Genomic DNA, 115,343 nt, shown 5'->3' on the forward strand with positions numbered 1-115,343 from the left:
GCACATTATCAAAGTATTCTTGAACTGCCTGACAATGCCAGAGTATTAGCGACCGGTGATCATGAAGCGTATCACGGAGTGAAATTTGGCAAATATATCTGGGGTGTACAATTTCATCCGGAGTTTAATCCGGAGATTGCTTACTTTCATTTGAAAAATCAGGAGGATGAATTGATACGAAGAGAGTATCCGATAGAGGAACTCTACCGAGGAATCAATGATGAGGAATATGGTCAACTAATTCTTAAGCGATTCTACAAGTTTGGTGAGCAGAGATTGTGATCTATTGAGGTGGGAGGGGCTGTTGTCTCTTCCGCCTTTTTCAGTAAGTTGACAGAAGATAGACAGCATTGAAATTATGTATCAAGTTTGGTAAAAAGATGACGGATAGTTGACATATAAATTTAGTATGTAATTATTGACAGTGCATTGACATAAGGATATAATCACACTAACCATACAATACATATATGAATAATATAATATTATGTCTATGCAATTCAGTGATTAGATTGATATTAGTTATCGAGTTGAAATAGGTGAGCCGTATAACGGAATGATTCGGTAGGATATGATTAGATCAATATAAGGAGGGAACAGAGATGGCTACTTATAAACAGAGTTTGGTGGAGTTGATTGGTAACACACCGCTTCTTCAACTAAATCGATTTACCCAAAACAAGAATGTGAAGGCAACCCTGGTTGCAAAACTTGAGTATTTCAATCCGGCAGGAAGTGTGAAGGATCGAATCGGTTTTGCGATGATTCAGGCTGCTCAAGAGGAAGGATTAATTAATAAAGACACCGTGATTATTGAACCTACCAGTGGTAACACCGGTGTAGGTCTTGCCTTTGTCGCTGCAGCATTAGGATATCGAATTATTATCACCATGCCGGAGACGATGAGTGTGGAGAGGCGTAATCTCTTAAAGGCATACGGGGCAGAATTGGTACTAACCCCAGGAGCGGATGGGATGCGCGGAGCAATACGAAAAGCAGAGGAGATATCCGCTCAGATACCGAACAGCTTTATACCTCAACAGTTTCGTAACCCGTCAAATCCTAAGATACATAGGTTGACTACGGCAGAAGAGATATGGAAAGATACGGAAGGTGAGGTTGATATATTCATTGGAGGTGTAGGTACGGGAGGTACGGTTACCGGAGTTGGGGAAGCCTTGAAGGAGAAGAAGCTATCAATCCAGGTTATTGCAGTTGAGCCGAATGATTCTCCGGTATTATCAGGAGGTGCAGCCGGAGCTCATAAAATTCAGGGAATCGGAGCTGGATTTGTGCCTGAGATCTTTCAATTGGGTGTTGTTGATGAGATTTTTCGTGTTAAGAATGAAGAAGCCTTTGATACAGCCCGAGAACTTGCACAAAAAGAAGGTCTATTGGTTGGAATCTCCTCCGGAGCTGCGGCGTTTGCTGCGGTACAGATAGCAAAAAGGGAAGAAAATCGTGGAAAAACCATTGTTGTATTGTTACCGGATACAGGAGAACGTTATCTCTCAACCGGATTATTTGACGATCCGAATTTGAAAATAATGTGAATTATTGAAAAGCATAATTCACACTTAGAAGTTTGTGCCTGCGAAATCCTCGGTGCCAACTAATCCAAAGATAAGGCACGTAACGTAGTGTGTCAGGAGGCGGATGGCTTTGGAACAAATTAGCAAGCAAGTAAGTATGAGGGAGGTATCTACATGTCAGTATCAAAAGAATTAGTGGAAAAGGCATTTCATCTGGAAAAGCCGGAGAGAATACCGGCCGGCTTTTGCCTCGGTGGCAGTTGGCCAATCTTTGCTGAGAATAGAACATTACAGGATTTGTTATCCAATCCCGATGAGGCGGCAGATATATTCTTCCGCGTCAATGATCGTTTGGATGCAGATTTTGTAACAGTAGGAACCGGTGCGACCGCATTTGTAATAGAGGCTCTGGGAGCAACCATCCGGTTTAGCGCTAATGGAGCACCGGAGATCATCTCACTTCTCGTAGAGAAGGAAGAGGATATTGATAAGCTGGATATCGCAAAGGCGCTTCAATCACCCAAGGTTCAATGGTTGAAAGAGGTAGCAAAGGGAGTAGTGGAAAGAAATAACGGTAAGCGGAGCATATTCGTAAGTGGTAGGGCACCCTTTACCTTAGCAGGCCAGATATATGGTCTTGAGAATCTATCCAAAGCACTTTATAAGAATAAGCCATTGGTAGAAAAGTTGTTGAATTTTACGACTGATTTGTCCGTGGCATATTATGAGGAAATGCTTAAGGTTGACGGAATTGACGGTATCTTCATTGCTGATCCCAGTGCTTCAGGTGATGTGGTGTCCTCAAGACACTTTGAAGCAGTGGTGCTTCCCTATCTCACAAGAGTGTTGGAGCGTTTGAAGGGGTATCAGAAGCTCTCAATTCTTCACATATGCGGTAATATTACTGATCGACTACATCTGTTACCTCAAACCGGAATACAGGTGATTTCACTGGATTCGAAAGTGGATCTTGGAAAAGCAAAAGAGATATTAGATGGAAAGATAGGGATAGCAGGCAATGTGAATCCGGTATCGGTATTAGAAGATCAACATCCGGACGGTGTATACGAGGTGACGATCGGTTGTTTGAACAATGCAGCGCGGGATGGAGGTTTTTTGCTCCTTCCGGGTTGTGATATCTCAGCCAAGGTACCGGAACAGAATGTGAAGGCTATGGTAGAAGCAGCACATCAATGGAAGCATAGTCATTAAGATAGAACGGAGGGATTACCTTGAGTTATTTGGAATTAAATGCAGCACCGTGCCGTGAAAACAGACTCGGTACAACAATAGAATTTGGTGGGAAAATTGGTGAAGTACATAAGCAGTTCTGCGGAGGTTGCCTTAAAAATAGAAGAAGAGCGTTCAGTCAGGGAACAATCTGCCAGTTACTTCCTGCAACAGCAATTCTTACTTCACTGCAGGATACGGTAGTAATTGTCCATGGATCAATTGGCTGCGGTGGTGCAGTCCATTCACAGGGAGCAGCAATCAGATTAGGACAGTTTAACAGCGGTGATAAGAATCCAAAGGGAGTGCTTTGGCTCAATACCAATCTAAATGAAAAAGATGTTGTGACCGGTGGAGAAGAAAAGCTCAGAAAAGCAGTGCTAGAGGCGGATAAGCGTTATCGCCCTGAAGCAATTATTATTCTATCCACCTGTGTTCCCGCTATTATTGGTGATGATATTGATGCGGTAGCAGATTCGTTAAAGGAACAGGTTTCGGCAGCGATTTTACCAATTCACTGTGAGGGATTTAAAACGAAGGTTATGGCGACTGCGTATGACGCCATCTTCCATTCCTTCTTGCGTAATTTTGTGGATGGAGAGGATGAAGTTCAGTTTGGTGTATATAATAATGATCTTGCTGTAGAAGTGGAGAAGCAACGTCGTAGCAGACTGGTTAATCTGCTGAATGTATCTTCCATGACAGGGCCGGATCAGAAGGAATTAATTCGATTATTGAATAAGTTGGGATTGGAGGTCAATATGCTTCCCTGTGATGCTCACCCGGACGCATTCAGAATCGCTCCGTTTGCCGCATTATCCATCGGAGTTTGCCCAACCCATGATGATTATTTTATGACTTATCTGAAAGAACGTTTTGGGGTACCGTTCATTGGCGGACAGATGCCAATTGGTATGCGCAATACTGGTATCTGGTTAAAGCAGATTGCGAAGTTCTTTGGTCTGGAGGAGGCAGCAGATAAGATTATTGAAGAAGAAAAAAGAGAACTAAACAGGGCATTAACACCTCTTCTTGATACCTTAAAGGGTAAATCGGCGATGCTCAGTGCCGGAGAAATCAGGACTCTTTCCACAGCCGTTCTTCTACAGGAACTTGGAATGGAGATCCTTGCGGTCAGACCATATCACTATGATGAATTTGGAGAAAATGAAGTTGCTAAATTAGAAAAAGCGGATCCCAATATTATTATTAATGTAGCTACCGCACAACCGTTTGAAGCAGTAAATCTGATATATCGTAATAAACCGGATGTTTATATCGGTCATAATTCAGATAATGTATGGGCAGCAAAATGTGGCTGTTCCATTCTGCCAATCTATGGCGCTGGTAATATTTACAGTGGTTATGCAGGAGCCTTTGACGTGGCAAGAAGATTATTCCGACATTTTAAAAATACTGCTTTTAATGATAATTTATCAAAACACGTGCGTCAGCCATACCGCGAAAGTTGGTATCAGCAAAACCCGTTCCAATATATCAAAGGGGGAAAAGTAAATCATGAGTAATAGTTTTATTGAAAGACCTAGAGCCTTTTGTGCCTTGGGTGGAGCCTTGCTCACAGTATCAGCCCTTCCGAATACCGTGCCAATTCTTCATGCATCCATGGGCTGCGGTGGAAGTATCTATTGGAACCAATATGGAACAACGGGATACTTAGGAGCGGGATATTGCGGTGGTTTGGCTGTTCCCAGCTCTAACGTACTGGAGCGTGAAGTAGTGTTCGGAGGATTGGAACGATTGGAGGAACAGATTAAATCCACTTTGGAGATTGTTGAGGGTGAATTATATATAGTTCTAACCGGTTGTACGACGGATATGATCGGTGATGATATACAGGCAGTTGTTCGTGATTTTCAGGATCAGGGAGCGAATATCATCGGGGCGGAAGCGGGAGGCTTTCGAGGAGATGGATATAAAGGATATGACATTGTACTATCTGCACTCGCACAGGATTTTATTGAAAAGAAAGAGACAGCGAAAAAGGGTAAGGTAAATCTATGGGGAGTTGTTCCCGGACAGGATGCTTTCTGGAGAGGAAATCTATTAAAGCTGCGTAGCTTATTAGAGAAGCTAGGTCTGGAGGTAAATACCTTTTTCACGGAGCATGATACTCTGGAAGGAATCAAGAATTCCGGCGACGCACAGCTAAATATCGTTGTATCCGAATTCTTTGGTGTAGCGGCAGCGAAAGCTTTTAACCAAAAGCATGGTACACCGTATATTACCGGACAGTTGCCAATCGGACCAACACTGACAAGCGAATTCTTGCGTCGCATCGCGGAAGAACTAGAGCTCTCTCCGGAAGTGGTTGAGGGAGTTATTGATTGGGAAACTACGAATTATTATCGTTATATTGAACGCGTAGCGGATGCTTATAATGATTTAGATTGGCAACGATATGCAGTTATTGTCGGGGATGCGAACTATGCACCCTCCATTACAAAGTTTATAGCGGATGATTTGGGATGGTTGCCTGTTCTCATGGTAGTAACAACCGAAGTGTCTGAAACGAATAAAGCGATATTTAACCGGGTTGTGGAAGGACTGACCTCAGAATATCCTGTTGGGATAGCATATGAGACAGATCCTACTGAAATCAGGAATCATCTGTGGAAATTGGTTCCAAGACGTTCCGATAGCCCGTATTACCATGATATTTCGCCTGCCTTTGTTATTGGAAGCCATTTAGAACGAGAATTTGCTACTGATTTGGGTGCTGCTCATCTGACCGTATCCTATCCGGTAGGTAATCGCGTGGTGCTAAACCGCGGATATGCCGGCTTTGAAGGAAGCTTATCCCTGATTGAGGATCTGTTGGCAGTCATTGTAGCACAGCGTTAATAGGAAGCAAAGTTTGTGCCTGCGTAATCCTTGGTTCAAACTTTATATGCAAATAAATCGAGCACAGGAATGGAGATAAATATGAGCATAGAAAAAGAAAAATTATATACCGGCTTAGCCGAGGCAGTGGTTAATATGGATGAAGATTTGGTTACTGATTTATCCTATCAGGTGATCGAAGCAGAATATGATGCTTATGAAGCAATTGATCAAGGTTTGGCAAAGGGGATGGAGCGTGCCGGGCAGTTATTTGAAGAAGAGGAGTACTTTGTTCCTGAACTTTTAATGTGTTCCGATGCCATGAATGTGGGAATTGACATTCTCAAGCCCCATATACTTCGAGAGGATTCTGCACAAAAGCATAAAATTGTAATCGGTGTAATTGAAGGAGACACACATGACATTGGTAAAAATCTGGTTAAACTGATGCTGTCCTCTGCAAATTTTGAGGTGGTTGATCTTGGCCGTGATGTGCCGGTGAATAACTTTGTTGACAGGGCGGTGGAAGAAGCTGCTCAGATCATCATGATATCTTCTCTGATGACTACTACGATGGATCGAATGGGAGACGTAATAGAGCTATTGAAGGAAAGAGGAATTAGAGAACAGTATAAGGTTGCAATCGGCGGCGGGCCAGTGTCGCAGTCCTTTGCCAATAAAATTGGTGCGGACGGTTACTCTGCAAATGCAACAGAGGCAGTTCGCCTGGCAAAGCACCTTGTCGTAAAGGAGAGCTAATATGGATGTGTTTTCTCCTAAGGAACGCTTGATACGCGCTCTCAATAAGGAAGCAGTGGAGCGCCCTCCGGTGATTTGCCCTGGAGGAATGATGAATGCGGCGATTGTTGATGTTATGAATTCGACAGGACACACTCTTCCGGCGGCACATCATTCCTATGACTTGATGAGTGAATTAGCTTATGATGTGCATCAGAATACCGGATTTGAGAACTTCGGTATCCCGTTCTGTATGACGATTGAAGCAGAGGTTCTTGGAAGTGAGATTAATTTCGGAACCTTAGAGTGTGAGCCAAAAATTGAGAAGGAACGGTATCATTCGGTTCTGGAGGTTGATTTTCTTCCGACTTCTGTAATGGTACAGCATCCCAGGGTTGGTGCGGTTGTTGAATCGATTTATCAATTATCTAAAAAATATCCGGATATTCCGGCAATCGGTAGTCTAACCGGTCCACTTAGTACCGCAGCCTCGCTGGTGGATCCGATGAATTTTCTAAAGCAGCTTCGAAGAGAACGAGACGGTGCTCATAGGGTACTCGATTATGTTACTAAGCACTTGATTTCATATGGAACGCTAATGGTCGAGCAGGGAGCAAGCGCAATCTCCATTGCCGACCCGACTGCGACCGGAGAGATTCTGGGGCCAAGATTATTTGAAGAATATGCGGTACCGTATTTAAATCAGTTGATTGACGCAATCCACTGTTTAGGAGTGCCGGTTATCGTGCATATCTGCGGGGAAGTGGGTATGGTAAAGCCTCAACTGAATATGCTGAAAGGGAATGCGATTAGCGTAGATGCATTTGTGAATCTGAAAAAGATGAAGGAAGAGAATGAGTCATTAACAACGATGGGCAATCTTAGCACCTATCTCTTAGAGTTTGGAGAATCTCAGAAAGTGTATCAAACCGCGAAGCATCTGCTAAGAGACAGAATTGATATTATAGCGCCGGCTTGCGGACTCAGTACATCAACTCCACTAGAGAATATCAAAGCATTTACCCGGGCAATTACGGAGGGAAATGATGGCTGAGATATATTTTAAGAAGGAAAGAATTAAAGTAAAGGTAGAATCCGGAACCACGATTCTACAAGCCGCAAGAATAGCGGGTGTTATGATTGAATCACCTTGTGATGCATTTGGTACCTGTGGGAAATGCAAGGTTCAGGTGGAGGATATCAATCATGCAAGAGAAAGTATAAAGATAGCACAGGTATATCATCGTGTATCACGGGAAGAAGAGGATAGAGGTTTCGTGCTTTCCTGTCAGACCAAAGTATATGCAGACATTACTGTTATTACTAATAATACCGAAGCCAGAAACAAATCCCTTAAGATTTTATCGGAGGGTAAAAGCTTTGAATACCTTATTCGTCCTAATATTACGAAGAAATGGGTTGGTGATAAAACTGAGATATATGGGGGAGAAAGCTTACTTGGTGTAGAAGAGGGAGATACCTTAGGAGAAACATATGGGCTGGTAGTGGATATCGGAACAACTACACTGGTTGCTGCATTAGTGGATCTAAAGAGCGGAGCTGAATTGGGCTCCATCTCCTCGCTAAATCCCCAGAGCCTGAAGGCACAGGATGTGCTAACAAGAATTAACCTCGCCTCGAAGGAAGACGGACTAAGGCTCATGTACGATGCAATTACACTAGAACTAAACAGAATGATTGAAGAGTTATGTAACAAATATGCCATTAAGAGGAAGAGGATTTATGAGGTGGTTTATAGCGGGAATACCGCGATGATTCATCTTGCAACTAATGTAAATCCAAAACCGCTCGGTCAGTATCCGTACACAGCGGTAATTCACGGGGGTGATACAATATCTGCATCTGACCACCTTAATATATCACCGTTCGGATTGATTTATCTACCACCAATCATATCAGCTTATGTGGGCCCCGATATCACCTCCGGTGTAATTGCTTCACAGTTACAGCATACGAAGGGAACAACCTTATTCATCGATATTGGAACGAATGGTGAGATGATATTGGCGAAGGATGGTCAGTTGTTCGCTACCTCAACGGCTGCCGGCCCTGCCTTTGAAGGGATGAATATTGAATATGGCATGAGAGCTGGAAATGGAGCAGTTGAATCATTCTCCATCACGGAAGAAAACGTAATCGAAATCGGGATTATTGGAGATGCAGAAGGAATTGGAATTTGTGGAAGTGGGCTCCTTGATATTGTTGGTGAATTGGTCAGAGTGGGAATAATCGGAGCAAAAGGTAAGCTAAATAAGCCGGATGAAGAAAGTCGCTATTATTCCTTGGGAGATAAATTAATTTTAAAAAATAACAAGCCAGCTTTTTCTATTACCGGTGAAATCGTATTAACCCAAAAGGATATTCGTCAGGTGCAATTAGCAAAAGGAGCAATTCGGGCTGGAATTGAGGCTCTTCTTAAGCAGATGGATCTTCGTGCAGAAGATGTAGACCGAATAGAGATTGCAGGTTCTTTTGGATTTCATCTAAAAGAAAGTAGTCTGATTAATATAGGAATGCTCCCTGCAGAGTTTGTTGGACGTATTCGCTTTGTCGGAAATACCTCTAAGTCAGGCGGAAAAGCTTTTTTATTAAATGAAGAGATTAGGGAAGTAGCATCAAAGCTGGTTCGGGATATAACGGTAGTGGAACTTGCTAATAGTGAAGGATTTGACAAAATGTTTATCCGTGCAATGAGCTTTTAAAGGAATGGTGAGCGTAATGAGTAAGATTAGCGGTGATTTTCGCTGCGCACCACAGATGTGTAACAAGGGGCTTGAGAAGGAGGAATGGAGTAACTGCTATGAAAGTAGTGATCATATTCTGGAATTAGCAAAAAAGGTGATGAAGAGGAATGACAGTTCGTATGTAAAGATTCCCTTTGATGATTATATGGAGGCGGAGGCCTTCGGTGTGTGGGTTGATCGAAGTGGAGAACTGCCACAGATCAGGTATCCATTGAATAATTCAGAATTAATTCAGGAGTATCAAGGTATTAATTTAATAAATCAGGATAATCAAAGAACAGATTCAGTTGCAAGAGATAATCAAAAAGTTACTTCGATTGAAGGGGCTGTTCAAAGGTTTTCGCTTGTGAAGACTGAACTCATTAAAAGGATTCTTGGGGCAATTCATTCAGAACAGCAAGTTCCGGTACTTCTACAGGTTCAGGCTCCGTTTTCGCTATTAGCATATCTCTTGGAACCGATGAATCTGTATAGGAGAATGCGAAAAGAACCAGATGAAATCAAGAGAATGATTGCTTTAGTTAGTACAGAACAGGTACAGTATGTTAAGGCAGCACTTGAATTGGGAGCAAGAATAATCTCTATCGCCGATCCCTGTGCTTCACTTGAGGTACTTGGAGAGAAGAACTATCGATCCTTTGCTGCTTCTGCACTGGTGGATATGCTTTTGCAGTTGAAACCACATTTAAATCATGGAGTTGTTCATTTGTGCCCTAGAAGTTCGTATCTGCTGGAGCAATTCGGATATATAAGATCTGATAGAATTTTGATGGAGGAAAGAAAGCAAGATTTAATCTTGTTAGATATTGCTGGCAATAAAGAGATTGCTTTTACCGGACACCAGTGCATTCATAAACAATACTCAAATCATATTCACGCATTGCGTTTGCAATCATTAAGAGGAAAATGCAATCGATAGTAAGGAATGAAACGAATGGAATTTAAGAAGTTAGCTCCTCAGGATCTAAAATATAGCGAGTTGGCCCAGGCAGTTGTTGATATGGAGGAAGATAGGGCAGCAGAGATTGCGAAGGAAATTGTTCTGGAGCGAATGAATATTCTACATGCAATTGAATTTGGATTAGTGCGTGGAATGGCACGCGTGGGCGAACTTTATGAAACAGGAGAATATTTTATACCGGATCTGTTGGTATGCTCCGATGTGATGAATCGAGCGTTGGATATTCTGGAATACAATCTCCCGGAGGAAGGGCGTATCTTAAAGGGCAGATTAGTGATTGGAACGATTCAGGGAGACACACATGATATTGGAAAAAATATCGTCGCAATGATAATACGATCTGCAGGTTATGGAGTGCTTGATCTGGGAAGGGATGTTTCACCGAAGCACTTTGTTGAACAGGCGTTAGAGTATCAAGCGGATATTATAGCAATCTCTACACTTCTGACAACGACGATGAATCATATGGGAGAGGTGATTCGCTTATTGGAGGAGAATAATCTAAAAAGCAGGTTTAAAGTGATAATTGGTGGAAAGCCCGTCTCACAGGCTTTTGCAGATGCAATCGGTGCGGATTATTATGCTGAGAGCGCACCGGAAGCACTTAGAATTACAGAATCAATTATGGAATCAAAGATATATAAATAGGAGGCAATTATGTCAGAGAAGAAAATTAGACAGGTAGCGATATATGGAAAAGGAGGGATTGGAAAATCAACAACCACGCAGAATCTTACTGCGGGCTTAGTGGAGCAGGGTAAAAAAGTTATGGTTGTTGGTTGTGATCCGAAGGCGGATTCCACCAGATTATTATTAGGAGGATTAGCGCAGAGAACGGTATTAGATACCTTAAGAGTAGAAGGCGATGATGTAAATCTTGACGATATTATGAGAGAAGGCTTTGGTGGAACCAAATGTGTGGAATCTGGAGGACCGGAACCTGGTGTCGGATGTGCAGGACGAGGAATTATAACTTCAATCGGGCTATTGGAAAGCCTCGGCGCATATACGGAGGATTTAGATTATGTATTCTATGATGTATTAGGGGATGTTGTATGCGGAGGCTTTGCAATGCCAATTCGTGAGGGTAAAGCAAAGGAAATCTATATCGTAGCCAGTGGTGAGATGATGGCTCTATATGCGGCGAATAATATAGCGAAGGGAATACAGAAGTATGCACTAAAGGGTGGAGTTCGATTGGGTGGTATCATATGTAATAGCCGTAATGTGGATCGTGAGATAGAATTACTTCGTGCATTTGCAAAGGAGCTTGGTACAAAACTAATTCATTTTATTCCAAGGGATAATGTAGTACAAAGAGCTGAAATTAATAGAAAGACAGTCATCGATTATGATCCATCTGCAATACAGGCTGACGAATATCGCCAGTTAGCGAAAAACATTGAAGAGAATCAAGACTTTGTTATTCCAACACCGATGAATCAAGATCGTCTTGAGGAAATACTGGTGAAATTCGGATTATTTGATGGTGTTGTTGCGGATTATAAAATTTAATCGTATGCTTATCTGACAGCTCACCTACAGGGTCTCTTCTTTATTAATAAATTCATCTTTTCTTTTTAAAAAGTATTGACATAGTAGTTTAATGGATATAAAATATATAAAACATATAAGTAAACTATGATATTGAATGGATGAAAGTTAAATAACGAAAGAGAAAGAGGGAGTGGCATATGGTAAGTATATTTTATAAAAAATCGAATTCTTATGCAAATACTCTGATAGAGAGCGTTTCGCAAGGAAATCTTACAAAAACGGCTGAACCGCGTCAGGCAAAGAAGTCAGTAATACTATCGAATATCAATCAACTGGTATATATCTTACGTGGATTTATCGCTCAGGTAATGACTTTGACGGATAAAACGATTAATTACACAACTGCGCTAAAGAACGATGCGGAGGATATCAAACAGTCCAGTAAGGAGAATTCCATTCAAATTGCCATCATCTCAAATGACATGGATATGATGACGGAGACGGCGAAAGAAACAAAGGATTACTCAGAAGAAATTATTGATTTAGCGCAAAAGATTGCAGTAAAATCCGAAACAATCAAGAATATGCAATATCGGAATCTGAATACCGTAACATCGGAGTACGAAAAATTGGATCATCTGATCAATAGCATTCAAAAAACCGCTAATTCCAATATTCAGACAAATAAAAAAATTAAAAATCTAGAAGATAAAATGCAATTGATCCAAAACATTGCAGAGCAGGTGAATTCCATCAGTGCAAGTACAAATCTGCTATCCCTGAATGCATCAATTGAAGCTGCAAGGGCGGGAGAATACGGCCGAGGTTTTTCGGTTGTTGCAGAAGAAATTCGAAAGCTTGCGGAATATTCTGCACAACAATCCAGCCAGATTAAAGGAATTATTGATGGAATTAATGAAGAAATATTCAGCATCACCTCGAATATTGAGAATGAAATAGATGAAATTAATGATTACATCACCACATCGAAAAATACAAAGGAGCAACTGAATGAACTGAAATCAGAAACAAAACATTCCTTCGATGAATTTTTAGAAATTGACCGACATATTGAAAATCAAGTTGATAAAGTGAATAAAATCGGAGATTCCATAACAGAGATTCATCAAACCCTGAGAGATATCAGTGATGCTACAACTCAGATTGCTGTATCCTCCGATCATCAATATAAAATAACAGAAAACTCCTTTGAGAAAATATCTAATCTGACTCAAATGAATGAGGATATCCAATTGTATCTTGATTCTTTTATCAAGAATTACAAAATAGATGTAGAGACTCAAAAATATATCGATAATAGTATCAATACATTGAAGGAAATTGCTCAACTACAAGATCTGAAAAAAATGGAATATGAAATTGCTACGCCGGTTTTAAAGAAAATGATTGAGAAATTCTCTTACTTTGAACTACTTGCCTTGATGCAAAAAGATGGACTTAGAAAATCGATAACGCTTGATTACACAGAGGAACAGGTGTATGTAAACTTTTCGCATCGTCCATATTTCAAAGAAGCAATTAATGGTAAGGAGTTTATATCAAAACCCTATATATCTGTAGATACCAATAATTACTGTATTGCTATGGCAGTTCCGATTCATTCAAATCGGGGTGAAATCATAGGAATACTAATGGCAGATCTAAAATTATAAAACGAATCATTAATTGAGATTATAATAAAACGGGGAGGCTTGTTTAGCAGGCTTCTCCGTTTTAAATTTATCTTCTTTTTCTGCTAATTGTAGCGGCTAAATAAACATCTAATAGATAATATATAATTCTGCTTTTAAAATGTAATTTCATCTTGTTATTTTTTTAACCTTATGCTAGTATGAACTCAATTGGAACAAATTGATAGAAATGTAATGAATTGTTATGAATTGTACCGGTTTTATATAAGTATCAGACAAATCGAGGAATAGCAAGATAATTATAATGATTTGAATGGTTCGTTGATGCGATAGGAGGAAGCAGTATGGAGAATGATCTACTTAATGCAAAGGATGTCGCTGAAATACTAAAAATCTCAAGAAATACGGTTTATGAATTGATTAAGCGTGGAGAGTTGAACTCTTCCAAGGTAGGTAAGCAGGTTAGGGTGTCTAGAAGTGAAGTGAATGCTTATCTTAATGGCGTACCAGGAGGTGCCACAGTATCACCCAGAGAAATGTCAACGATATCTTCTTACGGTAAGATGCCCAAGAAACAGAATACGTATCAGGTAACGGATGAGAATGTAAGAGGAAATGAATTCATCATCTGCGGACAGGATGTATCCCTGGATTTGCTTGCAAATCATCTGGGGGGATATTCGGAATCACTCCATATCTATCGTTCTTACCTAGCGAGTTATAATGGAATTTATGCGCTATATCAGGGACGTGTTAATATCGCAACAGCACATCTGTGGGATGGTGAATTAGATGAATATAACGTATCCTATGTAAAGAAGATGATGCCGGGTATACCTGCTCTAATAATTCGTATTGGCAAGCGTAGACACGGCTTCTATGTACAAAAGAATAATCCTAAGGGAATTACCGGTTGGGCTGATTTGAAGAGAATGGATATATCAATTGTAAATAGAGAAAGAGGCAGCGGCACAAGAGTTTTATTGGATGAGAAATTAAGATTAATGGGAGTAATTGGTGATTATATAGAGGGATATCATCACGAATGCAAGTCTCATCTGGCGGTGGCAAGTTTGGTATCCCATGGAGAAGCCGATATTGGGATTGGTAGCGAAACCGGTTTGATGAACGTGAATGGGATAGATTTTATTCCCCTGCAGACAGAAAGCTATGATGTGATTATGCGCTTAGCGGATGCGGATAAGCCGCCTTATAAAAAGATCATGGAGATTTTGGCATCGGAGGAATTTAAGATGGATCTACAAATACTTGGCTGCTATGATACAAGCGAAACAGGGAAAATTATATGGAGCTGAGCTGCTCCATGTTAAGAAATGTGATATGATTGAGAGCGAAAGGCTTTTCTATCAAATATATTCAGCAGTTAATTTGTGTGTTTTATGATTGTTGATTATGTATAAGATAGAGAGGTCTTTTTGTTTATATGGATTTTCAATTTACTATTATTGTCCTTGTGACAAACATAACAAATCGTAACAGAATGGAATAGGGGTATCGACATATTACATAAATGCCCGAATATAACCGAGGAAATTTAGGATATATTCACATTGACATATTATGGGTACGATATTATAGTATGCATATACTTAATGATGAATGTGACAAATGAGAAAAAATAAGGTTTAATTCAGATTTATGAGGAATAAATGTGACAAACATTAATTAACAAACTAGTTCGATAATTTAATAAAGTTTTCTGACATAGATGCTGGAATATCAGTAATTTTATGTAAAGAATAACAAGGAGGTTATTATATCCGTTCCTGCGGGTATAATGCCTCTTTTTATTATACTAATAATTCATTATAAGGAGGTAACAACAATGAGAAAGATAGCATTTTACGGTAAGGGTGGTATCGGTAAGTCCACTACACAACAGAACACAGCTGCTGCTATGGCACATTTTTATGATCAAAAGATCTTTATCCATGGATGTGACCCTAAGGCAGATTCAACCAGACTTATCTTAGGTGGAAAACCGCAAGAAACTCTGATGGATGTTCTTCGTGAGGAAGGTGCAGAGAAGGTAACCAATGAGAAGGTTATCAAGAATGGTTACCACGATATCCGTTGCGTTGAGTCCGGCGGCCCTGAACCGGGTGTTGGATGTGCAGGTAGAGGTGTTATCACAGCGATAGACCTAATGGAATCAAACGGTGCATATACGAATGATTTGGATTTTGTTTTCTATGATGTACTTGGCGATGTTGTTTGTGGTGGCTTTGCAATGCCAATCAGAGATGGCAAGGCTCAGGAAGTTTATATCGTTGCCTCCGGTGAGATGATGGCGATCTATGCAGCAAATAATATCTGTAAGGGACTTCTTAAGTATGCAAAACAAAGTGGTGTTCGCCTAGGTGGTATTATCTGTAATAGCCGTAAAGTTGACAGGGAGAGAGAATTCCTAGAAGAATTCACCGCTTCGATCGGTACACAGATGATTCATTTTGTGCCCAGAGATAACATCGTACAGAAGGCAGAATTTAATAAGAAAACGGTTGTTGAGTATGACGAAAGTCAAAATCAAGCAAAGGAATACGGTGAACTTGCAAATAAGATTATAAATAACACGAACTTTGTAATCCCTCAGCCACTTACGATGGATGAATTAGAGAAGATGGTTGTGAAGTACGGCATTGCAGATTAATTCGAAAGGAGCATATCATATGAAAATGATAAAAGCGATTGTACGGCCGGAAATTGCGGATACCATAGCGGATGCACTTGGTGAAGCCGGTTATAACTCAATGACAAAGCTCAATGCGTTCGGTAGAGGAAAGCAAAATGGTATTGTTGTCGGTTCCGTTCACTATGATGAGTTGCCAAAGACCATACTTATGTTGGTAGTGGAAGATGATTCTGTAAATGAAATTTTAAAGATTATCAAATACAAGGCATATACCGGAAATTTTGGTGATGGTAAAGTTTTCATCAGCCCGGTTGAGAGAGTTATGACAGTCAGAACCGGCGAAACAGGCCTGTAGTGTGAATTGAATAGCATAATTCGCACTTCCGAGTTTGTGCCTGCGAAATTCTCAGCACAAACTTATGCATTATCTTTAGTTATCGGAAAAGATCTCATTTGTAAATTTGAGCCTGTGGTATGAAGTTACAGAATTTGAAAGGTGTGGTTATTAAATGAAGGAGATAATTACAATTATTCGACCGAAGAAAGTGAATGCCACCAAGGAGGCACTGGTTAAGCTGGGTGTTCCGAGTATGACTGCAATCCCGGTACTGGGAAAAGGGAAACAAAAAGGCATTGACAGTGAAGTGAATATTGAATATCGCAAGGGAATATTGGAGCAGAACAAAAGTGGTGGAATGAAATACGTACCCAAGCGCTATTTATCCATTGTTGTGAGTGATGAACAGGAAGAGGCAGTTCTGGAAGCGATTATAAAGATCAATCAGACCGGTCAGATTGGTGATGGTAAGATATTTGTATGTCCAGTCGATGAGGCCCTTCGTATCAGAACCGACGAACAGGGTAATGAAGCAATCAGTTAATCCATTGCGATAGATTCGGTTGTGATTGAAGTATATTAAAGTTCAAATTTTATCGCTTCAGTTGTTTATTGATCAAAAATAAGCGATAAATTGTACATTAATATATTTCATAATAATTGTATATCGCAATTTTAGTATTATTTTTAAAGGAGGTAGAATATGCCATATCATTTATTTAAATGCAGTGAGTGTATACCGGAACGAGAAAAGCATGCTGTTGTAAAAGGCCCCGGTGAGACCTTGGCAGATGCATTACCCCTCGGGTATTTGAATACAATTCCCGGAACGATTTCTGAAAGAGGCTGTGCCTATTGTGGTGCAAAGCACGTTATCGGAACACCGATGAAAGATGTTATTCATATGAGCCATGGTCCGGTGGGATGTACCTATGACACCTGGCAGACCAAAAGATATATCAGTGATAATGATAATTTTCAGTTGAAGTACACTTTCGCAACAGATATGAAGGAATCACATATTGTATTTGGTGCAGAAAAAATCTTAAAGAAAAACATTATTGAAGCATTTAAAGCATTCCCTAATATAAATCGTATGACTATATATCAGACCTGTGCGTCCGCTTTAATCGGTGATGATATCAATGCGATAGCTGCTGAAGTGATGGAGGAGATGCCAGAGGTAGATATCTTTGTATGTAACTCTCCGGGCTTTGGAGGACCCAGTCAGTCAGGTGGTCATCATAAGATCAATATCGCTTGGATTAATCAAAAGGTAGGTACAGTAGAGCCCGAGATCACCAGTGATTACGTAATTAATTATGTAGGTGAATACAATATCCAAGGTGATCAGGAGGTTATGCAAGATTTCTTCAAGAGAATGGGAATCCAGGTGCTTTCCACCTTTACCGGTAACGGTACCTATGACGGACTTCGTTCCATGCATAAAGCACATCTGAATGTACTGGAGTGTGCAAGATCTGCTGAGTATATCTGCAATGAGTTGAGAGTAAGATATGGTATTCCCCGTCTGGATATTGACGGCTTTGGATTTGAACCGCTTTCCTCTTCGCTTCGCAAAATAGCGATGTTCTTTGGAATCGAAGACAGAGCAGAAGCAATCATTAAAGAGGAAGTGGAACGCTGGAAGCCTGAGCTTGACTGGTATAAGGAGCGATTAAAGGGCAAGAAGGTATGTCTGTGGCCGGGTGGTTCCAAGCTATGGCACTGGGCAAACTGTATTCATGAAGAAATGGGATTAGAAGTTGTATCGGTATACACAAAGTTCGGTCATCAGGGGGATATGGAAAAAGGTATCTCAAGATGTGAAGAAGGTGCGTTAGCAATTGATGATCCAAATGAATTAGAAGGACTGGAAGCGATGGAAGAACTGCAGCCGGATATCATCTTCACCGGTAAGAGACCTGGTGAGGTGGCGAAAAAGATTCGTGTTCCATACCTTAATGCTCATGCATATCATAATGGACCCTGGAAGGGTTTTGAAGGTTGGGTAAGATTTGCAAAGGATGTTTATAACGGAATCTTCTCTCCAATTCATGAATTATCACTACTTGATATCAGTAAAGATGAGATACCAACCGATGTCGGCTTTAAGACCCAGAGATTAATCTCCGATGTTAACCTGAGTGATGAAGTAAAGAACTCAACGGTGCTTCGAGAATATACCGGAGATTATGATGTATTGAAGAAGTTTAAAGATAGAGTATATCCGGAGTTTCCCAGAATGAATGATTCTGTTAAGGAAGTTTCAGCAATCTAGCGGAGGTGAATTGTTTTGGAAGATGCATTATTAAAAGAGCGAGTGGAGAAATTGCTTGATTATATTATGAAGAAATGCCTGTGGCAGTTTCATTCCCGTGCATGGGACAGAGAGAGACAGAATGCCAATATCATTGAAAAGACAACCCAGCTCCTATGCGATGAACCGGTGATAAATGACACTCCGGAAGAGCGTTGCTACTATGTTGATGCGGTTTATCTTGCAGAGAGCTATAAGAAAAAATTTCCGTGGGTATCTGAGATAGAAAAGGCTGATTTAAAAAAGGTGATGCAAGGATTAAAAGAGCGACTGGATTTCCTTCTCATTACCGGATCTTTGAACCTGGAACTAACTGACCCGCTTTATTAAAGGAGGTATCTATGAATTGTGATGTGAAAAATAAAGAACGTGCCGGTGTTATCAATCCCATATTCACATGCCAGCCTGCCGGTGTTCAGTTTGCGAGTATAGGAATTAAGGATTGTATTGGAATTGTACACGGTGGTCAAGGCTGTGTAATGTTTGTTCGGTTATTATTTTCCCAGCATTTTAAGGAAAGCTTTGAGCTTGCTTCCTCCTCTCTTCATGAGGATGGAGCGGTATTCGGGGCATTGAACAGAGTGGAAGAAGCGGTGGATGTTTTATTAATGAGATATCCGGATGTAAAGGTTGTACCGATTATCTCCACCTGCTCCACAGAGGTTATTGGTGATGATATTGACGGTGTGGTACGTAAGTTGAACAGTACGTTGCTAAAGGATAAATTCGCCGGACGTGAGGTTCATCTGATTCCGATACATTCTCCAAGCTTTGTGGGAAGCATGATAACCGGATATGATATCGCTGTAAAAGAATTTGTATCCTATTTTGCAAAGAAGAGTACTCCTTCCGAAAAGATTAATCTAATAACGGGATGGGTCAATCCTGGAGATGTTACGGAATTAAAGCATCTTCTATCGGTAATGGGAGTGGAGGCAAATGTTTTGTTTGAGATAGAACCTTTTGACTCACCGCTTATGCCGAGTGGTAATCATGTATCCCATGGTGATACAACGATCGAGGAACTTATCGATACAGCAAATGCAAAAGCAACATTTGCACTGAATGTGTATGAGGGTGGAAAGGCAGCCTCCTATCTTGAAGAGGAATTTGAGGTACCGGCAATTATTGGCCCAACCCCAATCGGTATCCGTAACACTGATGCTTTTCTTCAGAAAGTCAGTGAAGTAACCGGTAAGCCGATTCCGGAATCCTTAGTGGTAGAGAGAGGAATTGCACTGGATGCAATCACTGATGTGACACATATGTTCCTCGCAGATAAAAAGGTGGCAATCTACGGCGCACCAGATTTGGTAATCAGTCTGGCTCAATTTTGCTTGGATATGGAGATGAAGCCGGTTCTTTTGCTTCTTGGTGATGATAATTCAAAGTACAAGAATGATCCTCGACTGAAAGAATTTGAAGAAAAACTTGATTATGACATGGAAGTGATTGTGAATGCGGATCTATGGGAGTTAGAGAATCGTATCAAGAATGAAAGACTTGAGATTGACATGATTATGGGTCACTCAAAAGGAAGATTCATCTCTATCGATTATAATATTCCAATGGTCCGTGTCGGTTTCCCTGTATATGACAGAGCAGGTAAATACCGTCATCCTCTTGTAGGATATCGTGGAGCAATGCTTTTAGCTGAGGAGATAGCGAATACTTGGTTTGCAGATATGGAAGCAAAACATAACAGAGAGCCAATCTTGAATATGTGGTAATAAGGTTGAAAGAAATTCACTTTCAACCTCAAGAATTTGTGCCTGTGTCATCCTCGGCACAAATTCAGATGGGTAAAACAGACATTTCATAACTGATAGATGATTACGGTGAGGTGATGAAGCTTTGAATAATTATAAATCATTGAATAATCATAAAGTGAACAAACATGTATGCCAACATCCGTGTTTTAATAATTATGACTATCATAGTGCAATCATTCATTTACCCGTAGCTTCCCGGAATAATATTGAATATAAGGATTCATCCTTGAAAGGACATTGCCTAGGTACGAATCATGAGATTTCTGATCCGGTAGTACTATCTTCTTATGAGGCGTATGAACAGTTCGTAGAGGCAAAGAAAAGTATACCCATACTCTCGGTAGCAGCAATCGCAGGACCCGGTGAAACGTTAGCAGATTTTGACGTGGTTAAGGAAACTTTTAAGTTCATTCGTCAGACGAATCAGGATATCAACCTGTGCTTGTCTACGAATGGACTGATGCTTCCGGTTTATGCAAACCATCTGATATCGTTGGGCGTTAATTTTGTCACCGTTGTCGTCAATACAAACAGACCGGAAACTGGTGCAAAATTATATCATCATATCACATATATGGGGCGTAAATATTATGGTGAAGAAGGGGCTAATATCTTATTGCAGAACCAAATAAATGGAATGAGTTATCTTTCCTCCATGGGTATAGAAGTTCGAATGAATATCGGTGTTATAGAGGGAATAAATCATCATGAAATCAAGGATATGGTCAAACTGGCAAAGGAGTGTGGCTGTAAATTAACCAATATTATTCCACTGTCTTCCGGTAAAAATACGGACTTTAACGGAATGGAATCCTATAGTAACGACGAATTAAGTAGCCTGCGAAGGGAATGTGAGAATATAATGCCTCAATCCTATTACTGTAAACCTTGCAGTTCCGCTTCCGTTGAAACACTAAATACAAGACTTTCGATCAATTTTAATGATTTTACAAGGAATATAAATAAGGATCGAAAGTCTGTTTCTATTCATTATCGATTTGCAGTATGTTCAAAAAATGGAACCTTGACCGATCAGCATTTTGGCCATGCTACACGATTTTATATTTATGATTACAATGGGGAAAATGTTACCTTCATTGAAACCAGGACAATTGAGCAGTATTCTCATGTGACAAAGGAAGAGAAGGCAGCAGGGAGAATATATAAATTAATCAAGTATATTGAGGATTGCAATTGCGTTATATGTATGAGAATCGGAGTGTGTCCCTCCGATGCATTGAAAGAGAAAAATATTGAAGTCTATACAACCTATAATCTCATTGAAGACGGTATTAAGGAGGCAGTAAAACGTCTGTATTCCGGATTACCGATTGATCGATGATAGCATTAGAGCAATACCCTATGGGAAAAGTAGATTCATAAGGAGGATGTGACATTTCTATGAGAATACATTATCTGCAGCATGTACCATTTGAAAATCCGGGTACGATACTGGAATGGGCCACAGAGCGGGTCTATTCGGTCACCTGCACGAGGCTTTATGAGAACCAGGTACTTCCGAACCAGGAGGAGTTTGACTGGTTGGTCATTATGGGAGGTCCCATGAATATCTATGAGGAATCAAAATATCCCTGGTTGGTTCGGGAGAAGGAGTTCATAAAGGCTGCCATTGATAACGAAAAGGTAGTAATCGGGTTGTGCTTGGGAGGGCAGTTGATAGGGGACGTAATCGGGGGAAGAGTTATTCAAAATCCGGATAAGGAAATTGGTTGGTTTCCGGTAACCTTGACGGAAGCAGCTTTAGCCTTACCACAGTTTTCCGCATTTCCAATCAGTCCGGTTGTATTCGAGTGGCATGGAGATACCTTTGTGGATCTGCCTGAGGAGGCAGTATTGCTCGCAACGAATCAGGCCTGTAATAATCAAGCATTTGTATACCGGGATAGAGTGTTCGCATTTCAGTTTCATCTGGAGAATACACCACAGATTATTAATGATTTACTAGAAAATTGTTCTGATGAGATGATACCATCCCGGTATGTGTTAACACCGGAGGAGATACGATTGGGAAGCATTTATATCGAACAGGATAATGCTTTGATGAACAGCTTCCTGTGTGAACTGGAGCATTTGTTTGGCAAGATGGAGGGTTGATATGGAGCAAATTAGATATAAGCAAAGAATATGTACGGATGAAGCCAGGATAGAAGAGTTTTTATTAAAGTCAAGAACCGGTGTCATTGGGATCTCCGGTTCAAATTATCCGTATTGTGTACCGGTAAATTATATATGGAGAAATGGATCGATCTATTTTCATGGATTATCCTCAGGAAAAAAGATTGATTTATTAGCGAAATACCCTAAGGTGAGCTTTACCGTGTATGAAGAAGTCGGAACCGTGAAGGATCCGGTGGCCTGTCATGCCGATACCTCCTATATGAGTGTAATGGTGTACGGAAGTGCAGAAAAGGTGGAGGATTTTGAGGAAGGTGCATTGGTTTTGCAGGATATTGTGGAAAAATTCATGCCAGGCTTTTATAAGAGCAAAATATCTTCCGCGCTGGTTGAAAAATACCGATCCTCCCATGATAACAAGGGAGTAGCGGTGTATAAAATCATCCCGGAGGAGAGAACGGCAAAAGAAAATGTTGCAACGAAAGATGAGATGTTTCATGGTTAAAGAAATGAAAGGGGAGTGATTTTATGATTGCAATGGATCGATATCAATTAAAAGGAATAACAAGCTTTACTACTTATCCCTCAGGAGAGATGAAGGATTGCAAAATAGATGAATGTAATGAGATCACTGTGGGTTCTAAGATTTATATTCCCAGATATAAGGCGCCTGACGAACGAAGGAAAGATAATAAGACATTATCTTTTTATGAAAATGGGAATGTAAAAAGTATCGCACTAGAGGAAAGAACGAAGGTAGCAACATCCCTTGGAACCATGATGGTTGAAATGGTAACCTTTTATGAGGATGGTAGCATCGACAGTTTATTTCCTCTCAACGGTCAGCTTAGCTATGGTTGGAGTGTAGAGGATGAAGAAGCACTCCTTGAAGATATGAAGTTCGACCTTCCCATCGGGTATTTTATCAATAAAATAATTGGACTTCGTTTTTATCAAAGCGGTGTGCTAAAGAGCTTAATTCTATGGCCGCGAAAAACAGTTGAAATCGCTACTCCGATTGGGATTCAGACTGCCAGAATCGGATTTCGATTATATGAGGATGGAAGTCTAGAGTCTTTCGAACCAGCTTATCCAACTACAATCGAGACGAGAATTGGTATGGTCATCGCATTTGATCAAAATGCAGTAGGAATCGATGCGGATTTTAATTCTGTAAGATTTTATCCGGATGGAAGTCTGCAGTATGTCAGTACAAACAGTGATATTGTGGTTAATCGAATTTCTGAGCGAAACAGAACCATGATTTTTCAACAGCTTAGGTTGGATATGGTTTCGGATGAAATGGTGAAGTTACCGATTGTTATTCGCTTTCATGGCGATGAGGTTACGATTGATAATGGTGCTGAAGTATATAATTTTACGATTGAAGACTATAATTTTTTGTTTCTTTACGATGGTAGCTATCAGCAGAAAAAATGCAGCCCGGGAAGCGATTGCTCTGACTGTGGAGCATCCTGTATGTAACGATTATTACAAATAACCATCGAATTAGGAGGGAGATATGGAAATAGCTGTATTGGTTAATTCGGATGGGAATACCTCCGGATTTGATAAGGATGGATCCATTCGGATTTACGCTAAAGTAAACTGTGAATGGGTTATCATTCGGGATATGGATTATAAACTAGAGCAGATTGCAGATTCTGTAGCGCTTCATAAAAAGATTCGGGAAATCTGTGATTGGCTGGATCATTGTAAACTGATCGTGGTTAACCGTATTAGGGGGATTCATTATATCGCATTTGAAGAAAAACAGGTATCAATGCTAGAGATTACAGGGAAACCAGAAGGATTTTTAGATGATATTAAGGAGTGTGTTCAGCATCAACGAACCGGTAAAGAGGTTCCAATGGAACCGAAAGCAATCTTTGAACTGCAGACCGGAATCTACCATACCGATCTTCGCGAGGTGATGAGTGGAAACACCTCCTATAATTCCAAGCAGATATTGATGCCTTTTCTAAAAAAACATGACTATACCCAGCTGGAGATTATCTGCGATCACGTACCAAAGTGGCTTGAAAAGGAGCAAAGTGACTTACAAATTCGGTTTTCTGTGGAAAATTATAAGGAATGTATGAAGGTGAAAATTTATCCGAACAAGGGTAAAATTTAATTATCACGCTGTCATCAGCTTTTTGTCTCTATATTGACATCCATAATAAAAGGAGTACAATAACCTTGAAAAAGAATCTTGGATTAAATGTTCCTTGATTCTAATGATATGTACGTTGTTCCGATTAGACAATGACCTCCTGTAATGGATAAAAGTATTACGTTTAATCGTAAAATAGAGGAAGATAATACTTAGAAATGTAAAAGTAGATAATGGTGAATTCTTATGTGGAAGATAAATGGAAGATCAAAATTATTAAAGATAATCCTTATTAGTGCTGTCTTAACAATCGTTGCAGTGAGCTCAGTGATTTTTGCAGATAATAACGAACAATTTTATCATAGAACTATCGGTAAGGTGGTTAAGATTACGGAAGATCCGAACAATTCGAAGTCTGATAATAAGAAGTTGTATCAACAGACTCTGAGTGTTCGGATTCTTAACGGTGTGAAAAAAGGTAGTATTCTCAGCATTGACAACTCCTACTCTATGGAGGGAGCATATGATTATCATTACCACATCGGAGATAAGATTTTTCTATCTCTTACTGACTCCACACAGAACACATCGGTGAAGATAACAGGTGTAAAAAGGGATTACTATCTCGTAATAACAGGTTGGATATTCCTTATATTTATCTTGCTGATTGGTAGGAAACGAGGACTTTTCGCTGCAATTAGCCTGTTTGCCAATATACTCATTTTTTATTATGCTTTGGATTTATACCGACAGGGAATGAACCTGGTATTTCTTTGTTCCATACTGGCAATCATTTTCACTGCATTTTCAATGATGATGGTTTTGGGGAGGAACAGAAAATCCTATGTGGCAATTCTATCGACTCTGCTGGCAACCCTTGTTACGATGCTAATTACTTATATCGTTTTATTCGCTACGAAGAAAAATGGATTACGCTTTGAAGAAATGCAATACATCACCAGACCGATTGAACCGATCTTTTTATCTGAGATTTTACTGGGATCGCTTGGTGCCATCATGGATATAGCGATTACAATAACTTCCTCATTGTATGAAATGAATCATGAACAGATGTCAGGAGCGGCGTTGGTCAGTTCCGGTAAGGAAATCGGACGAGATATCATGGGGAGTATGTGTAATGTATTGTTACTGGCCTATGTCAGTGGCTCCATCCCGATGATCCTATTATATAGCAAGAATGGCATGTCAATGTTTCATGCCTTCTATGCAAACTTATCACTGGAGATGGCGCGGGCGCTGACCGGGAGCATCGGAATCGTACTATCGATCCCAATCTCAATTTATACGACTCTTTTTTTCTTGAACAAGAGGATTAAACCTAATGGTGAGAGAAATAGGGATGAAATACATAATCTGAATAAATAGAAAATAAGTGTGAGTTATTGAAAGCATAATTCACATCACCAAGTTTGTGCTTACGAAATCTTTGGTATAAACGAATGCAAAGAACAGTCACTAGGGGGAAATATGAATATAATTGTTGTGTTGGCATTCCTGTTGTTTTTTTTAATGGAGGAAATTGGAGGGAGACAAGGGGTAAAATCCTTCTTCTCCATGATCTTCAATGTTGCAATCCTATATCTTGCAATTGTATTAATGGCGCATCACTATAGTCCGTTTCTTGTTACGATCGTATCAGGAATTGTGATTAGCTGTGTGCTGTTATTTTTTAATAATAATGTTAATAAGAAAACAATCGCTGCCTTTCTCTCCGTTCTAATTACATTGATTTTCTTAATTGTGCTTGTAGAAAAAGTCGGAGAGCTTGCAAAGATTCAGGGCTTTGGCGAGGAAGAATTTGATGAGATCAGTACCTACTCACTTTATATCGGCATCAACTTTACCAAACTGTTAGGATGTACGATGATCATGGGGTTATTAGGTGCTGTAATTGACGTGGCAGTTTCCGTATCCTCCGCTATGAATGAATTCTACCGAAATAACAACGCATTGACCAAGAAAGAATTATTCGCAATGGGGATGAATGTAGGAAGAGACATCCTCGGAACCATGACAAATACCATCTATTTTGCTTTCCTTGGTGGATATCTTGCCCTGATTATCTGGTTTAAGGATTTATCCTATTCCTTTGGTGTTATTATGAACTCTAAGGTATTCTGTGCTGAAATTATTCAGGTATTTTGCAGCAGCCTCGGTGCCACTATAATCATACCAATCACGGCAGTAGTCAGCACTTATTTCATAATGCATGATAAGGATGATGTGAAATCATTATCATAGTGTTTTTTCAAACTCTGTTAAATAAATATTTTTATCGATTTCTATATCATTTATTTTTAAATACGCATTTTTTAAATATAAATTAACAGCAGGCAGATTTTCCTTTCCGGTACAAACAATTACTTTATCGATATCACAATTAATTTTTTCAACAAAGTGAATCAATGCATCTGAGATCCCTCTTCTGAAAAAACGGGGATGTATTGCAACCCTATGTATATCTAAAACACGATCTATAATTTTGAATGTGATGATACCTGCTAACGAATTGTCTATATAGTATCCATAAAAATTTTCATCACATACCTTTAAACTTTCTACAGTATCCTTTAATGGAGGTATATCATAAAAACCAATTAACTCAGCTTCGATTTTATATGAGGCTAATTGAACCTCTAAAACACATTTCACTATATTGATATCCTTCAAGTCAAGCTTTTTAATCATTTATAAATCTCCTTTTGGTAATAATCAGATTATATTTAATATCATTTCATACAGTGATTTTAACATGTCTTAATTCTACATTCAAAATATTACACTGTCTATATTTATATATTATTCAATAAAGTAAGCGATATTATGATTCTAAAGAAGAACAGTATATCCAGTCAATAAAATATGTAGAACAATATGCTATCCTTTTATAAACCGGTTTTTTCTATGCACATTTAAATTGATTTTATATTGAATTTAAATCAGACGCAGATGTATAATATTACCATGATTGCGGTTGAAAGCAAAATTTTAATCAAAACCGTTCACAATAGTGAGTTGTCAGACTTTAAAATATTAGGAGTGTATACTGAAATGAGTGATTATATATAATAACAGTTTTATATTATTCTGATAATAAACGAAAAACATCACAATACTTCGCAATAGAGTGGCTAATGCTTATTGAAATTTGACCTAAGATATAGATAGGAGGCTATCATTTGAGATTGATAATAGGTAATTATATTCTTGATATTAATGTAGAAGAAACCAAAGACTATTACATAAAAGAAAGGTATATTTCAGATGGATGTGACTGTGATGGTTGCCAGAACTACGAACGTGCTGCTGACCAGATGACTTCTGACATTAGTAATTTATTTGAGAAGCTGGGGATAGATATTAAAAAACCATCCGAAGTGTATGTAAATTATTCGGAAAATAATGTACTGTGTTATGGAGGATTTTATTATATTTGCGGCAAAATTACCAAAGGCGAGTCACCTTGGGTAATTACATCTAATACTGAAGATGCTATGGTAAGTCATTTAGCTGAGGAAAATATGATTGATATAGCAAATAATTATAAAGTTGCTTTTCATGAAGAGTGCTCTTTGTTAAACAAAAGCTTTCCAAGACCAATTATACAAATGGAAATTTTAGCACATATACCTTGGGTACTTACAAAACAAAATTCATTTGAAGACTAAAGTAAATGAACATATCCTAAAGATGATAAGCTTATATATTGAGAACCTAAAAAATTGGAAGATTACATCCCTCCTTCTATCATATTCATGGCCAATATTATTTATAAGAGAGCTTATAATAAAAATCTTTCAGACAGGATGTGCTTTTACGTCAATTATGTAGTACATATTTGTGATAAGAAAATCGTCCACAAGTTGTCTGGAGTCATTAATCATTTTTAAAAACGGTATCCAACGTACAAGGTTGATTTAAAAAGATGAGGTTTATAAATTTATTGAGTAGACAGCCTTGTTATATTACGAGGAGTAAGTCAATCTGCACGGTACGTAAAACAGAAAGGAATGGGTGACATATAATCAGAAGCAACTGTATGAAGTCGTTGGTGCTTAGGTCATGTGTTTTATGACCTTATGCACCACTACGTACTTCATTCAAGCGGGAGCGTGTTGCGAATGATATATGTCACCCATTCCTTTCTTAATATACCTATACCCAGATTGACGTAAACCAAGTATTATTAATCTTCAATCAATCGACATCAACCTACTCCCCTTTTTAAATCAACCTCCTAAATCAACCACTCGGTTGATTTTTTTATTCTCCCTTCGCGTTATGATAGCCTCATAAATCAAATAGGAGATGAACGATATGGAGAATTTATTATCAGTCAGGAATTTGACGAAGAGCTTTAAGGAGAATACCGTATTAAAGAATATAGGCTTTGAGGTATACCGTGGGGAGGTGCTTTGCATCCTTGGGCCGAATGGAGCTGGAAAAAGCACAACCATTAATATTCTGACAGCAGCACTGGGTAGTGACAGTGGAGAAATAACATTTAAAGGAGCGAAGATAGGGAAAAGGCTTCGTGCCTACAAACAGTTCATCGGAATTGTACCGCAGGATATCGCACTTTATGAAGAACTGAGTGCGGAGAGGAATTTAAGATTCTTTGCTTCGTTATATGGGTTGCATGGAAGTAAATTAGAGGAGGCAGTAAATGAAGCTTTACTCTTTGCGGGACTTGATGATAGAAGAAAGGATAAGGTAAAAACCTTCTCCGGTGGTATGAAGAGAAGACTCAATATTGCATGTGCGATTGCACATCATCCCGAGTTAGTTATCATGGATGAGCCAACGGTGGGGATTGATCCGCAAAGTAGAAACCATATTCTTGATTCAATCAAGAAATTAAAAGAACAGGGGATGACTGTAATCTATACCACTCATTACATGGAGGAGGTAGAAGTGATTTCTACAAGAATAATTATTATGGATCATGGTTCCATCATTGCGGAAGGCACAAAGGAGAGCCTGAAGGAAGATATAGAGAATGAGAAGCATTATATGATTGAAGTGGAGGATAACGGCAGAGTTGGTCACGATGACTTTTTCTCAATTGAAGGAGTCAAGTCCGTAAAGGTTGAGGGTAACACGATTGAGATCAGTGCATTAAAGGGAATTGAAAATTTGGATCGTATCATCGCACTTCTTTGTGACAGCGGGGAAAAAATTCGTAACATTACAAGTGAAGCTGCAAGCTTGGAGACTGTATTTCTTAAGATGACTGGTCGCAAACTGAGAGATTAAGCGAGGAGTAAAGAGTGAAAGAGAAACCTTTCACTCGCAAAATTCGTACCTGTGTAATCCTCGGCTCAAACGTTATATGCGCATAAAACATGCGCAGGAATGGAGGTAAATTATGAGAAGTTTTTTAGCTATATTTAAGATGGATATGACGAATCTCTTTAAAAACCCGGTTTTGGTTGGCTTTAATTCCGTTTTTGCTGCACTTATGATTTTAATTATGGGTTTTTTATCGAGTGGTAACTATGCTAACTCTAAGGATTCTTATCAGTATTATCTGATTTCACTTATGATATATACGATGCTAAACGGAGCAATGACCGCCTCAAATTGTTTTATGGAGAGGGACATAAAACGACCAAACCTACGTATTATACACTCCCCAGCCGGAGGGTTTCAAATCTATTTTTCAAAAATATTATCATCCTTTTTATTTGACTATACCCTTCACCTTGGGTTGTTGGCAGTTCTATGTCCGTTACTAAATGTTACACTTGGATCAAGACCAATTTACTTTATTCTTCTTATGGCTCCAATTGAATTCGGTGCGGCAGCACTCGGCATCTTCTTTTGCTGTTTATTTCATTGTGAGGAAACTACCAGCACTTTGCTAAGTACTGCGGTTAGTCTATTGTGCGTACTGGGAGGCACTTTTTTTTCACTTGATGGACTTGGTAAAATGGCAGCCTTTGCTTCAAAGCTATCGCCGGTGAAATGGATGAACAATGCTTTTTTTGCAATATCCTGTGATAACAGTATCAGCTACTTCTGGCCGGTATTTCTTACAGCAACAATGATATCCGCTCTATTAGTAGCAGGGTGTAGCGTTTTTTTTAGAACGGAGGATTATCTGTGAGAACTTTTTGGAATGTATTAAAAAATAATTATCTTCGTACGATACCAAGAATGATGACATTAGTGATTATAACGATTGTAACCATGGCAACTATGGTTCTTGCAGTTTATATAACAGGCTTACAGCAGGTGAAAGGGCATGTCGTTTTGATAACAAATCAATCGGATGAAAATTTAATCAAGGATTCAAAGCGGCTTGATATCACAGTTTTAGAGAAAAAGCCCCCTCATTCAGACTTGGTTAAACAAAAATACGATGCTTATGTGACGGTAGATGGAAGTGGTAACTATCAAGTAGAAACTTTACGTAGTAGAGATTTTAAGAATATGGTATTATTGCTGTTACAAAATCCGAACGCCGATATCGGAAAGATTAGCGCTGAACGAGGTGTGGGTGTAAATATAATCGGGTTCATGATGATGTTCTTTCTGATGATATCTTTTGCAAATCTGTTTGGGTTTGCCGATGACAAGGAACAGGGACAGCTTACAAGAATTACGGCAGCCCCAACTTCGTTTGGATGGTATCTTGCAGCTCATTGTCTCTACTGTCTGACTATATTAATACCGGAATATATTATGCTGATGGTGATGAAATTGATTGGTATTAATATCGGTTTTTCCCTCCTGCAATACGCTGGAATTATGACGGTATTAGCATTCTTTGGAATCTCTGTGGCATTGTTGTTAAACACCTTGATTGACAAACCGGATAATGCAAGTATGTTAGGTAATTCTGTTATGATCCTTACCTCGATCCTATCGGGGAGTTTCATCTCCTTTTCGAAGAATAATGTAGTTCTCGATCATATTCTAAAGCTGGTGCCGCAGAAGGAGTTCATGGATTTTGCAGAGGCAATGGAGAATGGGAAGGAATGGACGCACAGTGTATCAATTCTATATGTAATTGGATTTTCAATTGTGTTATTTCTCCTATCCTGTACCCTGCTTCGTAAAAGGTATGTGAAAAAGGTTTGATTTGTAATCCTGACTTGCCAAAGCAGTTAGTCAGGATTACAATAATGTTAAAAAATGATAAAGGGGAACAATTATGGAAGATTCCCAGAGCACAATGCTTCTTTCCACAAAATTAAAAATACCTGCCCCACGTAAAAATTATGTGGTACGTAAGGCCTTATTTGACCGACTCTCCCAGAGCGAGGATATGAGTGTGATCTTTGTTCGAGGTGGTGCGGGAACCGGCAAAACAACGCTTCTTTCTTCCTATCTTCGGGAAACAGGACTGAAAAATGTTTGCTGGATGACAGTGGATAATGCAAATACGAATGTATATTCTTTTTGGCTTTATTTTACCGCTTCAATCAGTGCATTTTGGGAAGACGGGGATAGTATTCTATCTTTAATTCGATCTAATCCGGACGTATCCCATATGGAAAACTTATTAATTATGTTGATTAACCATATCTGTGGAGACGAGGATTATTATATGGTTTTGGATGATGTCCATTGTATGAATGATGAAGCGTTGATTCGTACCTTTGAGTTCTTTATCAGTGCGATGCCCTCCAATTTTCACCTGTTTATGCTCTCTAGAGAGGATCCGCCGGTTTATTTAGGTCCTCTTGCTGTTTCCGGAAGATTTCTCTTTATTGATGGAAAGCAGATGCAGCTCTCCCCAGAGGAAGGGTTGTCATTTTTAAAGGATACATTGAAACTAGATGCCAGTGAGGAGGAGTTAGAACATCTTAATTCCTATGCAGAGGGATGGATAGGAGGACTTCAGCTTGCGGCGGCAGCCGGCATTGCCTGGAAATTTAGCGGAGAATTGCTTAGAGCTGGCGGAGGGATTGCAACCGAATATTTAACACGTGAGATTTTTGAATCATTAACAAAAAAGCAAAGAGATTTTCTGTTAAGAACCGGTTATCTGACTTATTTTGATGGGGAGTTATGCTCCTTACTTTTTGAGGATTTTACTAAAACGGATTTTAATCAGATGATGGAGGAGTTGATTCAGAAGAATCTATTTATTATCTGTATTGATGAGCGAAATAGTATTTATCGGTATCACAATATTCTTTCCGAATATCTTACTCATCAATTTACATTACTTTCGGAGCGGGAAAAGAAAGAATACTATCAAAAATCAGCACATGCTTTTGAACAAAGAAATGATTATGAAGAAGCACTGAAAGAATACTGTGCTTCTGAGAACTATAAAGAGGTACTTCGATTAGCGAATGCGATGGATGGCAGTATCGAAACTTGGAGCTTTCTGGATCAAGTACCAATAGAGATATTAATAGAGGACAGTGACCTTACTGCTCAGTGTTTTATGTATAACATGGGAAAACTGAACATGGTGCGTTGCAAAATTATTTTTGATGCTTTTGAAGAACATTATGGGGATAGTGATATCTTTCAAATATTCAAATTCGCCGAAGTTTATTTTAATAAAACGGATGGTATAATGCCGCGTTTTCACGCATTGACTGGTGATCAAATTGATAAGTTTCGTATGAGACCAGTTACAAAAGCGATGATACTTGTTGAAAACTCCACTGCGTTGGTGGATCAGATGCAGTATGAGGAAGCGGAGAATTGTATCAAGAAAGCGATACAGTTAAGCGCTGGCACAAATATCTTTGTTGATTTTTATGCGTATAATCAATTGGCTCAGATCTATGAAGAAACAGGTAATCTTAATGATAGCCTTGCCTGTTATTCAAAGTCAGAGGAGTTGTTAAAATCACCTTCTTTTATGACTGCAAATGGTACGAATTATTACTTTGGACTAACCGGGGTATTCATGCGCCGTATGGAGTTAGAAAAAGCAGCTGAGGCACTTGAGAAGGCACAGAAAATAATTGAAGAACAGCACATACGTGTTGATATAACAGATATGACACTAATATATCACCTCGCTGAGTTAAAATTCTTATACGGGGATGATGACGGAGGAGTGCAAAGTGTAGAACAAATTATAGCAAAATACTCCGGATATAGCGTTGTGACATTAGGTCGTCTGCTTCATGAGATGGAGTGTGCGAATAGACTTCCCGATGAGATGGGGGAAAGCTTTGTCGATGAACTGAGTAAGGTGAAGAACTACAGGGATCAATTGTTTATGAATCTACTAAGAGCAAGACTTTTATTCAGACGTGGGGAAGAACAGAAATCGATGAAAGAAGTGGAAGAGATATTAACCTTTTCCCGCCTTTATCATAATAAAATACGTTTAGTAGAGGCCGATTTACTTAAGGTATACATGTTAGTGAATTCTTCAGAGAAGAGCAGCTCATTAAAAAGGGAGATTACGAATCTATTATGTGAAGCAATTCATTATGCACATGAGAATCGTATCTTTATGCCGTTTTTCCTGGATCGCACAATAGTTCTTCCTCTTTTAATAGAGCTGTATGAAAAAACGGAAAGTAAAAAATTGCTCACAGAAGCAGAGATACAATTTGTTCGGGAAGCGATGACAATATGTGGTCATACTGCTTTGCCGGTCACTACACAGGAGATATTATCCGCTCGTGAACATGATGTATTAAGCGAGATGGCATTTGGAATTACCAACCGTGAGATTGCAGAAAAGCTCTGTATTTCACAGGCTACAGTGAAAACCCATCTAATTAGTATCTTTGGTAAGCTCGGAGTTACATCTCGTATGATGGCGGTGGAGAAAGGCCGGAAGGAAGGGCTGATTAAGTAAGATCAGCTTCAACCAGTTTTATTATTTGATTCGTATAAATCAGGTTAATAAAATAATCCATATCCTGATATAGATATCGATCTTCCGTTACAAATGGTATCTCTTGACGTATATATGCTAATATCTGTTTTGCGACTAAGGAAGGTTGTAATCCAGTTGACGATATCGTAATCTCAAGTGCCTGGATTGAAGTCATTAAGAGAATACCGGTCATTTGAATTAATTTCTTAGCGGATCTATTAGATTTGTAAGCGGCATGGTATGCCATTGATACAGGATCTTCTTGACCGGCGCAAGTTGTGATGCTATCAACTGAAGCCGGAGAAGCCAAGAGTTTTAACTCGCTTTGTAATCCGGCTTGAGTATATTGGGGTATCATAAATCCATTGTTTAAGCCGGGGTTAATTGTCAAAAAAGGTGGCAGTCCATTACTGATATGATGGTTTACTAATCGATCCGTACAGCGTTCTACAAAGTTACCGAGATTAGCATATGCAATCGAAAGAATATCACAGTGAGTTCCTACATAGGAACCATCAAAATTACCGGTCATATAAACCTGTTCGCCACCTTCCCACGCAGGAAGAATAACAGGATTATCCGATACGGAGAGCAATTCATTATAAATAGTATCATAGCTTTCGTGAATTAATTGCAAACAGGAACCCAGTACCTGGGGAATGGTACGGAGTAAACAGGCATCCTGAACCTTTTCATCGCGATATTTATCACAGATTTGACTGTTCTGTAATAGTGTTCTCATGTTTTTAGCAACTTGTTGTTGCGTCGTGTGATGCTTCAAATTATGAATCGGCTCATCGAAGGCTTTCGTTGTTCCCTTTAATGATTCAAAAGCAAGCGCTCCTGCAATTTGGATATTTTGAAAAGCACTTATACCGTAAAAGAGTGATAGCAGAGCAAGAGCAGTTACTGAGGTGGTTCCGCTGATTAAAGACAGACCCTCTTTACATCCCAGTTGAACCGGGGACAGATTTTTGGTGCTAAGCATCTTGATAGCAAGGACTTTGTTACCATTATCAAGAAAATATCCTTCCCCGATTAAGGTAAGACAAATGTGAGCTTCGACCGACAGATAACCGACGGAACCTTCCCCCGGAGCAAATGGGACTAAATTAAGATTTAGATAATTGCATAGTAATTCCAGTGTGTCTGACTTGATTCCTGAGTAGCCTTTACCGGTATTCAATATAATCATGAGAAGAATGGCTCGAACCTCTTCTTCCTTCAATGGTTCACCCACGGAACAAGCATGGGAGCGCAGCAGGTTCTGTTGTAAAATCGTAGCCTCCTCCGGTGAAATCATATACTTTACATTATCCCCGAAGCCGGTTGTAACACCATAGATTGCTCGCCCATCTTCTAGATACTTTTCCACAATTTTACGGGTGGAATCAATATTCTTCTTATAATCTTGGGTAATGTGAAGTATTGCATGATATTTCGCAACAGCGATAAATTCCTCAAAAGTAATTTCTCTTTCAGAAAGTTCAACGAACTTTATCTTTTCTATGTTCTTAATTGATATTTGATCCATAATATTTTCTCCATACATATCTCAGCGATTAATTGATTTTCTGCTATTTTACTTATATTGACGCAATTATACCATAGGAATTTCTTGGTTGTACACTGATTTTCGACTGATTTTTGACAATAGGATAGTATGATGAAGATAGTATATGATTAAAATAGAAGGAAGTAGTAACATGAAACGGTTATTAATTAAAAACATATCACAGATAGCAACACCACTTGGAGATACCCAGAAAAAAGGGAATGAGATGAATCAGATACACTGCATTCATGATGGAGCAATCTATATAGAAGAGGATACCATCCGATACGTCGGTAAAACAGAGGACATTCTATCCCTTGTGGATGAACAGGAATGTTGTGTTCTTAGCGGTGAGGGTAAGTGCGCTGTGCCGGGTTTTGTGGATTCGCATACTCATTTTATATTCGGAGGCTATCGTGAGGAGGAATTCGCAAAGCGATTAAAAGGAGTATCCTACCATGAGATTATGAATATGGGAGGAGGAATCCAATCCACGGTTATTCAAACTCGTGATACTTCACTGGAAGAATTGATCGCACTGGGTAAATTCCGATTGAATAAAATGATAGAGCAGGGAGTTACCACGGTTGAAGGGAAAAGCGGGTATGGACTGGATCTGGTGAATGAACGGAAGCAATTAGAAGCAATGAAGCAGTTAAATCAGGTTCATCCAATTACGGTAGTTCCAACCTACCTCGGAGCACATGTAATACCTCTTGAATATGTGGGGAAGGAAAAAGATTATATTGATTTTATGCTTACAGAAGTTATGCCGGATATTATAAATCAAAAGCTTGCAGAATTTTGTGATGTCTTTTGTGAAGAAGGGATCTATAATATCGAAGCTTCCAAAAGATTGTTAGAAGGAGCCAAGAACATTGGATTTTATATAAAAATACATGCGGATGAGCTGGCTTCAATCGGAGGAGCCCGGCTTGCTGTACAGTTAGGCGCTATCTCAGCAGATCATCTGTTAATGGCATCGGATCAAGGAATACTCGAATTAGCGCTATCAAACACGGTTGCCACCCTGCTGCCCGGCACAGCCTTTTGCCTTAATAAACCTTATGCAAATGCTCGAAAGATGATTGACTGTGGATGTGGTGTGGCATTAGCCAGCGATTTTAATCCGGGTAGTTGTTTTTCGTCTTCAATTCCTCTGATTTTTGCGCTTGCAGTACTTCAAATGGATATGACGATAGAAGAGGCACTATGTGCATTTACGCTAAACGGTGCAGCGGCCTTAAAGCGCGCAGGGCTCATTGGAAGCATTGAGCCGGGGAAAAAAGCTGACATTAATTTGCTGGAATACCCGGATTATAAGTTTCTCGCCTACCATACTGCCACCAATATCATCGATACGGTAATTAAAAATGGTGAAGTTATTTATCAAACTCAGGGCGAATGAAACATCTATATTTAAGATATCTCAATGATAAAATCCTCAAATTCCTTGGGATGATCAGAGAATAATTCTGATTGTATTTTGCTCAACAAAGTGTTCTCGATTGGAGAATTTAACTGGTTAGCAGCATTTCTTGCAGCTGTTAGTAATGCTCTTGCGTGATTGAAATCTCCCTGTTCACTATAGTAAAGGGAACAATATGCCTTGGCGATACTGCGACCCATAAGGGTAAATGAATTATCATAAATTTCACTTGCTGTGAGGAAATTCTTATATGCTGCTTCTTTCATTTCATGCTCATAAAGTGTGCAACCTAAATTCGTAAAGTAAGTGGCTACAAGTGTGATATTATGCTTTTGGCATAAATCAATTGCTTTATGATAGTATTCAATGGCCTGATCATAATGCTTCTGCTTCCGTTCCATTTCGCCTAGATAATTATAAGCGGCGGATATATTAATAATACGTGTGCTGTTTGGAATACTGTTACTCTCTAGCGTTGTGATGGATTGGTTCAAATTCTTATAGCTGGAAGAATAATCCTCCTGCATGATATCGAAAAGTCCATTTAGCCTTAGGAATAATGCATACTCTAACCACATGTTATTTTCTTTTGAAAGAACAAGTCCCTTTTTAATATAATCCTGCATTAATTCCGGATTGTTTAATTGAATACCATAATATATCATCTGTCGAAGTGAACTTAATTGATATAGAGGATTCTTTTGCACATAAGGAAGTTGAAACGACTCCTTAATACTTACAATTCCATCATAATATAAGCCGGACATAATACAATAACGGCCTTTGGCAATTAATAAACGGGCATATAATTCATCATATAACTCGGGTTGGTAAAATTGTTTTCTTGAATCAAGTAATCTTTTTTCTATCTCTTCGAAATACGAAAGGAGGTTATCCGGAGTCTGCAGGCTGTCTTCTGAAAACTGACTGGGATATAATTCAAAAAGTGTAATTGAAATATCTTCAAACTGGTAAATCTGATAGGTTAAAGTTTTTACAATATTCCCGGCTAGATTAAAATAATGGATGAGTTTGTTATAATACGAAGCATCATTTTTTGATAAAATCTGTTCTAGTGCATTCGCAATACTATTGCATAATACCCGCTGTTTAGAGGGAGGAATTTGTGAATTTACATAGTCTCGCATTTTTGAATGTGTAAAGGATAATTGGATTTCATTGTGTACAAGTTTCTCTTTCACAAGGGCTCTTATTTTAAGTTCATCCAAGGAATTCATCATATCGAGTGTACTTCCGCCAAAAACCTTTTCTAATAAATCCAAAGAGGCATAGTCATGAAACAGTGATATAATATCTAAAACCTGTCTGGCCGGCGTGGATAAATCGGATAAGCGCTGTGCCAATATGCTCTGTGCATTGACCGACAGTTCCGTTAATTCTCCCTTTTCTTTGAAGGTATTAAGTAATTCAATTAAAAAGAAGGCATTTCCGGCTGTTTCTTCATAAATCTTATCAATTAATCCTGGAGATAACATCGAGACTTCCAGAGAAGATGAGATAATCTCCTGCATATCCTCTTTTGAAAAACGATTTAAGTGAATCTGTGTCAGTAAATTCAGATTCTGAATTGCCCCGATGAAGGATAGCATCTCACTATTAAAGGGCTCAAGTGATGTGATAACGGTCATAAAGTTCGAATGCATATCCTGTACCAAACTACTAATTAAGTAACGACTGGTCTGATCTGCAAAGTGAAGGTTGTCAAATATGAGTAGTATCGGCTCTTTTTCCGCTATTACTGACAGGATGCGAAAGATACCGTTATATACTGCACGTAGATTCAAGGCATTACCCAGATCATATGCGACGGAGGTGTTAAGCGGAGCATGATTACCAAAGGTAGGAAAGAACTGCGCTACCGCCTGAATAATCGAAGTAGGAAGTTTGATTTCATGGCTCTGAATATAATCATCAAGCTGCAGAAGAATACTGTTCCAGGGATATAACAAGGAATTTCGCTCTTGGGAATAACAATTCGTATTAAGAATTAATATCTTGTCCGCCTTTACGGATTCACAGAGGCTCTTCACCAGATAGCTTTTGCCGATTCCGTTTTCCCCGCTTATCATAACAATTTGAACTTTCCCATTGATAAAATTCTGATAACTGTTTTTCAATCGAAGTGCTTCTTTTTTACGCCCTTGCACGACAAAGGTATCTGAGACATCGTCAATGGTTGAGTTTTGCGCCCACTCCTTTCTCATTTGACGATAAAGATTGGTGATATCCTGTCCGGGTACAATTCCTAATTCTTCTCCTAATTCCTTATGTAATTTTTGATAAGCTTTAATGCCCTTTAAATAAAGCTTATTCGCATGATAAGCCTTAATTAGTGAATGTACAATCCGCTCGTCATAGGGATCCGCTTTCATATAAGCCATACAACTTAGTTCGATTTCGGTTAGTTTATTATGGGGTAGGGAGTGTATATGTTCATAAAGTTTAATCAGATAATGGGATTTTATAAATTCTCGTTTTTCCTCAAGCCATTCTTCAAAGGAGGAAGTATTTTTTATAAAAAAGCCGGATAAGAAGTCACTTGAATATACTGACAAATTACCTCCAATAAATAGTTTATCAATATCACATTGAAACCTAATATCCGGATTGATGCTTAAATGTATCTTTTTTATTGAAGTAATCACTTCGAACCCAAAGAGTTTCTTAATGGTATAGAGGGCGTGGCGTAGATTTTTATGTGCAGTTTCGGTGTCTGCATCCTCCCATAACAAGTAGGAGATTCGATCACGAGTGACCGTCTTTTCGACAGCAAGATAATAAAATAAGGCCTCCGTCTTCTTGTAAGGGAATACGATAGGTTTTCCATCGGATAATACATATGGTGATTGTAAGGTATATACTTCTATATTAGCCATGAGGCACCCCCTTTTTTGGATATTTTACTATATCAAATATGTAATGTCAAAAAAATAATAGATGTCTAAATATTTTTTGACGTTTTTTAGACTATAACATGTTATACATATAAGAAATATATGAATTATACCAATTACGGAGAACATTACAATGGATAATGATATGATAAATAAAGCGATGGTTATAAAGTTGGAAGACACTTTACCGGAGTACTCACAGATTATGGAAGGGTATCGCAGAGCGCCCAAACGTGAGTCGGACCTGTCTGAAAAAGATAAGATATTAGCAATCAAAAACGCGCTTCGATATATTCCTGAACAGTTTCATAAACAAATGGCGAAGGAATTTTATGAAGAATTAAAAAATCATGGAAGAATTTACGGTTATCGTTATCGACCAAGCGGCGTAATTAGCGGAAAATCGATAGAAGAATATCAGGGAAAGTGCATAGAAGGAAAAGCGTTTCAAGTCATGATAGATAATAATCTGGATTTTGACGTAGCATTATATCCCTATGAATTAGTTACGTATGGTGAAACTGGTCAGGTTTGTCAAAACTGGATGCAGTACCGTTTGATCAAAAAATATCTTGAGATTCTTGATCATACACATACACTGGTTATCGAATCAGGTCACCCGGTTGGTTTGTTTGAATCCCATGAACTGTCTCCACGTGTAATAATAACGAATGGTTTGATGGTCGGAGCGTTTGATAATCAATCACAATTTAATCGTGCTGCTGCACTTGGTGTAGCAAATTACGGACAAATGACCGCCGGAGGATGGATGTATATCGGACCGCAAGGAATCGTACATGGAACCTTTAATACTCTTTTGAATGCAGGACGAATAAAGCTGGGATTAAAGAATGACGAAAATTTAGCCGGCAGGCTCTTTGTCTCTTCGGGATTAGGAGGTATGAGCGGCGCACAAGGTAAGGCGGCTAAAATTGCAGGCGCGGTATCCATTATCGCCGAAGTAGATGAATCAAGGATTATTACAAGATATGAACAAGGGTGGATTCAAAGCTATACGTCGGATCTGGATAAAGTCATTGCTATGGCGAAATCAAAACTTGAGAAGCAAGAAGCATATTCGATTGGTTATTATGGTAATGTGATTGATCTACTTGAATATCTTGTTGAACAACAGGTAGAAGTAGATTTATTGTCGGATCAGACTTCTTGTCATGTGCAATATGATGGAGGATATTGCCCTCAGGGTTTGACATTTGAAGAACGTACATCATTGCTTTATGAAGATAGAGATCGATTTGTGGAGCTTGTCAATCAATCTTTGAAACATCACTTTGAACTAATTTATGAGTTAACAAAAAGAGGTACCTATTTTTTTGACTACGGTAACAGTTTTTTAAAATCAGTTTATGACAGCGGAGTGAAGGAAATCTGTAAGAATTCGGTCGATGAGAAGGAAGGCTTTATCTTTCCTTCCTATGTAGAGGATATTCTTGGACCTCAATTATTTGATTATGGATATGGTCCATTTCGCTGGGTTTGCCTAAGTGGGAAGCAGGAAGATTTAGATAATACAGATCAAGCAGCAATGGAATGTATTGACACAGAGCGAAGATATCAGGACTTGGATAATTATATATGGTTGCGCGATGCCAAGCAGAATGAACTTGTTGTAGGTACCAAAGCAAGAATTCTATATCAGGATGCGATGGGAAGAACAAAAATTGCATTAAAGTTTAATGAACTTGTCAGAGAAGGTGTAATTGGGCCGGTTATGCTTGGAAGAGATCATCACGATGCGGGCGGTACAGATTCACCCTATAGAGAAACCTCAAATATAAAAGATGGCTCCAATATTATGGCAGGGATGGCAACCCAGTGCTTTGCCGGTAATGCAGCCAGAGGAATGAGTTTGATTGCATTGCATAATGGGGGCGGTGTTGGAATTGGGAAAGCGATAAACGGTGGTTTTGGTATGGTTTTAGACGGAAGTGAAAGAGTGGACACCATACTTAGGATGGCAGTGCCGTGGGATACCATGATTGGTGTAGCAAGAAGATCCTGGGCTAGAAATGAAAATTCTATCGCCACCTGTGTTGAATATAATGATGAGTATGGCGATAAAAATCATATTACAATACCCTATATTGCAGATGAACAGATGATTCGAGAGAGTGTTATCGAATAATAAAAAGATGACGGAATGAATTATGATTTACGAGAAATGGAATAAGAAAGCCGAAGTGTATGGTCAAGAAATTGGAGATATGAATAGGTGTGAATGATATGAGTAGCAAATCGAAGATTAACATAAAACGATTAATAAATAATCTAGAGGAATTATCCCAAATCGGAAGAAATGCAGGGGGAGGAATTGATCGTCCCTTCGGCAGCAGGGCAGAGCGTGAGGCAAGAAAATGGCTCGCTGATTATTGGAATAGAGAGCTAAAGCTGACCTCTCGAGTGGATGCGATTGCAAATATGTGGCTGGATTATAAACCATATGCCACCGGAAGGAAGATCGTGATCGGTTCTCATCATGATACGGTTCCAGATGGAGGAAAATATGACGGAGCCCTTGGAGTATTGCTGGCAACAGAAGTATTTGAGACCATACAGGAGAACCATACAAAGCTCAATCATCCGCTATCCGTAATATCCTTTACCGGAGAAGAGCCAAACCCATATAATGTATCCACATTGGGTAGTAAAGTGGTATCGGGAAGATTAAAGCGAGAGGATTTACAAAGCATTAAAAACAGAGAGAATCAGGAGCCCTTAGAAAAAATCATAGAAGAGCTTGGCGGTAATATTCAAAAAAGTGAGGAAGCACTGCTAAATAACGATGACATCGCTGCTTTTTTGGAATGTCATATTGAACAGGGTAAAAGACTGGAAGATATGCAGGCCTCAGTGGCTGCGGTAAGTTGTATCACGGGTATACGAAGAGAGCTGTACACAGTGGTCGGAGAAGCAAATCACGCCGGCACAACGGTTATGAATGACAGAAAAGATGCTTTACTTGCTGCGTCAGAGTTAAATCTGGAGATTGAAAGAATTACGAAGGAGTTTAATAATGATGATGTGGTATCAACGGTTGGTTATATGCAGGTAGAGCCAAATGAAGCCAATATAATCCCCGGAAGAGTAAGATGCATGGTAGATATCAGAACCTATCAGCCTGAATTGGAAAAAGAATTAGTCGATAAGATTACCGATGCAATTCGTGACATTGAAGAAAGACGCGGAGTTTGTATACAAAGAGAAATCCTGTTACAGCAACCACATACTGATATGGATCAGGAGGTAATCGCAGCGGTACAAAAAGCGATATTTGATATAGAAGAAACACCTATCACCTTAATCAGCATGGCGGGACATGATGCAGCGAATATGGCTAGGATAACGCAGAGTGGGATGCTGTTCGTACAGAGCGTGGGTGGAAAGAGTCATTGCAAAGAGGAGCTAACGAACGAAGATGATATCGAAAAAGCAGGTAATGCAATACTAAGAGCGATATTAAGATTGGATGGAGAATTGAAAGCATGACAAGAATATTTATCCCAAAATATCTATATATAAATAATATGTTTGTAAAAGAAACGGCGATAGTGGTAGAGGGAGAAAACATAATTGGGATTACGCCACTAAAGCAAATCAAAAAGACATACCCGGAGGGGGAATTGATCTATCTGGATAACCAAGTTGTGGTACCTGGAACGGTGAATGTACATAACCATTCCTTTCAGAGCTTATTAAGAGGCATGGCTACAGACCGCCCATTCCTGGAATGGAGAGATAAATCTTTGTACCATTACTCACCTAGGATGGAGCTTGAGGATATTTATAATGGAGCTTTATTTGCATTTGGGGAAATGATGAAGCGAGGGGTAACCTGCGTGTCAGATTTCTTTTACCTTCATAATTACGGTATGGAGAGTGACGAGGCAATTATACGGGCAGCCTCCGATGTAGGAATTAGATTGGTTCTAGCCAGAACGATGTATGATTGGGACGGTGCGCCAACAGGTTATGTGGAAAGTATCAATCAAGCTGTTGAGCATACTAAAATATTAGCAGAAAAATACAACAATCAGGGAAAAATGGTTACCGTGTTGCCCGCGCCTCATAGCCTGCATGCTGCAACACCGGAGATGATTTTGGCAGGTCATCAGTTGGCAAAAGAATTGGGAACTTGTTTCCACATCCACGTAGCAGAAGAACCCTTCGAGGTAGAACAGGTGCAAGAAGAGCATCAGGGAATGACACCGATTGAGTATCTGGATTCTCTCGGTGTTGTAGATGAACATATGGTGATTATTCACGGAGTGTGGCTGAAAAACAGTGAAATTGAGTTGTTGGGGAAGAAGGGAGCAAAACTAGCTTATTGTCCTTCCAGTAATATGTTTCTCGCTGACGGCATCACCAATATTCCGGAATATATAAAAAATAATGTCTTGATTGGGCTCGGTAGTGACGGAGCCTGCAGTAACAACCGTATCAGTGTTTTTGAAGAAATGAGAATGGTATCTATATTGCAGAAAGCAAACACTTGCAATGCCCTATGTATTAATTATCAGCAGGCATTTGATATGGGAACGGTAAATGGAGGAAAGTTACTTGATTTACCGGTAGGAAAGATTGAGGTAGGTTATAAAGCAGATTTTATCGGTGTTGACCTGGAGGATTTTTCAATGATGCCGATCAGTGATGATCTAGAACAGCTACTACCTAATATCGTATATTCCATGGAGCCATCGTCAATAAAAACTGTTGTAGTGAACGGAGTGCAGACCGTAAACAGTGGGTCACTTATCTCAGTAAAAGAAGATGAGATACGTAACCGGGTGAGGAAAACAATGAAAAGACTAGGAGAGACGGATAGAAATTAATGAATAGTGAATAGATTTAGAAAAGGAAGAAATCACCCGTACATAGTTTTTAGAGTTACATGAAAGTTGTATTGACATTTGAGATTATCTGCTTTACTATGTGCTTATACATAGTAAACATATAATAAATATATGATTGAAGAAAGGAGGTATATAGATGCAACAGATTTTAGATTACTTAAAAAATAATTGGAATGATCTCTTGAAACTGACCGTTCAACATCTGGATATTAGTTTGATTTCTATTATCTTTGCAATGATTATAGCAATTCCGTTAGGGATTTTCAGCACACGATGTAGAAGCTTAACGAAATTATTCAAAGGAATATTCGGGACGCTTCGAATTATACCGAGTTTAGCGATTTTGGTTCTATGCATTCCAATTATGGGAACCGGTCTGAAACCTGCAGTGACAGCATTAGCGATTTTGGCTATACCGCCTATTTTAATCAATACTACCTTGGCATTTCAGACTTTACCCGAACCTGTACTAGAGACAGCGTTTGCCATGGGGATGGGGAGATGGAGGACGTTCTTTACTGTGAAATTTCCCTTGGCATTCCCACTAATATTTGCCGGTGTAAAAACGGCAGTTGTAGAAGTAATCGCAAGTGCAACGTTGGCTGCTTATATCGGAGCGGGTGGACTTGGAAGTCTTATTTTTACTGGGCTTGGATTAATGAGATCGGACTTATTGATTGTTGGAGGAGCCTCGGTTGGTATTCTGTCCTTATTATCCGGATATCTACTGAATATGCTGGATCGTCGACTTACAAGGTATAAGAACCCAGGTAGATAATAAAAATTAATTTTTACGCCTCATTGAAGGCAGGAAGGGAGAATTATATGAAACATTATTTAGGAAAGAGTTTATCAATTGTTTTAGCATTAATATTAGTAATAGGAGCGTTTGCCGGCTGCACAAAGAAAGCAGAAGATAACGCAAATAAGGCAACAACCCCAGCAACTACGTCAGCTGCGGAGCCAACCAAAGCAGATACCAAGAAGGATACGGAGATTAAGATTGGCTCAAAGGATTTCACAGAGAATCTTGTTTTAGCAGAGATTTATGCATTGGCGCTTGAAGATAAGGGCTACAAAGTAAAAAGAGTATTTAACCTTGCAAGCGCCGTAGTTCATACAACACTTATAAGCGGAGATATTGATTTATATCCGGAATATACAGGAACCGGTTTACTCTCTATATTAAAGCTTCCTTTAGAGACAGATCCTCAGAAGGTATATGATAAAGTAAAGGATGAATATGCAAAGCAGTTTAAATTAGTATGGCTTGATTATGCTCAGGCAAATGATGGTCAGGGTCTTGTGATTTCAACGAAGGCAGCGAATGAATACGGTATCAAAACAATCTCTGATCTTCAGAAGAATGCAAGCAAATTAAGATTTGCATCACAGGGTGAATTTGATACCCGTGAGGATGGTATTCCTGCTTTAACGAAAACCTACGGTGATTTCAAATGGAAGTCCTCCAAGGTTTATGATAACGGATTAAAGTATCAAGTATTAAAGAATAATGAAGCTGATGTTGCAGTTGCTTATACAACAGAGGGTCAATTAGTAGATAACACATATACTTTATTAGAAGATGATAAGCATGTATGGCCTCCATATAATATCGCACCTGTAATTCGTAAAGAGGTTTTAGACGCTAACCCTGATATCGCAGATATCTTAAATGGTGTTGACGCTAAGATTGATACTAAGACAATTACAGCATTGAATGCGAAAGTAGATGTTGATAAACAAGAATTTGAAGAAGTGGCAAAAGAATATTATGACTCAATAAAATAACAAAATAAGAGAAAAACTTATGAAATTATTAAATGAGCCAGTAATCAAACAGTAAAATTAAGCTACTGATCCATTACTTGGGTTAGCGGCGGAGTGGAGATAGTTACAATGATAAACCAAACATTCATAGATAAGTTTCAAATACCGGAGGTTGCATACCCCTTCATAGACCGAATCTTTCTTCCGGAGGAAATCGAATTCGTTACGAAAGTGAACGCAACGATTTTTACAAAATCAGATGTAGAGGCATTGTCAATTGAAAATGCCGACGATTTTATAAAACGAAGCTATCACAGGGGAATCATATCGATTGTTGATGAGGAAGCAGGAACTTACAAAATATCCGATTTTTACGGTAGGCTTGATATCTTTTCCATATCAGAAACAAACACCTACAGAAGCTTTCCGAAAGAGGATAGAGTAGCGCTGGATCAATGGTATTTTGATGCTTACTATGAAGGTTTATCGAACGATCCAAACGAAAGACCGACACAAGATGAAATCCTTCCCCTTAATAAAGTGCTAGATTTTATTGAAGAGCAGGAGCGTCCCGTTTACCTGAATTATTGTGATTGCAGAAGTCTGGGCGGGGATTGCGAATTGCCGACCAGAACCTGTATCACATATAGAAATGGTGTTAACTCCTTTGTCCATCGAGGTCTTGCAGAGGAAATTACGAAAGAGAAAGCAAAAGAAATCGTTATTCAGTCAGATCAATCAAGACTTATGCATACGGTGAATCCGAATGGAATCTGTAACTGTTGCGGTGACTGTTGTTATTTATTCAGAGCACAGCAGAGGAGAAACAGTAGCGGCTTTTGGCCGAAAACAGAGCAAGTAATTAATCTGGATGGTGGTCGATGCATTAAATGTGGTAAATGTATTAAAGTCTGTCACTTCGGGGTTTTCCATAAGGAAAAAATCGTATTGGCAGATCAATCAAAATGTATTGGCTGTGGAATATGCGTACAGCCGTGTCCGACCAATGCATTAACGTTGTTAGAAAGAGCACAGGTCAATGATTAAATCGTGTGCAGGAATGAGGGTAAAGAATGAGTATTGCAGCTGAATTTATAAACTTAAACAAGCGTTTTCCGAAGGCAAATTATAATGCGCTCGATGATGTGAATCTGAGTATCAATGAAGGAGAATTGGTTACTATTCTGGGTACCTCGGGGTGCGGAAAAACCACACTGCTTAAAATGGTGAACCGTATTTATGAGCCTGACAGTGGCGAAATCAAACTATTTGGGAAGAACATCAAGGAGATGGATCCGGTTAAGCTCAGAAGAGAAATTGGGTATGTAATTCAGCAGGTTGGGCTCTTCCCTCATATGACAATATATAATAACGTAGCCACGGTACCGAAGATTCTTGGATGGGATAAGGAAAAAATCAGAAGTCGCGTAGAGGAACTATTTCAACTGGTTAATCTGGATTATAAGGAATTTAAGGATCGATATCCTGCACAATTATCCGGTGGACAGCAGCAAAGAATCGGTCTTGCAAGAGCGTTAGCGGCGGATCCGTCATTAATGCTGTTAGATGAACCATTTGGCGCAATTGATGCGATTAACAGGGAGAAGCTTCAGGATGAATTGATACGAATCCACGAGGCTTCCAAAAAGACATTCCTATTTGTAACACACGATATTAATGAAGCATTTAAGTTGGGAACACGGGTTTTGATTATGGATAAGGGCAGAGTGAAACAATTTGCGACCCCATCAGAGATCGTTAAAAATCCTGCAGACGAATTTGTTCAAACATTACTTCGCTCAGCCGGAAAACAGTACATAGAGCTTGACGGAGGGGGGATTTGATGCTTACCTACTTTGTAAGATATCATGATAAGTTATTTGCAGCGCTGGGAGAACATTTGAAATTGGTAGGCACTACGTTGCTGATTTCAATTATATTGGCTTTTATAATTACCATAATCATTGTAAGATCTGAATTATTATCCAATATTGTTATTCAGATATTTGGTGTGGTTTATTCTATTCCAAGTCTTGCATTGTTTTCTCTTCTAATCCCATTAATGGGAATTGGAGCCAAGACTGCAATCTTTGTATTGGTTCTCTATAATCAATTTTTGCTACTGCGTAATAATATTGCAGGATTAAGAAGCGTTGATCCTGCGGTACTCGAGGTGGCAAAGGGTATGGGTATGAGTAACTGGCAAAGGCTGTATAAGGTAGAATTACCATTGGCGCTTCCGGTTATTATGGCAGGAATCCATCTGTCAGTTATATCGACCATCGGCATAGCAACGATTGCAGCAACGATCCATGCCGGAGGACTCGGCAGAATACTGTTTGACGGATTACGAACAATGAATACCAACAAGATTATATGGGGTACGATTTTCTGTGCAGGAATAGCATTAGTGGCTGATATATTACTTAGACTATTAGAAAAAATTCTTTATAAAAAGGCGGGATATCAAAATGAGTTATGAAGCATATAAAGACAATTCACTGGGCTTTACAACCAGACAATTACATGCCGGGTATAATCCGGCGGAGCATTATCGCTCAAAAGCAGTTCCAATCTATCAGACGGCTGCTTTCGAACTGGGAGATTTTGATCGATGTACTCGATTGTTTGATTATTCAGAGGAAGGTCATTCCTATGTTCGTTTTTCGAATCCCACCAATGATGTTCTTGAAAAAAGAATTGCGTCCCTTGATGGAGGAAGTGCTGCTCTGTCATTAAGCTCCGGTATGGCTGCGATATCAAATACCTTTTTGAATCTTGCCAAGGCCGGTGATGAAATTGTTGCAGTTCAGACTCTGTATGGAGGTAGTACCACTCTGCTGAATAAAATTTTACCGGAATATGGAATTATCGGACGATTTGTAGAGGATGAGAATGATATTGAATCCTATAAGAAGGTTATTAACGATAAAACCAAAGCAATCTATATCGAAAGTCTTGGGAACCCGGGAATGAATATTGTTGATATCGAAGCGATTGCGAATTTGGCTCATGAGAACGGAATTCCGTTGGTAATCGATAATACCTTTGCAACACCATATTTGCTTCGAGCATTTGACTATGGTGCTGATATTATTTGCTATTCCGCAACAAAGTATCTTGCAGGTCATGGTACCATAATCGTTGGACTTGTTGTGGAGAAGGGTGACTTTAATTGGTTGAACGGAAAGTTCCCTCAGTTTGAAGATTTCTATGAGGAATATAGAGACTCAATTGGTGAAGAGGTGCTGAAAAAGACAATCTTTACAAAGCGCTTAAGAATCAGATACTTAACTGATTTGGGGTCCCATCTATCTCCGACAACCGCATTCTATCTAATGCAAGGGATGGAAACACTATCACTTCGTATGGATCGCCATACCGAGAATGCCCAGAAGGTAGCGGAATTTTTGACGACCCACCCTCAGGTACTATCTGTGAATTATCCGGGGCTTCCGGATTCACCGTATTATGAATTGGCGAAAAAGTATTTCCCAAAGGGACCGGGAGCAATCCTTTCCATCCGCTTAAAAGGAGGGCTGGAGGCTGCAAAAACCGTATTAGAAAAGGTTCGTGTATTTGATTATATGGTAAATGTAGGAGATGCCAAATCATTGATTGTGCACTCTGCAACCTCCACTCATTTTGGTCAAACCACAGAGCAAAGATTGAAAGCGGGGGTATATGAAGATACCCTGCGTATATCAGTTGGAATCGAGGATGCCATTGATTTGATTGAGGATCTGAAGCAGGCTTTGGATGCAATCGAAGGATAAATAATGTAGTGTTTCTATGAAAACAGATTTGGAATAATTGCTTCCGAAATTTCAGCTTATATTAATAAGGTTAAGGACAGTGCAAAATCATTTGTGCTAGGTTCTTAACCTTTTTTATTTGATAGAGGGATGTTAATATCATGTGTGAAGATTATGGATAAATACATAGAGGAACACTCTGTTTTGATTGACATTCAAAACAAATCAGATATGATATAGATAGAATGATTGTACTACTACGTACTTTATCTAAGCATAAGTGTCTTATGCTAGAATAATGTTCATAATACATATAAAACATTATATGTGAATATTACCGATAACATTTTAAATTATTGCACTTAAGTGTTGGTAGATAACAAGGAGATAGAATGGCGAGACCGACAAAATGGAGAAAAATTGAACATATCCCTGCAATTCCATACTTTATTCCATCGGACAACGATATTGCCGAGATCCCAGAGAATAGCCTAAAGTTGGAAGAGCTGGAGGCGATTCGCCTTAAGGATCTAGAAGGACTTGAGCAAGAGGAATGCGCTCAGCGTATGGAGGTATCCAGACCTACCTTTCAGAGGATTCTGTTATCAGCAAGAGAGAAGATTGCAGATAGCTTAATTAATGGAAAGATGATTCATATAGAAGGCGGTAACTTCACACGTAATATATGTCCGATTAAATGCTTAGATTGTGGGAAGGAATGGAAGGAAAGCTGTGAGAAGCTGGAGATCATAAAGAAGGGTCAGTATGCCTGCCCAAGCTGCGGATCTGTCAGCGTGGTTTGTGAGAAAAACTGCAAGGGTAGAATGTGTCGTAGAAATTGCCCGAGACGAAATGAAGAAGAATCTAATTAGATAACTTATTAAAAATAAATATAACGGAGCTGTTACAAGATACGAAATATTTTGAAACAACTCCATTTTTCGGTTAGTGCTGGCATTCCTGTCCATGCTCGTGTTTATGTCCTTGACCATCTCCGTGATTATGTCCACCTCCATGATGGTGACCATGATTATGTTCCTGTCCATGCTCATGGCACATAACACCAGAATCAGTTATTTTACCTTCAAGCCAAGATGTTGCAACTTCCTGCACATTACCGGAACAACCACGAATTACCTGAATTCCGGAACGTTTAAGAACATTTACAGCACCGTCACCCATATTACCTGCGAGCATGAGCTCAACTCCCATAGTAGATAACGTTTGTGCTATGTCAGATTTGCAGCCGCAACCAACCGGTGAGGAGATAACCTCTTGACTGGTAATTATTTTATCTTCAATGGTTAATATGGTAAAGTATTCGCAGTGGCCGAAATGACCATCGATGTTATTGTCTCTGGTTGGTAAAGCAATTTTCATAATGTTCGCTCCTTTTTATTTGTTAGTGGTTTGGTACCAAAAGCACTTATCATTAATAATAGCCATCAATATGCATAAGAATATGTTGCATTAAAAATTGTGAATTACATATTCTTAAGGACTATGTTTTACAATTTATTTGAATATTAATATATGTGCATATTGATGAGTACTCTTTAAAAAGTGATTTAGATGCCCTAACGTTAATTGATATTAAAATAATACATATATTATTAGCATATGTCAATAACTATTATGAGCATATGCTACAAATAATTATATTCGCAAAGACAGAATTGAGCATACTCAGACAGGAATAGATTAATATTTTTTGATAAGATTGAAATGCAAGGAGATGATAAAGATGGAATGGATTAAGACCTTAAATCAAGCGATTGACTATATGGAGAATAACATATCAAGAAGTATAGCCAGTGAAGATATCGCCAAACATGTATACCTTTCAAACTTTCATTTTCAGAGAGTGTTCAGTCTTTTAACCGGACTTACGGTAGGGGAGTATATGAGAAACCGGCGATTGTCATTAGCCGGTCATGATCTAATTAGCGGGAATGATAAGATTATCGATATTGCTTTGAGATATGGATATGTAACGCCGGAAGGTTTTACGAAAGCATTTACCCGGTTCCATGGTGTAACACCGATGGAAGCGAAAAAACAGGGAACGGTCATAAAATCATTTAATCGCCTTGTATTAAAAATCAAATTGGAAGGTGGAAATTGTATGGATTACAGAATCGAGAACAAGAATGCATTTGATGTGGTGTTAATGACTAGGCTATTTAATCAGGAGACATCTAGTGTAGAGATTCCAAAGTTTTGGAATGAGTATATGAGCTCTGGGTTAGAAGAGCAGGTTTGCGGAATGTTTGGTATATGCTTTGAGGATGATCGCTCTGACGATGAGTGGAAATATGGAATTGGTGCAGAGAAGGAGTATGTACATGAGATCCCAGAAGGGTTTGAGGTACTGACGATACCCGCTCATACTTGGGCTGTCTTTCCCTGCGTCGGTGCTATGCCTCATGCAATACAGAATTTATGGATGAAGGTATATAGCGAATGGCTTCCTGCTTCGAATTATGAATTAATTCCTGATTATACAATTGAGAATTACGAAGAAGGAGATGCTACACAAGAAGATTATGTATGTGAAATATGGCTTCCGGTTAAGGAAAAGACTAGATAATAAAACTTTAACAAAAAGTGTAAATTGACATAGAATAATGATTATGATAGGATGATTTAAGTAATGAAATCTTGAAGGAGGATAAGCAATGAATGGTTTCGGGTACACGCCAATATGTAGCAGTAGTTGTATATCAAAAACACATATTTTTGAATATAACGGGATTACTGCGCTTATTTTTAGGTAACCATTCTGATTATCCATATAATAAATGCAGTAACTCCCACGGAGCTGTTGTAAAATAAGAATTTTTAGGGCTAAGATATTTGCTTCGCACAGGTGGAAAGGCAATATATCTTTATTCCTACAAATTATTTATTTTGTAACAGCCCCTTTTACGTGTAAAAATAAATTAATAGAGGAGTTACAATATGAAATTACGATATAAAAATAATATGATATATAGCTACATCTTTCGGTTTTTTAACAGTTTTGATTTATCAAGTGCAATCTGGGTGCTGTATCTCGTACAAAAAGGGTTGCCGCTCTGGCAAATTGGAGTATTAGAGGGTTTGTTTCATGTAGTGAGTTTCGTAAGTGAAATTCCAACAGGGGCAGCGGCGGATCTACTAGGTAGAAAAAAGGTGATGATCCTCAGCAGGTTGTGTCACACAATTTCAGCAATTATTTTGCTATTCTCAACGGGATTTTGGGAGTTTGTAATTGGATTTACTTTTTCAGCATGGGGTTATAATTTATTGTCCGGATCAGAAGAAGCATTTGTATATGATAGCTTAAAGTCGATGAAACAGGAGAAGACTTATCTCAAAGTAAGCGGGCGATTAGAAGTAATACTTAATATTGCACAAGGGATTGCTACATTAGTAGGCGGCGTTTTAGCACAAGCATCGTTTTATTACTGTTATGCAGCAGCTGCATTCATCAGTGTTCTATCACTCGTTCCGTGCTTTTTATTAAAGGAACCTGTATTATTAGAAAAGAAACAGAAGAAAAAAGTGTCATTAAGAGGGCATTTTGCTGACAGTTATCATATCATTAGGAAAAATCCTAAGGTTTTTGAGGTCATTATATCTTATTCTGTTATATTTACAATCTACATGATTACATATTTTTACGGACAAAAGTATTTTGCAGAATTAGGGTTGAATAAAATACAAATTAGTATGATTATGACGGTAACGATGGGAACCTCCTGTATCGGTGCTTTGTTATGTCATAAGGTGAAAGAATTATTTAAAGAATATACAAAGCTATTTGCACTATTTATTATTGGACTCGGAGCGATTGGTTTGGCATTTGGGAATATTCTGTTATCAATATTTTGCTTTAGCTTTATGGGGTTTGCCAATACCTTGCTATATCCAATACAATCCGATACCCTAAATCGTCTGATTCCTTCAGAATATAGAGCAACTATCATATCCGTAAGTAGTATGGCTTATTCCTTATTTATGTTGTTATTATTTCCGGTGGTAGGAGCAATAGCGGACAGAATTGGCCTAAATACAGCATTCGCCGGTCTTGGAGCGATTGTTGTGACATGTAGTATGGGGGTATGTGGTAAGAGATTGTTCAAATATTCTTCACATAATAATCAAGGATGCAACACACCTTGAGTATAAAATAAAGCTGTAAATCGATAGAAAGGAATAGGAAGTTATGAATGAGAATGAGTTTATCGATAAGCAGTTTCTAGCATTAGGGACGATTAATGATATAAAGATTTATCAAAAGGCTGATGAAAAGGTTTTACAAAAAGCGATTGATCGGGTTTATGAAATTGAGGAAAGAATGTCCCCCTTTCGACCCAACAGCGATATAAGTAAAATCAATCAGAATGCAGGCAAGGGACGGATACAAGTACATCAGGATACCTTTGAAGTATTAAAAGCAGCCGCTCATTACGCAAAATTATCAAAAGGCACATATGATATGACAGTCAGACCACTTGTAGAGTTGTGGGGAATTGGAAAAAAGGATAGTTACATCCCCTCCGAAGATGAGATTAGCAGCGTGATAAAGCTGGTCAATTATAAAGATATGCTACTCAAAAAAAGAATCAGCACAGTGGAGCTTAAGAAGGAAGGACAAAAGATAGATCTCGGAGGAATTGCAAAAGGATATGCTGCGGATGAAGTAAAGCGAATACTTATAGAAAATAACATAAAGAATGCAATGATTAATCTGGGAGGTAATATACTGACCATGGGCTGTCGCAAAAAGGATGAGCGCTGGAAAATCGGTATACAAAATCCGCTTTCCCCAACCGGAAATTATCTGGGCATCTTGAGCGTAGCGGAGAAAACCATAGTGACCTCGGGAAGCAATGAACGCTTCTTTATGAAAGATGGGAAAAGATATCATCATATATTGGATCCGAAAACAGGGGTTCCGGCCGAGTCACATCTATTAAGTGTTACGGTAGTGTGTAACTCCTCGATGGAAGCGGATGCTCTGACAACCGCATTGTTTGTGATGGGTCTTGAACAAGGATTAAAATTCCTTAAAAGACTTAATGCAGAAGCAATCTTTATCACAAGTAATATGGGGATTTACCTGACCAAAGGTTTGAAAGAGAAGTTTAAGATTGCTTAGGGCATATTTGTGCCTGCGACTAAAAGATTGCAGAATGTGAGAAAGGGCATGATTACTATAATGAAGAAAAAGATATATTATACTGGAATATTACGCAACATAACTCAAATGATTTTCTTTATCCTTTTACCGGGGCTTTATGTGAATGCATTCCTTGGAATTAAGGTACTTTATCAGGGATTACTAAACCATAATTTTAGCGTTACTGCTTCCTTTCCCATGATGATCAGTGCGATTTCAGTGATACCACTGACATTGTTTTTTGGACGATTTTTCTGTGGGTGGATGTGTGCCTTTGGAACCTTAGGCGATTTGATGTATTATATTGGACGAAAAGTGTTTAAAATTAAATATAACTTAAATGAGAGGATGGACAGTGCTTTAAAATATGTGAAATATTTTGTATTTGTACTTATATTTTTCTTAGTTTGGAGTTTGGATAATGTAAATATTAGCAAATATAGTCCATGGGATGCTTTCGGAAGCCTGCTTAATATTCCGCATCTTCCGGATTTCTCCTATGTTATTACCGAAATCACAGTCGGATTCATACTGCTAGTTATAATCATGATTGCCTCTATGTTTATTGAACGATTTTTCTGTAGATATTTTTGTCCGATGGGAGCAGTGTTTGCTATTGTTTCAAATCTAAAGCTAATTCGTATAAAAAAACCCTCTGCGCAATGCGGAAAATGCAAAGCGTGTACGAAGCATTGTCCAATGGGAATCCCATTATATTCGACAAACAGAGTGGATTCAGTGGAGTGTATTGACTGTATGAAGTGTGTATCGGTTTGTCCTAGAGATAATGTGAGCGTGAACTTAGTTGCCAGTCCGGCAAATCCAGCTGTAGTTGGTGCATTAGCAGTGACGGCAATGAGCGGAATCTACTATATCAGTACATTTGCAACCGATACTCCCTCTCCATTGATTGGTACTACTACAACAGAACAGACAAAAAATAATGTTAAAAATAGCCCTTATGCAGATGGAACATATCAGGGATCAGGAACTGGATTTCGTGGTGCCACCACTACTGTGTCCGTCACGATAAAAAACGGAAAGATTAATAATATCGAAACTGTTTCTTCTGGAGATGACGCGCCTTATTATAACAGTGCTTTTCAATATGTTACAAGTAAGATTATTGATGGACAGGATGCTAATGTGGATGGTGTATCAGGAGCAACCTTTAGTAGTAATGGAATTATGGACGCTGTATCAAATGCACTTGACCAGGCTGAGCAGGCAAAGGAAGGCAATGCAGTGCAAAGTAATATTACCCCTACGGAAGGTGCTGGTTCACTTCCAACAATTGCTGAAAGTGTGGATTCGAATGACTCTACAGATGAGAAAGCTTCAACTAATATTACGAAAAGTGATGAAAACGGGGCATCTTCCGATGAAGGTACATTGAATTCTGATACATCTGACACAAATAATACTTCAACTACTGTAAAATACAAGGACGGAACTTACAAAGGATCTGCTTATGGATTCCGCCATGGTATTACGACCGTATCAGTAACAGTAAAAAATAATGAGATTAAGGATGTTGCGATTGTATCCAATGAAGATGACGCTCCTTTTTTTAACAGTGCTTGTGATACGATAATCGGAGAGATACTGGATAACCAGTCTGCCAAAGTGGATGCAGTTTCCGGAGCAACATATAGCAGTAACGGAATCATGAATGCAGTAGAGGATGCTTTAAGTAGTGCCGCGACGAATCAGGGTTAACCGGAAAATTCAAAAACTTTCCAATATATACTTGACAAATGGTTAGGAACTCTTTATAATTTTAAAACATATAATACATATATATGATAAATGATTTAGAATTGACTAGTAAACTAGAGATTTTAATTCGCAGGGATTCTTGCGGTTAAAATCTCTTTTTCGTTTTTCCAAAAAATCAAGTTGATTAAAACACAATAATCAATGTTCTTTTATTACTTGGAAAGCAGATTCGAATTATAAAAGTGAGGGATTTGAATGAGATTGACCGAACATTATGGAAAGGCAGAGGTAAGAGCGCTTCATCCATGTTTTGGAGCAACACAGAACAAAGGCAGAATTCACCTTCCGGTATGCCCCGGATGTAATATTGAGTGTAATTTCTGCGATAGAAAAATTAATGATTATGAAAAAAGGCCAGGGGTAGCAGCATCAATCATATCGCCACAGGAGGCAGCTGATGTTGTTAACAGAGCGAAGGCGCTCTGCCCTGAGATTACAGTAGTGGGAATTGCAGGGCCGGGAGATACACTGGCATCGGATAAAGCATTAGAGACCTTTGCTTTGATTGAAGAAACTCATCCTGACATGATCAAATGCATGAGTACAAACGGACTTCTGCTTAGTGAACGGGCACAGGAGGTTATCGATGCAGGAGTTAAAACATTGACTGTCACGGTGAATGCGGTTGATCCGGAGATACTGTCTAAGATTGTATCCAGCATCTATTATCATGGCCAACGATACATCGGAACTTCTGCAGCAGAGATTCTGATTCGTAATCAATTGGAAGGAATTAAGAAGGTATCCGAAGCGGGAATTACGGTTAAGGTTAACAGTGTTCTGATTAGTGAGATCAATCGGGATCATATTAAGGAGATTGCGAGAACGGTGAGTAAGCACGGCGCGGCATTATACAATATCATTCCTTTGATACCTCAACATAAATTCAGTGATTTATCCGAGCCCGGATGCCCTGATATAGACGGAGCAAGAAGAGAAGCTGAAGCCTATATTGATGTATTTCGTCATTGCCAAAGATGTAGGGCAGATGCAGCAGGAATACCTGGGAAAAAGGATTTTGCAAAAGAATTATATGAAGGAAAAATTAATGCAAAAGAAACCTTTTCACATGGATGATTGTGAATTATTAAAAAGCATAATTCACATTTTCAAGTTTGTGCCTGCGAAATCTTCGGCACAAACTAACATTAAAGGTTCGCATGCTAGGACTAATGTGTAGAAATTATATTACTAGGATTTAAATAATAAATATATAGATGGAGGGTTGACATGAGCGATAAGAAAATTCGACAAATCGCGATATACGGAAAAGGCGGAATAGGAAAATCTACGACAACTCAGAACCTGACAGCAGGACTTGTAGAGGCTGGTAAGAAAGTTATGGTAGTAGGCTGTGATCCCAAAGCAGATTCAACCAGATTGTTATTAGGGGGATTGGCACAAAGAACAGTTCTTGACACACTTAGAGTTGAAGGGGAAGATATTGATCTTAATGCGATATTAAAAGAGGGCTTTGGAGGCACAAAATGTGTGGAATCCGGAGGACCGGAACCCGGTGTTGGTTGTGCAGGTAGAGGTATTATCACATCAATTGGTCTGTTAGAAAGATTGGGTGCATATACAGAAGATTTAGATTATGTATTCTATGATGTTCTCGGAGATGTTGTATGCGGTGGTTTTGCTATGCCGATACGTGAGGGAAAAGCAAAAGAAATATATATTGTTGCCAGTGGTGAGATGATGGCTTTGTATGCAGCAAACAACATATCGAAAGGGATTAAAAAATATGCTTCCAAAGGTGGAGTACGTCTTGGGGGTATAATCTGCAATAGCCGTAATGTGGATCGTGAAATTGAACTCTTGAGAGCCTTTGCTAAGGAGCTTGGAACGAAACTGATTCATTTTGTACCTCGTGACAATGTTGTGCAAAGAGCAGAAATTAATCGAAAAACAGTAATTGATTATCAACCGCAATCAGGTCAGGCTGAAGAATACAGACAGTTGGCAAAAAGTATAGAAGAGAACACAGATTTTGTGATTCCGACTCCTATGAGTCAGGAACGTCTGGAAGAAATCTTGCTTGAATTCGGATTAATGGATGGTTTGCTAGATTATAAAATATAATGCAATCATTCTAAATTATACTATTATCTTCATTAGGAAGGATTCGATGAGTATGGGTATACAAGTAGCGGTAGCTTCGTCTGATAACATCGTAGTAAATCAGCATTTTGGCCACACGCAGCAATTTTATATCTACGATATCAATGGGGAATCAGATTTTCATTACATTGAAGAGCGGTGTGTTGATCCTCCCTGCAGTATTGGCGAGCATAATCAGAATATGTTGGAGGAGGCAGTACAGCGAGTATCGGATTGTCAGTATGTTCTTTGTTACCGAATTGGGGGAGGAGCGTCCAATCTTCTGTTATTGAACGGGGTACATAGTTATGAGATAGGGGATTATATCGAAGTTTCCTTAAATCGATTATGGTATATATTAAATAATTAATGTAGTACGACCACAAGAAGGGAATGTTGTAAAATAATAATTTTTTTTAGGAACAATGTTATTTGCCTCACACATAGGTTGGAAGAACAGCATTATGGCAATAAAACATTATTCCCACAAATTATTTATTTTGCAACATTCCCTTCGTTTTATTCTTTTACACATTAATTGAATTTTATTTCATAAAGATACTTGACATATATGTATTGATGGTATATTATCGATACATGTAATTCATATTAATCCAGTATGAATTGAATATTTGGTAAAACGGAAACCGTTATCAATAATATTTATTATAAAATCATTAGGAGGAAACAGGAATGAGAAACAAAATTATTTTAGGAGTATTGACCCTAACATTATTAGTTGGAGGATTAGTTGGTTGCGGAACCAAAGCAGGAGACCAAGATGCAGCCAAAGATAATAAAGCTACTACGGGGGTTACAAAAGCAGCAGACGATACCAAAGATGTAGATAAAAACTTACTTGCACAGATTAAAGAAAGAGGGAAGCTTTTAATTGGTACAGAAGGAACTTATGCACCATATACATTCCATGATGAATCCGGCAAATTAGTTGGTTACGATGTTGAAGTAGCAGAAGCAATTGCAGCAAAATTAGGCGTTAAGGCAGAATTTGTTGAGAGTAACTGGGATTCCCTAATTGCAGGGTTAGATGCAGTTCGTTATGATGTGGTTATTAACCAGGTTACGATTACAGATGAGCGATTAAAGAAGTATGATTTCTCAACACCATACACAATTTCTAGAGCAGCCTTAATCGTTGGCAAGGATAACAACGATATTAAGAGTTTTGAAGATCTTAAGGGTAAGAAAGCAGCACAAGGATTAACAAGTAATTATGCACAACTTGCAGAAAGCTATGGCGCTAAGTTAGTTAGTGCGGATGGTTCCTTTAGCAAAGCAATTGAGCTTGTATCTACAAAGAGAGCGGTAGCAACGATTAATGATCAGGTATCCTTTTATGATTTTTTAAAGCAGAAGCCGGATGCACCGGTAAAACTTGTTGATACTTTAGATGATGCAAGCAAAAATGCCGTATTGATCCGAAAAGGAAATGATACCTTTGTTCAAGCAGTGAATAAGGCGTTGGATGAGATTACGAAAGACGGTACATTAGCGAAGCTCTCTAATAAGTACTTTGGTGCTGACGTTACAAAATAAAGATATTTTTTGGAAAAGAGGTAACCATTATGCATATCAGTGACAGAACCATAGAGATAATACTTCAGTCATTTTGGCCGATTGTCAAAGCTGGGATTCAGTTTACAATCCCATTAACGATATTATCGTTTATATTTGGGTTAATAATTGCTATCTTGGTTGCCCTTGTCCAGGTTGCCAATATAAAGGTTCTAAAGCAGATTGTTAAGTTTTATGTTTGGATTTTTCGCGGCACGCCAATGCTGGTTCAGATTTTCATTATCTTTTTTGGTTTACCAAAGATGGGAATTTTACTAGATCCATTTCCGGCAGCGGTCATTGCATTTTCATTAAATGTCGGTGCATATTCTTCAGAGACAATAAGAGGAGCAATTTTATCCGTACCGAAGGGTCAGTGGGAAGCCGGCTATGCGTTTGGAATGACATTTTCACAAGTGTTTCGAAGAATAATATTAAAGCAGGCAGCGAAGATATCTATCCCACCACTCTCCAATACCTTTATCGGTCTTGTGAAGGATACTTCACTTGCTTCAACGATCACACTTACAGAAATGTTCATGGTTACACAAAGAATCGTGGCATACCGATATGAACCGTTGTTATTATACTGTGAATTAGCGGTGATTTATCTTGTGTTATGTAGTATATTAAATGTTCTCCAGGGATACCTTGAGAAAAAACTGGTGCACTAGGGGATGAGGTGAAGAGATGCTGGAAGTTACAAATATTCATAAGAGTTTTGATGAGAACGCGGTTATTAGAGGAGTTGACATCAAGGTTAATAAGGGTGATGTAATTGCAATACTAGGACCGAGCGGCTCCGGAAAAACCACACTCCTTCGATGCTTGAATTTCCTAGAGCATGCCGATCAAGGCGAGATTCGATTAGGAGATATTTCAACAGAATTTAAAAAGGCACATAAAAATCAGATTATCGATATCAGAAAGAGAATGAGCTTTGTGTTCCAGAATTATAATCTGATTACTACAAAAACGGCACTGCAAAATGTGATGGAACCACTCATTGTAGTTCAAAAGAAAACGAAAGCCGAGGCTAGACAAATTGCACAGGAGGCCTTAGATAAGGTTGGATTATCCAATCGTTATGATTTTTATCCGTCACAATTATCCGGTGGTCAGCAGCAAAGAGTAGGCATAGCTAGAGCAATAGCCGTAAAGCCGGATGTGATACTGTTTGATGAACCGACCTCCTCCCTCGATCCGGAATTAGTGGGTGAGGTATTGAATGTAATCAAAAAAATAGCAGAAGAAGGTACTACGATGCTAATTGTAACCCACGAGATATCTTTTGCACGTGAGGTGGCGAATAAAGTAATCTTCATGGATGGCGGTAAGATTGTGGAAGAAAATGATGCCAAGGAATTCTTCGTCAGACCTAAGAACGAAAGAACAATCGAGTTTTTAAATCGATTTATCCCGGACTTCTCTAGAGGGTTATAGACATATTTGATTTGGATATGATAAAGAAGTAGCATAGAATCTAATAAGCTGATTTTCCAAGATAGATTATTTTGGATGGTCAGCTTTATTTCATTTCGTAAGATGTCTTACATAACTATGAAATAAATATAAGTTTTACCGAACTTTTTTATTGATTTGTGATATAATTGACATCAATATTTCTACTCACTTGATACAGGAGATAACGATGAAAAAAATATTAATCATTCTAGGAACCGTCGGAGTGTCATTTTCGGCTATCTTTGTGCGGGCTTCCTCTGCACCCTCCATGGTTTTGGTGTTTTACCGCGTTTTGTTTGCTTCCCTTATGCTTTTGCCGTTTATTCTCTTGCGGTTTCGGAAAGAAGTCCTTATCTTAAAGCCTAGATCAGTTCTAATGCCTATGATAAGTGGGATATTTTTAGGATTACATTTTACGATGTACTTTGAGTCATTGCATTATACCAGTATTGCATCCTCGCTTATTCTTGTGGATACCGAGGTGTTTTTTGTGGCCGGGGTTATGATACTGATATGGAAGGAGAAGATATCAGCGAAGGCCTGGCTTGGAATTATCGCAACCTTTGTTGGAAGTATCGTTGTAGCGACTGCAGACATGGGTAGTGGAAGTAATATGTTAATCGGTGATTTGATGGCCTTTGTGGGTGCTGCCTTTATGGCGGTATATACCTTGATTGGTAGACAATGCCGTAAGGTGATGAGTACCACAGTTTACACCTTTTTTGTTTACGCGTTTGCTTCCTTGACGCTTATTATAATGATATTATTTAGAGGGATGCCAATTACCGGATATGAGCAGAAGAATTATCTGATTGCGTTTGGGCTGGCTGCTTTGTGTACCTTGTGCGGTCATAGCGTTTACAGTTGGGGATTAAAATATGAGAAGGCTTCTTTTATCTCAACAGCGAAATTACTTGAGCCGGTATTTGCTTCTGTATTGGGACTAATGATATTTACTGAGATACCCTCTTTGTTGGTGGTAGTTGGGGGCATAATTGTGATTTGCGGAGTATATTATTATTCCCGTAATAGTGAAGCGGTTCAAACTAGCATCCGGAAGACATCGGTAGTGGTGAAAGATTAGAGGTTACATATGAAAAGTCAAACATGGTTAACAAAAACAATAGTAGTATGTGTCGCAGCATCAATATGCTGTGCATTATGGGGAAGTGCATTTCCCTTTGTCAAGATTGGATATCGAATGCTCGGTATCACATCACAGGAAATCAATTCTCAAATTTTGTTTGCAGGTTCCCGTTTTATGCTTGCAGGAATACTAACTATTCTTATTGGCAGTGTTATATCCAGGAAATTATTAATTCCGGCGAAAGAAAGCTGGGGTAACATCTTAATTTTATGCCTGTTTCAAACAATTCTTCAATATGTGTTCTTTTACATCGGACTCTCGAATACCTCAGGTGTAAAGGCGTCGATTATTGAAGGTATGAATGTATTTGCTTCCTTGCTTATAGCAAGTTCCGTCTATCATATGGAGAAGTTCACTCCAAGGAAGGTGATAGGATGTGTCATCGGATTTATAGGCGTAATTCTTGTGAATATTAATAAGGACGGTTTGGACACACATTTTAAGATGATCGGGGAGGGCTTTATCATTCTTTCCGTGATTGCATATGCATTCTCGTCCGTTATGTTAAAGAGATATTCAAAGAAGGAGAATGCAATATTGCTCAGCGGTTATCAATTTGTAATCGGTGGGGGTATCATGATGCTAATCGGCCTTTTTATGGGTGGTGAAACCTTCCATTACAACGGAAAGTCATTGGCTATCTTAATCTATCTGTCATTCATTTCAGCCATTGCTTATGCGCTTTGGGCTGTTCTGTTAAAATACAACACGGTCTCAAAAGTAGCGGTTTATGGATTTATGACACCAGTATTTGGAGTGATTCTATCAGCAGTTTTGTTAAATGAACAAAGATTCTTAGGGCTTAAATGCGTAATCGCTTTAATATTGGTAAGTGTCGGAATCTTTGTTGTGAATAAAGAAAAATGATAGTCAAATATGTTAAAAGCAGCGCAGATTACAATCAAGTATTATTTGTTTGTAATCTGCGCTACTTTGCTATTCGGAGAATCTAGAATAGGGTTGCTTTATTCAATATTCATTGCTATATATTCGGTTTCTTTTAATCAATGTGATAATGTGCTTGTATAGAATAGAAAGCATGCTCATATTAATTAAGAAAGAGAAATTAGGAAGTGAGCCATGGATACACTTTGTATATTACTTGCAATATTAGCAGGTATTTTTACAACCATTGAGTCAAGTATTAATTCACAGCTGGGCAAATATTTATCGCCAAGTGTTGCCGCTTTACATAGTCTAATTATTGGGGTTGTTTTTATGTTGTTCTTTACGATATCAAAAGGCGATATCGAGCGATATACAAAGGTTGTTAATGTAAAACCAATTTGGTTAATTGGTGGAATATTCGGTGCTTTGATTATTTATTTATCCTCAAGATCAATTCCGATGCTCGGAATCTCCAACACCATGATATTAGTGCTTGCCGGACAGCTTTTAAGCGGATTAGTGCTTGATGTGGTAGTTTTGGATGCTCAAGTTAGCGTGAAAAAGATGACCGGAGCAATATTATTTCTGATTGGAGCCATAATATTTATAAGGGATTAATGTTATCATCCTACCGATAAACGGTACATATCCGGTTTCTGAATAACGCTTTTTTGTATATAAGGATCTAATTTTTCCTTCAGAGAATCACTGATTTCCATTAGTGGTAGTCGAACCTCAGGTGAGTTGATTAAACCGAGTTGATTCAACATGTATTTGATCGGAGCCGGGTTCGGCTCTTTGAATAATAGCGGAACAAAATCATATAGTTCCTTCCAGAGTTCAAAAGCACCGGACTGATCCTTGTTCTGCATTCTGCGATATACTTCAACGAATTTATCGGTTTCAATATGCGCGGACGCAAGAATACCACCATGTCCTCCAAGTGCTAAGGTGACATAGAATAATGCGTCTTCGCCGGTTAAAATGGATAAATCCTTAGGAGGGTTCATTAATAGTGACATAGACTGCTTCATATCTCCGCTGGCATCTTTGATAGCTACGATATTCGGTATTTCAGCCAATCGGAAAACTGTTTCATTCTCAATATTTACTCCTGTACGATAAGGAATATTATATAGAATAATATTTAAATCAGTTTCTGATGCAATGGTCTTAAAGTGGGTGTAGATACCCTCCTGATTTGGTCTGTTATAATATGGACAGACGGAGAGGATTCCTTGAATATCATACTTCTGTGCGATTTTTAATTTCTTGATTACCTTAGCGGTATAATTACCACCAATACCTACATAAATAGGTAGACGCCCCTTGTTATATGCTAATGTCTTATCTATCATTTCTTCAAATTCATAATCATCCAATGTAGGTATCTCCCCGGTTGTTCCCAGCGGGATGATTCCACTAATTCCCTTATCTGAATAATGATCGATTAGTTTTTTGTAGGATGTATAATCAATTTTATCATCGTGAAATGGAGTAATGATCGGTAACCAAACACCGTTAAGTTGCATATATAAACCTCCTCAAAATGCGAAATCTTAGTTTTCTGATTCTATTCTACAGAACATTATTTATAAAAAATAGCATAATAATGCTTTGAATGTTGCATATAATGCTTTATAATGATTAAAATGAGAGATGAATATTTCATCGCATATTTTGTGGTGAACCGAACCGCTAGAATAAAAGAGAAATACGTACAATTTATAATATGCAAGATTAAGTGCAAGGGAACTTGGTATAAAGGATAGGGATATTATAAGGAAGATTAAAGTCGATATTGTGTGGGTTCATTTATATAATAAATTGACTTAGTGGATGTATGTCGGTTCATTGGTTAGTGTGAATAAGGAATAATCTATAGAAGAAATAACTTTAGATATAATATATAGATTTTCTTTAACACAGTGGGTTGGATAAAGGGGTGTGATACTTGTGAGTACGTTTGAGAAGTTTGGTTATCTGGAAAATGATTTTAGGATGTTTCATATCGAGGATCGACAACGGAAGGAATTTGCTTTTCATTATCATGATTTTAATAAGATCATGATTTTTATTAAGGGAAATATCAATTATACGATTGAAGGCAAGAATTATAATCTGAATCCGTATGACATAGTTCTTGTAAATGCAGGAGAGATTCATAGACCCTCCGTGCTGGATGACTCTGAGTACGAGAGAATTATTATCTATGTATCCACGCAGTTTCTCAAAAGCTATGCAAAAGATGATTATGATCTGAATGATTGCTTTGAACGGGCGAAAAAAGAAAAGTCAAATGTATTAAGAATTCATAATTTAGAAAAAAGCAAATTGTATCAGGTGTGTCTTGAGCTGGAACACTCCTTTGAGGATGATGCGTTTGGTAATGAATTGTATCAGAAGATTTTGTTTTTGGAGTTTATGATTCATTTGAATCGGACAGTGATATCGAATCATATTAATTATCTGGATTCGGTTATCGGTAATACAAAGTTGGTTCAAATTTTAGATTATATTAGTGAGCATTTGGTGGAAGAGATTACAATTGATGCACTTGCCGCTAATTTTTATATCAACCGGTACTATCTGATGCATTTTTTTAAGCAGGAGACGGGTTATACCATCGGAAATTACATCACCGAGAAGAGGCTGCTGCATGCGAAGAATTTAGTACAAAACGGATGCTCAGTGACGGATGCATGTTATAGAAGTGGATTTAAAAATTATTCTACATTTTCAAGGGCATTTAAAAAGGCCTTTCATACGCTGCCTAAGAATGCGCAGATGATTGATTGATGGAAGGACTGACCTTCAGCCCCTTGTAATATAGAAAATATTTGTTATAATGAAGGTGCAAAGATAAAAACACAGCTCCGGTTGGTAGTCCGGACGTAACAATAAAGTTATCAGTAACCTGCCTCCTTGGTTGTCCGTTCTTTGTTCATTATTTTAAGGAGGAATAATAATGGACAAAGTTACAATTAAGTTTAGCGTGTTTTTTGAAGAACCTTTTTGGATCGGATTATGTGAACGTGTCGAGGATGAGAAGTTGATGGTATGTAAAATAACCTTTGGACCCGAACCAAGGGATCAGGAGCTAGAGGAGTATATTTTACAGCACTGGTATCAGTTGAGATTTAGTCAGGCTACGGATATTAACGTCAGGCATAAGGATATAGTAAATCCAAAGCGGTTGCAAAGAGATGTTAAAAAACAGATGGATCAAGTCGGAATTGGAACGAAATCACAACAGGCACTGAAATTACAACACGAATTGAATAAATCGGTCAGAAAACTTCGGGTAAAGCAGAAGCGGGAAGAAGAGCAGAATCGAATATTTGCTTTAAAGCAACAAAAACGAAAAGAGAAACATAGGGGCAGATAATCTGTCCTTTCTCTTATTCATCAAAGATAAGGAGGTTTGATATTATGGCAAAAATGATTGTGACATTGAATGACATCAGCGATATGAATCACTCTTTGGAGGATAAAGGATTAAACTTTAAGGTGCATCTTCATGATGCGTGTGGTGCTCAGAGCTTTACGATGGAAGAACTCGGTGAACAGAGTGAGGAGCAAATAGAAGCAATGCAACAGGTAATGAAGGAATATTTTGAAGGAAAGCGTGCTGAAATCGAATTTTCTCAGGATGGAATGGGATTTGCTGTAATTTCTTGAGAATCTATACTATTGCTACTAAGAAAAGCATATGATAAACTAAGTATAAACGAAGGCGTTGCAGAGATTGCAGCGCCTTTTTTATAAGGAGGTTCTTCGATGGCGATTATGGTTAAAAAATTATATAAGAATGCAACTTTTCTCTACCAGATGAATTTGATTGGAGGGAGAAAGGGGCTTACGAATCTTGTTCAATGGGTACATATCATCGAGGATGACGGTATTAGCTCGCTTCTTCATGGAAAGGAACTGGTTTTTACAGCTGGGATTTTGAATAAAGAGGAAGGGTGGTTGCTGAACTTTGCCAAGAAGCTTTATGATGCAGGGGCAAGTGCGTTTGTTGTGAATCTGGGACCTTACACCACGGGTATCTCACAGGAGGTAATTGATTATTGTGATGAAGTGAATATGCCTCTCTTTACGATACCTTGGAAGACGAAGATGGTGGACATGACCAGGGACTTTTGCCACAAAATTATGAACAATGATAATGTGGAGGATAATATGGCATCCTCCATTAAAAATATTATTTTTAGAGTGGGTGATCTTGAGACACAGATTCTGCAAATGGAGCGCTATGGTTATCAACGGGATGGACATTTTTGCTTTATCAGCATCTATGCGGAGGATAAAAATGGAGTCTATTCTCAAGAGTTTATGGATAGCCTGGAGTTTTATGCGGAAAAGACCGCAAGGAGTATACGTGAGCTGTACATCTCATTTACTTACAAGGATGCTCTAATTCTGGTATTAGTTGACTATTCTGATAAGGAGATTGAGTCCTTTGTGAAGAATTTTTTAAGTCTCACGAATAAAGACAAAAGTAAGAACCGATTACATATGGGTATCAGCACAAATCAGCAGGGATTATATAAACAGGATAAGAATTTTGAGAAGGCTTTCGCTGCGATGGAGATGGCAATCAGAAAGAATGAAACCTGTAATTATTATGATAAACTGGATGTATATAAGGTACTACTATCGGTGAGTGATAAATCGGTGTTACGAAGCTATTACCGTGATACGATAGGTAAGTTGGAATTTTATGATAGCAAGAATAACACAGAGCTAATGAAATTACTCAGGACATATTTTGAGAATAACGCAAGTCTGCAGCTGGTATCGGAGAAGCTATTTGTGCATCGTAACACGGTGACAAATCAGCTTAAGAAAATCGAATCCGTCACTGGGTATAATCCATTTGATCTGGAAGATCGGATGAAATTGCATATGGGCTTGTATATAAAGGATATTTTATAAAATCATAGAATTAATTAAAGTATCAAACTCGAATTTTAAACGTCATATTGTTAATGAGAATTATTAATATTTAATCAATATTTTACACGAAACTATTCTTTTGTAATAGTGCGACAATTTGATCGAATACATACAAATAAAAGAATATATTCACTTATTAATATAATAGTCAGATTGTGCATCTGCACAATAAATATTGTTCATATATCAATTGCATTTGTTTATAGGCCTATATATAATGGCATTAAGTTAATCGAACCATTTAGAGCAGCAAGGGAGCCGTTTAGGGAATCTTCCGGGCTGCTTCTTTTTTGATTAAAATCGGAATATTAGAAAATAGAAATCAGGGAGGATATGAAGATGACAGGTGAAGAAATAAAAAGTACGTTGAAGGAGTACAATCTACAATCTTGGAGCAAACAGAGGAACTTGAATCCGATACCGGTACAAAAAGCGGAGGGAATTTATTTTTGGGACTTTGAAGGAAATCGATATAGCGATATGTCCTCTCAGCTTGTTAATATGAATTTGGGGTTTGGAAATAAGGCAATTAATGAAGCGATTAAGGAGCAGGTGGATCATTACTGTTTTGTAAGTCCGTCCTATGGATCAGAATCCAGAGCAAAGCTTGCGAAGAAGATTATAGAATTGATGCCGGACAGTATGGGTAAGGTTTTTTTCACAAATGCAGGAGCGGAAGCGAATGAAAATGCGGTGAAGATGGCAAGGATGTTCACCGGTAAGAATAAAATTTTCAGCCGTTACAGAAGCTATCACGGTTCCTCCTTTGGTGCAGGAAATTTAACCGGTGAGCCAAGAAGATATGCGTTGGAACCCGGTATTCCCGGATTTGTGAAATTCATGGATCCCTATATCTACCGTGAGGTGATTGAATTTGCTACAGAAGAGGATGCTACAAAGTTCTATCTCACTAAGCTAGAGGAGCAGATCCAGTATGAGGGATCGAACTCCATAGCAGCGATTGTACTTGAAACCATAACTGGATCAAATGGAGTTATCATCCCGCCTAAGGGTTATTTGCCGGGTATCAGAAATCTTTGTGATAAATACGGGATACTGATGATTTGTGATGAGGTTATGACCGGATGGTGCCGAACCGGCAAGATGTTTGGATTTCAGAATTTTGATGTAGTTCCGGATATCGTAACCTTTGCAAAGGGTGTGACTTGTGGATATGTTCCGCTAGGTGGTGTGGTTGTTTCTAAAGATATCGCAGCGTATTTTGATGATAATTTATTATCTTGTGGTCTTACTTATAGCGGTCATCCTCTAGGTTGTGCAGCTGGTGTAGCCTGTGTGAACTACTACGAGGAAGCGAATATCCCTGAGAATGTGGATAAGGTTGGTAAGGTTCTCGGAGAATTGTTAGAAGGACTGAAAAGTTCTCATGCATGTGTCGGGGATGTAAGATATATCGGATTATTCTCCGCTGTGGAATTGGTGAAGGATAAGAATACGAAAGAAGCGTTGGTTCCTTATGGTAAGGATCCGGAAGGGATTATGGGCAAAATAATAGGGTTCTTGAAAGCGCGTGGATTTATGACATACTCCCATGAGAATATGATTCTAATTGCGCCTCCGCTGATTATAACCGAGGAGCAGATAACAGAAGAGCTTCAGAAACTGGATGAAGTACTTGATATCGTAGATAAGGAATATCTATAAATCATACCAAGTCAATGAATATTTAGCTTGATTGGAGGGAATTATGGCTTATCAGTTTACAATGCCGGGTAAGGTTATGATAGGAGAACATTCGTTGGAAGCAGCAGAAGCTGCGGTAACTGAATTGGGAAAGAAAGCATTCATTATAACCGGCAAGGTCGTTACAAAAACAGGTCTGGTGAAGAGATTAACCGATCTTCTAACAAAGTGGGGTGTCGAATACGTGGTATTTAATGATATCACGGGTGAGCCCACGGAAGAAATGATAGATCAGGGCATTTGTGTTTATAAGGAATCAGGATGTGATTTCCTGATTGCGATTGGGGGTGGAAGCCCGCTGGACAGCGCGAAAGCAATCGCTGCGATGACGGTACTTCCCGGCAGGCTATCTGATTATATGGGTGTGGAGATCAAAGGAAAATTTCCTCCAATGGTGATGATACCAACCACAGCCGGAACCGGTTCCGAAACTACGAAGTTCACCATCATTACCGATACAAAGAGAAATGTGAAAATGCTCTTAAAGGGAGATGCATTATTACCCAAAGTGGCGATTTTAGATCCCTCACTCACCATCTCAGCACCTAAGAGCATCACAGCAGCAACCGGGATGGATGCACTTACCCACGCTGTTGAAGCATATACCTCCAGAAAAGGAAATACCTTAACTGATTTATATGCACTATCGGCGATTAAAAGAATCTTTGAGTATTTACCCACAGCATATACCGATGGCATGCATAATAAGGCAAGAGAAGAGATGCAGATAGCTGCATTTGAAGCAGGTGTATGTATCAATAATGCTTCCGTTACTTTGGTTCATGGCATGAGCAGACCAATTGGAGCACTCTTTCATGTACCGCATGGAATCTCCAATGCGATGTTGATCAAAGAATGTCTCGCCTTCGCGTTGGATGGTTGTTATGAGCGCTTTGCAACAATAGCAAGAGTCATAGGGGTAGCAGATACGAATGATGAGGATAAGGAAGCTGCAAAAGCATTTCTTACAGCACTTGATCGCTTATGCATCCAACTTGATATTCCTACCTTAAAGGAATATGGGATAAATCAGGAAGAATTTGATCGGGTTGTGGATAAAATGGCGGGTGATGCAATGACCAGTGGAAGCCCTTCCAATACAATCAAAGAAGTAAACAAGGAAAATTTGGTCAACATCTATTATAAATTATGGTAGGATTTTTAATTCACGATTTTACGATGGCGTAAAGCAAAGTGCTTTACGCCGTTTTTTTGTTTGAATAGATAGTAAGGAGGAAATCAGTATGGTAACAGCAGAAAATTTTGATGATTTAGTAGAAAACGAAGTTTTAAATCAGGAAACCGAGATTAGTATCACGGATTTGTGTGTCAGCTTTCCGGATAAGAACGGTGGCGAACCGGTCAATGCGTTGCAAAATATTAATTTGGAGATTCGTCAAGGCGAATTTATCTCACTGCTAGGACCTTCCGGTTGTGGTAAGACCACATTATTACGCACACTCGCTGATTTACAGCAGCCAAGCAGCGGATCAATCTCCGTCAGAGGGCAATCCCCCAGAGAGATTCGTTTACAGAAAAAATACGGTATCGTTTTCCAGAACCCCGTTCTTTATGATTGGAGAACGGTAAGAAGAAATGTATGTATGCCAATGGAAATGATGGGTATTCCCAAAAAAGACAGAACAGCAAAAGTGAGTAAGATGCTTGATTTGGTTGGACTAATGGATTTTGGAAAAAAATATCCTCATGAACTAAGCGGTGGTATGCAACAAAGAGTCGGCATCGCCAGAGCTTTGGCAATCAACCCGGAGATACTTCTTATGGATGAACCCTTCTCGGCTTTGGATGAATTTACAAAGGAGAAATTACATGAGGATTTATTGAGAATATGGAAAAAAACTAATAAGACGATATTATTCGTTACCCATAATATTCAGGAAGCGGTATTCCTATCCGATCGGGTAGTTGTTTTATCACCGCATCCGGGTAGAGTCTCAGCAGTTGTGGATATTGATATACCACGACCTAGAACATTAGCTACGAAAAATACGCCTCAGTTTAATTCTTTAGTAGCAAAGGTTCGTAATAGTTTTGAAGGCGTATAGATTCGGGGCAACCCGAATCAAAATGAATAAAGGATGATTTTCATTTTGTAATTACAATCAGTAGTCAAGCATTTTTGAACTTCATTCTTTATTCAGAGGAGTAATAATCAGGAATAAGATCGATACACAATGAAAGGAGATTTTTGATGAACGCTATAAAAAAAGCTCTCTCCTCAAAGAAGATAGTAACAGTAGTGTGGGTGATTGGCTTAATTATAATATGGGAAATCGGGGCAACAATAATTGCAAATACAAAACGTTCTCCCGAAAATGTTCTTCCTCACATCTATCAAATTATTGAATCTATCTTCAGTAAAAAGATGGTCAGCAGTGGCCAAACCGCAATTCAGATTGTATTAAGTAATGCGGGAATTACTTTAATCCGTGCCGGTATCGGTTTTGCGATTGGAGCCCTTATTGGATTTTTACTGGCACTGTTTATGAATTTATTTGTCTCTGTTGAGAAGACATTATTCCCGTACCTGATGTTGATACAGATGATTCCTATTCTTGGTATGGCACCGATTGTACTTGCCGTAACAAAGGATATTGATAAGAGCCGAATCGTGATAGCCGCCATATTAACCTTTTACCCGGTAGCAACCAATACACTAGCAGGCTTTAAATCCGTCGAACGAGAAAAGCATGAATTAATGTACTCGATCGCGGCCTCTAAATATCAGATTTATACTAAATTATTGATACCCTCTTGCATGCCTTATCTCTTTACCGGTCTTAAGATATCGGCACCGATGGCAATTACGGCATCCATATTAGTGGATACCTTACAGGGTGGAGGCGGATTAGGCTGTATGCTATCCCAGTCCTTAAAGCATGCTATGTCAATTTACGTGTTCTGGCAGATTGTATTCATAAGTGCACTGATTGGAATTCTGAGCTATTACCTTATGACGTTAATAGAGAAGGTGTTGTCGCCTTACAAACGTCCTTCCAAGGGAAATAGAAAATAGTGAGCGGATCGAATTCGATGGTACAGAATGGAGGTTAAGATGGAGAGAAAAAAGAAATTACGACTTAATAGAGATAGTATTTCTACCGTTATATATCCTATTTTGTTTGGAGTGATATTTGTCATTCTATGGCAAACACAGATATTACATAAAATCATTGGAGCAGATACCTTTACCCTTCCTTTGCCCGGAAGAATTATAAATATCATTCAGGATAATTCAAGTGCGATATTAAAGAATGTGGATGCAACGTTAATTGTAGCATTAGGTGGATTGGTATTAGGTTCCCTGCTAGGATATCTGCTGGCAATTATCGCAGCGATATTTACCAAATGGGGAGCAGGAGGTTTAACGATTGCATCAGCTTTTAATGCAATACCAATCATAGCAATTGCTCCGATCATGACGAATTTAACAAAGGATTTTAGTGAAAATCCAAATACAAGAAGTATGCTGGCGAAGATGCTTGTCGTAATGATAACCTGTACGGTTTCGATGAGTATTAACGCCTTTCGTGGTTTTACAGAGTTAAAACCATACTCGCTGGATTTGATGAATTCATATGCAGCAAGTAAAACCGCAGTATTTTTCAAATTACGAGTACCAAATTCGGTGCCGTATGTTTTTACCGCTCTTCGGGTAAGCGTCCCAGCATGTGTAATCAGTGCATTGGTTAGTGAGTATTTTGCAGAATACATCATCGGTGTAGGACGTCAGATCAGGGAGAATATCGTATTGGCACAATATGCAACTGCTTGGGCTTATATTCTGGTGGCATGTGTAATCGGTATTGCAATGTATGTAATTCTGTTAATTACAGAAGGTATTTTGTTGAAGGGACGCAAATAAAGCGATTTCAACTTAGTATAGAATTTAATTAAAAAATAGGAGGATACGATATGAAGAGTTCAGTGGGAAGAAAGTTAACGAAGTTATGTTCCTTATTATTGACATTCAGTATGGTTATGATGCTGCTTGCAGCGTGTGGTACAAAGAAGGATACTGCTACATCAGGAGGAGATACAACAAAAGCACCTTCAAAGAGCGGAGCAGACGGGAAATATTACGCAGCAGATGCAACAGTAGAAAGCATTGTGAAAGATGCTGCAGCGAAGGGTAAGGTTGGTAATTGGGGTCTTGGTAATGAATATGAGGTTCAGGCACTTTTATCGAAGTATGGTCAGCCGACTAAGTTCTTAAGTCAGGCATTTGACATGGATGGATTTGATGATAACTCCATTAGCTTAGCATCCGCTATGACTTATAATGAACTTGGGTTAGTTAAAAACAACTATGAAGGTGGTTATGGATACGGCGATAAAGTAAAATACGTGGATATGAATGATGAAGGCGTTGCAATGCTTGAGGATAACATCTTCTGTACAAAGGAATTTGCAAAAGCTAATCCGAATACAGTGAAGGCATTTGTGTATGCATCTATGAAAGGCTGGGAATATGCTTGTGCTCACCCGGAGGAAGCAGCTGAAATCGTATTTAAATATGGTTCCTCTGTATCCGCAGATCACCAAAAGTACATGGCATCTGAGGTGAAGAAGCTTGTTGAGACCGATACCAAAGGGGCGGCTGTAAAAGAATACGGTAAAATGGATGATGCAGCGTTACAGCAGACATTAGATCTTGCAAAGAAATATATTAAGTTAGATGACTCAACTGCAGCTGATAAGTTAAAGACATTAACACTGGATAATGTTAGAGATAATTCCTATTGGACAGCGGCTACGGCTTCTGACGGAAAGTTCACTCCAGAGAAGAAAGATATCTCCATACAGTTAAAATGGTTGCCACAGGCACAGTTCATGGGCTACTATGTAGCGCTTGATAAAGGTTTCTATAAGGATGCAGGCTTAAATGTGAAAGTAGTTCCAGGTGGTGGCGATATCGGTGAAACCACAGCAGTATATTCCAAGCAGGTTGATTTTGGTGTGACTTGGGTATCGAACCTAATCGCTGCAAATGCAGGTGGTATGGATTTGGTAGAAGTTTCACAGGTATTCCAAAGATCCGGACTTGTACTGGTATATAAAATTAATAAGTAATAGCTAGGCTAAAAAAGGCAACGGATAGCAATTAATGATGATACTATATAAGGGTAATATACACCATCTAAAACTTATAAATGGCAATTAAAACTTATAAATGGCAATTAAAACTTGTTGGTTTTGGAAATAAAGAAGTCAACATAATACACACTTTGGGTTTAAAGTTATATAAAGTTATCCAAGTGAAATGTTGTAATGATTAAGATGACCCGGGTGTTAAGGGAGCATGTTTTATATAAGGCAAACAGCTTTATTTTAACGCTTAAGCGCAAAATACTCGGGTCACTAATTAATATTATTAATAAAAAATATTTAATATCGGAAGTCCCTTTAAAGGAGGCGGAAATTATGGATTTATTAATCAAGAATGGAACAGTTGTAACAGCAAAAGAAAGTTTTGTTGCTGACCTTGCAGTGAAAGATGGAAAGATCGCCTGTATCGGAACAAATCTTGATATTAAGGCAGATAAAGTTGTGGATGCAACCGACAAACTAGTGCTTCCCGGAGCAATTGATGCCCATACTCATCTGGCGATGCCATTTGGCGGAACTGTATCAGCGGATAGCTACCTGTCAGGAACGAGAGCGGCTGCTTGCGGTGGTGTTACTACTGTATTTGATTACCCAATGCAGAGGAAAGGCATGGGCATCATGGAAACGGTGGAAACAAGAAAAGCAATGTGCGATCCCGAGGCATGTGTGGATTATGCATTTCACTGTATTATTACAGATCTTAATGAAGATAAGTTACTAGATGAATTTGAAGTGGCAGTAGAGAATGGTATCACCAGCTTTAAGTGCTTTCTGGTATATAAAAAAGAAGGCATGATGGTGGATGATGCAACACTGATAAAAGTTTTATTAAAAGCGAAGGAAACAGGAGCAATTACCAACATTCACGCAGAAAATCCCGATGTAATCGATTTAAATATAGCGCAATTTTTAAAAGAAGGAAAAACCTCCGCCTGGTATCATTACCTTAGCAGGCCGGAATTTGTTGAAGCAGAAGCAGATAAGAGAGCGGTACACTGGGCAAAATCAGTAAATGCGCCTCTCTACATCGTTCATATGGCAGATAAGGAAGGCCTCGAGGCAGCAGTTGCGGCTAAGAGACAGGGAGCTCCGATCTTTGTAGAAACCTGTCCGCAGTACCTGGAATTTACCTGTGATGTATATAAACGTGAGGATGGAAGAAACTTCGTATGTTCCCCACCAATCAAAGCGCAGGAGAGTCAGGATGCTTTGTGGGATGCTATTCGACAGGGAGATATTGATACCGTTGCTACGGATCATTGCCCTTTCCAAAGCTATGAAAAGGATTGGGGTAAGGATGACTTCACTAAGATTCCAAATGGCTGTGCTGGTATTGAAAACCTGTATCCCTATATGCTGTCGTCGGCGAATGAAGGTAAGATTTCTTTTAACCGTGCGGTAGAGCTGTGCTCCACCAACCCTGCTAAAATCTTCGGATGCAGCAACAAGGGTTCGCTGATGGTAGGAAAGGATGCGGATATTGTCATTTATGATAAGGATAAGGAATTTACCATATCCGTAAATAATATGCATTCCGATTATGATCATACAATCTGGGAAGGAAAAACCCTACACGGTTATCCGGTGCAAACTTATCTCAGAGGCCAATTGGTTTATGATAACGGTGATTTTGTAGGAACTCCCGGTCTCGGAGAATTCATCAAACGCCAACCGAATGTATATTAAACTACAATAAGAAACAAGACCCTATAAATTAAATGATGGTTTGGAGTGATTTCTATGAGTAATCCGGCGTATAAAGATATAACGATGATAGAAGAGGTTGGAGGGTGTCTACTCTGTAATGAAGCACCATGTACGAAAGCGTGTCCACATCATCTTCCGGTTGATTCAGTCATCCGATCGCTCCGGTTTGAGAATAAATTGGGTGGGGCGATGAAATTACCACAGGAATTACCTTGTATAAGCTGTAAGGTGAAAGACTGTGAAAAAGCATGTCTTAAGGGTAAGGTGAACAGATCTCTTTCAATCAGTGAAATAATGAAAGAAGTAGCAACTTATGACAGGGTGATAAAAGACGGAGCAGATTTATCCATTCGATTTTGCGGAATTGAATGTGAAAATCCCTTCTTTTTATCCTCTTCTGTGGTGGGAAGTAATTATGAAATGGTGGCTAAGGCATTTGATATGGGATGGGCTGGAGTAGCTTTTAAGACCATTGGTACCTTTGTTCCGCAAGAGGTATCCCCAAGATTTGATGCACTTCGCAAAGAAAATGTACCCTTTGTCGGGTTTAAAAATATTGAACAGATCTCAGACCATACATTAGAGGATAATATATCCTACTTAAAGCAGCTAAAGAAGGATTATCCGAGTAAGATTATCATTGCTTCGATTATGGGACAGAATGAAGAGGAATGGACATATCTTGCTAAGCTTATGACGGAGGCAGGGGCCGATATTATAGAATGTAATTTTTCTTGCCCTCATATGGCGGCGGATGGTTTGGGGTCGGATGTTGGTCAGAATCCGAAGTTGGTTCGTTCCTATACCAGAGCGACTAGAAAAGGAACTCATCTTCCGATTTTAGCGAAGATGACGCCGAATATCGGGAATATGGAAGTTCCTGCAATTGCAGCAATGGAAGCGGGAGCGGATGGTATCGCGGCTATCAATACCATTAAGAGTATTATGAATGTCAATCTGGATTCCTTTTCTTCCGGTCCAGACGTCAAAGGAAAGACCAGTGTTGGCGGCTACTCCGGTAAAGCGGTTAAACCGATTGCCCTACGTTTTATTCAATCGATGAAAAGCTGTAGACAACTAGAGGACGCTCCGATTAGTGGTATGGGCGGAATTGAGACCTGGAAGGATGCGGCAGAGTTTATCGCACTTGGCTGTGAAAACATTCAGGTAACTACCTCAGTAATGCAATATGGATATCGTGTGATAGAAGATATGATTGAGGGAATGAAATTATATCTGAGCTCACATGGGCTTACCTCAATCACTCAGATTGTAGGTAAGGCATTACCAAACATTATTCCAGCTGAGGATTTGGAGAGAAGCAGCATATGCTATCCCAAATTTGATAAAAACAAATGTGTTGGCTGCGGTAGGTGCTATCTATCCTGCTATGATGGAGGACATCAGGCATTGACTCAGGATAAAACATCAGGGAAGCCGATTATGAATCCTGAAAAATGTGTAGGATGTCATCTATGTCTGGCGGTATGCCCGGTAGAAGCTATCGGTCAGGGTGGCCGTGTAATGAAAAAATAAAGAGGAGGGGTATTATGTATTCGTGTAGTTTAGAACGATTGGATGATAAAATTAAAACATTTAGTAAATTTGGTGATACCGGAAATGGGGGAATTACTAGGTTTTCACTTTCTCCCGAAGCACTGGAAGCAAGAGCGGAATTCGTCCGTAGAATGAAAGCAATCGGTGCAACCATCAAGACGGATGATATGGCTAATCTCTATGCCACAATTCCCGGAACGGAAGATTTACCTGCAATTTACTCCGGCTCTCATTTGGATTCGGTAAGGCAGGGAGGCAATTATGATGGAGTCCTTGGAGTGTTAACAGCGATGGAAGCAGCGGAGACGATTGTTACTGAGAAAATTCCTCACAGACATCCGATTACGGTGGTGGTTTGGACGAATGAAGAAGGGGCACGCTTTGAACCGGCAATGATGTCCTCCGGTGTTATCTGCGGAAAATTCGATAAAAAGGAGATGCTGGCATCGGTTGCAAAGGATGAGCCTGGATATACCTTTGGAGATGCTCTGGCTGCAAGCGGCTACGTCGGTGAGGAAACAAATCGCATCAATCCCGCAGGAGCAACTGCCTTATTAGAATTACATATTGAGCAGGGACCGGTTCTTGAAGCGGAAGGCTATGATATCGGCATCGTAGAAGGTGTATGTGGAATGATTAATTATGAATTTACATTTACCGGTCAAGCGGGTCATGCCGGTACTACTCCAATGAAGTACCGTAAGGACGCACTCTATGCAGCAACCAAAACCATCCAATATCTTCATGATGAATTAGATGAGCTGGATAGCAAATTAGTATATACCACAGGAAAGATATCCTGCCATCCGAATATCCATACGATTATTCCAGATGAAGTAAAATTTACGTTAGATGCAAGACATCAAGACCCCGAGGTAATCAAGCAAGTACTCGCCATCGTTCACCGTATCCCGGAGGAAGTGGAAAAATGTCAGGTGAGCTATCAGGAAGCCTGGGCAAGAAAAACCGTAACCTTTACCTCTGAACTAGTCGATTATGTGGAAAAGAGTGCAAGAGAGCTTGGTTATTCCAATCGTAGAATATACAGTGGTCCCGGCCATGATGCACAGTTCATGATAGATATGATACCTACCACGATGATATTTGTTCCAAGTGTAGGTGGTCATAGCCATTGCGAGATTGAATATACCCCGGTGGAGAACTGCGTTAAGGGTGCAAATGTGTTGCTGAAAACTTTATTATATATTGATCAGCAGTAGAAGTGGAATCAATAAACTAGGATTTAATTGAAACACAAAGTAAAACCCGCATAAAGCTGAGTTAAGTATTAAGTATGTAATGATAAATGGAGTTAGAGACGATAAATAGATAGAAAGAACCATGACTTTTGTCATGGTTCTTTCTATCTATTATCACTTAAAGGAAAGGCCTTCCTTTGTTATACTTATTATATAGTCGTGATAAATTGGAGGGTAAGAAATTGAGTGAAGTGGTATTGAGATTGGAAGGGTTGACTAAAAAGTACGATAATAAGCCGGTCGTTGATCATATTAATTTGGAGATAAAGAAGGGAGAAATCTTTGGATTACTTGGTCCTAATGGTGCTGGTAAGAGTACAACGATGAATATGGTATGTTCTTTGGTGAAACAGACCTCCGGTAAAGTGGAGCTGTTCGGATACGATACCAAATCAGATATGAATAAGGTAAAATCAAAGATCGGCTATATTCCACAGGAATTGGCCATTCATGGTAATCTCAAGGCATGGGAGAATGTAGAGTTGTTCACCTCCCTTTATGGGATGAAGGGAGAAGCTCTAAAAAAGGCGGCAAAGGAATCCTTGGAATTTGTAGGGCTCGAGGATAGGAGGAACGGTTTTGCGAAGAATTTTTCAGGAGGTATGAAGAGGAGACTGAATATTGCTTGCGCAATCGGACATAAACCGGAGCTTTTGATTTTTGATGAGCCTACGGTGGGAATCGACCCACAATCTAGAAACTTTATTCTGGAGAAAATAAAGTTCGTAAACGGGCAGGGAGCTACCGTTATTTATTCCAGCCATTATATGGAGGAAATTGAAGCAATCTGTTCAAGGATTGCTATTATGGATAATGGAAAGATTGTTGCCATCGGCACGAAGCGGGAATTGGTAGAGATGGTTACTTCTGATCAGGATAGTGATATGACATTAGAACAGGTATTCCTTACTTTAACCGGCAAAAAGCTTAGGGACTATGCAGAGGGGGAGATGTAGAATGCCTTGGATATTAATTAAGAATAATCTTAAGCTAATGCTGCGTAGCAAATGGATTTTCATTATGATGATTATATTCCCGATATTAACAATTGCATTAATCTCAAATGCGTTTCAGTCCTTGATGAATACCAATATGAAGGTGGAAGAATTCAAGGTAGGATATCGGTTAGACAGTGCCACCACCTATGAACCACTGATGGGTAAGCTCCAAGAGGCTTGCAAAGGTAAGAATATTATACTGCAGGATTACCCGGAGGGTGATATAAAAGAATTGTTGCAAAATCGTACGGTTTCTGTGTTTGTGGAGATAAAGAATGATTATTATAAGCTGTATCAATCAAATGAAAAAAAGATTGAGGCTTCAGTAACAGACAGCATATTATCCGGTTTCTTCTATCAGGTGAATGAAGAAGCCACGCTGGGAACATACGCCATGAAGAATAGTTTAAACCCTTCAGGGCAGGGAAGAGAAAGTAGTATAAAACAGGAAATATTGGCTACAAATCCGGTTCCCTCTGCGATCGATTATTATGGAATTATCTATATCATATACTTTGCATGGTGTGGTCTGGTATCGCTGATGGCTGTAATATCCAGTGAACGAAAGAGTGCAATTCCAAGAAGAATGCGTGTTACTAAAATGTCTAGTACAAAACAATATCTTGGTAAATTTATTCCCTGTACCATAGCAATATTAATCGAAGCATGTATTAGCTGGTTTTTATCTATCATTATATATGATATTCATTGGGGGAACGTTGGGTTATCATTTGTAATCGTCATGTTAACCTCAATGGCAGCCAGTGCAATTGGAATTGTGTTATTCCAATTGTTTCGTAATGTAGCAATAAGTATTGTTACGGGGTTTGTGGTAACCTGGGTGTGGGGTTACTTTGGAGGCACCTTCCAATCATATATGTATCTTGATCTTCCTAAGTATTTGATTTATTCCTCTCCAATTTATTATATCAATCGTACGTTGGTGGAATTCTCTACATTGGGACATAGTGAATATACATTTAATTGCATCGGATATTTGGCTGGAATCATATTAGTAAGTGTTTTGATTGGTATTCCATTAACCGGTAGAACGAGGGAGGAATAAGAATATGAATGGCTTTAAAACAATAATCAAAATGAATTTAAAACTACTTCTTCGTAATAAGGGTTATCTGGCATTTTTATTTATTCTACCTGTTATATCAGTAGTTATGCTAAATTTAAATAATACAGAAACCATGTTTTCTCAACAAAATATCAATACGTTTTACGAACTAAAAAGCGACTCAGAACAGGTACTGAATATGGCCAATGATCAATTAAGTGTTAAAGTGATCGATTGCAGTAATTCGAAGCTATCGGACTATATCCTAAAAGAGCTTCTCAAAACAGGAGCTTTTCGTATCTATCGATTTAAAGAAAAGCCGATTAACCTTAACAGAGCCAGAGAGATCGCATTAGATTCTGCTAACAGGGGTTCAATCGGAGCGGTAATCTATATTCCAGAGAATTTTGACAAGGAGATTCTCGATGGAAAGAATAGTAGTATCGTCTTGTTCAAGGCAACAAAGGATCAACGAATAGAACTGCTAGAGAATAATCTGAATACATTTCAAAACAGCTTATACAGATATGGTGAATTAACCGGTTACCAAAAAAGTAAACTGGAAGCACTACTGGAAGCATCCACAAATAATGAATTTAAGAAGGAAATCATAGGGATAGAAGTCGGGGATGAACTGAATCTAACCTCTCAGCAAAAGAGCAATAGCTCATGCATCAGCTATTCATTGTCCTTTTTAACCATTGGATTTTTATTTAGTGGCGTGTTTATTGCCGCCACCGTGGTAGATGAGAGAAGGAATAGAGTATATAATCGTTTTCTACTATCAACAGCTTCACTAATAAATTATGGAAGTACAAAGGTTTTGATGGTACTGGCAAGTGCACTGATGCAGACCGGAATATTAGCGATTGGGATAAAGCTATTTGTAAAGGCTGATTATGGAATCGGTTTTGGCAGTTTCCTGTTTTTGGTATTCTGTTTGGGAGTTATCTTTAATCTGTATAGTGTTGTGATTGGTGTAATAACGAATAATGTATTAACATCAAATTATATCGCTTTTATCACCTGGACCTTCTCCAGTTTGTTAGCGGGGTTGTATTTCCCATTGGACGGGGCGTCAAAATGGTGGGTGAAGGCATCCCAACTGATGCCGCAGCGTTGGGTAGTTAAGTCTGCTGAGATGTTGATGGTTGGCAAGAGCGGAGTATATGCCATGTTTCTCCTGGTAGTCAGCAGTTATCTGATTGTTATTATGAGTGTTGGTCTACTAGGAATCCGAATAAGAAGAAAAGAATAACGTTCATGTACTTTTTCTCTCCCATATGGTAAAATATTGCCAACAATATATTGGTTTGCGGTATGATTTGAACGGAGTACATTATATGAATGATAACGGTAAGAGATACTATTTTTCAATCGTTAAATTACTATGTATCATTATTTTAATTGTATATATTATCTATTATAACGAGAAAGCACTTCATGTGATTAGCATGGAGTGGTTTCTCCTTGCTGTCTCCTTATTGGCGACATTAGGCTTTGAGCTTTCGGGCGATGATAGAGTATATGAGGCTACACAGGAGTTGGATTGGCGCAAATGGATGTCCCTGATGATGAACAGGGAGCGTAGGTGGAAATTACTCTGCTTAGTAGCAGAGATTATAATCGTGCTGGTACTATTTCTGTGCTTTGATGAAAAAAATATTGGGCTATACCTATACCCGATGGTATTAATGGATACAATCGTGTTTTTGCGTTTGCCATTTATATTTGGTGTTTTTATGTTGTTAGGGGTTTTGGCAAATAAGGAAGATGTGATTCAATATACTGCTTATAGCTTTTTTGTCTTTATTATATATTATCAAAATTTCATCATAATCGAACGTTATAAAAAATATATCGATGATTATGAAGAAGAGGAGTATCAGCTGAAAGATTCGATTCATATGAAGGATACCATATATCGTGAACAGCTGGAAAAAAGTAGCTTAGCCTTTGAAAATAGAATGTTAGAGGAGAAGGCACGTCTATCCCAGGCACTTCATGATAAATTAGGACATAGTATTAATGGTTCTGTTTACCAGCTGGAAGCATGTAAGGTATTGATGGAGAAGGATGCACAGCAAAGTAAAAATATCATGCAAGGTGTTATCGATAACTTAAGAGCCAGCATGGATGAAATTCGTCTGATCTTAAGAAAAGAAAAACCGGATAAGAAACGGATGGCTTATCTTCAGCTGGTTCAGCTTTGTGAAGAATGTAAGGAGAAATACGGTATTTTAGCCCGGGTTACCATCGAGGGCGAGGATAAGGATATTCCGGAGCATCTCTGGGATGTGATATTAGATAACACCATTGAATCCGTAACCAATGCGTTAAAGTATGCAAAATGTACGGAATTAACAATTGAGATAGCAATTTTACATAAAGTAGTTCGTTGTATGATTCGAGATAATGGAATTGGATGTGGTCAACTGGAGGAGGGAATGGGAATTCAGGGAATGAAAAGCCGAATCAGAAGGGTGAATGGTTTTCTTGACATTAATTGTGAAAACGGTTTTCATATCAACATGATTATTCCATTATAAAGACTAGTATCATAGTAAATGTGAGAAGGGCTATATGTTATGATTAAATTTATCACTGATATAAACACCTTACTAATTTAAATGTTATGTAATAAGGTTAAATCATGTGAAGTAGTATTAAAAGTGGGAGTTGGGGCATGGAAAAAATAAAAGTAATCATCGTGGATGATAGTGATTTTGTAAGAGATGGAATGAGGATTATTCTGAGTGTGGATGAAGAATTTAGCGTATTAGGTTGCGCGAAAAACGGAAGGGAAGCACTAGAACTGGCGATGAAGGAACGAGCAGATGTTATTTTGATGGATATTCAGATGCCTGAGATGGATGGAATTGAAGCGACACGTGAAATAGTAAAACGCAAGCTCGGAAAGGTGCTGATACTAACGACGTTTGATGATGATGACCTGGTAGAGAAGGCAATAAAAAACGGAGCGGATGGTTATCTGATTAAAAATCACACACCTGACCAGCTAAAACAGATGATTAAATCGATTCATCATGGAGTGAATATTTTAGATGGTCAGGTGTTTTCAAAATTCACCGATGCTGGCCTTAAATCCGGTAACGGATTTGACAGTTCTCTTTTTACTGCAAGAGAGTTAGATATTGTTAGGGCCATTTCAGAAGGACTTTCTAACAAAGAGATTGCAATGAAGCTCTTTATCAGCGAAGGTACGGTAAAGAATCATATCAGCACAATATTGGAAAAGGGCGGGTTATCCCATCGCACTCAGGTCGCGGTATATTATTTAACTGGAAAGAAAGGCATTTATTAAAGGAATAAAGAAGATAGAAAAGACTCATAGTTTTGTTAACGGAGCAAAATGATAGATGCCCGAGTAACAAAATGGTGAGTCTTTTCTTCTATAACAATATGCTGTAATTCTAGTATCACTAATAGAATATCAAGTCTAATTGATGGCCTAATTACAGATCCTTTACTGCTTTTTCCAACTGCTCTAAAGCCTGCTTAAGAATCTCTCTTGGGCATGCAATATTAATTCGTTCAAATCCGGTACCTTCTTTACCAAAGATATGTCCCGCATCCAGCCAAAGATTTGCTTTATCGACGATTAAGCTTTTCATTTCAGATGGAGATAGCCCTAAAGCGGAGAAATCCAACCAGATTAAGTATGTGCCTTGAGGTTCAATGAGTTTAATATGAGGTAGCTTTTCACCTAAGAAATCTCTAACATAATTCAGATTATCTAAGAGGTAGGCTCTCAATTCCTCCAACCAGGGTTGACCAAATTGATAAGCTGCTTTACATGCAACTAAACCAAGTGCATTAAGCTGACTGTAGCCACTTCTATCTATTTCTTTTATCACCTTTTCACGAAGCTCTTCGTTCTTAATAAAGATATTGGATACCTGTAATCCTGCCAGGTTAAAGGTTTTACTTGGAGCGGTACAAGTAATTGCTATTTGTGCAAAATCTTCTCTTATATTTGCGAATACGGTATGCTTGTACCCGGGATAAATAAAATCGCAATGTATTTCATCCGATAGAACCGTTACATTATGCTTTAAACAGATTTTTCCGAGCTGTGTTAATTCCTCTACAGTCCATACCCTTCCGACCGGATTATGAGGATTACACAAGATGAATAACTTTACGTTATGAGAGATAATCTTTTTCTCGAAATCCTCAAAGTTCATAGAATATTTGCCATCATTATATACTAACGAGTTCACAACTAGTTTACGATTATTCGCTTGGATGGAGCCGCGAAATGGATAGTATACCGGTTGTTGAATTAAAACACCATCCCCCTCCTGGGTTAGTGCCCGGATTACTTGAGCGATAGCAAATACGATTCCGGGTGTTTTAATTAACCACTCTTCGTTAACATCCCAATCAAAATTCTGGTAAAACCAATGATGAAGCACATCAAAATAATCCTTTTTCACATCGCTGTATCCAAATATTCCGTGGGTTACTGCATATGTTAAAGCGTCAAGTACCTCGTTAGGCGCCTGAAAGTCCATATCGGCTACCCAAAGAGGCAGAATATCGGAAGGTTTTCCTCGTTCTACAGCAAAATCATATTTTAGAGAGTTCGTATTTCGTCGATCAACAATCGTATCAAAGTTATAGCTCATTTGTATCCCTCCTTTATTCTTATCTAGCTTTCAAAAGCTTGTTCTAAATCCTTTAACAAATCATCAATATGCTCAATCCCTACAGAGAATCGCAGGAGCTTACGATTGATACCTTTTGCTTCGCGTTCTTCTTCCGGAACATCCGCATGAGTCTGAAGCATCGGGTATGTAATGAGGCTCTCCACACCGCCAAGGCTTTCGGCATATTGAATCAATTTTACATGATTTAAGATTTTCACAGCAGTTTCTTCCGCTTTTACACGGAAGGATATCATACTGCCAAAACCGTTCGATTGCTTTTTGTTGATTTCATAACCGGGATGAGAAGGAAGTCCGATATAATAAACTGCATCTACTTTATCGTTTTTTTCCAACCACTGCGCAAGAATAAGAGCATTCTTTTGCTGATATTCCATTCTAAGGGGAAGCGTTTTAATTCCTCTTAGCAACAACCAGGAGTCAAAAGGAGATAATCCTGCACCGGTTGTTTTAATGATAAATCGAATTTTTTCATCTAGCTCCTGATTTGCCAACACTAAGAAACCAGCTAATGTATCATTATGCCCTCCGAGAAACTTCGTACCACTATGAAGAACGATATCAGCACCCAATGTGAGTGGTTTTTGGAAGTACGGGGATAAGAAGGTATTATCCACAATAAATAATAAATTATTTTGTTTTGCAATCTTATTGATTTCCTGTAAATCCGTAACATTCATCATCGGATTCGTTGGTGTTTCAACAAAGATAGCTTTCGTATTCTTCTTGATATTTGTGGTAAGCAGATCAAGATTAGAGGTATCAACATAATCGATTTCCACACCGTTTTTTGTGTTAATATGGTCGAATAAACGAATGGTACCTCCATATAAATCTTCCGAAGCTAAAATATGATCACCGGGAGAAAATAGTTCCATCAAAGCGTTGGAAGCAGCCATTCCGGAGTTGAAGGCTACAGCACCAAAACCATTTTCAAGTGAAGCAACCACCTTTTCTAATTGCTCACGGGTAGGGTTTTGGGATCGGGAATAATCAAAGCCGGTACTTTCACCCACACTTGGGTGAGCAAAGGTAGCTGTTTGATAAATTGGAAAGCTGATAGCACCTGTGTGTTCTAACATTCTGGCTTCATTATTTCCATGTACGCACTTGGTGTTTAATTGAAAACTCATAAATTACCTCCATTCGCTTGATGTAAATTAATACATTTAGTGATATGCATTTCTACTAATCATATCAAATAAATATGAAATGTATTATATTATAAAATTCCTCTCATTTCAATATGATTTTCTATTATTGCTATCTGTTATACGGATATACATTATCAAATATATAGATGAATAAAATTATATTTATTTGAAATTATACATCAATTACTTAAGAATATACAAGATAGGAATAACTTAAGTGATAAATATAATATCGAATTTCGTTCTGATATTAATATAAAAATTAAAAATATAGAAAAAATTGTATTGACATTAAAATCTAAAAGCGTTATCATTATTTAAAACATATTATACATATCTAATAAGTATGAATATCTTAGGGGGATGCAATATTGGATAAGGAAATTCGGTCAATACGCAAAAATAATATTGAAGAAAAAGATTTAAAGAAAATTATTGAATTTCTTGAAACAATTCAGTATGGGTCAGTTACGGTAATCGTGCAGGATGGGAAGATTATGCAGATTGAGAGAAATGAGAAAATTAGGGTGAAGTAAAAACATGAAGCGACTAGTTAACTGGAGGTTTTGGAGTTGATTCCAGAGCCTTTTTTACGTAGAGTTAGAGATTATATGTATTCGAAAAATAGTGAAAGGAAGTACTCAAATGAAAATCTCAACTAAAGGTAGATATGCTGTTGATATTTTGTTATATATGGCAACTGATAATACAGGGCAATATATTACTTTAAAGACAATTGCGGAGCGTCAATCCCTTTCGTGGAAGTATTTAGAGCATATTGTTTCGGTATTAAATAAAGCAGGATTTGTTAAAAGCATCAGAGGATCACAGGGAGGATATAAGCTGGCGAGGCGTCCGGAGGAATACACGATAGGCATGATTCTACGATTAATGGAGGGAAGCTTGTCGCCGGTGAACTGTCTGGATAGTGAAAGTGATTGCCCAAATCAAAATCATTGTGTTACAATGAGGGCATGGAAACAGCTAGCAGATGCGATTGATGAAGTGGTGGATGGAATTACACTGGCAGATTTAGTTACATGGCAGCTCCAAAGTGAGAAAACGGTCATTAATTAATAAGAATTTGAGGGCTTATATGGTGAATCAAGTACGTATTATAGAAGAATTCCGAAAACTGGTTTCAATCGATTCGATTTCATTTCATGAACGGAAGATGGCTGATATACTAAAGGAATATCTGTTACAGCTTGGGTTTGAAGTGGAGGAAGATAGAGCCGGTAACTATTATGGAAGTGAATGTGGTAATTTATATGGTTATCTAAAAGGAGATATCCCGGGTAATCCAATTCTGTTATCTGCACATATGGATACGGTGACTCCTGGTTTGAATAAAACAGCAGTGGTTCAGGAGGATGGAACCATAACCAGTGACGGTACAACAGTACTCGGTGCTGATGATTTATCAGGAATTGTCTCTATATTGGAGGCAATTAGGACAATTAAGGAATCCGGCTTGTCACATCGCAGTATAGAGATTTTATTCACAATCGCTGAGGAAGTTTATATCCGTGGCAGTGAAGTGTTTGATTATTCTGTTATCAAGACGAAGGAAGCCTATGTACTTGATTTGGACGGATTTGTTGGGACAGCTGCACTGAAAGCGCCAACAGTTGTATCTTTTACCGCTTCAATAATCGGAAAAGCTTCTCATGCCGGGTTTGCACCGGAACTGGGAATTAATGCGATTGCGATTGCTGCACAGGCAATCACGCAGATCAAGCAGGGTAGAATCGATGGAGACACAACAGTTAACATAGGATTAATTGAGGGTGGTAAGGCTAGAAATATTGTGTCAGATAACTGTGTGTTAAGAGGAGAAGTACGAAGTCTTAATCATGATAAAGCGTTATCTGAAGTTGATAATATAAGAGATATTATTGCAGATGTGGGAAGTCGTCTTCAGGCGGAATATACGTTCGAGACGGATTTCGGGTGTATCGCATACCAGGTAAAACAAGAAGATTTGGTTGTTAAGCGATTCGAAAAGGCATGTAAGGAGTTGGGTTATGATACGAATTATGTGAATACGTTCGGAGGCAGTGACAACAACAACCTTCACAGACATGGTATATCCGGATTAGTTATGTCCTGTGGTATGAATCAGGTACATTCCTGTAAGGAATATACTTATATAGATGAATTAGTAAAATGCAGTAATATTGTATTAAAAATACTGACTGATAAAGGGAATGACACAGCTTAGGGAGGTTAATTATGAAGAATCCTTTAATCTATCAATCAACCGAATATGATTGTGGACCTACTTCAATGTTGAATGCAATCAATTATCTTTTTCATCGAAAAGAAATATCACCGGATGTTGTAAAAAACATTATGCTGTATTGCTTGGACAGTTACAATAAAAAAGGGGAAGCATACAAGAGTGGAACAACTGGCATGGCGATGACTTTCCTGGCTAACTGGTTAAATCAATTTGGTAAAGTGAAAAAATGGCCGATATATTGTGAGATGATGAACGGAGAGGCGGTTAAAATAAGCCAGAATAGTAAATTAGCAGAATGCCTCGGACAGGGAGGCGTTGCAGTTGCTAGAGTTATGCTCGGTTGCTGGCACTATGTTCTGTTAACAGGAATTGATGAGGAGTATATCTATTTATTTGATCCATATTATCGTGTAAAATCGTTTAATACGGAGGGGATTGAGATGATTAAAGATGCTCCGACTAAGATGAATCGTAAAATTAAACACGATATTCTAAATAGTGAGGGTTCAGGAAATTATGCTTTGGGTAAATTGGAGGGCAGAGAATGTATGCTGCTTTTCAATCAGAAGACCAGAAAGACAATGGATAGCATCGAATATTTTATTTAGATTAGTAATCGTCAATATGCGTAAATTGATTTAGAAGAATATATCTTTCACAATTCTTAAGATATACATAGTGTCTCACATATTGACTGTGACTTTGTATCTGAGTATTTGGCACACTAATCTAAATAATATAATTACACAAACAATAAAAGAGGGTTCGCTGAAATCGAACCCTCTGGCTTTATTATTATGGTATTTATCTAGATGAAGAACATGAATCCTTCGCCGCTTTTATGCTTTTCTGATTCTGCTACTAAATCTGCTAATGTTATCTTTTGTAGGTTTGTTTTGATTGCTGAGTCAAGCGGATCAAAAATGGTGTAATTCATTGCAGCCTCAATATCAGGTGCCTTGTCCTTTATCGTTTCTTCTGTCTTCTCAAATAGAGAGGTTTCAACAGCGGATAAGATATCGTATGCAGAAATTTGTTGCGGCAATCTGGATAACTGGTAACCACCCTGAGAACCCTTAATGGAATTCACAATTCCGCCGTGCTTTAATAAAGAAAATACCTGCTCTAGATATATTTTTGAAATACCAAGCTTTTCTGAAATACTGATTAAAGTTATATATTCGTTATTGCTATGATACTGAGCCATACTTGTGGTTGCAGCAAGTGCATATCGACCTTTTGCCGATAATCTCATTTAAACACCTCATTTCATACTTAATTTATATGTAATGATAATAAATGATTATTGCAAAAATGTCAATGACATATTATTTATATATGATTTAATAAAAATTTTTCATTTTCCTATTGACATATTATTAATAAGGGAATATGATGGTATCAAACATATTAAGCATATATGTAATATATAAAATATGGATGGAGGTATTCATTATGTCAAAAGTATTTAAAAGTTTAGCAGATTTAGTAGGTAAGACACCATTATTGGAATTATCTAATTACGAGAAAAAACACAACCTTGGTGCATCGGTTATTGCAAAATTAGAGTATTATAATCCGGCAGGAAGTGTAAAGGATAGAATTGCAAAAGCAATGATTGAAGATGCTGAGGCAAAAGGCCTCTTAAAACAGGATACCGTTATTATAGAGCCCACCAGTGGTAATACAGGAATTGGGTTGGCATCCATCGCGGCAGCAAGAGGTTACCGTTTGATTTTAACTATGCCAGAGACGATGAGTGTTGAAAGAAGAAACCTATTAAAAGCATACGGTGCAGAATTAGTATTAACAGAAGGTGCTAAGGGTATGAAGGGTGCAGTTGCCAAAGCAAGTGAGCTTGCACAGGAGATCCCGAATTCCTTTATCCCAGGTCAATTTGATAATCCTGCAAATCCTGCTGTTCATAAAGCGACTACAGGACCTGAGATTTGGGAGGATACAGATGGTAAAGTTGATTTCTTAGTAGCAGGTATCGGTACAGGGGGAACTATTACCGGAACAGGCGAGTATTTGAAATCACAAAATCCTGATTTGAAAGTTATTGCAGTAGAACCTTTTGATTCACCGGTTCTCTCCGAAGGAAGAGCAGGAGCTCATAGAATTCAAGGTATTGGCGCAGGCTTTGTACCTCAGGTTCTTAATACAACAGTTTATGATGAGATTGTTAAAGTTAAGAATGAAGATGCATTTGCAGTTGGTAAGGAATTATCCAAAACTGAAGGTCTTCTTGTGGGAATCTCCTCCGGTGCGGCTCTTTGGGCAGCAACAGAGATTGCAAATCGTCCTGAGAATAAGGGAAAGAACATCGTAGTTATCCTTCCGGATACAGGTGAAAGATATTTATCCACTCCTTTATTTGCAGAACAATAAATCGATTATTTACTTTATCCTGTGAATTAACATATTATCTATGAAAAGGGATACCCCTCGGGGTATCCCTTTTCATGTACACGGAGGGTACACTCTTAATTAATATTAATCTACTTGAAAGAATTTTATCAATTCACTTAATTCATCTACGATTTCTCTGTTGCTTCTTGCCTGTTCCAGTACTTCGTCCGTTTTGTGGAAGATTGAGGTGGAATTTGAAGCAATCTCAGTTGAGCCTTTTGCGCCCTCCTGTGAAGCAATTGTTACTTCTTCAATCGCACGACGAATATACGTTATGGATTCATTTAATTGAGAAGCGGAGTTCTTGATTTCAGATACCATCTGCTCGATTGCTTTTGCATCCCCATCATACTGCTCACCGGTGTCAACTAAGAATGAGTAATCTTTTATTACTTTAGTATCTACAAATTCTAATAATTGTTTTGAATCAGAAACAATATCTTCCACTGCAGCGGATATGTCATTTGAGATAGTTTCAATTTGGGTAACAGCATGCTTGGAATTTAATGCAAGCTTGGCAATCTCACCTGATATTACAGCAAATCCCTTTCCTGCTTCGCCGGCACGGGCTGATTCAATGGAAGCATTTAACGCGAGGAGATTTGTTTGTGCAGTAATATCCAGGATAGTTTTGGATAATACCTTGATTTCATTAATAGCAGAAGTCTTTTCGATTGAACTTCTTAATTTACTATTTGCATTATCGTACATCTCAATTGCAGTTTTTTGAGAATCAAGAGCCACGGTTTTTAGATTTTCAGCTCTTTCTTTAATCTCTGAGGCTAGCATCTGTCCATTCTCACTTTTTTCTGTAACACGTACAATTTCTTCTTCAATGGTTAGAGAGGTTGCATTCATCTCTTCGGAAGATGCAGCGGTTTCTTCAAGTCCGGCTGATAATTCCTCAGTGGTAGCGGTAATGCTTTCAATCTCTCGGTACATTATGTTTGAGCCTTCTTCAATTATCAAAGAAGATTCACTTATTTTGGATACAGAAGACTTAATGGATAAGATAATATTCTTAACTCTTTCCTGCATAGTATTGAATGAGCGAATACTGTCACCAACTTCGTCTTTACGCTTATGATCTTTTAATTGGAATAGAACACCAAAGTTGCCTTTTTCCAGACTTTCAAGATTAGTTTTAATCATACCGAAGATCTTTGCAATATAACTACCAAAGACAAATGCGAAAACAGAGCCTACCAATAAGAAGATACCCTGAAATATTAGAGTGGTTTGCATCGCTTTATTAACTTTATCTTTTATCACATCAGTATGGAGTCCGGAAAATATCATTCCGATTACGTTTCCATTCTTATCGGAAATCGGTGCATAATAAACTCTGGTGGGGCGATCAACAACCGTAGCTTTACCGGTATAGGACTTATTGTTTTTTAATACTTGATTAATTACTACATCAGATGCTTTCGTGCCAATCATACGTTTATCACTATTATCTCGTACGGTGGTAGCGATTCGGGTATCGCCGGCGAAGATCGTGATTAATGAATTCGTATCCTTTGAGATAGCATCAACTAGCTCATAGTTTTCATTCATTTTAACATTACCCTTGTATAATATATCACCGTCCATATGCCAATCACCAGGATATTTTGAATCGAATAGAGTCATACCCATGTTTGTGTAATTTTTGAGTTCTTGGTCAATTTCATCATTGTATGTAGCTAAGATTTTGTTATACGTTGTGACGCTTGTCAAAATAATAAATATTAATAGGAAGATATCTAAAGCAACTGTTACTTTCCATTTAATTTTCATTTTTTAATCCTTTCGTAATTATATTTATGTAATTACATTATAACATAATATAGGGTGTAATAAATAACAAAATAATCACTTTTATGACATTTTATACATGAAAACTACAATTGATTTACATAATAAGGTTTAATATAATAACTACTACACAAACGGTACACTGAACAAATAAATGGAATCAAAGTTCATTTAGAATTAATGGATTTACATTGTAAGAATGATTTTGATATGATAATAAGAGAGATATCTGATACAATAGTTGAGTAGAATAATGTAAATGGAAGGTGATTAGGTATGCGAGAATATAATATTAATGATAAGTTGATAGCTTTAACCTTTGATGATGGTCCAAGTTTTGATACAACTCCGCTGATACTAGATAAACTAGAAAAATATGGGGTGAAAGCTACCTTCTTTTTGTGCGGCAAACATATTAATGAAGAATCCAAGTTTATTATGGATCGACAATTACATCTTGGCTGCGAACTTCAAAATCACTCATGGTCTCATCTTGATATGAGCAAAATGGACGAAGTGGAGATTAGTAGGGAAGTATCTGATACAAATCGTGTCATATATGAAACTGCAGGAGTAATACCGACATTCTTTCGCCCCCCTTATATTGCTACCAGCCAATCTATGTTTGATCTGATTGAACTTCCGTTTATCAATGGGGTAGCATGCAGTGATTGGGAGAAAGATGTAAGTGCAGAAGAGAGAATATCTACATTATTACGGAATGTGACAGATGGAGATATTATATTACTTCATGATTTCTCTGGGAATATCAATACGGTGAATGCGATGGATGGTATCATCACAGGGCTATGGGAAAGAGGGTTTCAATTTGTGACCTTAAGTGATTTGTTCAGATATAAGGGAGTCGATTCCAATGTGAAGAACAAGCTATGGACAAATGTATCAAGTTAGTTATTTGCTTGGGTTGCACAATTAATAAATTGGATTTATAATTATTAGATCGTAGTAAAAAAATATGGATAATATAGGGAAAAGTTATTATTGCATAATGAAGTTTATCGGAGGGAATATGGGGAGAGTTAGGATAATAGCAGATAGTACCTGCGATTTGACACAAGATTTAATTAAGAAGTACGATATTACAATTCTTCCGTTGAATATAGTTTTGGAGGATAAGAGTTATAAGGATGGTGTTGAGATAATCCCGGAGGAGATTTATGAGTGGGCGGATCGAAGTAACACAACTCCTAAAACTGCTTCACCTGAGATTGGATATATTATCGAGGCGTTAAAACCGATGGTGGATGAAGGGGAAGAAATTATATTTATCGGTATCTCAGAGGACATGTCAGTGACCTGTCAAACAGTAAGAATGGCTGCACAAGAATTAGAATATGAAAAGTTGTATGTAATTAATTCAATGAATCTTTCAACAGGTATCGGTCTTCAGGTCATACGCGCAGCAGAATATGCGCTACAGGGAATGGATGCCCAAACAATCATCAATGAAATCGAGAATGCTAGGGATAAGGTTTGCGCATCCTTTGTAATTGATACTTTAACCTATTTACAAAGGGGAGGGCGTTGCAGTGCTGTTGCTGCTTTACTTGGAAATGCACTAAAGTTAAAACCTATGATTGCAGTCAATAACGGGAAAATGGGAGTGGATAAAAAATATAGAGGAAGACAGCAGGCCGTGGTTCGCAGCTATGCCAAGGATCTGGAGGAACAGCTTCTTCAGGCTGATTCAAAACGTGTGTTTATTACTCACTCAGGAATAGATTCAGAGATTGAGCAAGAAACCTATGACTACTTGAAAGGATTAGGTTATTTTAAAGAAATATACATAACGAGAGCGGGCGGAGTAGTCTCTAGCCATTGTGGACCAAATACATTAGGTATCTTATTTTATAAAAAATAATTGAATAAGTGCTAAAATTAAAAACATCTTTCATAAACAACCGGCTGAAGTTATGGATTCTCTGGTTGCAACGAAAGATGTTTTTTAATGCGCTACTAACTATTAGAAAATCATCTTCTGGATATCAACATCCGCGATTTTCTTTAATTCTTTTTCAAACGCTGCTGCTTTATCATCAGCATTATCAATAAATTCTAATAGGATTAATCCATTTGAACTGCATGCATCCTGTGATGCTACATGAAGCCCGATACGTGTGTTGATCTCACAACCATAAGAGGTTAATAATTCTTGAACAGAAGAAGCATTTTTAACACGATCCTTTAATACAAAACCCATAATAACTTTCGCCATAATGTTTCCTTCCTTTCTAGATCCATATAATATCTTACATAATATCCCCCATTTATTATATTTTATCATAGTTTCACCATGTCATCATTATGAAATACCAAATTTATGTTGATCAGGGATAATATACAATTATTATAACATATGTTGATGTGAAAGAAATCTAAAGTTAATCAAGTTAAATGAAATTATTTGATTATAATTTCTATGATAAGTGAACGATAATAAGGAAGTAATTGTGGAAGAGGTGACTAGCTATTCAAAGTCAAGCTTTTTTGAAGAAACTTGAAATTTAAAAAAGGGTAACCTTAATAAACCTTTCAAGAATTAGTTATAAAAAGTTGAGATATAGTGTTGCTGGTTGCCACTACACAATCAGCGGAGTTTTGAAGAGTCGAAGTTCATGTTATATTTCTCTAATATAAAGATAACGCGGATAAGTTTCTTGATGACATGTGAGCAGGTAACTCGGTGAGTTTTCCCTTCGCCACGTTTCTTAGCGTAGTATTCAGCAAATACCATGTTGTACTGTATCAAAGGTATGCATAAGTTCATAAGCGTAAATCTTAGATGAGAAGAACCGCGCTTAACCATGTGACCTCCGTGTTCCGAAGTTCCTGATTGATAATACCCAGGTTCTAATCCGGCAAAAGACAACATTTGAGCAGGTGAATTGAATTTCGATAAATCGCCATATTCAGCATAGATAACGGCTGCTGACAAAGCACCAATGCCTGGTATGGTAAGTGATCTGGGCTGAATATCCTGTATTAGAGAAATGATTTGTTCTTCAATCAAGTTAACTTCTTTGGAAGCTTGGTTGTACAGGTTAATGAGGCTTTGGAGTTGCAAAGAGAATATTTCATTATCTTCACCGACAGTATTAGTAGCAAGCTCCTTGAGTTTTAAGAACTTCTGCATAGAAAACTTACCTCTGGAAATCTTTCGAAGATTGTCGTAGGAAGCAGTGTTCATACGAGCCATTCTTTCAGCAGAACCGTATGTTTCAAGAAGATATAAAGAGGTCTTACTGAAACGATTATGGAAGAAAGGCTTAAATTCAGGAAAAGTGTGATCCAAAACATTGGTTATCTTAACGAGATAAAAACTTCTTTGTTTTACAAGAGTATCTCGAAGACGAGTTAATGACTTTAATGAATATGTATGATAAAATCCTATTGGGTAGGGTTTGTAGTCTACTGTCATTAACCAACGAGCTATAGAAGTACAATCTATAGCATCGGTTTTGGTACGTCGTAAGGTCTGAGACTTGTTAAATTTAGCAAGAAGTATAGGGTTAAATTCCATGAAGCTGTAGTGGGCTTTTTCAAGGAATAACTTCAGATTAAGGGCATAATGAGCAGTGGCTTCAAACCCTATTCGCATTTCTTCTTGAGAATTAAGTGATGTTAGTACTGTAAGAAGTTCCTGGAAACCATCCTTACTATTTTTGATGGTAAAAGAGTTAGTAACAAACTCGCCTGATTCGGTAGTGATAAAGCAGTCATGTTTGTACTTGGAAATGTCGATCCCGACAAAGTACATGATAGATACCTCCTAAAATAATATTTGCACTGTTGTTTTCCACAGGAATCTCGGCTGTGTTTTCACGTAAATATAAACGTCGATGCGTTAACTAGCTAATTACCAGTGAAGACGAAAAGCTGTGGTCTGAGTCACCTCTGAACAGTCATGGCTGTAGTATTATAGAAACAAATCCACAGTGCTTTATTATTATAACGGAGTAATAAGATTACCCCAACTCTTTTGGGGAGAAAGGAAATAATCCAAACACCCTCGAAAGAGGATAATTGGATTATACGTGTAATATGAACAGTCAGGAATGGAAGTTATGTAACAATGATATAATACAGTTTTCTAAAAAGAAAACTACAGAAATGGATGAAATGATTAATTTCTTACTGGGGAATATTTGCATGGAGACACTGCTTGGATTAAAACCATCTTCATTAATCCAGATCCCTATAATGGGAGATAAGGAGAAGGTGTTAAAAATACTTACATCCGTGATTGTTCATTATAACTGCAACTATGAAGTGCTTCATGAAAACAGTATTAGGTTGACCGTATTAATTTATCATACACTCACATTAAATCACTATCTATCAAGAAGAGAGAACCTGGATTACCTAAAGGAGCAGGGATATCTTATAGAGAGTCGATCAATAGACAGTATCTTCCCGGTAATAAGACAGAGGCTAGAGAACTATCATAATAATATAAGTAGAATTACCACGGATGTAAACATTGTTGATGAGTATCCGCATGAAATCGGAATCGTTCTAGGATACCCGTTAGAGGATGTACTAGGCTTTATTACGAATCACGGCCAAAACTATATATTTAGCGGTTGTTGGAAGGTATATCATAGCGCTAATCAAAGAAAAAAACTATTTCAAGAATATCATAGAATTCGAATTGAGGCTATAAAATACTTGATGGGTCATAACGTCCTACCTTACGATGGAAAGACTGTGAGAATATAAGAATACTATGAATCATCGATTATAATGAATCAATCACCAGCAGGGTTATGCAATGAAAGTGCAACATGATATACCGTTTGGATTGAAAATTTATAATATAGTATTGACATATACGAACCAGAGATGTATATTTGTATAATAATTATGTATAAATATACAAAAAAACAAGAGGTGATTTCATGAAAAAGAAAGTATTTGTAGATGGATTGTCAGGAACTACGGGTCTTAAGATACATGAAAGACTTGCTTTATATAATGAATTAGAGATGATTACAATAGAATATGAAAAAAGACGTGATCCCAAGGAAAGAGCAAAATGCCTAAATGAAGCAGATGTCGTATTTTTATGTCTACCCGATGAGGCGGCTAAGGAGGCAGTAAACCTTGTAACCAATCCAGGTACCAGAATTATTGATGCGAGTACAGCTTATCGTACTGCCAAGGATTGGACTTATGGCTTGCCAGAATTGTCTGCGAAGCATAAGCAAGCAGTTATTGAAACAAAGAGACTTAGTAATCCGGGATGTCATGCAACCGCATTTAACCTATCCGCGTATCCGTTGGTATCAAAGGGGATTATCGCACCGGATTATCCGATTACCTGTCAAAGTTTGACTGGATATAGTGGCGGTGGCAAGGCTTTGATCGAGAAATATGAACAAAATGAAGAAAAGAATGATTATACGAAAGCACCAAGACCGTATGCATTATCATTAAATCACAAACATTTACCGGAGATGAGCATACATTCCGGATTAACAGAAACACCGTTCTTTGTACCGATTCTGGGTAATAATTATAAAGGGCTTGCAATTATGTTGCCATTACATAATAAGCTTTTATCAAAGAAGTTGACCGCGAAAGAGTTACATGAGGTGATCAGTGATCATTATAAAGATCAAAAATTTGTCAGTGTAATGCCTTATGCGGATGATAGTGTATTGTTTGACGGAGCGGTGGATATAACGACCTGTAACAACACAAACAAGGCGGAAATCTTCGTGTTTGGAAATGATTCGAAGGGAACTACACTGGTGATGACAAGACTCGATAATCTGGGTAAAGGTGCTTCCGGTGCAGCTATTCAGAATATGAATCTAATGTTAGGATTTGAAGAAGATTTACATCTTTAAAGAGATGATTAGGCACTTTTACTCAATTATTTGAAGGGACTAAGAGATTATTACCTTAAAACTTGACTAAGAGGTAAAAATGAGGCTGGACAGATGTCCGGCCTTTTTATTTTCGAGAAAGAACATTAATTTGCTTTGTGATGCTAATTTATCTTTCTTAAGGTAGTGGTGATATAACGTAAGTCACGTGATTTCATAGGGAAACGGAAGATCTCGGCTAATGAACATATCTTATCCACGCAGCAAACCAACATAGATTCTTTATAGATTGGACAACGGGTAAGAGTCAAAGGCCACATGTGTTTTTTGATAATATCCTCTTCAATATGTGAGATAAGATAATATTGCTTTGCATTCTTAAAAGCAAAATGCGGATGATAAAAACCATGCAGACGATGACTTTTATCTGGTATATGCCAATCATAAAGGTAAAAGTCATGGAGCATAGCCCCTCTTATGATACCTTTGCGGTCAAGGTTAAATGGCAAGCGAAGGGATAAACGATAACTGACATATGCCACAGTCAAACAATGCATGAAAGTAGTGGTATTCCCATGCTGAAGATATTGATTCATTTCATGAAGTTTATCGTTATCATATAAGTCACTGATTGAGTGAATAAAGTAATCCTTTTGTTCTCGTGTTAATCTCATTTTTACCCTTCCCAATAATAAAGTAGCTGATGGATTTTATTAAATAAGATGATAAAAGCTGCTGCAAAAATCAAATCATAATTTCTAATAGATTATCATTTTACAACAGCCCTTCATTCCTATAAATATACCTGATTATTAATAATTCATCGGAGGAATCGAACTTGCAGGTGTTTGTGTTTCCTCGTTGTGATGTGATAATGTACCATATACTACATAAGTACAGGTTACGATGATTGCAATTAATGTACTTGCATATCCCGGTATACTCAGTGATGTTGTTGCCTTAACTAGATGAATAATTGCTGAGATGATGGCTGCGGTAACCTTTCCGTATATTGCCACCTTAAACATTCTGGAATAGCGCAAGTTTAAATTGGATATTGCAGAGACAATTAAACTCAACAAGGAATAAAGTAGGGCAGTAATATAATATCCGGCAACCATGAACAAATATACAAAAATCATAGACACAAAGAAAATAATATTAATTAATGGCACGATTGCTTTTAGTATACTATTGTCAAAAGAAAAACCATTTAAGTCGGAAAAACGGACTTCTCTGGTACTGGAACCTTCATACATAATGAGGTTTGTTTTGCTGACTAAGATAACTTCAAAATAAGAATGGTCAACGTCATCCGTTGAAAACTTATTAACGCTGGTATCAACTAAAACATAGGTACTACCGTCATTTACTTCATAGCGTTCAGCAACGGATAATTCACCGTTTTCTAATTTGAATTCTGGTATTTTATCATTAAGAAGTTCAGTCAGATTTAATTGTGTATAGTCAATAGTTGCCGGTATAATGCTAAACAAACTAATTATGAACACGAACAGAAATACAAAGCTGGTGGAGCGGCCACCGCTCACTTTAGACAGTTTAAAATATTGTGTTGGTTTAAATATCGCAGTTTGTATTTGCTGAAAGAAATTTAACTTTGTTTTTTCCATTGGATTACCCCCTGTATTATATATAGCTTAGTATATTTTAGTAAAAGATATTTGTCAAATATACTTTTATAATCATATGACTCCTACATACTGCAAATGCTACGAAGTTTAGGTGACACAAATTAGTATGAATATGGCTTCCTACACTTTTACATAAAATTTAATTTGTATTAACGTGATATTGATAGAAGCATTTGTTTAATCTAACTATAATGAAAGAGAAGAACTGAGTTAGGGCTGGATTAGCTTTGGTATTTGATATCAATGGAGGTATCTATGAATAAAGGTTCACACATTTCGTTAGCTCATTTTTTACTGGAAAGAGAAGATTTGAAGAAGCTGAATCTTCATAAAAGAGCTTTTTTGCTAGGCAGTATCTTGCCGGATTGCTTACCCTCCTTTTTAACAACACGCCATACCATAACAGAAACATATGGTTTATTACAATTAGAGATTATAAAAATATCGAAAAGCTATAATAAAGATAGAGGAATTACGAATTACTTTTGTATTCATCTTGGGATGATTATGCATTATCTGGCAGATTATTTTACAATGCCTCACAATCCGGGATATGAGTGTTCGGTTAAGAATCATGTAGAATATGAAAAGGAATTGTTGATTTCCATCCGACGATATATCGAGGAAGAAGCATGTTATATGCAAGAGGAAATGGTGATAGAGGATGGGATTCTATTTCTGAATAATCAAAAAGATATTCAAAAATACCTTAGTGAATATATTTTGCTATTGCATAAAAGATATCAAGGAGAAATGCGTGATTTATTAACGGATTGCAAATACATCGTTAAAATCTGCTATACCGCTGCACTCGCCCTAGTGCGATATCTGACTACTAATCAGATGCCACAGGAGTTTGTTCGGGAAAATGTTGCATAATTTACTTCTCAATCACTCAAGCATATAAGTATAAGTTTAGGGGCTGTTCAAAGCTATAATTTTAACAGGAATATTAATATATCCTTTATTCCGATTAAATATTATTTTGTATCAGCTCTTCACTTTATGTGTGTTGGATAATATTATAATTTGTGCTACAATATTACATAAATTATTAACTAATATACGGAGAGGAGAAAGACAACTATGGCTCAAGCGTTTGTTTATAAAACAAGATTGGGAAGATTCTTAATTATTGAAGAAGAGAATGCGATTACCACAGTAAAGTTACATATGGAAGAAGAGCAGGAACTACCTAATGAGCGGCTGTTGTTGAATTATGAAGTCGTGGAAACTACGCTGATCAAAGAAACAGCCAGTCAGCTGAAGGAATATTTGGATGGAAAAAGAAAAACATTTCATTTAACTCTAAATCCAAAAGGAACTGATTTTCAAAGAAAGGTTTGGGAAGCATTAAGAGCAATTCCATATGGAGAGACCAGAAGCTACAAACAGATTGCAGAGGCGGTAGGGAATCCGCAAGCGTCAAGAGCGGTAGGGATGGCAAATAACAAGAATCCGATTCTCTGTATTATACCTTGCCACCGTGTGATAGGAGCTGACGGTAAACTGGTCGGTTTTGGTTGCGGACTGGATGTGAAGGAAGATTTATTAGGATTGGAACATGATAATTATAAGAAGTAATTATTAAAATAATAGCAATATAAAAATTGAATATAATAGGGAATATAATATTTGATTTGAATAAAAACATTATAGGCACGGAGGTTGACATGAACAAGGAATGGTCTTTGGATATACTTTATAAAGGATTTGACGATGCTAATTATCAAGAAGATAAAGCAGCACTTACAAAATTGACGAATGAGCTATCAGATTTTAGTAATACCTTATCAAAGAAAGAGAAGGATGAGGATACGCTGGTAAAATTAATTGATTATCTGGAACAATATCAATTACTTTCCACCAAATTAAGTTATTATGTTGCACTGCGTATATCGGTAAATACGTCTGACAGTATCACGGTAAATGAGACCAATGCGATTGAAAGACAGGTCAGCATGGCATCAAAGCCTTTGGCGGTGATTTATAAATTTATTGCGGGTTATGATAATGTTGCGAGTTTTTATGAGCGACAGCCGAAATTAAAAAACTATGATTATCTGATTTCAGAAATGAAAAAAGAGGCGAAACATATCCTGAGCGATGATGTAGAAGATGTAATTGCTAAATTAAATATATCAGCCGGCTCAGCTTGGAGCAGTATGCAAAGCTTTCTTACTTCTACGCTTGAAGTGGAATACCGCGGAGATATCATTACTTTACCGGAAGTTCGTAATCTGGCACATAGTGAAGATAATCAGGTGCGTAGGGATGCATATGATGCAGAGTTAAAAGCTTATGATAAGATTAAGGATGCAGTCAGTTATTCCTTGAACAATATTAAAACACAGGTTAATACTATCTGTGAATTAAGAGGTTATGAATCGCCACTTGATATGACATTAACCCATTCTAAGATGAAAAGAGAAACCTTGGAGGCGATGCTAGAAGCAATCCGCGAAGCACTTCCTTCTTTTCACAAATATCTGAAGCATAAAGCAAAGATTATGGGACATCAAGGTGGCTTGCCTTGGTATGATATGTTTGCACCAATCGGTGAAAGCAATACCAAGTTTACGGCAGAAGAATCCAAGGAATATCTTGTCTCAAGGTTTAAAGGTTTTTCACAGGATTTAGCGCAGTTAGTTGAGGAAGCATATGATGATTCTTGGATTGATTTCTATCCTAGAAAAGGTAAGGTTGGAGGAGCATTCTGTGAAAATCTTCCCTTTGTGAAGCAAAGTAGAATACTTACGAACTTTACTGGTTCCTTAAATGATGTTGTAACTTTGGCGCACGAACTGGGTCATGCTTATCATGGATTAAATATTCAGGAGCATCTTCCACTCAATGTGGATTATAGTATGCCGGTAGCAGAGACAGCATCAACCTTTAATGAGGGGATTATCATGGAGGCAGCAATTAAGGAGGCATCCGGACGAGAAAAGATCGCGTTGATTGAAAGTCAGCTTCAGGATGTAACCCAAATAATTTGCGACATTTATTCCAGATACATTTTCGAAAGCAATGTCTTTGAAAAAAGCAAATCGGGATTTTTATTTGCAGATGAGTTAAATGAGATCATGCTATCTGCTCAAAAGGAAGCGTATGGAGACGGCTTAGATCATACAACACTTCATCCATATATGTGGGTGGTAAAAGGACATTATTACTCTGAGAATCTTAGCTTTTATAACTTCCCATATGCATTCGGTGGTTTGCTGGCAAGAGGGTTATATGAGAAATATAAAGAAGAAGGAGAAGCCTTTGTTCCAAAATATAAGGCACTTTTAAATGCGACGACAATCATGAGCGTAGAGGATGCAGCAAAACAAGCTGATATTAATTTAGAGGATCCGAATTTTTGGAGAACCAGTCTTGGTACGGTAGAAAATTTAATTGATGAATTCGTGCGCCTTGCGTAGAAATTGTAATATGATGATATATTATGCTTTTAATTCAAAGCTACTATCGTCAATATGCTAATGAGAATTATGCCTTAAGAATAGAGAAATATATATTCTTAAGCAACTGTATGAAGTCTTTGGTACTTAGAACACGTAGTTTGTATTCTTATGTACCACTACGTACTTCATACAAGCGAAAGCGTGTTGCTTATGAAATATGTTTCTTTATTCTTATTCATCAATTATTTTTTGCATATTGACGTTCGTTAATTTTGAAGAAAAAGGAAGAATTATATCACATAAAAGTGAAGCATTAATCAGATAATAAACCTGTATCGAATTATCACAATTAAAGTTTACAATATACTGTGAATTTTAAGAAAGGAGCAGGTTATGAGTCTTGTTAATGAACAACTTCCGGAAGGTCTCGGATTCCGATTGGCTATGGATATGAAAGCAATGTCCAGTTTTGTTAATATGCCGGAAAATAATAAAAAACAAATGATAGACTATATAAAAAGCTCAACAACAGGAGAAGAAGCAAAAAACCGAGTTACTGAAGTGGTAAGTAATCTTCATAATGGGGGATCGTTTCAATAAAGATCAAATGAGTAATTAAGGGACTACGAATTTATATTAAATATAGCGGATTTATAAAAGGATGTCTGTATAAAAGGTTTAACCTTGGATACAGACATCCTGTTTTAATAAATAATATATTGTCCAATGAAGTTTGCTATACGACCGACTCGTATTGGTAAGAAGTAATATCGAATTATCGTTCACTACCCATGAAGAATAAGGCAATCGTTCCTGGTCCCGAATGTGAGCCGATGGTTGGGCTGATCATACTAATCAGGCAGTTGGCGATTCCTAAGCGCTCTTTGATAAGATTTTCAACAAACTGAGCATCCTCTAAGCTATCGCCGTGGCTAATAAATACAATATCATTTTTTTCTTTATAATTTTTTACCTTTTCCTCCATTAAGTCCACTAACGCCGTCAAAGCTTTTTTTCTACCTCTTACATTATTTAAAGGAAGCAATTTTCCCTCATTATTCACGTGAAGAACAGGCTTTACATTGATCAATGTTCCAATGATAGCAGATGCCTTGGATACACGGCCACCGCGGTGTAGATGATGTAAGTCATCTACGGTAAATAGATGGCATAGATTTAACTTGTTGTTCTCAAGCCACTCTGCCACTTCATCAATTGTCTTACCACTTTCTTTTAATTGTACTGCTTTATGGACCAACAGACCTTCTCCGAGGGAAGCACACAGAGAATCAATTACGATTATTTTTGCATCCGGTAGTTCTTCGTTAAGCTCTCTTGCAGTGGTGGAGGCAGCGGAACAGCTTCCACTAAGAGCGGAGGAGAAGGCGATATGTAAAATATCGTATCCTTGTTCAGTAAAATTCGTAAATACAGTTCTTGCAGTGTCAGGATTAACGGCCATCGTGGTAGGCATAGCACCATCGCGCATAATACGGTAAAACTCCTTTGGTTCAAGTGCATTTTCCTCGCCGTAAACTGTTTCATTAATGCTGTAATATAGCGGCAATAAGGTAATGTTATGTTGATTCAGATATTCTTGTGGTAAATCACTGGTGGTATCTGTTGTGATAATATATTTTTTCATAAGCCACTCAATCCTTTCTATATAAAGTGATTTCATAAGTTCTGCAAAGTACGCTGATATGAATATACAATAGAAGAATGTAGTATTCATAACGACATCATAAATTATACCATACTATGATTACATGTATCAATACATTTTCCAAGATATCCATGGAAATGTAATCATATTTCCTAATGATAGAATTGCAAAAAACACTTTTCTTATGCATATACATATGCTATAATACAAAAAGTTAATTGAGGCTAAGGAGGCAAAACAATGAAGCATATCAAAACATTAAACACAAGAAACCTGAAAGATACTTTAAAAAAAGGTGGTTGTGGAGAATGTCAAACATCCTGCCAGTCAGCATGTAAGACATCTTGTACAGTTGGTAATCAGAGCTGTGAGAACAAATAGATAATTCGTACATAGAACACGTAATCTGGTTCGTTGGTTATATGATTTGAACGATGATGAAGGTGTCTTAAGATGCTAGTCAACTTGAGGCGCCTTTCGATTTATGTGAAGAGAAAACGTGTTTCTCCAGTTAGTCTAAAGAATGGTTTGGGGCTGCCTTATATTATTTTTCGTTGCTAGGATTATTCGGAAAATATATAAGACAGTCCTATTCGTTGTTTTGAAAAATATGATAGGTAGGCATGTTGAGGATAACGTGAATTATTAAAATGAATAACTCACCTCCGAAGTTTGTACCAACGTAATTTTTGGCACAAACTTATGCAATATATCATCATGTTAATGGATAATATTAACTTATTAATCGTATTCCGACTGGATACAAGTCGGCAGTTTTAAGGAGGAATTATCGTGGTTCACCAGTTTAAAAATAACGGTTTTAATATAGTACTAGACGTGAATAGTGGAATGGTTCATGTGGTTGATGATCTTGCTTATGACATCATTGAGATGTATGAACAGCATGATCAGAATAATATCATAAGTTCCATGGTAGAGAAATATAGTCGTCCGGAGAATAAATCACTTATCTCGTTAGATGAAGAAGAAGGAAATGATGCCTTAAATCCTGAAGCACTAGAACGTCAAGTTCGTGAGGTGCTTGCAGATGTAGAGGAACTCAAAGAGAGTGGTGCTTTGTTTACCAAGGATGTGTATGAGAATTATATTAAAGACTTTAAGCAACGATCTACCGTTGTAAAAGCACTTTGTTTACATATTGCACATGATTGTAACCTTGCCTGCAGATATTGCTTTGCGGAAGAGGGTGAATACAAGGGGCATCGTGAATTGATGAGCTATGAGGTTGGTAAGAAAGCGCTTGATTTCTTGATAGAACAATCAGGCAATCGAAGAAATCTTGAAGTAGACTTCTTTGGTGGGGAACCATTGATGAATTTTCAGGTGGTTAAGGATTTAGTGAAATACGGCCGTGAATTAGAGAAGGTTCATAATAAAAACTTCCGCTTCACACTTACCACGAACGGAGTATTACTTGATGATGACATCATGGAATTTGCGAATAAAGAAATGAGCAATGTGGTATTAAGCATTGACGGTCGTAAAGAGGTAAATGATCGAATGAGACCAAGCCGTAATGGCAAGGGTAGCTATGATCTGATTGTACCGAAGTTTAAAAAATTTGCAGATAGTAGAAATCAGACGAACTATTATGTAAGAGGAACCTTCACTCATAATAATCTGGATTTTGCAGATGATGTTTCTCATCTAGCAGAATTAGGGTTTAAACAGATTTCGGTGGAACCGGTAGTTGCGATGCCGGAGGATGCTTATGCAATCACAGAAGAAGATTTACCGGTATTATTTGAAGAATACGATAAACTTGCGAAATATATGCTGGAATGCAAGAAGGAAGGAAAGAATTTTAATTTCTTCCATTTCATGATTGATATGACGGGAGGCCCCTGTGTTGCAAAACGTCTGTCCGGCTGTGGGTCAGGTACAGAATATCTTGCTGTGACACCTTGGGGTGATCTTTATCCTTGCCATCAATTCGTTGGTATCGATGAATTCTTGATGGGAAATGTATTTGAAGGGGTAAAGAAGGCAGAATTAAGAGAAGAATTTAAGGTTTGCAATGTATATTCCAAAGACAAATGTAAGGATTGCTTTGCAAAATTCTATTGTAGCGGTGGTTGTGCTGCAAACTCTTTTAAGTTCCAAAATGATATCAATGGTTCCTATGATATTGGCTGTGAGTTACAAAAAAAACGTGTGGAATGCTCTATCATGCTAAAAGCAGCCGAGAGCATGGATGAATAGAGAAAAGTTGTTGCACATGGAGGCGCAATGGAAAACTGGGTTATCAAAAATAAAAAAGCAGATTTCAACAGCATTGTAACAAATTGCGGAGTCAGTGAAGTGATTGCACGGTGCTTAGTGAATAAAGGGATAGAGGAACCGGACGCAATCCGTTCATTTTTAAACCCTGACATCAAAAACTTATATCCGCCTCTATTATTAAAGGATATGAAATTATCCTGTGAGATATTGTCAGAGAAAATCAAACAGAAGAAAAGAATTCGTATCATTGGAGACTATGATGTGGATGGAGTGGTATCTACCTTTATCCTTTATCGTACGTTTTCTGAGTTGGGAGCTTATGTCGATTATGAGATACCGGATCGCATAAAGGATGGCTACGGAATCAATGTCAATATTGTAAAAGCGGCATATGATGAACACATAGACACCCTGATAACCTGCGATAACGGGATAGCGGCGATTGAACAGATTACTCTTGCAAAAGAACTCGGGATGACGGTAATTGTAACCGATCACCACAGTCTTGTCATGTCAGAGGATGGGGATTGCATTCTTCCGAGTGCAGATGCAATAATCAATCCGAAGCAACCTGAATGTACGTATCCCTTCGAAGGTCTTTGTGGAGCAGCAATTGCCTACAAGCTTTGTGTGGCCTTGGTAGAATACTTGGACGAGGCAGATAAAGCTGAATTACTCGAGGAGCTTTTATCCTACACAGCGATTGCAACAATCTGTGATGTGATGGATTTGGTGGATGAAAACCGAATTATTGTAAAGTACGGACTGGAGTTATTAAAACGGACCAAAAATATGGGTCTTATTGCATTAATGGAGGCTAGTGCCATTGATAAGGAGCAGCTTAATACCTTTCATATGGGCTTTGTGATTGGGCCATGCTTGAATGCTTCCGGAAGACTTGACACCGCGAAGAAAGGGTTGGAACTTCTGCTATCGAATTCTCTGGAAGAGGCGGTGCGATTATCGGAAGAGGTACGAAATCTGAATGAGATTCGTAAAAACATGACCGCAGAAAACGTGGAAAAGGCGATACGATTAATTGATGGAAGTGATTTGGGTCAAGATAAAGTATTGGTTGTATATCTGGAGGATTGTCATGAAAGCATAGCCGGAATTATTGCAGGGCGAATCAGGGAGCGTTATAATAAACCAACCTTGGTTTTAACTGAGGCGGAAGGCTGTATCAAGGGCTCCGGTCGTTCTATTGAACAATATAATATGTTTGAGGAGCTTTCAAGATGCAGGGACTTATTCTTAAAGATGGGCGGACATCCAATGGCAGCAGGGTTTTCTTTGTTAATGGAGAATCTGGAGCCTTTAAGGAGAACCTTAAATGACAATACCTTATTAACTGAAGAGATGTTGATCCCAAAAGTTACTATCGATATTCATCTTCCTCTTGGATATGTGAATGAGAGTTTGATAAGGGAGTTGCAGCAGTTAGAGCCATTTGGCAAAGGGAATGAAAAGCCGCTATTTGCAGAGAAGAACATTAAAATTAAGTCAGCGTTTATTATTGGGAAGAATGCAAGCGGAATCCGTTTTCGACTAGAAAACCAATATGGAAGAGAAATGGATGGGATCTATTTTGGAGATGTTGTTCGGTTTTTTGATTATATTGGCAATACTTATGGAAGTGACGAAGCGGATAGAATGAAAACGGGAAGAGGAAGTAAGGCTTTGATATCGATTACTTATTTCCCGAAAATCAACGAATATAATGGATTTAGGACGATTCAGCTTATGATAACGAATTATCGTTAGCATAATATATAATGTGCAAATTGTCACATTTCATCAATTTTTGCTTTTATTAGGATAAATATTCTTTACGGATGATTAATTATGATGATATAATAGTCATCTATAAGAGAGAATGATTTTATAAATGCAAAATAAATCCGAAATTCGGCGTAAATATACATACCGTAACCGGGTATAATTTGAATAAGCGATGGTTTACGATAGAATAATGATAATTACATTGAGAAAGGCATGGTTAAAAAATGAAACATTTAGAAGATTATGTTAGAAGTATTCCGGATTTTCCGGAGCCTGGTATTGTATTTAGAGATGTTACCAGCGTATTACAAGATAAAGATGGATTAAAGATGGCAATTGATCAGATGCAGGAGTTATTAGACGGAGTAGATTTTGATGTTGTGTTAGGTCCTGAGTCAAGAGGTTTCATTTTTGGCGTTCCGATCGCTTATAATTTAAATAAGGCATTTATTCCAATCCGTAAAAAAGGTAAATTACCATGTGAGACAATCTCTATGGATTACGACTTAGAATACGGCAAAGCAACAATCGAGATGCACAAGGATGCAATCAAGAAGGGTCAGAAAGTAGTAATTATTGATGATCTGATAGCAACCGGCGGTACTATTGAAGCAATCACAAAATTGATTGAATCCTTAGGCGGTGAAGTGGTTAAAATCGTATTCTTAATGGAATTAAAGGGATTAAACGGTCGCGATAAGTTAACCGGTTATGATGTGGAAGCTGTAATTCAATATGAAGGAAAATAATAATTATAAATAATATAATGAAGGGTGGTGATATCATGGAAGAGAATATGGAATTTTTTGATGACGATCTGTTAACCCCTGCAACAACAGTGCATGCGGATTTTACGGCGCCGGAGATTCTTTATAAGGAATTGATTGATAAAATCAGAAGCTACCATCCTTCCGCGGATATCACAATGGTTGAAAAGGCTTACCTTATTGCAGATAATGCACATAAGGAGCAGCTTCGTAAATCAGGGGAACCCTATATTATCCACCCTCTCTGTGTTGCTAATATCCTTGCTGAGTTGGAACTGGATAAGGAGAGTATTGTAGCAGGTATCTTACATGACGTTGTGGAGGATACCGTACTTACTACCGAAGAGATCTCAGAGATGTTCTCAGAAGAGGTTGCGCTTTTAGTAGACGGTGTTACAAAGTTGACCCAGTTGAATATGGATAAAGTAGAGCAACAGGCAGAGAATCTTCGAAAGATGTTCTTGGCTATGGCGAAGGATATCCGTGTTATTCTGATTAAGCTGGCCGATCGTCTTCATAATATGAGAACCTTAAAGTTCGTTCCGCCTCATAAGCAGAAGGAAAAAGCTAGAGAGACGATGGATATCTATGCACCAATCGCTCAGAGATTAGGTATCAGCAAGATAAAGATCGAATTAGACGATTTGTGTTTAAAATATTTGGAGCCAGAGGTTTACAAGGATTTGGCGGAGAAGATCTCTACCAAACGAAGTGAACGTCAGTCATACATTGAGGGTATTGTCGAAGAAGTAAGAGACCATATTAATGAAGCGGGAATAGAAGCGCAGGTAGATGGTCGAATTAAACATTTCTTTAGTATCTATAAGAAGATGGTAAATCAGAATAAGACGCTAGAGCAGATATATGATTTGTTCGCGGTTCGAATCATTGTAGATTCCTTGAAAGATTGTTACGCAGCCCTTGGTGTTATCCATGAGATGTATAAACCGATTCCAGGGCGCTTTAAAGATTATATCGCAATGCCAAAACCGAATATGTACCAATCCTTGCATACAACGTTGATCGGCCCAAAGGGATCTCCGTTTGAAATTCAGATTCGTACCTTTGACATGCATCGTACCGCCGAGTACGGTATTGCTGCTCACTGGAAGTATAAAGAAGGTCAGGATGGACAAAGTGGTACAGCCAATTCAGAAGAAGAGAAGCTTACCTGGCTTCGACAGGTTCTGGAATGGCAGAAGGATATGGCTGATAATAAGGAGTTTTTAAGTCTTATTAAGAATGACTTTGACTTGTTTTCCGATAGTGTATATGCATTTACTCCAACCGGTGATGTTAAGACCTTACCGGCAGGCTCAAATCCAATTGATTTTGCTTTCAGCATTCATAGCGCAGTTGGCAATAAGATGGTTGGGGCAAGGGTAAATGGTAAGCTTGTGCCGATTGATTACGTAATTCAAAACGGTGATCGTATCGAGATTATCACCTCTCAGAATTCAAAGGGACCGAGCAGAGACTGGCTTGCAATAGTAAAAAGCACTCAAGCGAAGAATAAGATCAACCAGTGGTTTAAAACAGAACTGAAGGAAGACAATATCATCAGAGGAAAAGAACTTATAATTACTTATTGCAAGGCGAAGAGTGTGGTGGTTTCCGATATCACCAAACCGGAGTTTACTGCTGTCGTAATGAGAAAATATGGTTTTAGAGATTGGGATTCTGTTCTTGCCGCCGTAGGACACGGTGGTTTGAAAGAAGGGCAGATTGTCAACAAGCTGGTTGAGGAATATAAGAAGAAGAATAAAAAAGATATAACGGACGAGAATGTACTTGAAACAATTTCGAGGGAGAAGATTCCTACAAAGAAATCCAAGAGCGGTATCGTTGTGGAAGGGATCCACGATGTAGCAGTTCGTTTTTCCAAATGTTGCAGCCCTGTTCCTGGTGATGAGATCGTCGGTTTTGTAACCAGAGGTCGAGGAGTATCCATTCACCGTACGGATTGTATCAATGTAATTAATATTTCGGAAGAGGATCGTGCTCGATTGATTGATGCAGAATGGAATGTTACAGACGGTAAAAACCCGGATGGAGTATACAGTGCGGAAATTAAAATCTACGCGAACAATCGTACCGGTGTGTTAGTGGATTTATCAAAAGTTCTTACCGAAAATAAAATTGATGTAACCTCAATGAACGTTCGTACCAGTAAGCAAGGGACAGCAACCATTAGTGTTGGATTTGAGATTAACGGTAAGGATCATTTGAACGAAATTATTGCGAAGATACGCAATGTTGAAAGCGTTATAGATATAGAACGAACAGCAGGCTAATTTCTTGTCAATGTGCTGGAATGAAGATCAATCATGTTACATTGTTAATATGATCGAGAATAAAGGTTTTTAATTGGAGGACAATATGGGCGATTTAAAGATGAAAACTCTTGTTCTTGGTATGGTACAGACGAACACCTACGTGATTCGAAATGTATCCACCAAGGAAGCAATCGTTGTTGATCCTGCCGATC

106 protein-coding genes (2 of these 106 only partly in view) are annotated in these 115,343 nt (G+C 38.2%); 92 read left to right on the plus strand and 14 right to left on the minus strand.

The genetic code is table 11. The annotated features are described in order from the left end of the window. From AC6IWN_RS02830 to AC6IWN_RS02955, 26 genes are all read left to right on the plus strand, one after another. On the plus strand, window positions 1–282 hold the end of the coding sequence (locus AC6IWN_RS02830) for a glutamine amidotransferase (protein WP_497990859.1). 438 nt of this gene lie to the left of the window's left edge; the window shows 282 of its 720 coding nt (coding positions 439–720); its start codon lies beyond the left edge, outside the window; it ends in the stop codon at window positions 280–282. Window positions 283–602: 320 nt separating this feature from the next. Continuing rightward, entirely contained in the window at window positions 603–1,553 is a 951-nt protein-coding gene (cysK, locus tag AC6IWN_RS02835) for a cysteine synthase A (protein WP_497990860.1), read from the plus strand. Window positions 1,554–1,706: 153 nt separating this feature from the next. Continuing rightward, window positions 1,707–2,744 (plus strand): uroporphyrinogen decarboxylase family protein, encoded by a 1,038-nt coding sequence (locus tag AC6IWN_RS02840; protein WP_497990861.1) that lies wholly within the window; start codon window positions 1,707–1,709, stop codon window positions 2,742–2,744. Between the two features lie 20 nt (window positions 2,745–2,764). Beyond that, window positions 2,765–4,288, plus strand: coding sequence for a nitrogenase component 1 (locus tag AC6IWN_RS02845; RefSeq protein WP_497990862.1), 1,524 nt, complete (start codon window positions 2,765–2,767; stop codon window positions 4,286–4,288). Then, a complete protein-coding gene (locus tag AC6IWN_RS02850; protein WP_497990863.1) occupies window positions 4,281–5,624 on the plus strand; it encodes a nitrogenase component 1 in 1,344 nt (447 codons plus the stop codon). The genes AC6IWN_RS02845 and AC6IWN_RS02850 overlap by 8 nt, the downstream gene beginning before the upstream one ends. 81 nt (window positions 5,625–5,705) lie before the next feature. Further along, window positions 5,706–6,362 (plus strand): corrinoid protein, encoded by a 657-nt coding sequence (locus AC6IWN_RS02855; RefSeq protein ID WP_497990864.1) that lies wholly within the window; start codon window positions 5,706–5,708, stop codon window positions 6,360–6,362. A 1-nt stretch (window position 6,363) separates the two neighbouring features. Beyond that, window positions 6,364–7,395, plus strand: coding sequence for a uroporphyrinogen decarboxylase family protein (locus AC6IWN_RS02860; protein ID WP_497990865.1), 1,032 nt, complete (start codon window positions 6,364–6,366; stop codon window positions 7,393–7,395). After that, on the plus strand, window positions 7,388–9,064 hold the full coding sequence (locus AC6IWN_RS02865) for an ASKHA domain-containing protein (protein WP_497990866.1): 1,677 nt from the start codon (window positions 7,388–7,390) through the stop codon (window positions 9,062–9,064). The genes AC6IWN_RS02860 and AC6IWN_RS02865 overlap by 8 nt, the downstream gene beginning before the upstream one ends. Before the next feature lie 16 nt (window positions 9,065–9,080). Further along, window positions 9,081–10,025, plus strand: a complete 945-nt coding sequence (locus AC6IWN_RS02870) for a uroporphyrinogen decarboxylase family protein (protein WP_497990867.1) — start codon at window positions 9,081–9,083, stop codon at window positions 10,023–10,025. A 15-nt stretch (window positions 10,026–10,040) separates the two neighbouring features. Continuing rightward, window positions 10,041–10,715, plus strand: a complete 675-nt coding sequence (locus tag AC6IWN_RS02875; protein ID WP_497990868.1) for a cobalamin B12-binding domain-containing protein — start codon at window positions 10,041–10,043, stop codon at window positions 10,713–10,715. 24 nt (window positions 10,716–10,739) lie between these two features. Next, on the plus strand, window positions 10,740–11,582 hold the full coding sequence (nifH, locus tag AC6IWN_RS02880) for a nitrogenase iron protein (protein ID WP_497992159.1): 843 nt from the start codon (window positions 10,740–10,742) through the stop codon (window positions 11,580–11,582). Window positions 11,583–11,761: 179 nt separating this feature from the next. Beyond that, window positions 11,762–13,237, plus strand: coding sequence for a methyl-accepting chemotaxis protein (locus AC6IWN_RS02885; protein ID WP_497990869.1), 1,476 nt, complete (start codon window positions 11,762–11,764; stop codon window positions 13,235–13,237). Window positions 13,238–13,560: 323 nt separating this feature from the next. After that, complete coding sequence (locus AC6IWN_RS02890; RefSeq protein ID WP_497990870.1) at window positions 13,561–14,532, plus strand: helix-turn-helix transcriptional regulator; 972 nt, start codon at window positions 13,561–13,563, stop codon at window positions 14,530–14,532. Between the two features lie 530 nt (window positions 14,533–15,062). Continuing rightward, complete coding sequence (gene nifH, locus AC6IWN_RS02895; RefSeq protein ID WP_497990871.1) at window positions 15,063–15,887, plus strand: nitrogenase iron protein; 825 nt, start codon at window positions 15,063–15,065, stop codon at window positions 15,885–15,887. A 19-nt stretch (window positions 15,888–15,906) separates the two neighbouring features. After that, window positions 15,907–16,224: a P-II family nitrogen regulator gene (locus AC6IWN_RS02900; RefSeq protein WP_497990872.1), complete on the plus strand. Its 318-nt coding sequence runs from the start codon at window positions 15,907–15,909 to the stop codon at window positions 16,222–16,224. 154 nt (window positions 16,225–16,378) lie between these two features. Further along, window positions 16,379–16,750 carry a P-II family nitrogen regulator gene (locus AC6IWN_RS02905; protein WP_497990873.1) on the plus strand — a complete coding sequence of 124 codons (372 nt, stop codon included), beginning with the start codon at window positions 16,379–16,381 and terminating at the stop codon, window positions 16,748–16,750. 159 nt (window positions 16,751–16,909) lie between these two features. After that, window positions 16,910–18,487, plus strand: a complete 1,578-nt coding sequence (gene anfD / locus AC6IWN_RS02910) for a nitrogenase iron-iron protein, alpha chain (RefSeq protein ID WP_497990874.1) — start codon at window positions 16,910–16,912, stop codon at window positions 18,485–18,487. A 15-nt stretch (window positions 18,488–18,502) separates the two neighbouring features. Further along, window positions 18,503–18,856, plus strand: coding sequence for a Fe-only nitrogenase subunit delta (gene anfG / locus AC6IWN_RS02915; RefSeq protein ID WP_497990875.1), 354 nt, complete (start codon window positions 18,503–18,505; stop codon window positions 18,854–18,856). Window positions 18,857–18,867: 11 nt separating this feature from the next. After that, on the plus strand, window positions 18,868–20,256 hold the full coding sequence (gene anfK, locus AC6IWN_RS02920) for a Fe-only nitrogenase subunit beta (RefSeq protein WP_497990876.1): 1,389 nt from the start codon (window positions 18,868–18,870) through the stop codon (window positions 20,254–20,256). A 124-nt stretch (window positions 20,257–20,380) separates the two neighbouring features. Then, window positions 20,381–21,640 carry a NifB/NifX family molybdenum-iron cluster-binding protein gene (locus AC6IWN_RS02925; RefSeq protein ID WP_497990877.1) on the plus strand — a complete coding sequence of 420 codons (1,260 nt, stop codon included), beginning with the start codon at window positions 20,381–20,383 and terminating at the stop codon, window positions 21,638–21,640. A 59-nt stretch (window positions 21,641–21,699) separates the two neighbouring features. Further along, a complete protein-coding gene (locus tag AC6IWN_RS02930) occupies window positions 21,700–22,413 on the plus strand; it encodes a type 1 glutamine amidotransferase (protein WP_497990878.1) in 714 nt (237 codons plus the stop codon). A gap of 1 nt (window position 22,414) precedes the next feature. Then, a complete protein-coding gene (locus AC6IWN_RS02935) occupies window positions 22,415–22,939 on the plus strand; it encodes a pyridoxamine 5'-phosphate oxidase family protein (RefSeq protein WP_497990879.1) in 525 nt (174 codons plus the stop codon). Window positions 22,940–22,962: 23 nt separating this feature from the next. Next, a complete protein-coding gene (locus tag AC6IWN_RS02940) occupies window positions 22,963–23,919 on the plus strand; it encodes a hypothetical protein (protein ID WP_497990880.1) in 957 nt (318 codons plus the stop codon). A 37-nt stretch (window positions 23,920–23,956) separates the two neighbouring features. After that, window positions 23,957–24,571 carry a Fe-only nitrogenase accessory AnfO family protein gene (locus tag AC6IWN_RS02945; protein ID WP_497990881.1) on the plus strand — a complete coding sequence of 205 codons (615 nt, stop codon included), beginning with the start codon at window positions 23,957–23,959 and terminating at the stop codon, window positions 24,569–24,571. A gap of 225 nt (window positions 24,572–24,796) precedes the next feature. Further along, window positions 24,797–25,936 (plus strand): YibE/F family protein, encoded by a 1,140-nt coding sequence (locus AC6IWN_RS02950; protein WP_497990882.1) that lies wholly within the window; start codon window positions 24,797–24,799, stop codon window positions 25,934–25,936. 102 nt (window positions 25,937–26,038) lie between these two features. Continuing rightward, window positions 26,039–26,812, plus strand: coding sequence for a YibE/F family protein (locus tag AC6IWN_RS02955; RefSeq protein WP_497990883.1), 774 nt, complete (start codon window positions 26,039–26,041; stop codon window positions 26,810–26,812). On the opposite strand, the gene AC6IWN_RS02960 is transcribed toward AC6IWN_RS02955, so the two are convergent. After that, window positions 26,807–27,259: a GNAT family N-acetyltransferase gene (locus tag AC6IWN_RS02960; RefSeq protein ID WP_497990884.1), complete on the minus strand. Its 453-nt coding sequence runs from the start codon at window positions 27,257–27,259 to the stop codon at window positions 26,807–26,809. The two genes, AC6IWN_RS02955 and AC6IWN_RS02960, sit on opposite strands and share 6 nt — an antisense overlap. A 491-nt stretch (window positions 27,260–27,750) precedes the next feature. Between AC6IWN_RS02960 and AC6IWN_RS02965 the strand changes: the two genes are divergently transcribed. From AC6IWN_RS02965 to AC6IWN_RS02985, 5 genes are all read left to right on the plus strand, one after another. After that, window positions 27,751–28,239 (plus strand): hypothetical protein, encoded by a 489-nt coding sequence (locus AC6IWN_RS02965; protein WP_497990885.1) that lies wholly within the window; start codon window positions 27,751–27,753, stop codon window positions 28,237–28,239. Between the two features lie 649 nt (window positions 28,240–28,888). Next, window positions 28,889–29,827, plus strand: coding sequence for an ABC transporter ATP-binding protein (locus AC6IWN_RS02970; protein WP_497990886.1), 939 nt, complete (start codon window positions 28,889–28,891; stop codon window positions 29,825–29,827). A gap of 112 nt (window positions 29,828–29,939) precedes the next feature. Beyond that, the gene (locus AC6IWN_RS02975; protein WP_497990887.1) at window positions 29,940–30,680 is read left to right on the plus strand and encodes an ABC transporter permease; all 741 of its coding nucleotides are present in this window, start codon (window positions 29,940–29,942) and stop codon (window positions 30,678–30,680) included. Then, window positions 30,677–31,657, plus strand: coding sequence for an ABC transporter permease (locus AC6IWN_RS02980; protein ID WP_497990888.1), 981 nt, complete (start codon window positions 30,677–30,679; stop codon window positions 31,655–31,657). The genes AC6IWN_RS02975 and AC6IWN_RS02980 overlap by 4 nt, the downstream gene beginning before the upstream one ends. Before the next feature lie 73 nt (window positions 31,658–31,730). Further along, on the plus strand, window positions 31,731–34,358 hold the full coding sequence (locus tag AC6IWN_RS02985) for a winged helix-turn-helix domain-containing protein (protein WP_497990889.1): 2,628 nt from the start codon (window positions 31,731–31,733) through the stop codon (window positions 34,356–34,358). On the opposite strand, the gene AC6IWN_RS02990 is transcribed toward AC6IWN_RS02985, so the two are convergent. Further along, on the minus strand, window positions 34,351–35,913 hold the full coding sequence (locus AC6IWN_RS02990) for an HAL/PAL/TAL family ammonia-lyase (protein WP_497990890.1): 1,563 nt from the start codon (window positions 35,911–35,913) through the stop codon (window positions 34,351–34,353). The two genes, AC6IWN_RS02985 and AC6IWN_RS02990, sit on opposite strands and share 8 nt — an antisense overlap. A 172-nt stretch (window positions 35,914–36,085) precedes the next feature. Here AC6IWN_RS02990 and hutI point away from each other — a divergent pair, with 172 nt between their 5' ends. After that, window positions 36,086–37,342, plus strand: a complete 1,257-nt coding sequence (hutI, locus tag AC6IWN_RS02995; RefSeq protein ID WP_497990891.1) for an imidazolonepropionase — start codon at window positions 36,086–36,088, stop codon at window positions 37,340–37,342. An 11-nt stretch (window positions 37,343–37,353) separates the two neighbouring features. Here the strand turns inward: hutI and AC6IWN_RS03000 are convergent, their stop codons facing one another. Continuing rightward, entirely contained in the window at window positions 37,354–40,260 is a 2,907-nt protein-coding gene (locus AC6IWN_RS03000; protein ID WP_497990892.1) for an AAA family ATPase, read from the minus strand. A 151-nt stretch (window positions 40,261–40,411) separates the two neighbouring features. Here AC6IWN_RS03000 and hutU point away from each other — a divergent pair, with 151 nt between their 5' ends. The 10 genes from hutU (at window position 40,412) to AC6IWN_RS03050 (ending at window position 51,546) form a co-directional block, all read left to right on the plus strand. Next, window positions 40,412–42,424 (plus strand): urocanate hydratase, encoded by a 2,013-nt coding sequence (gene hutU / locus AC6IWN_RS03005; protein WP_497990893.1) that lies wholly within the window; start codon window positions 40,412–40,414, stop codon window positions 42,422–42,424. A 98-nt stretch (window positions 42,425–42,522) separates the two neighbouring features. Further along, window positions 42,523–43,785, plus strand: a complete 1,263-nt coding sequence (locus AC6IWN_RS03010; protein WP_497990894.1) for a M20 family metallo-hydrolase — start codon at window positions 42,523–42,525, stop codon at window positions 43,783–43,785. Continuing rightward, window positions 43,782–45,128: an amidohydrolase family protein gene (locus tag AC6IWN_RS03015; RefSeq protein WP_497990895.1), complete on the plus strand. Its 1,347-nt coding sequence runs from the start codon at window positions 43,782–43,784 to the stop codon at window positions 45,126–45,128. Before AC6IWN_RS03010 ends, AC6IWN_RS03015 begins: the two co-directional genes overlap by 4 nt. Window positions 45,129–45,285: 157 nt before the next feature. Then, entirely contained in the window at window positions 45,286–45,927 is a 642-nt protein-coding gene (locus AC6IWN_RS03020; RefSeq protein WP_497990896.1) for an ABC transporter permease, read from the plus strand. A 47-nt stretch (window positions 45,928–45,974) separates the two neighbouring features. Then, window positions 45,975–46,940, plus strand: coding sequence for a glycine betaine ABC transporter substrate-binding protein (locus AC6IWN_RS03025; RefSeq protein WP_497990897.1), 966 nt, complete (start codon window positions 45,975–45,977; stop codon window positions 46,938–46,940). A gap of 108 nt (window positions 46,941–47,048) precedes the next feature. After that, the gene (locus AC6IWN_RS03030; RefSeq protein ID WP_497990898.1) at window positions 47,049–47,966 is read left to right on the plus strand and encodes an ATP-binding protein; all 918 of its coding nucleotides are present in this window, start codon (window positions 47,049–47,051) and stop codon (window positions 47,964–47,966) included. Between the two features lie 26 nt (window positions 47,967–47,992). Then, a complete protein-coding gene (locus AC6IWN_RS03035; protein ID WP_497990899.1) occupies window positions 47,993–48,763 on the plus strand; it encodes an ABC transporter ATP-binding protein in 771 nt (256 codons plus the stop codon). Next, complete coding sequence (locus tag AC6IWN_RS03040) at window positions 48,763–49,401, plus strand: ABC transporter permease (RefSeq protein ID WP_497990900.1); 639 nt, start codon at window positions 48,763–48,765, stop codon at window positions 49,399–49,401. Before AC6IWN_RS03035 ends, AC6IWN_RS03040 begins: the two co-directional genes overlap by 1 nt. Beyond that, window positions 49,391–50,695 (plus strand): O-acetylhomoserine aminocarboxypropyltransferase/cysteine synthase family protein, encoded by a 1,305-nt coding sequence (locus tag AC6IWN_RS03045; RefSeq protein ID WP_497990901.1) that lies wholly within the window; start codon window positions 49,391–49,393, stop codon window positions 50,693–50,695. Before AC6IWN_RS03040 ends, AC6IWN_RS03045 begins: the two co-directional genes overlap by 11 nt. Before the next feature lie 371 nt (window positions 50,696–51,066). After that, window positions 51,067–51,546 (plus strand): DUF134 domain-containing protein, encoded by a 480-nt coding sequence (locus tag AC6IWN_RS03050; RefSeq protein WP_497990902.1) that lies wholly within the window; start codon window positions 51,067–51,069, stop codon window positions 51,544–51,546. Between the two features lie 73 nt (window positions 51,547–51,619). Here AC6IWN_RS03050 and AC6IWN_RS03055 read toward each other — a convergent pair whose 3' ends face one another. Continuing rightward, window positions 51,620–52,054 carry a NifB/NifX family molybdenum-iron cluster-binding protein gene (locus AC6IWN_RS03055; protein WP_497990903.1) on the minus strand — a complete coding sequence of 145 codons (435 nt, stop codon included), beginning with the start codon at window positions 52,052–52,054 and terminating at the stop codon, window positions 51,620–51,622. 364 nt (window positions 52,055–52,418) lie between these two features. Here AC6IWN_RS03055 and AC6IWN_RS03060 point away from each other — a divergent pair, with 364 nt between their 5' ends. From AC6IWN_RS03060 to AC6IWN_RS03120, 13 genes are all read left to right on the plus strand, one after another. After that, on the plus strand, window positions 52,419–53,264 hold the full coding sequence (locus AC6IWN_RS03060; protein ID WP_497990904.1) for an AraC family transcriptional regulator: 846 nt from the start codon (window positions 52,419–52,421) through the stop codon (window positions 53,262–53,264). A gap of 371 nt (window positions 53,265–53,635) precedes the next feature. Beyond that, window positions 53,636–54,841 carry an MFS transporter gene (locus AC6IWN_RS03065; RefSeq protein ID WP_497990905.1) on the plus strand — a complete coding sequence of 402 codons (1,206 nt, stop codon included), beginning with the start codon at window positions 53,636–53,638 and terminating at the stop codon, window positions 54,839–54,841. Window positions 54,842–54,884: 43 nt separating this feature from the next. Continuing rightward, complete coding sequence (locus tag AC6IWN_RS03070) at window positions 54,885–55,820, plus strand: FAD:protein FMN transferase (RefSeq protein WP_497990906.1); 936 nt, start codon at window positions 54,885–54,887, stop codon at window positions 55,818–55,820. Window positions 55,821–55,868: 48 nt separating this feature from the next. Beyond that, window positions 55,869–57,560: an FMN-binding protein gene (locus tag AC6IWN_RS03075; RefSeq protein WP_497990907.1), complete on the plus strand. Its 1,692-nt coding sequence runs from the start codon at window positions 55,869–55,871 to the stop codon at window positions 57,558–57,560. A 255-nt stretch (window positions 57,561–57,815) separates the two neighbouring features. Further along, the gene (locus AC6IWN_RS03080; RefSeq protein ID WP_497990908.1) at window positions 57,816–58,697 is read left to right on the plus strand and encodes a radical SAM protein; all 882 of its coding nucleotides are present in this window, start codon (window positions 57,816–57,818) and stop codon (window positions 58,695–58,697) included. 153 nt (window positions 58,698–58,850) lie between these two features. After that, a complete protein-coding gene (nifH, locus tag AC6IWN_RS03085) occupies window positions 58,851–59,705 on the plus strand; it encodes a nitrogenase iron protein (protein ID WP_497990909.1) in 855 nt (284 codons plus the stop codon). Between the two features lie 46 nt (window positions 59,706–59,751). Next, window positions 59,752–60,093: a NifB/NifX family molybdenum-iron cluster-binding protein gene (locus tag AC6IWN_RS03090; RefSeq protein WP_497990910.1), complete on the plus strand. Its 342-nt coding sequence runs from the start codon at window positions 59,752–59,754 to the stop codon at window positions 60,091–60,093. Window positions 60,094–60,416: 323 nt separating this feature from the next. Beyond that, entirely contained in the window at window positions 60,417–61,280 is an 864-nt protein-coding gene (locus AC6IWN_RS03095; protein ID WP_497990911.1) for an amino acid ABC transporter substrate-binding protein, read from the plus strand. Window positions 61,281–61,309: 29 nt separating this feature from the next. Beyond that, complete coding sequence (locus AC6IWN_RS03100; RefSeq protein ID WP_497990912.1) at window positions 61,310–61,972, plus strand: amino acid ABC transporter permease; 663 nt, start codon at window positions 61,310–61,312, stop codon at window positions 61,970–61,972. Window positions 61,973–61,988: 16 nt separating this feature from the next. Then, window positions 61,989–62,741 (plus strand): amino acid ABC transporter ATP-binding protein, encoded by a 753-nt coding sequence (locus AC6IWN_RS03105; RefSeq protein WP_497990913.1) that lies wholly within the window; start codon window positions 61,989–61,991, stop codon window positions 62,739–62,741. A 208-nt stretch (window positions 62,742–62,949) separates the two neighbouring features. Further along, window positions 62,950–63,846 carry a DMT family transporter gene (locus AC6IWN_RS03110; RefSeq protein ID WP_497990914.1) on the plus strand — a complete coding sequence of 299 codons (897 nt, stop codon included), beginning with the start codon at window positions 62,950–62,952 and terminating at the stop codon, window positions 63,844–63,846. A 9-nt stretch (window positions 63,847–63,855) separates the two neighbouring features. Beyond that, window positions 63,856–64,776 carry a DMT family transporter gene (locus AC6IWN_RS03115; RefSeq protein WP_497990915.1) on the plus strand — a complete coding sequence of 307 codons (921 nt, stop codon included), beginning with the start codon at window positions 63,856–63,858 and terminating at the stop codon, window positions 64,774–64,776. A 213-nt stretch (window positions 64,777–64,989) separates the two neighbouring features. After that, entirely contained in the window at window positions 64,990–65,415 is a 426-nt protein-coding gene (locus AC6IWN_RS03120) for a DMT family transporter (protein WP_497990916.1), read from the plus strand. 5 nt (window positions 65,416–65,420) lie between these two features. Here the strand turns inward: AC6IWN_RS03120 and dapA are convergent, their stop codons facing one another. Next, window positions 65,421–66,329 (minus strand): 4-hydroxy-tetrahydrodipicolinate synthase, encoded by a 909-nt coding sequence (dapA, locus tag AC6IWN_RS03125; protein ID WP_497990917.1) that lies wholly within the window; start codon window positions 66,327–66,329, stop codon window positions 65,421–65,423. A 424-nt stretch (window positions 66,330–66,753) separates the two neighbouring features. Here dapA and AC6IWN_RS03130 point away from each other — a divergent pair, with 424 nt between their 5' ends. The 18 genes from AC6IWN_RS03130 (at window position 66,754) to AC6IWN_RS03215 (ending at window position 86,505) form a co-directional block, all read left to right on the plus strand. Beyond that, entirely contained in the window at window positions 66,754–67,596 is an 843-nt protein-coding gene (locus AC6IWN_RS03130) for an AraC family transcriptional regulator (protein WP_497990918.1), read from the plus strand. A 169-nt stretch (window positions 67,597–67,765) separates the two neighbouring features. Beyond that, window positions 67,766–68,185 carry a YjdF family protein gene (locus AC6IWN_RS03135; RefSeq protein ID WP_497990919.1) on the plus strand — a complete coding sequence of 140 codons (420 nt, stop codon included), beginning with the start codon at window positions 67,766–67,768 and terminating at the stop codon, window positions 68,183–68,185. Between the two features lie 44 nt (window positions 68,186–68,229). Continuing rightward, the gene (locus AC6IWN_RS03140; protein ID WP_497990920.1) at window positions 68,230–68,478 is read left to right on the plus strand and encodes an RDAC family protein; all 249 of its coding nucleotides are present in this window, start codon (window positions 68,230–68,232) and stop codon (window positions 68,476–68,478) included. Between the two features lie 99 nt (window positions 68,479–68,577). Further along, complete coding sequence (locus tag AC6IWN_RS03145) at window positions 68,578–69,738, plus strand: PucR family transcriptional regulator (protein ID WP_497990921.1); 1,161 nt, start codon at window positions 68,578–68,580, stop codon at window positions 69,736–69,738. A 360-nt stretch (window positions 69,739–70,098) separates the two neighbouring features. Next, entirely contained in the window at window positions 70,099–71,424 is a 1,326-nt protein-coding gene (locus AC6IWN_RS03150; RefSeq protein ID WP_497990922.1) for an aminotransferase class III-fold pyridoxal phosphate-dependent enzyme, read from the plus strand. Window positions 71,425–71,467: 43 nt separating this feature from the next. After that, window positions 71,468–72,619: an iron-containing alcohol dehydrogenase gene (locus tag AC6IWN_RS03155; protein ID WP_497990923.1), complete on the plus strand. Its 1,152-nt coding sequence runs from the start codon at window positions 71,468–71,470 to the stop codon at window positions 72,617–72,619. Window positions 72,620–72,707: 88 nt separating this feature from the next. Then, window positions 72,708–73,529, plus strand: a complete 822-nt coding sequence (locus tag AC6IWN_RS03160) for an ABC transporter ATP-binding protein (protein WP_497990924.1) — start codon at window positions 72,708–72,710, stop codon at window positions 73,527–73,529. 146 nt (window positions 73,530–73,675) lie between these two features. Further along, complete coding sequence (locus tag AC6IWN_RS03165; RefSeq protein WP_497990925.1) at window positions 73,676–74,500, plus strand: ABC transporter permease; 825 nt, start codon at window positions 73,676–73,678, stop codon at window positions 74,498–74,500. 39 nt (window positions 74,501–74,539) lie between these two features. Continuing rightward, window positions 74,540–75,349 carry an ABC transporter permease gene (locus AC6IWN_RS03170; protein WP_497990926.1) on the plus strand — a complete coding sequence of 270 codons (810 nt, stop codon included), beginning with the start codon at window positions 74,540–74,542 and terminating at the stop codon, window positions 75,347–75,349. A gap of 50 nt (window positions 75,350–75,399) precedes the next feature. Then, complete coding sequence (locus AC6IWN_RS03175; RefSeq protein ID WP_497990927.1) at window positions 75,400–76,557, plus strand: ABC transporter substrate-binding protein; 1,158 nt, start codon at window positions 75,400–75,402, stop codon at window positions 76,555–76,557. A gap of 351 nt (window positions 76,558–76,908) precedes the next feature. Continuing rightward, the gene (gene hydA / locus AC6IWN_RS03180; RefSeq protein WP_497990928.1) at window positions 76,909–78,279 is read left to right on the plus strand and encodes a dihydropyrimidinase; all 1,371 of its coding nucleotides are present in this window, start codon (window positions 76,909–76,911) and stop codon (window positions 78,277–78,279) included. A gap of 54 nt (window positions 78,280–78,333) precedes the next feature. Continuing rightward, complete coding sequence (gene preA / locus AC6IWN_RS03185) at window positions 78,334–79,836, plus strand: NAD-dependent dihydropyrimidine dehydrogenase subunit PreA (protein WP_497990929.1); 1,503 nt, start codon at window positions 78,334–78,336, stop codon at window positions 79,834–79,836. Window positions 79,837–79,850: 14 nt separating this feature from the next. Next, a complete protein-coding gene (locus AC6IWN_RS03190; protein WP_497990930.1) occupies window positions 79,851–81,077 on the plus strand; it encodes a Zn-dependent hydrolase in 1,227 nt (408 codons plus the stop codon). 230 nt (window positions 81,078–81,307) lie between these two features. Next, window positions 81,308–82,072: an ABC transporter ATP-binding protein gene (locus tag AC6IWN_RS03195; RefSeq protein WP_497992160.1), complete on the plus strand. Its 765-nt coding sequence runs from the start codon at window positions 81,308–81,310 to the stop codon at window positions 82,070–82,072. A gap of 1 nt (window position 82,073) precedes the next feature. Continuing rightward, a complete protein-coding gene (locus tag AC6IWN_RS03200) occupies window positions 82,074–83,180 on the plus strand; it encodes an ABC transporter permease (protein WP_497990931.1) in 1,107 nt (368 codons plus the stop codon). A 4-nt stretch (window positions 83,181–83,184) separates the two neighbouring features. Then, entirely contained in the window at window positions 83,185–84,438 is a 1,254-nt protein-coding gene (locus AC6IWN_RS03205) for an ABC transporter permease (RefSeq protein ID WP_497990932.1), read from the plus strand. Window positions 84,439–84,523: 85 nt separating this feature from the next. Beyond that, window positions 84,524–85,729, plus strand: a complete 1,206-nt coding sequence (locus AC6IWN_RS03210; protein WP_497990933.1) for a sensor histidine kinase — start codon at window positions 84,524–84,526, stop codon at window positions 85,727–85,729. Window positions 85,730–85,866: 137 nt separating this feature from the next. Continuing rightward, complete coding sequence (locus AC6IWN_RS03215) at window positions 85,867–86,505, plus strand: response regulator (RefSeq protein WP_497990934.1); 639 nt, start codon at window positions 85,867–85,869, stop codon at window positions 86,503–86,505. Window positions 86,506–86,656: 151 nt separating this feature from the next. On the opposite strand, the gene AC6IWN_RS03220 is transcribed toward AC6IWN_RS03215, so the two are convergent. Then, window positions 86,657–87,832 carry a MalY/PatB family protein gene (locus AC6IWN_RS03220; RefSeq protein ID WP_497990935.1) on the minus strand — a complete coding sequence of 392 codons (1,176 nt, stop codon included), beginning with the start codon at window positions 87,830–87,832 and terminating at the stop codon, window positions 86,657–86,659. Window positions 87,833–87,855: 23 nt separating this feature from the next. After that, entirely contained in the window at window positions 87,856–89,004 is a 1,149-nt protein-coding gene (locus AC6IWN_RS03225) for a trans-sulfuration enzyme family protein (protein WP_497990936.1), read from the minus strand. A gap of 392 nt (window positions 89,005–89,396) precedes the next feature. Here AC6IWN_RS03225 and AC6IWN_RS03230 point away from each other — a divergent pair, with 392 nt between their 5' ends. From AC6IWN_RS03230 to AC6IWN_RS03245, 4 genes are all read left to right on the plus strand, one after another. After that, entirely contained in the window at window positions 89,397–89,561 is a 165-nt protein-coding gene (locus AC6IWN_RS03230; protein ID WP_497990937.1) for a YezD family protein, read from the plus strand. Between the two features lie 109 nt (window positions 89,562–89,670). Then, on the plus strand, window positions 89,671–90,102 hold the full coding sequence (locus tag AC6IWN_RS03235) for an RrF2 family transcriptional regulator (protein ID WP_497990938.1): 432 nt from the start codon (window positions 89,671–89,673) through the stop codon (window positions 90,100–90,102). A gap of 19 nt (window positions 90,103–90,121) precedes the next feature. After that, complete coding sequence (locus AC6IWN_RS03240; RefSeq protein WP_497990939.1) at window positions 90,122–91,249, plus strand: M20/M25/M40 family metallo-hydrolase; 1,128 nt, start codon at window positions 90,122–90,124, stop codon at window positions 91,247–91,249. 11 nt (window positions 91,250–91,260) lie between these two features. Then, complete coding sequence (locus AC6IWN_RS03245; protein WP_497990940.1) at window positions 91,261–91,878, plus strand: C39 family peptidase; 618 nt, start codon at window positions 91,261–91,263, stop codon at window positions 91,876–91,878. Between the two features lie 200 nt (window positions 91,879–92,078). On the opposite strand, the gene AC6IWN_RS03250 is transcribed toward AC6IWN_RS03245, so the two are convergent. Then, window positions 92,079–92,525 carry an RrF2 family transcriptional regulator gene (locus AC6IWN_RS03250; protein ID WP_497990941.1) on the minus strand — a complete coding sequence of 149 codons (447 nt, stop codon included), beginning with the start codon at window positions 92,523–92,525 and terminating at the stop codon, window positions 92,079–92,081. Between the two features lie 200 nt (window positions 92,526–92,725). Here AC6IWN_RS03250 and cysK (AC6IWN_RS03255) point away from each other — a divergent pair, with 200 nt between their 5' ends. Further along, entirely contained in the window at window positions 92,726–93,661 is a 936-nt protein-coding gene (gene cysK, locus AC6IWN_RS03255; protein WP_497990942.1) for a cysteine synthase A, read from the plus strand. Between the two features lie 105 nt (window positions 93,662–93,766). On the opposite strand, the gene AC6IWN_RS03260 is transcribed toward cysK (AC6IWN_RS03255), so the two are convergent. Continuing rightward, window positions 93,767–95,464, minus strand: coding sequence for a methyl-accepting chemotaxis protein (locus AC6IWN_RS03260; protein WP_497990943.1), 1,698 nt, complete (start codon window positions 95,462–95,464; stop codon window positions 93,767–93,769). Between the two features lie 294 nt (window positions 95,465–95,758). On the opposite strand from AC6IWN_RS03260, the gene AC6IWN_RS03265 reads away from it, so the two are divergent. Beyond that, the gene (locus tag AC6IWN_RS03265; protein WP_497990944.1) at window positions 95,759–96,394 is read left to right on the plus strand and encodes a polysaccharide deacetylase family protein; all 636 of its coding nucleotides are present in this window, start codon (window positions 95,759–95,761) and stop codon (window positions 96,392–96,394) included. A gap of 118 nt (window positions 96,395–96,512) precedes the next feature. Further along, a complete protein-coding gene (locus AC6IWN_RS03270) occupies window positions 96,513–97,364 on the plus strand; it encodes a DegV family protein (protein WP_497990945.1) in 852 nt (283 codons plus the stop codon). Window positions 97,365–97,466: 102 nt separating this feature from the next. On the opposite strand, the gene AC6IWN_RS03275 is transcribed toward AC6IWN_RS03270, so the two are convergent. Further along, window positions 97,467–97,718, minus strand: a complete 252-nt coding sequence (locus tag AC6IWN_RS03275) for a CPF_0552 family protein (RefSeq protein WP_497990946.1) — start codon at window positions 97,716–97,718, stop codon at window positions 97,467–97,469. Between the two features lie 372 nt (window positions 97,719–98,090). Next, on the minus strand, window positions 98,091–99,260 hold the full coding sequence (locus tag AC6IWN_RS03280; protein ID WP_497989507.1) for an IS110 family RNA-guided transposase: 1,170 nt from the start codon (window positions 99,258–99,260) through the stop codon (window positions 98,091–98,093). Between the two features lie 266 nt (window positions 99,261–99,526). Between AC6IWN_RS03280 and AC6IWN_RS03285 the strand changes: the two genes are divergently transcribed. After that, a complete protein-coding gene (locus AC6IWN_RS03285) occupies window positions 99,527–100,222 on the plus strand; it encodes a DUF3793 family protein (RefSeq protein ID WP_497990947.1) in 696 nt (231 codons plus the stop codon). Window positions 100,223–100,401: 179 nt separating this feature from the next. Beyond that, complete coding sequence (gene argC, locus AC6IWN_RS03290; protein ID WP_497990948.1) at window positions 100,402–101,355, plus strand: N-acetyl-gamma-glutamyl-phosphate reductase; 954 nt, start codon at window positions 100,402–100,404, stop codon at window positions 101,353–101,355. Between the two features lie 143 nt (window positions 101,356–101,498). Here the strand turns inward: argC and AC6IWN_RS03295 are convergent, their stop codons facing one another. Then, window positions 101,499–102,008, minus strand: a complete 510-nt coding sequence (locus tag AC6IWN_RS03295) for an HD domain-containing protein (RefSeq protein ID WP_497990949.1) — start codon at window positions 102,006–102,008, stop codon at window positions 101,499–101,501. 138 nt (window positions 102,009–102,146) lie between these two features. Continuing rightward, entirely contained in the window at window positions 102,147–102,965 is an 819-nt protein-coding gene (locus tag AC6IWN_RS03300) for a DUF1189 domain-containing protein (protein ID WP_497990950.1), read from the minus strand. Window positions 102,966–103,241: 276 nt separating this feature from the next. Here AC6IWN_RS03300 and AC6IWN_RS03305 point away from each other — a divergent pair, with 276 nt between their 5' ends. The 4 genes from AC6IWN_RS03305 (at window position 103,242) to AC6IWN_RS03320 (ending at window position 106,996) form a co-directional block, all read left to right on the plus strand. Next, window positions 103,242–103,865 carry a zinc dependent phospholipase C family protein gene (locus tag AC6IWN_RS03305; protein ID WP_497990951.1) on the plus strand — a complete coding sequence of 208 codons (624 nt, stop codon included), beginning with the start codon at window positions 103,242–103,244 and terminating at the stop codon, window positions 103,863–103,865. Between the two features lie 207 nt (window positions 103,866–104,072). Continuing rightward, window positions 104,073–104,570, plus strand: a complete 498-nt coding sequence (locus tag AC6IWN_RS03310) for a methylated-DNA--[protein]-cysteine S-methyltransferase (RefSeq protein WP_497990952.1) — start codon at window positions 104,073–104,075, stop codon at window positions 104,568–104,570. 89 nt (window positions 104,571–104,659) lie between these two features. Continuing rightward, entirely contained in the window at window positions 104,660–106,414 is a 1,755-nt protein-coding gene (locus AC6IWN_RS03315) for a M3 family oligoendopeptidase (RefSeq protein WP_497990953.1), read from the plus strand. Window positions 106,415–106,789: 375 nt separating this feature from the next. Beyond that, on the plus strand, window positions 106,790–106,996 hold the full coding sequence (locus tag AC6IWN_RS03320; protein ID WP_497990954.1) for a hypothetical protein: 207 nt from the start codon (window positions 106,790–106,792) through the stop codon (window positions 106,994–106,996). A gap of 175 nt (window positions 106,997–107,171) precedes the next feature. On the opposite strand, the gene AC6IWN_RS03325 is transcribed toward AC6IWN_RS03320, so the two are convergent. After that, window positions 107,172–108,041, minus strand: a complete 870-nt coding sequence (locus AC6IWN_RS03325) for a DegV family protein (protein WP_497990955.1) — start codon at window positions 108,039–108,041, stop codon at window positions 107,172–107,174. A 261-nt stretch (window positions 108,042–108,302) separates the two neighbouring features. Here AC6IWN_RS03325 and scfA point away from each other — a divergent pair, with 261 nt between their 5' ends. From scfA to AC6IWN_RS03355, 6 genes are all read left to right on the plus strand, one after another. After that, complete coding sequence (gene scfA / locus AC6IWN_RS03330; RefSeq protein WP_497990956.1) at window positions 108,303–108,443, plus strand: six-cysteine ranthipeptide SCIFF; 141 nt, start codon at window positions 108,303–108,305, stop codon at window positions 108,441–108,443. A 411-nt stretch (window positions 108,444–108,854) separates the two neighbouring features. Continuing rightward, entirely contained in the window at window positions 108,855–110,285 is a 1,431-nt protein-coding gene (scfB, locus tag AC6IWN_RS03335) for a thioether cross-link-forming SCIFF peptide maturase (RefSeq protein ID WP_497990957.1), read from the plus strand. A gap of 27 nt (window positions 110,286–110,312) precedes the next feature. Further along, complete coding sequence (gene recJ, locus AC6IWN_RS03340) at window positions 110,313–112,070, plus strand: single-stranded-DNA-specific exonuclease RecJ (RefSeq protein ID WP_497990958.1); 1,758 nt, start codon at window positions 110,313–110,315, stop codon at window positions 112,068–112,070. Window positions 112,071–112,312: 242 nt separating this feature from the next. Then, window positions 112,313–112,837: an adenine phosphoribosyltransferase gene (locus AC6IWN_RS03345; protein ID WP_497990959.1), complete on the plus strand. Its 525-nt coding sequence runs from the start codon at window positions 112,313–112,315 to the stop codon at window positions 112,835–112,837. A gap of 47 nt (window positions 112,838–112,884) precedes the next feature. Then, window positions 112,885–115,149, plus strand: coding sequence for a RelA/SpoT family protein (locus AC6IWN_RS03350; RefSeq protein WP_497992161.1), 2,265 nt, complete (start codon window positions 112,885–112,887; stop codon window positions 115,147–115,149). An 85-nt stretch (window positions 115,150–115,234) separates the two neighbouring features. Beyond that, window positions 115,235–115,343, plus strand: the 5' end (the start) of a protein-coding gene (locus AC6IWN_RS03355; RefSeq protein WP_497990960.1) for an MBL fold metallo-hydrolase. It continues 521 nt past the right edge of the window; the window shows 109 of its 630 coding nt (coding positions 1–109); it begins with the start codon at window positions 115,235–115,237; its stop codon lies beyond the right edge, outside the window.

Source organism: Variimorphobacter sp. HTMS_6 (genome assembly GCF_059717775.1).

What these genes read in the sequence shown, in the direction of transcription:
- cysK (WP_497990860.1), top strand. Translation starts at nt 603, where the DNA reads ATGGCTACTTATAAACAGAGTTTGGTGGAGTTGATTGGTAACACACCG.
- AC6IWN_RS02840 (WP_497990861.1), top strand. Translation starts at nt 1,707, where the DNA reads ATGTCAGTATCAAAAGAATTAGTGGAAAAGGCATTTCATCTGGAAAAG.
- AC6IWN_RS02850 (WP_497990863.1), top strand. Translation starts at nt 4,281, where the DNA reads ATGAGTAATAGTTTTATTGAAAGACCTAGAGCCTTTTGTGCCTTGGGT.
- AC6IWN_RS02855 (WP_497990864.1), top strand. Translation starts at nt 5,706, where the DNA reads ATGAGCATAGAAAAAGAAAAATTATATACCGGCTTAGCCGAGGCAGTG.
- AC6IWN_RS02860 (WP_497990865.1), top strand. Translation starts at nt 6,364, where the DNA reads ATGGATGTGTTTTCTCCTAAGGAACGCTTGATACGCGCTCTCAATAAG.
- AC6IWN_RS02865 (WP_497990866.1), top strand. Translation starts at nt 7,388, where the DNA reads ATGGCTGAGATATATTTTAAGAAGGAAAGAATTAAAGTAAAGGTAGAA.
- AC6IWN_RS02870 (WP_497990867.1), top strand. Translation starts at nt 9,081, where the DNA reads ATGAGTAAGATTAGCGGTGATTTTCGCTGCGCACCACAGATGTGTAAC.
- AC6IWN_RS02875 (WP_497990868.1), top strand. Translation starts at nt 10,041, where the DNA reads ATGGAATTTAAGAAGTTAGCTCCTCAGGATCTAAAATATAGCGAGTTG.
- AC6IWN_RS02885 (WP_497990869.1), top strand. Translation starts at nt 11,762, where the DNA reads ATGGTAAGTATATTTTATAAAAAATCGAATTCTTATGCAAATACTCTG.
- AC6IWN_RS02890 (WP_497990870.1), top strand. Translation starts at nt 13,561, where the DNA reads ATGGAGAATGATCTACTTAATGCAAAGGATGTCGCTGAAATACTAAAA.
- nifH (WP_497990871.1), top strand. Translation starts at nt 15,063, where the DNA reads ATGAGAAAGATAGCATTTTACGGTAAGGGTGGTATCGGTAAGTCCACT.
- AC6IWN_RS02900 (WP_497990872.1), top strand. Translation starts at nt 15,907, where the DNA reads ATGAAAATGATAAAAGCGATTGTACGGCCGGAAATTGCGGATACCATA.
- AC6IWN_RS02905 (WP_497990873.1), top strand. Translation starts at nt 16,379, where the DNA reads ATGAAGGAGATAATTACAATTATTCGACCGAAGAAAGTGAATGCCACC.
- anfD (WP_497990874.1), top strand. Translation starts at nt 16,910, where the DNA reads ATGCCATATCATTTATTTAAATGCAGTGAGTGTATACCGGAACGAGAA.
- anfK (WP_497990876.1), top strand. Translation starts at nt 18,868, where the DNA reads ATGAATTGTGATGTGAAAAATAAAGAACGTGCCGGTGTTATCAATCCC.
- AC6IWN_RS02930 (WP_497990878.1), top strand. Translation starts at nt 21,700, where the DNA reads ATGAGAATACATTATCTGCAGCATGTACCATTTGAAAATCCGGGTACG.
- AC6IWN_RS02935 (WP_497990879.1), top strand. Translation starts at nt 22,415, where the DNA reads ATGGAGCAAATTAGATATAAGCAAAGAATATGTACGGATGAAGCCAGG.
- AC6IWN_RS02940 (WP_497990880.1), top strand. Translation starts at nt 22,963, where the DNA reads ATGATTGCAATGGATCGATATCAATTAAAAGGAATAACAAGCTTTACT.
- AC6IWN_RS02945 (WP_497990881.1), top strand. Translation starts at nt 23,957, where the DNA reads ATGGAAATAGCTGTATTGGTTAATTCGGATGGGAATACCTCCGGATTT.
- AC6IWN_RS02950 (WP_497990882.1), top strand. Translation starts at nt 24,797, where the DNA reads ATGTGGAAGATAAATGGAAGATCAAAATTATTAAAGATAATCCTTATT.
- AC6IWN_RS02955 (WP_497990883.1), top strand. Translation starts at nt 26,039, where the DNA reads ATGAATATAATTGTTGTGTTGGCATTCCTGTTGTTTTTTTTAATGGAG.
- AC6IWN_RS02960 (WP_497990884.1), bottom strand. Translation starts at nt 27,259, where the DNA reads ATGATTAAAAAGCTTGACTTGAAGGATATCAATATAGTGAAATGTGTT.
- AC6IWN_RS02970 (WP_497990886.1), top strand. Translation starts at nt 28,889, where the DNA reads ATGGAGAATTTATTATCAGTCAGGAATTTGACGAAGAGCTTTAAGGAG.
- AC6IWN_RS02975 (WP_497990887.1), top strand. Translation starts at nt 29,940, where the DNA reads ATGAGAAGTTTTTTAGCTATATTTAAGATGGATATGACGAATCTCTTT.
- AC6IWN_RS02985 (WP_497990889.1), top strand. Translation starts at nt 31,731, where the DNA reads ATGGAAGATTCCCAGAGCACAATGCTTCTTTCCACAAAATTAAAAATA.
- AC6IWN_RS02990 (WP_497990890.1), bottom strand. Translation starts at nt 35,913, where the DNA reads ATGGATCAAATATCAATTAAGAACATAGAAAAGATAAAGTTCGTTGAA.
- hutI (WP_497990891.1), top strand. Translation starts at nt 36,086, where the DNA reads ATGAAACGGTTATTAATTAAAAACATATCACAGATAGCAACACCACTT.
- AC6IWN_RS03000 (WP_497990892.1), bottom strand. Translation starts at nt 40,260, where the DNA reads ATGGCTAATATAGAAGTATATACCTTACAATCACCATATGTATTATCC.
- hutU (WP_497990893.1), top strand. Translation starts at nt 40,412, where the DNA reads ATGGATAATGATATGATAAATAAAGCGATGGTTATAAAGTTGGAAGAC.
- AC6IWN_RS03010 (WP_497990894.1), top strand. Translation starts at nt 42,523, where the DNA reads ATGAGTAGCAAATCGAAGATTAACATAAAACGATTAATAAATAATCTA.
- AC6IWN_RS03015 (WP_497990895.1), top strand. Translation starts at nt 43,782, where the DNA reads ATGACAAGAATATTTATCCCAAAATATCTATATATAAATAATATGTTT.
- AC6IWN_RS03020 (WP_497990896.1), top strand. Translation starts at nt 45,286, where the DNA reads ATGCAACAGATTTTAGATTACTTAAAAAATAATTGGAATGATCTCTTG.
- AC6IWN_RS03025 (WP_497990897.1), top strand. Translation starts at nt 45,975, where the DNA reads ATGAAACATTATTTAGGAAAGAGTTTATCAATTGTTTTAGCATTAATA.
- AC6IWN_RS03030 (WP_497990898.1), top strand. Translation starts at nt 47,049, where the DNA reads ATGATAAACCAAACATTCATAGATAAGTTTCAAATACCGGAGGTTGCA.
- AC6IWN_RS03035 (WP_497990899.1), top strand. Translation starts at nt 47,993, where the DNA reads ATGAGTATTGCAGCTGAATTTATAAACTTAAACAAGCGTTTTCCGAAG.
- AC6IWN_RS03040 (WP_497990900.1), top strand. Translation starts at nt 48,763, where the DNA reads ATGCTTACCTACTTTGTAAGATATCATGATAAGTTATTTGCAGCGCTG.
- AC6IWN_RS03045 (WP_497990901.1), top strand. Translation starts at nt 49,391, where the DNA reads ATGAGTTATGAAGCATATAAAGACAATTCACTGGGCTTTACAACCAGA.
- AC6IWN_RS03050 (WP_497990902.1), top strand. Translation starts at nt 51,067, where the DNA reads ATGGCGAGACCGACAAAATGGAGAAAAATTGAACATATCCCTGCAATT.
- AC6IWN_RS03055 (WP_497990903.1), bottom strand. Translation starts at nt 52,054, where the DNA reads ATGAAAATTGCTTTACCAACCAGAGACAATAACATCGATGGTCATTTC.
- AC6IWN_RS03060 (WP_497990904.1), top strand. Translation starts at nt 52,419, where the DNA reads ATGGAATGGATTAAGACCTTAAATCAAGCGATTGACTATATGGAGAAT.
- AC6IWN_RS03065 (WP_497990905.1), top strand. Translation starts at nt 53,636, where the DNA reads ATGAAATTACGATATAAAAATAATATGATATATAGCTACATCTTTCGG.
- AC6IWN_RS03070 (WP_497990906.1), top strand. Translation starts at nt 54,885, where the DNA reads ATGAATGAGAATGAGTTTATCGATAAGCAGTTTCTAGCATTAGGGACG.
- AC6IWN_RS03075 (WP_497990907.1), top strand. Translation starts at nt 55,869, where the DNA reads ATGATTACTATAATGAAGAAAAAGATATATTATACTGGAATATTACGC.
- AC6IWN_RS03080 (WP_497990908.1), top strand. Translation starts at nt 57,816, where the DNA reads ATGAGATTGACCGAACATTATGGAAAGGCAGAGGTAAGAGCGCTTCAT.
- nifH (WP_497990909.1), top strand. Translation starts at nt 58,851, where the DNA reads ATGAGCGATAAGAAAATTCGACAAATCGCGATATACGGAAAAGGCGGA.
- AC6IWN_RS03090 (WP_497990910.1), top strand. Translation starts at nt 59,752, where the DNA reads ATGAGTATGGGTATACAAGTAGCGGTAGCTTCGTCTGATAACATCGTA.
- AC6IWN_RS03095 (WP_497990911.1), top strand. Translation starts at nt 60,417, where the DNA reads ATGAGAAACAAAATTATTTTAGGAGTATTGACCCTAACATTATTAGTT.
- AC6IWN_RS03100 (WP_497990912.1), top strand. Translation starts at nt 61,310, where the DNA reads ATGCATATCAGTGACAGAACCATAGAGATAATACTTCAGTCATTTTGG.
- AC6IWN_RS03105 (WP_497990913.1), top strand. Translation starts at nt 61,989, where the DNA reads ATGCTGGAAGTTACAAATATTCATAAGAGTTTTGATGAGAACGCGGTT.
- AC6IWN_RS03110 (WP_497990914.1), top strand. Translation starts at nt 62,950, where the DNA reads ATGAAAAAAATATTAATCATTCTAGGAACCGTCGGAGTGTCATTTTCG.
- AC6IWN_RS03115 (WP_497990915.1), top strand. Translation starts at nt 63,856, where the DNA reads ATGAAAAGTCAAACATGGTTAACAAAAACAATAGTAGTATGTGTCGCA.
- AC6IWN_RS03120 (WP_497990916.1), top strand. Translation starts at nt 64,990, where the DNA reads ATGGATACACTTTGTATATTACTTGCAATATTAGCAGGTATTTTTACA.
- dapA (WP_497990917.1), bottom strand. Translation starts at nt 66,329, where the DNA reads ATGCAACTTAACGGTGTTTGGTTACCGATCATTACTCCATTTCACGAT.
- AC6IWN_RS03135 (WP_497990919.1), top strand. Translation starts at nt 67,766, where the DNA reads ATGGACAAAGTTACAATTAAGTTTAGCGTGTTTTTTGAAGAACCTTTT.
- AC6IWN_RS03140 (WP_497990920.1), top strand. Translation starts at nt 68,230, where the DNA reads ATGGCAAAAATGATTGTGACATTGAATGACATCAGCGATATGAATCAC.
- AC6IWN_RS03145 (WP_497990921.1), top strand. Translation starts at nt 68,578, where the DNA reads ATGGCGATTATGGTTAAAAAATTATATAAGAATGCAACTTTTCTCTAC.
- AC6IWN_RS03150 (WP_497990922.1), top strand. Translation starts at nt 70,099, where the DNA reads ATGACAGGTGAAGAAATAAAAAGTACGTTGAAGGAGTACAATCTACAA.
- AC6IWN_RS03155 (WP_497990923.1), top strand. Translation starts at nt 71,468, where the DNA reads ATGGCTTATCAGTTTACAATGCCGGGTAAGGTTATGATAGGAGAACAT.
- AC6IWN_RS03160 (WP_497990924.1), top strand. Translation starts at nt 72,708, where the DNA reads ATGGTAACAGCAGAAAATTTTGATGATTTAGTAGAAAACGAAGTTTTA.
- AC6IWN_RS03165 (WP_497990925.1), top strand. Translation starts at nt 73,676, where the DNA reads ATGAACGCTATAAAAAAAGCTCTCTCCTCAAAGAAGATAGTAACAGTA.
- AC6IWN_RS03170 (WP_497990926.1), top strand. Translation starts at nt 74,540, where the DNA reads ATGGAGAGAAAAAAGAAATTACGACTTAATAGAGATAGTATTTCTACC.
- AC6IWN_RS03175 (WP_497990927.1), top strand. Translation starts at nt 75,400, where the DNA reads ATGAAGAGTTCAGTGGGAAGAAAGTTAACGAAGTTATGTTCCTTATTA.
- hydA (WP_497990928.1), top strand. Translation starts at nt 76,909, where the DNA reads ATGGATTTATTAATCAAGAATGGAACAGTTGTAACAGCAAAAGAAAGT.
- preA (WP_497990929.1), top strand. Translation starts at nt 78,334, where the DNA reads ATGAGTAATCCGGCGTATAAAGATATAACGATGATAGAAGAGGTTGGA.
- AC6IWN_RS03190 (WP_497990930.1), top strand. Translation starts at nt 79,851, where the DNA reads ATGTATTCGTGTAGTTTAGAACGATTGGATGATAAAATTAAAACATTT.
- AC6IWN_RS03200 (WP_497990931.1), top strand. Translation starts at nt 82,074, where the DNA reads ATGCCTTGGATATTAATTAAGAATAATCTTAAGCTAATGCTGCGTAGC.
- AC6IWN_RS03205 (WP_497990932.1), top strand. Translation starts at nt 83,185, where the DNA reads ATGAATGGCTTTAAAACAATAATCAAAATGAATTTAAAACTACTTCTT.
- AC6IWN_RS03210 (WP_497990933.1), top strand. Translation starts at nt 84,524, where the DNA reads ATGAATGATAACGGTAAGAGATACTATTTTTCAATCGTTAAATTACTA.
- AC6IWN_RS03215 (WP_497990934.1), top strand. Translation starts at nt 85,867, where the DNA reads ATGGAAAAAATAAAAGTAATCATCGTGGATGATAGTGATTTTGTAAGA.
- AC6IWN_RS03220 (WP_497990935.1), bottom strand. Translation starts at nt 87,832, where the DNA reads ATGAGCTATAACTTTGATACGATTGTTGATCGACGAAATACGAACTCT.
- AC6IWN_RS03225 (WP_497990936.1), bottom strand. Translation starts at nt 89,004, where the DNA reads ATGAGTTTTCAATTAAACACCAAGTGCGTACATGGAAATAATGAAGCC.
- AC6IWN_RS03235 (WP_497990938.1), top strand. Translation starts at nt 89,671, where the DNA reads ATGAAAATCTCAACTAAAGGTAGATATGCTGTTGATATTTTGTTATAT.
- AC6IWN_RS03240 (WP_497990939.1), top strand. Translation starts at nt 90,122, where the DNA reads ATGGTGAATCAAGTACGTATTATAGAAGAATTCCGAAAACTGGTTTCA.
- AC6IWN_RS03245 (WP_497990940.1), top strand. Translation starts at nt 91,261, where the DNA reads ATGAAGAATCCTTTAATCTATCAATCAACCGAATATGATTGTGGACCT.
- AC6IWN_RS03250 (WP_497990941.1), bottom strand. Translation starts at nt 92,525, where the DNA reads ATGAGATTATCGGCAAAAGGTCGATATGCACTTGCTGCAACCACAAGT.
- cysK (WP_497990942.1), top strand. Translation starts at nt 92,726, where the DNA reads ATGTCAAAAGTATTTAAAAGTTTAGCAGATTTAGTAGGTAAGACACCA.
- AC6IWN_RS03260 (WP_497990943.1), bottom strand. Translation starts at nt 95,464, where the DNA reads ATGAAAATTAAATGGAAAGTAACAGTTGCTTTAGATATCTTCCTATTA.
- AC6IWN_RS03265 (WP_497990944.1), top strand. Translation starts at nt 95,759, where the DNA reads ATGCGAGAATATAATATTAATGATAAGTTGATAGCTTTAACCTTTGAT.
- AC6IWN_RS03270 (WP_497990945.1), top strand. Translation starts at nt 96,513, where the DNA reads ATGGGGAGAGTTAGGATAATAGCAGATAGTACCTGCGATTTGACACAA.
- AC6IWN_RS03275 (WP_497990946.1), bottom strand. Translation starts at nt 97,718, where the DNA reads ATGGCGAAAGTTATTATGGGTTTTGTATTAAAGGATCGTGTTAAAAAT.
- AC6IWN_RS03280 (WP_497989507.1), bottom strand. Translation starts at nt 99,260, where the DNA reads ATGTACTTTGTCGGGATCGACATTTCCAAGTACAAACATGACTGCTTT.
- argC (WP_497990948.1), top strand. Translation starts at nt 100,402, where the DNA reads ATGAAAAAGAAAGTATTTGTAGATGGATTGTCAGGAACTACGGGTCTT.
- AC6IWN_RS03295 (WP_497990949.1), bottom strand. Translation starts at nt 102,008, where the DNA reads ATGAGATTAACACGAGAACAAAAGGATTACTTTATTCACTCAATCAGT.
- AC6IWN_RS03300 (WP_497990950.1), bottom strand. Translation starts at nt 102,965, where the DNA reads ATGGAAAAAACAAAGTTAAATTTCTTTCAGCAAATACAAACTGCGATA.
- AC6IWN_RS03305 (WP_497990951.1), top strand. Translation starts at nt 103,242, where the DNA reads ATGAATAAAGGTTCACACATTTCGTTAGCTCATTTTTTACTGGAAAGA.
- AC6IWN_RS03310 (WP_497990952.1), top strand. Translation starts at nt 104,073, where the DNA reads ATGGCTCAAGCGTTTGTTTATAAAACAAGATTGGGAAGATTCTTAATT.
- AC6IWN_RS03315 (WP_497990953.1), top strand. Translation starts at nt 104,660, where the DNA reads ATGAACAAGGAATGGTCTTTGGATATACTTTATAAAGGATTTGACGAT.
- AC6IWN_RS03320 (WP_497990954.1), top strand. Translation starts at nt 106,790, where the DNA reads ATGAGTCTTGTTAATGAACAACTTCCGGAAGGTCTCGGATTCCGATTG.
- AC6IWN_RS03325 (WP_497990955.1), bottom strand. Translation starts at nt 108,041, where the DNA reads ATGAAAAAATATATTATCACAACAGATACCACCAGTGATTTACCACAA.
- scfA (WP_497990956.1), top strand. Translation starts at nt 108,303, where the DNA reads ATGAAGCATATCAAAACATTAAACACAAGAAACCTGAAAGATACTTTA.
- recJ (WP_497990958.1), top strand. Translation starts at nt 110,313, where the DNA reads ATGGAAAACTGGGTTATCAAAAATAAAAAAGCAGATTTCAACAGCATT.
- AC6IWN_RS03345 (WP_497990959.1), top strand. Translation starts at nt 112,313, where the DNA reads ATGAAACATTTAGAAGATTATGTTAGAAGTATTCCGGATTTTCCGGAG.
- AC6IWN_RS03350 (WP_497992161.1), top strand. Translation starts at nt 112,885, where the DNA reads ATGGAATTTTTTGATGACGATCTGTTAACCCCTGCAACAACAGTGCAT.